This is a genomic window from Ruegeria sp. CH8 (genome assembly GCF_056536985.1).
Window position 1 is genome coordinate 1 of record NZ_JBQFQR010000011.1, and the last position, 112,050, is coordinate 112,050.

114 protein-coding genes and 1 riboswitch (1 of these 115 only partly in view) are annotated in these 112,050 nt (G+C 58.9%); of the genes, 56 read left to right on the plus strand and 58 right to left on the minus strand.

All coding sequences use genetic code 11. The features are described from left to right. Positions 1–75: 75 nt before the first annotated feature. On the minus strand, positions 76–441 hold the full coding sequence (locus ACR0ER_RS13400; RefSeq protein ID WP_480769371.1) for a hypothetical protein: 366 nt from the start codon (positions 439–441) through the stop codon (positions 76–78). Between the two features lie 1,027 nt (positions 442–1,468). Here ACR0ER_RS13400 and ACR0ER_RS13405 point away from each other — a divergent pair. Further along, entirely contained in the window at positions 1,469–1,657 is a 189-nt protein-coding gene (locus tag ACR0ER_RS13405; protein WP_480769372.1) for a hypothetical protein, read from the plus strand. Positions 1,658–1,709: 52 nt separating this feature from the next. On the opposite strand, the gene ACR0ER_RS13410 is transcribed toward ACR0ER_RS13405, so the two are convergent. The 15 genes from ACR0ER_RS13410 to ACR0ER_RS13480 form a co-directional block, all read right to left on the minus strand. Then, complete coding sequence (locus tag ACR0ER_RS13410; protein WP_480769373.1) at positions 1,710–2,405, minus strand: RraA family protein; 696 nt, start codon at positions 2,403–2,405, stop codon at positions 1,710–1,712. Beyond that, complete coding sequence (locus tag ACR0ER_RS13415; protein WP_480769374.1) at positions 2,402–3,097, minus strand: alpha/beta fold hydrolase; 696 nt, start codon at positions 3,095–3,097, stop codon at positions 2,402–2,404. Before ACR0ER_RS13415 ends, ACR0ER_RS13410 begins: the two co-directional genes overlap by 4 nt. Next, on the minus strand, positions 3,094–4,218 hold the full coding sequence (locus ACR0ER_RS13420) for a cobalamin-independent methionine synthase II family protein (RefSeq protein WP_480769375.1): 1,125 nt from the start codon (positions 4,216–4,218) through the stop codon (positions 3,094–3,096). Before ACR0ER_RS13420 ends, ACR0ER_RS13415 begins: the two co-directional genes overlap by 4 nt. A gap of 10 nt (positions 4,219–4,228) precedes the next feature. Continuing rightward, positions 4,229–4,831 (minus strand): class I SAM-dependent DNA methyltransferase, encoded by a 603-nt coding sequence (locus ACR0ER_RS13425; RefSeq protein WP_480769376.1) that lies wholly within the window; start codon positions 4,829–4,831, stop codon positions 4,229–4,231. Further along, the gene (locus ACR0ER_RS13430; protein ID WP_480769377.1) at positions 4,828–5,787 is read right to left on the minus strand and encodes a cupin domain-containing protein; all 960 of its coding nucleotides are present in this window, start codon (positions 5,785–5,787) and stop codon (positions 4,828–4,830) included. The genes ACR0ER_RS13425 and ACR0ER_RS13430 overlap by 4 nt, the downstream gene beginning before the upstream one ends. Positions 5,788–5,940: 153 nt before the next feature. Further along, positions 5,941–6,930, minus strand: coding sequence for a nuclear transport factor 2 family protein (locus ACR0ER_RS13435; RefSeq protein WP_480769378.1), 990 nt, complete (start codon positions 6,928–6,930; stop codon positions 5,941–5,943). Next, positions 6,927–7,970, minus strand: coding sequence for a LacI family DNA-binding transcriptional regulator (locus ACR0ER_RS13440; RefSeq protein WP_480769379.1), 1,044 nt, complete (start codon positions 7,968–7,970; stop codon positions 6,927–6,929). The genes ACR0ER_RS13435 and ACR0ER_RS13440 overlap by 4 nt, the downstream gene beginning before the upstream one ends. Further along, positions 7,970–8,734 carry an SDR family NAD(P)-dependent oxidoreductase gene (locus tag ACR0ER_RS13445; RefSeq protein WP_480769380.1) on the minus strand — a complete coding sequence of 255 codons (765 nt, stop codon included), beginning with the start codon at positions 8,732–8,734 and terminating at the stop codon, positions 7,970–7,972. The genes ACR0ER_RS13440 and ACR0ER_RS13445 overlap by 1 nt, the downstream gene beginning before the upstream one ends. Next, positions 8,734–9,786, minus strand: coding sequence for an ester cyclase (locus ACR0ER_RS13450; protein WP_480769381.1), 1,053 nt, complete (start codon positions 9,784–9,786; stop codon positions 8,734–8,736). Before ACR0ER_RS13450 ends, ACR0ER_RS13445 begins: the two co-directional genes overlap by 1 nt. Further along, entirely contained in the window at positions 9,783–11,114 is a 1,332-nt protein-coding gene (gene hisD, locus ACR0ER_RS13455; RefSeq protein WP_480769382.1) for a histidinol dehydrogenase, read from the minus strand. Before hisD ends, ACR0ER_RS13450 begins: the two co-directional genes overlap by 4 nt. A gap of 14 nt (positions 11,115–11,128) precedes the next feature. Continuing rightward, positions 11,129–11,656 carry an ester cyclase gene (locus ACR0ER_RS13460; RefSeq protein ID WP_480769383.1) on the minus strand — a complete coding sequence of 176 codons (528 nt, stop codon included), beginning with the start codon at positions 11,654–11,656 and terminating at the stop codon, positions 11,129–11,131. Positions 11,657–11,784: 128 nt separating this feature from the next. Beyond that, positions 11,785–12,939 (minus strand): carbohydrate ABC transporter permease, encoded by a 1,155-nt coding sequence (locus ACR0ER_RS13465; protein WP_170334413.1) that lies wholly within the window; start codon positions 12,937–12,939, stop codon positions 11,785–11,787. A 1-nt stretch (position 12,940) separates the two neighbouring features. Then, entirely contained in the window at positions 12,941–13,963 is a 1,023-nt protein-coding gene (locus ACR0ER_RS13470) for a carbohydrate ABC transporter permease (protein ID WP_480769384.1), read from the minus strand. A 72-nt stretch (positions 13,964–14,035) separates the two neighbouring features. Then, on the minus strand, positions 14,036–15,247 hold the full coding sequence (locus tag ACR0ER_RS13475; RefSeq protein WP_480769385.1) for an ABC transporter substrate-binding protein: 1,212 nt from the start codon (positions 15,245–15,247) through the stop codon (positions 14,036–14,038). Positions 15,248–15,295: 48 nt separating this feature from the next. After that, on the minus strand, positions 15,296–16,369 hold the full coding sequence (locus ACR0ER_RS13480) for an ABC transporter ATP-binding protein (RefSeq protein ID WP_480769386.1): 1,074 nt from the start codon (positions 16,367–16,369) through the stop codon (positions 15,296–15,298). 159 nt (positions 16,370–16,528) lie between these two features. Between ACR0ER_RS13480 and ACR0ER_RS13485 the strand changes: the two genes are divergently transcribed. Beyond that, positions 16,529–17,530 carry an ester cyclase gene (locus tag ACR0ER_RS13485; RefSeq protein WP_480769387.1) on the plus strand — a complete coding sequence of 334 codons (1,002 nt, stop codon included), beginning with the start codon at positions 16,529–16,531 and terminating at the stop codon, positions 17,528–17,530. Continuing rightward, a complete protein-coding gene (locus tag ACR0ER_RS13490; RefSeq protein ID WP_480769388.1) occupies positions 17,527–18,396 on the plus strand; it encodes an amidohydrolase family protein in 870 nt (289 codons plus the stop codon). Before ACR0ER_RS13485 ends, ACR0ER_RS13490 begins: the two co-directional genes overlap by 4 nt. A 20-nt stretch (positions 18,397–18,416) precedes the next feature. Here the strand turns inward: ACR0ER_RS13490 and ACR0ER_RS13495 are convergent, their stop codons facing one another. The 4 genes from ACR0ER_RS13495 to ACR0ER_RS13510 form a co-directional block, all read right to left on the minus strand. Continuing rightward, complete coding sequence (locus ACR0ER_RS13495; RefSeq protein WP_480769389.1) at positions 18,417–18,869, minus strand: SRPBCC family protein; 453 nt, start codon at positions 18,867–18,869, stop codon at positions 18,417–18,419. A 113-nt stretch (positions 18,870–18,982) separates the two neighbouring features. Beyond that, complete coding sequence (locus tag ACR0ER_RS13500) at positions 18,983–20,521, minus strand: tripartite tricarboxylate transporter permease (RefSeq protein ID WP_170326072.1); 1,539 nt, start codon at positions 20,519–20,521, stop codon at positions 18,983–18,985. Positions 20,522–20,530: 9 nt separating this feature from the next. Continuing rightward, positions 20,531–20,962, minus strand: a complete 432-nt coding sequence (locus ACR0ER_RS13505; RefSeq protein WP_170334399.1) for a tripartite tricarboxylate transporter TctB family protein — start codon at positions 20,960–20,962, stop codon at positions 20,531–20,533. A gap of 72 nt (positions 20,963–21,034) precedes the next feature. Continuing rightward, positions 21,035–22,003, minus strand: coding sequence for a Bug family tripartite tricarboxylate transporter substrate binding protein (locus ACR0ER_RS13510; protein ID WP_480769390.1), 969 nt, complete (start codon positions 22,001–22,003; stop codon positions 21,035–21,037). 148 nt (positions 22,004–22,151) lie between these two features. Here ACR0ER_RS13510 and ACR0ER_RS13515 point away from each other — a divergent pair, with 148 nt between their 5' ends. The 3 genes from ACR0ER_RS13515 to ACR0ER_RS13525 are packed head-to-tail and all read left to right on the plus strand — an operon-like array spanning position 22,152 to position 25,238. Then, positions 22,152–22,823, plus strand: a complete 672-nt coding sequence (locus ACR0ER_RS13515) for a response regulator transcription factor (protein WP_480769391.1) — start codon at positions 22,152–22,154, stop codon at positions 22,821–22,823. Next, on the plus strand, positions 22,816–24,207 hold the full coding sequence (locus tag ACR0ER_RS13520) for a sensor histidine kinase N-terminal domain-containing protein (protein ID WP_480769392.1): 1,392 nt from the start codon (positions 22,816–22,818) through the stop codon (positions 24,205–24,207). Before ACR0ER_RS13515 ends, ACR0ER_RS13520 begins: the two co-directional genes overlap by 8 nt. Next, positions 24,204–25,238, plus strand: coding sequence for an ABC transporter substrate-binding protein (locus ACR0ER_RS13525; protein WP_480769393.1), 1,035 nt, complete (start codon positions 24,204–24,206; stop codon positions 25,236–25,238). The genes ACR0ER_RS13520 and ACR0ER_RS13525 overlap by 4 nt, the downstream gene beginning before the upstream one ends. Here the strand turns inward: ACR0ER_RS13525 and ACR0ER_RS13530 are convergent. The 3 genes from ACR0ER_RS13530 to ACR0ER_RS13540 are packed head-to-tail and all read right to left on the minus strand — an operon-like array spanning position 25,235 to position 28,814. Beyond that, positions 25,235–26,773 (minus strand): heme biosynthesis HemY N-terminal domain-containing protein, encoded by a 1,539-nt coding sequence (locus ACR0ER_RS13530; protein ID WP_480769394.1) that lies wholly within the window; start codon positions 26,771–26,773, stop codon positions 25,235–25,237. The two genes, ACR0ER_RS13525 and ACR0ER_RS13530, sit on opposite strands and share 4 nt — an antisense overlap. Before the next feature lie 10 nt (positions 26,774–26,783). Beyond that, entirely contained in the window at positions 26,784–28,046 is a 1,263-nt protein-coding gene (locus tag ACR0ER_RS13535) for a COG4223 family protein (RefSeq protein WP_480769395.1), read from the minus strand. A 54-nt stretch (positions 28,047–28,100) separates the two neighbouring features. Further along, positions 28,101–28,814 (minus strand): uroporphyrinogen-III synthase, encoded by a 714-nt coding sequence (locus tag ACR0ER_RS13540; RefSeq protein ID WP_480769396.1) that lies wholly within the window; start codon positions 28,812–28,814, stop codon positions 28,101–28,103. 97 nt (positions 28,815–28,911) lie between these two features. Between ACR0ER_RS13540 and tsaD the strand changes: the two genes are divergently transcribed. From tsaD to ACR0ER_RS13560, 4 genes are read left to right on the plus strand one after another with little or no spacing between them, the layout of a single operon-like run. Next, positions 28,912–30,009, plus strand: a complete 1,098-nt coding sequence (gene tsaD / locus ACR0ER_RS13545) for a tRNA (adenosine(37)-N6)-threonylcarbamoyltransferase complex transferase subunit TsaD (protein WP_480769397.1) — start codon at positions 28,912–28,914, stop codon at positions 30,007–30,009. Further along, positions 30,006–30,968: an NAD(P)H-dependent glycerol-3-phosphate dehydrogenase gene (locus ACR0ER_RS13550; RefSeq protein WP_480769398.1), complete on the plus strand. Its 963-nt coding sequence runs from the start codon at positions 30,006–30,008 to the stop codon at positions 30,966–30,968. Before tsaD ends, ACR0ER_RS13550 begins: the two co-directional genes overlap by 4 nt. Position 30,969: 1 nt before the next feature. Next, positions 30,970–31,239 (plus strand): YciI family protein, encoded by a 270-nt coding sequence (locus ACR0ER_RS13555; RefSeq protein ID WP_170326081.1) that lies wholly within the window; start codon positions 30,970–30,972, stop codon positions 31,237–31,239. Next, positions 31,239–31,661, plus strand: coding sequence for an EVE domain-containing protein (locus ACR0ER_RS13560; protein ID WP_480769399.1), 423 nt, complete (start codon positions 31,239–31,241; stop codon positions 31,659–31,661). The genes ACR0ER_RS13555 and ACR0ER_RS13560 overlap by 1 nt, the downstream gene beginning before the upstream one ends. Before the next feature lie 217 nt (positions 31,662–31,878). Here the strand turns inward: ACR0ER_RS13560 and ACR0ER_RS13565 are convergent, their stop codons facing one another. Beyond that, positions 31,879–32,220: a DUF2853 family protein gene (locus ACR0ER_RS13565; protein WP_480769400.1), complete on the minus strand. Its 342-nt coding sequence runs from the start codon at positions 32,218–32,220 to the stop codon at positions 31,879–31,881. 198 nt (positions 32,221–32,418) lie between these two features. Between ACR0ER_RS13565 and ACR0ER_RS13570 the strand changes: the two genes are divergently transcribed. Then, entirely contained in the window at positions 32,419–33,066 is a 648-nt protein-coding gene (locus ACR0ER_RS13570) for a DUF899 family protein (RefSeq protein ID WP_480769401.1), read from the plus strand. A 57-nt stretch (positions 33,067–33,123) separates the two neighbouring features. On the opposite strand, the gene ahcY is transcribed toward ACR0ER_RS13570, so the two are convergent. Both ahcY and ACR0ER_RS13580 read right to left on the minus strand, forming a co-directional pair. Continuing rightward, positions 33,124–34,512 (minus strand): adenosylhomocysteinase, encoded by a 1,389-nt coding sequence (ahcY, locus tag ACR0ER_RS13575; RefSeq protein WP_480769402.1) that lies wholly within the window; start codon positions 34,510–34,512, stop codon positions 33,124–33,126. Between the two features lie 102 nt (positions 34,513–34,614). Then, on the minus strand, positions 34,615–34,929 hold the full coding sequence (locus tag ACR0ER_RS13580; protein ID WP_170334369.1) for a hypothetical protein: 315 nt from the start codon (positions 34,927–34,929) through the stop codon (positions 34,615–34,617). Positions 34,930–35,134: 205 nt separating this feature from the next. On the opposite strand from ACR0ER_RS13580, the gene ACR0ER_RS13585 reads away from it, so the two are divergent. Beyond that, positions 35,135–35,728, plus strand: a complete 594-nt coding sequence (locus tag ACR0ER_RS13585; protein WP_480769403.1) for an HD domain-containing protein — start codon at positions 35,135–35,137, stop codon at positions 35,726–35,728. On the opposite strand, the gene ACR0ER_RS13590 is transcribed toward ACR0ER_RS13585, so the two are convergent. The 3 genes from ACR0ER_RS13590 to ACR0ER_RS13600 all read right to left on the minus strand — a co-directional run bounded on the left by ACR0ER_RS13590 (position 35,725) and on the right by ACR0ER_RS13600 (position 37,437). Continuing rightward, positions 35,725–36,096 carry a VOC family protein gene (locus ACR0ER_RS13590; RefSeq protein WP_480769404.1) on the minus strand — a complete coding sequence of 124 codons (372 nt, stop codon included), beginning with the start codon at positions 36,094–36,096 and terminating at the stop codon, positions 35,725–35,727. The genes ACR0ER_RS13585 and ACR0ER_RS13590 overlap by 4 nt on opposite strands. A gap of 89 nt (positions 36,097–36,185) precedes the next feature. Then, a complete protein-coding gene (locus ACR0ER_RS13595; protein WP_170334363.1) occupies positions 36,186–36,740 on the minus strand; it encodes an ActR/PrrA/RegA family redox response regulator transcription factor in 555 nt (184 codons plus the stop codon). Positions 36,741–36,816: 76 nt separating this feature from the next. Further along, positions 36,817–37,437 (minus strand): SCO family protein, encoded by a 621-nt coding sequence (locus tag ACR0ER_RS13600; RefSeq protein ID WP_480769405.1) that lies wholly within the window; start codon positions 37,435–37,437, stop codon positions 36,817–36,819. 92 nt (positions 37,438–37,529) lie between these two features. On the opposite strand from ACR0ER_RS13600, the gene regB reads away from it, so the two are divergent. Genes regB through trxA form a run of 8 tightly spaced genes read left to right on the plus strand, consistent with a single transcriptional unit; the run spans position 37,530 to position 49,349 of the window. Then, positions 37,530–38,927: a sensor histidine kinase RegB gene (gene regB, locus ACR0ER_RS13605; RefSeq protein ID WP_480769406.1), complete on the plus strand. Its 1,398-nt coding sequence runs from the start codon at positions 37,530–37,532 to the stop codon at positions 38,925–38,927. Between the two features lie 60 nt (positions 38,928–38,987). Beyond that, positions 38,988–40,493 (plus strand): PAS-domain containing protein, encoded by a 1,506-nt coding sequence (locus tag ACR0ER_RS13610; RefSeq protein ID WP_480769407.1) that lies wholly within the window; start codon positions 38,988–38,990, stop codon positions 40,491–40,493. A gap of 41 nt (positions 40,494–40,534) precedes the next feature. Further along, entirely contained in the window at positions 40,535–41,008 is a 474-nt protein-coding gene (gene tsaE, locus ACR0ER_RS13615; RefSeq protein WP_480769408.1) for a tRNA (adenosine(37)-N6)-threonylcarbamoyltransferase complex ATPase subunit type 1 TsaE, read from the plus strand. After that, positions 41,005–42,009: an aminoglycoside phosphotransferase family protein gene (locus ACR0ER_RS13620; RefSeq protein WP_480769409.1), complete on the plus strand. Its 1,005-nt coding sequence runs from the start codon at positions 41,005–41,007 to the stop codon at positions 42,007–42,009. The genes tsaE and ACR0ER_RS13620 overlap by 4 nt, the downstream gene beginning before the upstream one ends. Then, positions 42,006–42,692 carry a nucleotidyltransferase family protein gene (locus ACR0ER_RS13625; protein WP_480769410.1) on the plus strand — a complete coding sequence of 229 codons (687 nt, stop codon included), beginning with the start codon at positions 42,006–42,008 and terminating at the stop codon, positions 42,690–42,692. Before ACR0ER_RS13620 ends, ACR0ER_RS13625 begins: the two co-directional genes overlap by 4 nt. After that, entirely contained in the window at positions 42,685–45,612 is a 2,928-nt protein-coding gene (addB, locus tag ACR0ER_RS13630) for a double-strand break repair protein AddB (RefSeq protein WP_480769411.1), read from the plus strand. Before ACR0ER_RS13625 ends, addB begins: the two co-directional genes overlap by 8 nt. Next, positions 45,609–48,968, plus strand: a complete 3,360-nt coding sequence (addA, locus tag ACR0ER_RS13635; RefSeq protein WP_480769412.1) for a double-strand break repair helicase AddA — start codon at positions 45,609–45,611, stop codon at positions 48,966–48,968. The genes addB and addA overlap by 4 nt, the downstream gene beginning before the upstream one ends. A 60-nt stretch (positions 48,969–49,028) precedes the next feature. Further along, entirely contained in the window at positions 49,029–49,349 is a 321-nt protein-coding gene (gene trxA / locus ACR0ER_RS13640) for a thioredoxin (RefSeq protein ID WP_170334344.1), read from the plus strand. 65 nt (positions 49,350–49,414) lie between these two features. Here trxA and ACR0ER_RS13645 read toward each other — a convergent pair whose 3' ends face one another. Then, positions 49,415–49,771 (minus strand): hypothetical protein, encoded by a 357-nt coding sequence (locus ACR0ER_RS13645; protein WP_480769413.1) that lies wholly within the window; start codon positions 49,769–49,771, stop codon positions 49,415–49,417. Between the two features lie 192 nt (positions 49,772–49,963). Here ACR0ER_RS13645 and ACR0ER_RS13650 point away from each other — a divergent pair, with 192 nt between their 5' ends. Beyond that, on the plus strand, positions 49,964–50,314 hold the full coding sequence (locus tag ACR0ER_RS13650) for a Lin0512 family protein (RefSeq protein WP_480769414.1): 351 nt from the start codon (positions 49,964–49,966) through the stop codon (positions 50,312–50,314). Further along, positions 50,311–50,673: a Lin0512 family protein gene (locus ACR0ER_RS13655; RefSeq protein ID WP_480769415.1), complete on the plus strand. Its 363-nt coding sequence runs from the start codon at positions 50,311–50,313 to the stop codon at positions 50,671–50,673. Before ACR0ER_RS13650 ends, ACR0ER_RS13655 begins: the two co-directional genes overlap by 4 nt. A 57-nt stretch (positions 50,674–50,730) precedes the next feature. Here ACR0ER_RS13655 and ACR0ER_RS13660 read toward each other — a convergent pair whose 3' ends face one another. Further along, positions 50,731–50,925, minus strand: coding sequence for a DUF1127 domain-containing protein (locus ACR0ER_RS13660; protein ID WP_480769416.1), 195 nt, complete (start codon positions 50,923–50,925; stop codon positions 50,731–50,733). A gap of 196 nt (positions 50,926–51,121) precedes the next feature. Here ACR0ER_RS13660 and hslV point away from each other — a divergent pair, with 196 nt between their 5' ends. After that, entirely contained in the window at positions 51,122–51,679 is a 558-nt protein-coding gene (gene hslV / locus ACR0ER_RS13665; RefSeq protein ID WP_170334334.1) for an ATP-dependent protease subunit HslV, read from the plus strand. On the opposite strand, the gene ACR0ER_RS13670 is transcribed toward hslV, so the two are convergent. Beyond that, positions 51,671–52,912: an MFS transporter gene (locus tag ACR0ER_RS13670; RefSeq protein ID WP_480769417.1), complete on the minus strand. Its 1,242-nt coding sequence runs from the start codon at positions 52,910–52,912 to the stop codon at positions 51,671–51,673. The two genes, hslV and ACR0ER_RS13670, sit on opposite strands and share 9 nt — an antisense overlap. Here ACR0ER_RS13670 and ACR0ER_RS13675 point away from each other — a divergent pair. The 4 genes from ACR0ER_RS13675 (at position 52,911) to ACR0ER_RS13690 (ending at position 56,824) form a co-directional block, all read left to right on the plus strand. After that, the gene (locus tag ACR0ER_RS13675) at positions 52,911–53,066 is read left to right on the plus strand and encodes a hypothetical protein (RefSeq protein WP_480769418.1); all 156 of its coding nucleotides are present in this window, start codon (positions 52,911–52,913) and stop codon (positions 53,064–53,066) included. The two genes, ACR0ER_RS13670 and ACR0ER_RS13675, sit on opposite strands and share 2 nt — an antisense overlap. A gap of 36 nt (positions 53,067–53,102) precedes the next feature. After that, on the plus strand, positions 53,103–54,410 hold the full coding sequence (gene hslU, locus ACR0ER_RS13680; protein WP_480769419.1) for an ATP-dependent protease ATPase subunit HslU: 1,308 nt from the start codon (positions 53,103–53,105) through the stop codon (positions 54,408–54,410). 99 nt (positions 54,411–54,509) lie between these two features. Continuing rightward, entirely contained in the window at positions 54,510–55,607 is a 1,098-nt protein-coding gene (locus ACR0ER_RS13685; protein WP_480769510.1) for an alpha/beta hydrolase, read from the plus strand. Beyond that, on the plus strand, positions 55,604–56,824 hold the full coding sequence (locus ACR0ER_RS13690; protein WP_480769420.1) for an MFS transporter: 1,221 nt from the start codon (positions 55,604–55,606) through the stop codon (positions 56,822–56,824). The genes ACR0ER_RS13685 and ACR0ER_RS13690 overlap by 4 nt, the downstream gene beginning before the upstream one ends. Here the strand turns inward: ACR0ER_RS13690 and ACR0ER_RS13695 are convergent. Genes ACR0ER_RS13695 through ACR0ER_RS13705 form a run of 3 tightly spaced genes read right to left on the minus strand, consistent with a single transcriptional unit; the run spans position 56,821 to position 59,104 of the window. Next, on the minus strand, positions 56,821–57,408 hold the full coding sequence (locus ACR0ER_RS13695) for a Smr/MutS family protein (protein WP_170334326.1): 588 nt from the start codon (positions 57,406–57,408) through the stop codon (positions 56,821–56,823). The genes ACR0ER_RS13690 and ACR0ER_RS13695 overlap by 4 nt on opposite strands. Continuing rightward, the gene (mltA, locus tag ACR0ER_RS13700; RefSeq protein ID WP_170334324.1) at positions 57,408–58,448 is read right to left on the minus strand and encodes a murein transglycosylase A; all 1,041 of its coding nucleotides are present in this window, start codon (positions 58,446–58,448) and stop codon (positions 57,408–57,410) included. Before mltA ends, ACR0ER_RS13695 begins: the two co-directional genes overlap by 1 nt. Continuing rightward, positions 58,445–59,104, minus strand: a complete 660-nt coding sequence (locus ACR0ER_RS13705) for a Tim44/TimA family putative adaptor protein (protein WP_480769421.1) — start codon at positions 59,102–59,104, stop codon at positions 58,445–58,447. Before ACR0ER_RS13705 ends, mltA begins: the two co-directional genes overlap by 4 nt. Before the next feature lie 107 nt (positions 59,105–59,211). Between ACR0ER_RS13705 and ACR0ER_RS13710 the strand changes: the two genes are divergently transcribed. Further along, positions 59,212–59,700, plus strand: a complete 489-nt coding sequence (locus ACR0ER_RS13710; RefSeq protein WP_480769422.1) for an FxsA family protein — start codon at positions 59,212–59,214, stop codon at positions 59,698–59,700. 64 nt (positions 59,701–59,764) lie between these two features. Further along, positions 59,765–60,262 (plus strand): protein-export chaperone SecB, encoded by a 498-nt coding sequence (gene secB, locus ACR0ER_RS13715; protein WP_170334318.1) that lies wholly within the window; start codon positions 59,765–59,767, stop codon positions 60,260–60,262. A gap of 27 nt (positions 60,263–60,289) precedes the next feature. Here the strand turns inward: secB and dnaQ are convergent, their stop codons facing one another. The 4 genes from dnaQ to ACR0ER_RS13735 are packed head-to-tail and all read right to left on the minus strand — an operon-like array spanning position 60,290 to position 63,024. Further along, positions 60,290–61,012, minus strand: coding sequence for a DNA polymerase III subunit epsilon (gene dnaQ / locus ACR0ER_RS13720; protein WP_480769423.1), 723 nt, complete (start codon positions 61,010–61,012; stop codon positions 60,290–60,292). Further along, on the minus strand, positions 61,005–61,598 hold the full coding sequence (gene coaE / locus ACR0ER_RS13725) for a dephospho-CoA kinase (RefSeq protein WP_480769424.1): 594 nt from the start codon (positions 61,596–61,598) through the stop codon (positions 61,005–61,007). The genes dnaQ and coaE overlap by 8 nt, the downstream gene beginning before the upstream one ends. Continuing rightward, positions 61,595–62,428, minus strand: coding sequence for a shikimate dehydrogenase (locus ACR0ER_RS13730; protein ID WP_480769425.1), 834 nt, complete (start codon positions 62,426–62,428; stop codon positions 61,595–61,597). The genes coaE and ACR0ER_RS13730 overlap by 4 nt, the downstream gene beginning before the upstream one ends. Further along, the gene (locus ACR0ER_RS13735) at positions 62,425–63,024 is read right to left on the minus strand and encodes a Maf family protein (RefSeq protein WP_480769426.1); all 600 of its coding nucleotides are present in this window, start codon (positions 63,022–63,024) and stop codon (positions 62,425–62,427) included. Before ACR0ER_RS13735 ends, ACR0ER_RS13730 begins: the two co-directional genes overlap by 4 nt. Before the next feature lie 404 nt (positions 63,025–63,428). Here ACR0ER_RS13735 and ACR0ER_RS13740 point away from each other — a divergent pair, with 404 nt between their 5' ends. The 7 genes from ACR0ER_RS13740 (at position 63,429) to ACR0ER_RS13770 (ending at position 70,791) form a co-directional block, all read left to right on the plus strand. Next, positions 63,429–63,878: a CopD family protein gene (locus tag ACR0ER_RS13740; RefSeq protein ID WP_480769427.1), complete on the plus strand. Its 450-nt coding sequence runs from the start codon at positions 63,429–63,431 to the stop codon at positions 63,876–63,878. A 122-nt stretch (positions 63,879–64,000) separates the two neighbouring features. Beyond that, a complete protein-coding gene (gene rho, locus ACR0ER_RS13745; RefSeq protein WP_170334306.1) occupies positions 64,001–65,272 on the plus strand; it encodes a transcription termination factor Rho in 1,272 nt (423 codons plus the stop codon). A 30-nt stretch (positions 65,273–65,302) separates the two neighbouring features. Continuing rightward, positions 65,303–66,589 (plus strand): tRNA uridine-5-carboxymethylaminomethyl(34) synthesis GTPase MnmE, encoded by a 1,287-nt coding sequence (mnmE, locus tag ACR0ER_RS13750; protein WP_480769428.1) that lies wholly within the window; start codon positions 65,303–65,305, stop codon positions 66,587–66,589. Positions 66,590–66,601: 12 nt separating this feature from the next. After that, entirely contained in the window at positions 66,602–68,470 is a 1,869-nt protein-coding gene (gene mnmG, locus ACR0ER_RS13755) for a tRNA uridine-5-carboxymethylaminomethyl(34) synthesis enzyme MnmG (protein ID WP_480769429.1), read from the plus strand. Then, positions 68,467–69,081, plus strand: a complete 615-nt coding sequence (gene rsmG / locus ACR0ER_RS13760; protein ID WP_480769430.1) for a 16S rRNA (guanine(527)-N(7))-methyltransferase RsmG — start codon at positions 68,467–68,469, stop codon at positions 69,079–69,081. Before mnmG ends, rsmG begins: the two co-directional genes overlap by 4 nt. After that, complete coding sequence (locus ACR0ER_RS13765) at positions 69,074–69,877, plus strand: ParA family protein (RefSeq protein ID WP_480769431.1); 804 nt, start codon at positions 69,074–69,076, stop codon at positions 69,875–69,877. Before rsmG ends, ACR0ER_RS13765 begins: the two co-directional genes overlap by 8 nt. Before the next feature lie 20 nt (positions 69,878–69,897). Then, entirely contained in the window at positions 69,898–70,791 is an 894-nt protein-coding gene (locus tag ACR0ER_RS13770) for a ParB/RepB/Spo0J family partition protein (protein WP_480769432.1), read from the plus strand. Here ACR0ER_RS13770 and ACR0ER_RS13775 read toward each other — a convergent pair. The 4 genes from ACR0ER_RS13775 to rph are packed head-to-tail and all read right to left on the minus strand — an operon-like array spanning position 70,781 to position 73,606. After that, positions 70,781–71,134 (minus strand): YbaN family protein, encoded by a 354-nt coding sequence (locus ACR0ER_RS13775; RefSeq protein WP_480769433.1) that lies wholly within the window; start codon positions 71,132–71,134, stop codon positions 70,781–70,783. The genes ACR0ER_RS13770 and ACR0ER_RS13775 overlap by 11 nt on opposite strands. 3 nt (positions 71,135–71,137) lie before the next feature. Then, entirely contained in the window at positions 71,138–72,292 is a 1,155-nt protein-coding gene (gene hemW, locus ACR0ER_RS13780) for a radical SAM family heme chaperone HemW (protein ID WP_480769434.1), read from the minus strand. Beyond that, positions 72,282–72,896 (minus strand): RdgB/HAM1 family non-canonical purine NTP pyrophosphatase, encoded by a 615-nt coding sequence (rdgB, locus tag ACR0ER_RS13785; RefSeq protein WP_480769435.1) that lies wholly within the window; start codon positions 72,894–72,896, stop codon positions 72,282–72,284. Before rdgB ends, hemW begins: the two co-directional genes overlap by 11 nt. Then, positions 72,893–73,606, minus strand: a complete 714-nt coding sequence (gene rph / locus ACR0ER_RS13790; protein ID WP_480769436.1) for a ribonuclease PH — start codon at positions 73,604–73,606, stop codon at positions 72,893–72,895. The genes rdgB and rph overlap by 4 nt, the downstream gene beginning before the upstream one ends. Before the next feature lie 112 nt (positions 73,607–73,718). Between rph and hrcA the strand changes: the two genes are divergently transcribed. Continuing rightward, on the plus strand, positions 73,719–74,783 hold the full coding sequence (gene hrcA, locus ACR0ER_RS13795; RefSeq protein ID WP_480769437.1) for a heat-inducible transcriptional repressor HrcA: 1,065 nt from the start codon (positions 73,719–73,721) through the stop codon (positions 74,781–74,783). Between the two features lie 10 nt (positions 74,784–74,793). Next, the gene (locus tag ACR0ER_RS13800; RefSeq protein ID WP_170334283.1) at positions 74,794–75,357 is read left to right on the plus strand and encodes a nucleotide exchange factor GrpE; all 564 of its coding nucleotides are present in this window, start codon (positions 74,794–74,796) and stop codon (positions 75,355–75,357) included. A gap of 31 nt (positions 75,358–75,388) precedes the next feature. On the opposite strand, the gene mutS is transcribed toward ACR0ER_RS13800, so the two are convergent. After that, positions 75,389–78,004, minus strand: coding sequence for a DNA mismatch repair protein MutS (gene mutS, locus ACR0ER_RS13805; RefSeq protein ID WP_480769511.1), 2,616 nt, complete (start codon positions 78,002–78,004; stop codon positions 75,389–75,391). 161 nt (positions 78,005–78,165) lie between these two features. Between mutS and ACR0ER_RS13810 the strand changes: the two genes are divergently transcribed. Next, positions 78,166–80,430, plus strand: coding sequence for an NADP-dependent malic enzyme (locus ACR0ER_RS13810; protein ID WP_480769438.1), 2,265 nt, complete (start codon positions 78,166–78,168; stop codon positions 80,428–80,430). Further along, positions 80,427–81,296 carry a ribokinase gene (locus ACR0ER_RS13815; RefSeq protein WP_480769439.1) on the plus strand — a complete coding sequence of 290 codons (870 nt, stop codon included), beginning with the start codon at positions 80,427–80,429 and terminating at the stop codon, positions 81,294–81,296. The genes ACR0ER_RS13810 and ACR0ER_RS13815 overlap by 4 nt, the downstream gene beginning before the upstream one ends. Here ACR0ER_RS13815 and msrA read toward each other — a convergent pair. From msrA to ACR0ER_RS13835, 4 genes are all read right to left on the minus strand, one after another. Continuing rightward, positions 81,293–81,964 (minus strand): peptide-methionine (S)-S-oxide reductase MsrA, encoded by a 672-nt coding sequence (msrA, locus tag ACR0ER_RS13820; RefSeq protein ID WP_480769440.1) that lies wholly within the window; start codon positions 81,962–81,964, stop codon positions 81,293–81,295. The two genes, ACR0ER_RS13815 and msrA, sit on opposite strands and share 4 nt — an antisense overlap. A gap of 96 nt (positions 81,965–82,060) precedes the next feature. Then, positions 82,061–82,342: an SCP2 sterol-binding domain-containing protein gene (locus tag ACR0ER_RS13825; RefSeq protein ID WP_480769441.1), complete on the minus strand. Its 282-nt coding sequence runs from the start codon at positions 82,340–82,342 to the stop codon at positions 82,061–82,063. A 79-nt stretch (positions 82,343–82,421) separates the two neighbouring features. Beyond that, a complete protein-coding gene (locus ACR0ER_RS13830; RefSeq protein WP_480769442.1) occupies positions 82,422–82,862 on the minus strand; it encodes a DUF1810 domain-containing protein in 441 nt (146 codons plus the stop codon). Then, a complete protein-coding gene (locus ACR0ER_RS13835; RefSeq protein WP_170334272.1) occupies positions 82,859–84,085 on the minus strand; it encodes an argininosuccinate synthase in 1,227 nt (408 codons plus the stop codon). Before ACR0ER_RS13835 ends, ACR0ER_RS13830 begins: the two co-directional genes overlap by 4 nt. 141 nt (positions 84,086–84,226) lie before the next feature. Between ACR0ER_RS13835 and ACR0ER_RS13840 the strand changes: the two genes are divergently transcribed. Next, the gene (locus ACR0ER_RS13840; RefSeq protein WP_480769443.1) at positions 84,227–84,994 is read left to right on the plus strand and encodes a hypothetical protein; all 768 of its coding nucleotides are present in this window, start codon (positions 84,227–84,229) and stop codon (positions 84,992–84,994) included. 58 nt (positions 84,995–85,052) lie between these two features. After that, positions 85,053–86,279, plus strand: coding sequence for a threonine ammonia-lyase IlvA (ilvA, locus tag ACR0ER_RS13845; RefSeq protein ID WP_480769444.1), 1,227 nt, complete (start codon positions 85,053–85,055; stop codon positions 86,277–86,279). On the opposite strand, the gene ACR0ER_RS13850 is transcribed toward ilvA, so the two are convergent. Next, entirely contained in the window at positions 86,276–86,605 is a 330-nt protein-coding gene (locus ACR0ER_RS13850; protein ID WP_480769445.1) for an Hpt domain-containing protein, read from the minus strand. The genes ilvA and ACR0ER_RS13850 overlap by 4 nt on opposite strands. Positions 86,606–86,737: 132 nt before the next feature. Here ACR0ER_RS13850 and ACR0ER_RS13855 point away from each other — a divergent pair, with 132 nt between their 5' ends. After that, the gene (locus tag ACR0ER_RS13855; protein ID WP_480769446.1) at positions 86,738–88,033 is read left to right on the plus strand and encodes a PP2C family protein-serine/threonine phosphatase; all 1,296 of its coding nucleotides are present in this window, start codon (positions 86,738–86,740) and stop codon (positions 88,031–88,033) included. Here ACR0ER_RS13855 and ACR0ER_RS13860 read toward each other — a convergent pair. Beyond that, entirely contained in the window at positions 88,030–88,473 is a 444-nt protein-coding gene (locus ACR0ER_RS13860; protein WP_480769447.1) for an NUDIX hydrolase, read from the minus strand. The two genes, ACR0ER_RS13855 and ACR0ER_RS13860, sit on opposite strands and share 4 nt — an antisense overlap. Positions 88,474–88,549: 76 nt before the next feature. Here ACR0ER_RS13860 and hslO point away from each other — a divergent pair, with 76 nt between their 5' ends. From hslO to ACR0ER_RS13900, 8 genes are all read left to right on the plus strand, one after another. Next, positions 88,550–89,527 carry an Hsp33 family molecular chaperone HslO gene (hslO, locus tag ACR0ER_RS13865; protein ID WP_480769448.1) on the plus strand — a complete coding sequence of 326 codons (978 nt, stop codon included), beginning with the start codon at positions 88,550–88,552 and terminating at the stop codon, positions 89,525–89,527. Next, complete coding sequence (locus tag ACR0ER_RS13870) at positions 89,511–90,116, plus strand: CoA pyrophosphatase (RefSeq protein WP_480769449.1); 606 nt, start codon at positions 89,511–89,513, stop codon at positions 90,114–90,116. The genes hslO and ACR0ER_RS13870 overlap by 17 nt, the downstream gene beginning before the upstream one ends. Then, the gene (locus ACR0ER_RS13875) at positions 90,113–91,267 is read left to right on the plus strand and encodes a CCA tRNA nucleotidyltransferase (RefSeq protein WP_480769450.1); all 1,155 of its coding nucleotides are present in this window, start codon (positions 90,113–90,115) and stop codon (positions 91,265–91,267) included. The genes ACR0ER_RS13870 and ACR0ER_RS13875 overlap by 4 nt, the downstream gene beginning before the upstream one ends. 198 nt (positions 91,268–91,465) lie before the next feature. Continuing rightward, positions 91,466–93,304 carry an ABC transporter ATP-binding protein gene (locus tag ACR0ER_RS13880; RefSeq protein WP_480769451.1) on the plus strand — a complete coding sequence of 613 codons (1,839 nt, stop codon included), beginning with the start codon at positions 91,466–91,468 and terminating at the stop codon, positions 93,302–93,304. Beyond that, positions 93,301–95,133: an ABC transporter ATP-binding protein gene (locus ACR0ER_RS13885; RefSeq protein WP_480769452.1), complete on the plus strand. Its 1,833-nt coding sequence runs from the start codon at positions 93,301–93,303 to the stop codon at positions 95,131–95,133. The genes ACR0ER_RS13880 and ACR0ER_RS13885 overlap by 4 nt, the downstream gene beginning before the upstream one ends. Positions 95,134–95,181: 48 nt before the next feature. Next, a complete protein-coding gene (locus ACR0ER_RS13890; RefSeq protein ID WP_480769453.1) occupies positions 95,182–96,411 on the plus strand; it encodes a class I SAM-dependent RNA methyltransferase in 1,230 nt (409 codons plus the stop codon). Between the two features lie 20 nt (positions 96,412–96,431). After that, positions 96,432–97,217, plus strand: coding sequence for an ion transporter (locus ACR0ER_RS13895; RefSeq protein WP_170334247.1), 786 nt, complete (start codon positions 96,432–96,434; stop codon positions 97,215–97,217). A gap of 56 nt (positions 97,218–97,273) precedes the next feature. After that, complete coding sequence (locus ACR0ER_RS13900; protein ID WP_480769454.1) at positions 97,274–97,792, plus strand: L,D-transpeptidase family protein; 519 nt, start codon at positions 97,274–97,276, stop codon at positions 97,790–97,792. Here the strand turns inward: ACR0ER_RS13900 and ACR0ER_RS13905 are convergent. From ACR0ER_RS13905 to cysQ, 7 genes are all read right to left on the minus strand, one after another. Beyond that, entirely contained in the window at positions 97,776–99,221 is a 1,446-nt protein-coding gene (locus ACR0ER_RS13905) for a nodulation protein NodH (RefSeq protein ID WP_480769455.1), read from the minus strand. The genes ACR0ER_RS13900 and ACR0ER_RS13905 overlap by 17 nt on opposite strands. A 6-nt stretch (positions 99,222–99,227) precedes the next feature. Then, entirely contained in the window at positions 99,228–100,928 is a 1,701-nt protein-coding gene (locus ACR0ER_RS13910; protein WP_480769456.1) for a DUF5927 domain-containing protein, read from the minus strand. Continuing rightward, positions 100,925–101,911 carry a glycosyltransferase family 2 protein gene (locus tag ACR0ER_RS13915; protein WP_480769512.1) on the minus strand — a complete coding sequence of 329 codons (987 nt, stop codon included), beginning with the start codon at positions 101,909–101,911 and terminating at the stop codon, positions 100,925–100,927. The genes ACR0ER_RS13910 and ACR0ER_RS13915 overlap by 4 nt, the downstream gene beginning before the upstream one ends. Before the next feature lie 166 nt (positions 101,912–102,077). Continuing rightward, on the minus strand, positions 102,078–103,115 hold the full coding sequence (locus tag ACR0ER_RS13920) for a glycosyltransferase family 2 protein (RefSeq protein ID WP_480769457.1): 1,038 nt from the start codon (positions 103,113–103,115) through the stop codon (positions 102,078–102,080). A 7-nt stretch (positions 103,116–103,122) separates the two neighbouring features. Further along, complete coding sequence (galE, locus tag ACR0ER_RS13925) at positions 103,123–104,106, minus strand: UDP-glucose 4-epimerase GalE (RefSeq protein WP_480769458.1); 984 nt, start codon at positions 104,104–104,106, stop codon at positions 103,123–103,125. Positions 104,107–104,176: 70 nt separating this feature from the next. Then, a complete protein-coding gene (locus ACR0ER_RS13930; protein WP_480769459.1) occupies positions 104,177–104,977 on the minus strand; it encodes a 3-deoxy-manno-octulosonate cytidylyltransferase in 801 nt (266 codons plus the stop codon). After that, positions 104,977–105,774: a 3'(2'),5'-bisphosphate nucleotidase CysQ gene (gene cysQ / locus ACR0ER_RS13935; RefSeq protein ID WP_170334235.1), complete on the minus strand. Its 798-nt coding sequence runs from the start codon at positions 105,772–105,774 to the stop codon at positions 104,977–104,979. The genes ACR0ER_RS13930 and cysQ overlap by 1 nt, the downstream gene beginning before the upstream one ends. Before the next feature lie 122 nt (positions 105,775–105,896). Here cysQ and ACR0ER_RS13940 point away from each other — a divergent pair, with 122 nt between their 5' ends. Beyond that, positions 105,897–106,718 carry an ABC transporter permease gene (locus tag ACR0ER_RS13940; protein ID WP_480769460.1) on the plus strand — a complete coding sequence of 274 codons (822 nt, stop codon included), beginning with the start codon at positions 105,897–105,899 and terminating at the stop codon, positions 106,716–106,718. On the opposite strand, the gene ACR0ER_RS13945 is transcribed toward ACR0ER_RS13940, so the two are convergent. After that, positions 106,715–107,317: an alpha-ketoglutarate-dependent dioxygenase AlkB family protein gene (locus ACR0ER_RS13945; RefSeq protein ID WP_480769461.1), complete on the minus strand. Its 603-nt coding sequence runs from the start codon at positions 107,315–107,317 to the stop codon at positions 106,715–106,717. The genes ACR0ER_RS13940 and ACR0ER_RS13945 overlap by 4 nt on opposite strands. 212 nt (positions 107,318–107,529) lie before the next feature. Here ACR0ER_RS13945 and dnaK point away from each other — a divergent pair, with 212 nt between their 5' ends. The 4 genes from dnaK to ACR0ER_RS13965 all read left to right on the plus strand — a co-directional run. Then, positions 107,530–109,437: a molecular chaperone DnaK gene (dnaK, locus tag ACR0ER_RS13950; RefSeq protein ID WP_480769462.1), complete on the plus strand. Its 1,908-nt coding sequence runs from the start codon at positions 107,530–107,532 to the stop codon at positions 109,435–109,437. 74 nt (positions 109,438–109,511) lie between these two features. Beyond that, a complete protein-coding gene (gene dnaJ / locus ACR0ER_RS13955; RefSeq protein WP_480769463.1) occupies positions 109,512–110,666 on the plus strand; it encodes a molecular chaperone DnaJ in 1,155 nt (384 codons plus the stop codon). Positions 110,667–110,797: 131 nt separating this feature from the next. After that, positions 110,798–110,904, plus strand: a riboswitch (TPP riboswitch). A gap of 44 nt (positions 110,905–110,948) precedes the next feature. Next, a complete protein-coding gene (thiD, locus tag ACR0ER_RS13960; protein ID WP_480769464.1) occupies positions 110,949–111,752 on the plus strand; it encodes a bifunctional hydroxymethylpyrimidine kinase/phosphomethylpyrimidine kinase in 804 nt (267 codons plus the stop codon). Then, positions 111,749–112,050, plus strand: the start of a protein-coding gene (locus ACR0ER_RS13965; protein ID WP_480769465.1) for an FAD-dependent oxidoreductase. Its footprint extends 676 nt past the window's final position; only the first 302 of its 978 coding nucleotides appear in the window; it begins with the start codon at positions 111,749–111,751; its stop codon lies off the right edge, out of view. Before thiD ends, ACR0ER_RS13965 begins: the two co-directional genes overlap by 4 nt.

Genomic DNA, 112,050 nt, shown 5'->3' on the forward strand with positions numbered 1-112,050 from the left:
CAGAATGTCTTCGTCCGAGTATCGCTTCCGAGCCATCCCTTGTTCCCCCTTCTCGGCCAAAGTAGTGGCACAATTTTAGGGGGCAAAGACACCCGAAATAAGCATGTTGGCCGGATCAAAACGATGTTCCGGAAGGTCCTCGGCGGAAAACACGCCATCCTCGTTTAAGTCTTGAATAATGAGCGAACCATTTGCGTCATAGAAGCGAAATGAAATGTTTGCATTCTGCATCGGAACGGTAGCATTGTTGCGAAGTTCGACTTCCAGAGTTGAACCGTCTGTGAGCCACGCACCTGGCGAAAAGTGCGCGTCGTTTCGAACCAGATCGACAGTTAAGAAAACAAACCCACCCCAGACGGCACCAAGTAGCGCACTCCCTCTTCGAGCCATTCTCCATCGACGAGGCGTCAGTAACCCACTAAGCCCAATTGAAATCTGCATATGAGTACCCTGTAGTTTTTAGGATGAGTACTCACACCCTGTCGCAAAATTCAATAGGTTGTAAAAGCAATGATTGAAGTTTCTATAAGTTGAATCCACTAACCTCACTCATGCGACCCAGTCCACTTGTTGGGACTTGAGGGCAGCAAACTTAATGTCCCGATGCCCACTCCAAAGGTGTGACTTCGCCCTGAGACACTGCTTGTAGGACCGCCTGAGGGGCCCCTGAGGCAAAGTCCAAAGGCGTCAAGCTTGGATGGCTTCAACGTGTTTAAACTGGGATATTGCAACTGTCCTTGTGTGAAATTGTCTTTGTTTGCCAACCACCGAATAAACCTACATTAGCTAGATCGTTTAGCAATATTCTACTAACTGCTCCTAGCCCGGGTGCGCACAGGCTCGGAAGCCAACGTCAATGAGCTCTTGTGGCGTGACGGAGTGTGTTTTCAAGTTTCCTACCCACGCACCCCCTGCATAGGTGACACAAAAGGTGACGCTACGGGGTAGCCTGTATTGCAATATCATCTATTTTCAAATACTTATGCGTAAATTCTGTTCCGCGTAATGCTTCTCCTGGGCACCAAATCCCGTACAGAGTAAAAGACCAATCCGCATTTGCGGAAATCACCGTTGTCTGCGGGATAAATCCTGCGTTGCATAAGCCTTGCTGCTTCGAAAGCAGGCAGTGGTTTCGGCTTTCGAATCCAGCCTAATTCTTCGGGCCGGAAAGCCCCGCTCAGGCGGTTGCGACGACAGGTCCAAAAGTGACGTAACGTCCAGAAACGTAAACTTCTCCTTCAACATCCTTACGTAAAGGTAAGCGTTGAAAACACTTTTTGACCGAAGAGTTAAAAAATGACGTAAATAGGCGGATTCTTCCCCCTTGTACCAAGAAAGCCACTGCGTAAATGCCCCGTGTCGCTGCGGATCACCACTCACGGATCATCGATCCTCGAGCCCGAAACCAGCGGGTTCGGATCAGGTCCGCAGCGGCAATTTTTGGAACGGAATTTTGGAGGAAAGTAAAATGAAGATCAGTTCATTTCTCAATCGCTTCAAAGCGACCAAAACTGTGCAAGTTGCTGCTGCAGAAGATACAGAACCCATGTCAGCAAAGAGCCGCAGAGTTCCCCCGATCAAAAAATCCGAACTGACCACGCTGTTCCACTCCGTTCTGGAAGAGAAACGCGATGACCTTCCGGCCGGGCGCAAGTGACCCGCGCCTGACCTCACTGCTCTTCGGTGTTATTCCGTGACCCGGAACTGATTTAAACCCTCGATTTTTCGAATTTTTCCCAGGCCGATTGAAAGGCCGGAAAATCAAAGCCCGGCTGGGTGGCAGCATCCAGAACGATGCGTTCGGTCGTCAGCAGTTTCTGAATCGCGGCCTCAAGCTGATCGACAATATCCTCTGGCACCACCAGCGCGCCATGGCGGTCAGCGTGGATCAGATCACCGGGATGGACCGTTAAACCAAAGACCGAAACCGGCGTATCAAGTTCGCGCACATGGACAAAGCCATGGCTTGGTCCGACGGACCCGGCAACCACCGGAAAACCTTCGGGCAGATCGCCGAGGTCGCGCATGACGCCGTTGGTCAGGGCACCCGACATACCAAAGCCTTTGTGCACGGTCGTATTGATTTCGCCCCAATAGGCGCCGATGCAGTTGGGGAAATCGACATCCTCGATCACCGCAACCGAGGGCGCGGGGCCTTCGGCCATATACTTGTAATAAGCCATGCGGCGTTCCCGGATGATCTCTGGCGCCTCAGACGGTGGCTGAACCGCGGCGATCTTGGCGGTACGGGCATAACCCACAATCGCGGGCTCGGAAGGAGCCGAACACAGCATGGTGCCGCGGGTGAACGCGTCGAATCCGCGCTTGCCCTGCGCCACCTCGATGGCATTGCAGACAGTGGGGGTATCGACCTTACGCAACAGGGTCAGAAGGGACGGTGTCATTTGGCCTCCAGCCAGCGGATCAGAGCCGCTGTCGTGTCATTGGGTTGTTCCAAGGTAGGCAGATGCCCAGCCTGTTCGATGATTTCCAGCGTGCTATTGGGCAGCAGATCGTGCATGAACTGGTGCCGCTCGACCGGACACAAGCCGTCGTCACGACCGCACAGAACCAGCGCTTTTCCGGTATAAGATTTCAGGGTTTCCGATTGGTCTGGACGGTCCATCAGCGCACGGGACTGGCGCAGGAACACGTCCGGGCCAAGATCCATCGCCATCGCCATGCACAGGTCCAGAATGGCACCCTGATTGGGTCCGTCGGCCAGATAATTGGGCTTCATCTCGTCCCGCATCACCGTCCGCAGTTTACCATCACGCACAGCCGCCATCTGGGGGCCGCGCCGCTCCTTGACCTCGGGCTTTTCGGCCAGCGGGTTGGTGTCCAGCAGGGCCAGCCGTTCGACCCGTTCGGGGGCTTGCCGCACAACCTCCATCGCGACGATGCCGCCCATCGATAGGCCCGCCAGTGCAAAGACCGGCGGCGCTTCGGCCAGAATATCGGTGGCCATCGCCTGAACGCTTTCCTTCGTCGCCAGCGGAAAGGTCACCAGGGGTCTGGACCCGGAGAACGCGGCGATTTGCGGCTGATATAGCCGCGCGTCGCACATCATGCCGGGCAAAAGAACCAGAGGCGTCATGCCGAGGCCAACCTAGCGCCTTCGGACAGCGCGGTCAGCTTGGCATAGGCGATGTCGGGATCGACCGCGCCAAAGCCTGCAAAGGTTCCGAACCCGCAGTCACTACCAGCGATCACCCGGTCCGCACCGACGATATCGGTGAAACGCGCGATGCGCTGCGCGACCAGTTCAGGGTGTTCGACAAAGTTTGTTGTGGTGTCGACAACGCCGGGCACCAGAACCTTGTCGTCCGGAATCTCAGCCTTGCGGTCGCGGAACACGGTCCACTCGTGCGCGTGGCGTGGGTTCGAGGTTTCGAACAGCACATAGCGGGATTTTGTGTTCATCAGGGTCGTGAACACTTTGTCCATGGCGATGTCACAGCAATGCGGCCCTTCGTAGTTGCCCCAACAGATATGCACCCGCACGCGATCCTGCGGCACGTTCTGTAGCGCGTGGTTCAGGGCCTCGACATGCATGTCGGCGATCTTGACGAATTCCGCGTCGGACAGATCGGTGAACAACATGTGGCGCGACAGCGCAAGGTCGGGGCAATCCAGTTGCAGGTCCAGCCCGGCGGCCACAATGGTTTCGTATTCCTCCTTCATCGCATCCGCCAGTGCGGCCAGATAGGCCTCACGCGTGGGGTAGAAAGCGTTCTGCAGGAACAGCGAAATCACACCCGGAGATGCGGCGTTCATGAACCCGTGCTTGGCCCCGTGCTGCGCCATTGCAGCCTTGAGGTTCGCAATGTCCTTCTCCAACTCACCCTGCCCTTTCGAGCGCACCACTCCGGTGCATTGCGGCCGGGCATATTGCGGCGTGCCGCCGTCATCGGCCAGCCGTTGCAGGAAGCCGGGGAACATCTTTAGATCAGCCGGAGCGTTACGCGGGCTGTCACCCGAGAACCCGGTATAGCGATCCTTGACATAGGTGGCGTAGGAAATCTTCGAGGTCTCGCCATCGCTGACGATATCCACCCCGGCTTCAACCTGTTTGCGCACGGTTTCTGACACGGCTGCGGTCATGCTCGCGTCAAAGGCGCCCTGTTCAAACGGCTCTTCGCGTTCGCGGGCAAAGATGAAATCTACCACTTCCTGCGAGCGTGGCAGTGATCCGACATGTGTTGTTTTTACGGACATGAAACCTCCGTTAGTTTTTGCGCGCCATCAGCACGGTATGGCTTTGGGTCTCCGGATCCTTGGCCAGAAATCCGGTCAGGATCAGCCCGTTTTCCTCAAGGCAGGTGGCATAGGCCGCAGGCGAAAGGGAGGCGTGGTACACCGGCTCTCCTCCGACGGTTCCCTGATCTTCGCCCGCGCTGGGACCGACAGTCAGCATCAGCATCCCGCCAGGGCGCAGATGGCGCGCCATGCGGGCGATGCAATCCTTCTGCTCATCCGCTGTCAGATGGAAAAAGCTGTTCCAGGCGATGATACCATCAAAGCTGCGGTCCAGCTCAAAATCGCGCATATCCGCCTGCACCCAATCGCCATCGGGCCAGCGGCTGCGCGCGATCTCAAGCATCGCTTCCGAAAAGTCGACGCCGGTTACGGTGAAGCCTTCGGCCTTGAACCAGCGGGCGATAGGCTCGCCGGTTCCGCAGCCCAGATCCAGCACATGATCGCCCGGTTTCAGACTGGCGGTGAAGCGCGCCAACCAGCGCGCTTCGAACAGGGCCTTCGAGCGTTGCTCGTCATAGGCCCTGGCCTGCCGTTCATAGACGGCATGGGTATCGTCGGGATCGACGGTCATCCAACCCAAGTCGCACCGGCAGGATCGTCGGTGGCCGTAATACGATAGAGACCCGCCTGACCGGTCATGGAGGGCGCGACAGTGTAAGTTTCACCCGGCATGACAACTGCAGTGTCACCGTTCGACAATGTAGTCGAATAGCCATCGACAGTGATCCACCAGTGACCGCTTGCCGGCATCAGAACCACAGGCTTCTCGGCTTTGACCGCATCATTCTGGGCCGAGCCGCGGGTCAGGAAATCAACCTCAAAGCCCGGCTTGTCTTTGATGATGCCGTTTTCGCCAATCACAGTCGCGGGTTTGTCCGCCCCCAGCGCCATCAGGTCCCAGTAACGCGCCACGTATTTGCCGATCACGGCATCGACGGGCACTTCGGGATAGGCTTTCAGTTCTTCTTCGGTCAGCAGAGGCATCGGGCGGACGTTGTGCGGCAGTTCCTGACCTTTCTTGCTGTCATACAGCACACCGTTGTCGCCCAGCATCAGGCCATGCGCCTGTGCGTCTTCGATCACCTGCGGTGCCCATGTCACGCCACCGCCCGCATCATCGCCACCGAGGATCGACATGATCATACCGTAGTCGTCGCCCACATTCTCGAACCCGCGGAAGATGCCGGTCGGGATGTTGAAGATATCGCCCTCTTCGGCAATGAACTCACCCGCAGTACCGTAACGGCCCCAGAAGAAACGCCAGCGGCCCTTGGCGACAAAGAACACCTCGGCCGTGGTGTGGCTGTGCAGCGAGTTGCGGCATTTCGGCGGCTGACCCGCAGCGCCGATATTGAAGCCGATCTTGTCGGTGATGTGGACGTGCTGATCGGGGGATTCCGACACGCCGCCGCCGACGATGGTAAAGTTCTCTTTCTGGTCGCTGCCCGGTGTGTGGGCGTCGATGAAAGCGGTTTTGCAGGGTTGCAGCTCGCCATAGCGGACGATGCGTTGTTGGATGGTGCTCATTTTAGTCTCCTAACGGGTTTGATGTTGCAACAGGGGGTCAGCCCGTTGCCCCGGGAGGGCGGTTGTTCAGCCGCTTGGCCCGCAAAGAGGCCCGGTGGCAGTGATACCGCCGGGTTCCTTCGCTGGTATCCAAAGGGGCAGGCACCAAGGGCATTACACGTCCCCGGTCGCCAGAATCAGCTGTTTCCAGACCGCCGTTTCATCAAACAGAGTCCATTCGCGGCGCAACCTGATGTCGCCGCCGATCAGCTCACCCCACTCAGCGTGGCTGATGCCCAGCACATACAGCTCGGCCCCGGTCGGCACGCCAAAGGCACCCCAGCCGTCATGCTTACCGTGCAGGCTCCAACGGATGGCCGAGCGCGGCGGCATGTTCGGATCGTCACGCCCGATCTGGTGGTGGATAGTGAAGGTCGCACTGGGCATTGCCGCGCGCAGCGACATCCAGAACCTGTCAACCGGACCACGCCCATGATCGCTTGCGCCGCCGGGATATTCGGTCTGAACCGCGCGGTCATATTCACGCTCGACCGCGCCCATATCCGCGCCCATCATCCGGGTCAGCAGATCGGCGTGGCGCTGACCCCATTCGTTGTCATTGCCGCGACCGGAATACGGACCTTCCAAGTCATTGGCAGGGGTCAGCGGTTTGACGCAGTTTTCCGGCCCGCCCTCGCGTTCGATCAGATCGCGGGTGAAATCTTTCGGATCCCAGCCCATCTGGCGCACCACCGCACCGTTGTCGCGGATCAGCCATTCGTCATCGATGGTGTTGTTGCGGGCATGGCAGTCAGCCAGAATGCGATAGCGCAGCTTGGCACCTGTCGCCTGACCAAACATGCCGTCACCAAGATGGGTCGCGGTAGACATGATGCGGTGACTCGAAAGCATCCCGTCTTCCGGGGTGCCGGACCAGATCACATCTTCGCCCAACAAGGTGCGGTCGGGAAATTCGGCCAGTGTGGCCATGGTGGCGCCAATTACGCCCTGATTGCCAGTCGACACACTGCCCGGCATCCGCACCACAATGTCGGACCCATAGTATTCGTGCAGCGTGGAAATCCCCCGGTCTTCCCAGATCTCTTTGGTGATACCGATGATATAGTCGGGAAAGTCCCGGAACTTGGCGTCGAAGCCTTTCATGTCTCTGTCCTTTGTGGAATCCACCCTTTGGGCAAACGGGCCGAGGTCCGCACGACAAGCGGCCCATCGATGGCCACTTTGCGCGGTTTCGCCGATGCCGGGGCGTCGATATGTTCAAGTAATGCAGTGACGGTTTCCGCCACCATGAGATTGGCGCGTTGCCGGATCGTGGTTAGGTTATAGGCAGGCCACCCGGCGGGCGGCACATCGTCATAGCCCACGACCGAGACATCCTCGGGCACGCGCAGCCCCAGTTCAAACCGGATCACATCCATCACCGCCAAAGCCATGTGGTCATTTGCGACAAAGACCGCATCCGGGCGGGTTTCAGGCGGGACGTCAAACATCCGCCGCGCTGCCGCACGCACCTTTTCGGTGTGAAAGTCTCCGACTTCATGTGCAAACAGGCTCTGCCCGGCTTCTGTCAGTACAGCGCGGAACCCTGCCTCGCGGTCGCGCTGGGTCGAGGCGCCCTGCCAGCCCGCAATATATCCAATACGCTGATGCCCTCCGGCCAGAAGGAACTCAGCCACTTTGCGCCCCCCGACATAGTTGTCGGACGTGACCGAGGTGATACCTTCGATATCCTGACTGCGGTTGAACAGTACCACCGGAACACCGGCCTGCTGGCAGCGCATGGCAATTTCCGACGACATCGCGACCGAGGCCAGAATGACCCCATCCACCTGATAGTCGAGGATCTCCGCCATCACATCTTCGATATTCCCCGCAGTCCGCGAGGCCATGAAGATCAGGACGTGATAGCCCTTTTCCTGCAAAGCGTTGGACAATTTCTCAAGCGCTTCGGGATAGAAGTAGTTGTCCAGATATCCTACGACCAAACCGATCATACGGCTTTTACCCGACACCATCGCGCGGGCCAGAACATTGGGGCGATAACCAAGCTCGGCCGCAGCCTTGCGCACCTTTTCTTCGGTCTTCTTGCTGACCGACGCGCCGGGTGTGAACACCCGGCTGACCGCCGATTGGCTGACACCGGCCAGCTGCGCAACCTGAAGTGAGGTGACTTTCTCAGCCATCAGTCTGCCGTCCATCCTCCGTCAATCAGCATCGAAGTGCCCGTGACCAGCGCCGAAGCGTCCGAGGCCAGATACGTCACCGCGCCCATTATGTCTTCTACCTCACCAATCCGGTCCAGCTTGATCTTTTCCATGATCCAAGCGGCCCGTTCGGGGTTGTCGAAGGTGGATTGGGTCAGCGGCGTGCGAATGAAAGTCGGGCACACCGTGTTGATACGGATGCGCTGCTTGCCCCATTCGATCGCCATGGCTTTGACCATGCCCTCCAGCCCGTGCTTGGTGGCACAATACAGCGCCCGGTCAACGCCGCCCACGTGGCCCATCTGGCTTGAGATATGGATGATCGACCCCGGCTTGCCCGCCGCCAACAGCGCCTTGGCCGCATAGGATGACAGGAAATAGGCCGAGCGCAGGTTGACGTTGGTCACTGCGTCAAAATCCTCGGCCGAGGTTTCAATCGCCGGGCCATGACGCGCTGTTCCGGCCGAGTTCACCACCACGTCAAAGACGCGGCCTTCGAACAGCCCGCGCAGCGCCTCAAGATCGCCCTGATCCACCACGGCCGCCTCAGCCGACCAACCCTGCTCTTGGAACGCGGCCACTGTCTCGTTCAAACGATCCGCACCGCGCGCCGCGCAGACCACATGCGCACCCGCTTCGGCCAGGGCCACGGCACAGCCCTGCCCGATGCCCGATGATGCACCGGTGACCAGAGCGGTCTTGCCCGCCAGAGAAAACGAAGGGGTGCGGGGCAGATCACTCATCAGCTCATTCCATCCGGTATATTAATGCGCCCCATGTTGCGGGCCTTGTTGAATTCCCGCAGTCGGGCGAAAACGTCAACGCCAAGCTGGCGATATGCGTCCAGAAGATCGACCAGAACCCAGTTTTCGCGGATCTTGCCGTTTTCAACGCGCCAGAAATCAAGGCTGCGCATGGTGATCCGTTTGCCCGAGGGCGCAATCCCCATCCACCCGTCATGGGTCACAGTCTGGATCATGTTGGGCCAGCCCGTCACGGCGGCATAGTCGCCATCCCCGAAGAAGTGATAGGTGATGTCGTCCACATATTGTCCGCGATCCGGCATCCCGTTGAGGAATGGAATCTGGTGCCAGTTGCGGAACCCCGAGAATCCGCGCCCCGTTCCGATACCCGCCGGGCCGTACCAGTTCATACGCGGATGCCAGAACCGCTCAGGCTCCATCACCTCTGGCCCACCCTGTGAGGGGTGTTTCTTGAGGTATTCGAGCATGTCGATGATGTGCTGACAGGTCGCCTTGCCTTTGGCCTCATCATACGGGCCCGGCACAAAACCGTCCTGCGTGGCGGGTCCCGGCACATGCCATTCGCGGCCAAGGCTGGGCGCCATCGGCCAGGCATTCGCCTGCATCATCACCTCGGGGATGTCCCACAGGGCCTGCATCTCGACCACTTTGCCGTCTTCGAAACGGTAAAATTCATGGAACCGCATCGTTACCTGATGGCCGGTTGGCGGGATATCCAGCCAAAGCCCGGTGAAGGTTCCGGTGTAGTAACCGCCGCAACCGACCCAATCAGCGCCATGTTCATCCGGGCCAGCCATGACGATATAGTCGCGGCGTTCCAGATCAGGCCAAGCCGACAACAGGTCTTTATAGGCGGTATCGTAATACGCGTCGCCGCCAGTGCTGTCTCCAAAAGGATGGCACAGTCTGTAAACAGCGTCAGGAGCGCTGACATCTGCCAGCGCCCTGCGCACACCGTCCTCACTGAAGTCGTACGTCGCCGCCCGAAGCGGCGCGATCAGCGATTTGTGATGTGTGTGCTTGTCACTCATTCAGCGGCATCCCGATAGGGCGCGGGCTCACCGTAAGGCACGTTGATCCCGCCATAGCGACGCACACGCACGTTGCACTGCTCGGCATGGCCAACAAAGCCTTCGAGCATGCACAGGCGCGAGCCGTACTCACCGATCAGCGTCGCCGCTTCATCGGTCAAAACCTTCTGATAGCTGTGCGTCTTCAGGTATTTACCAACCCACAGACCACCGGTATAGCGACCCGCCTTTTTGGTGGGCAGCGTGTGGTTGGTGCCAATCACCTTATCTCCGTTCGAGACGTTGGTGCGCGGACCAAGGAACAGCGCGCCATAGCAGGTCATGTTCTCAAGGAACCAGTCGTCACGGTCGGTCATGACCTGAACATGCTCGGACGCGATATCGTCGGCAACCTGCAGCATCTCGTCATAGGTATCGCAGACGATGACTTCGCCATACTCATCCCACGACACTTTCGCGGTGCCCGCGGTTGGCAGAATGCCCAGAATACGGTCAACTTCCGACAGGGTTTCTTCGGCCAGTTTGCGCGAGTTGGTCAGCAGTACGCAGGGGCTGTTATAGCCATGCTCGGCCTGACCCAGCAGGTCGGTGGCACACAACTCAGCGTCGGCTGCGGTTTCATCGGCGATGACCATGGTCTCGGTCGGACCGGCGAACAGGTCGATGCCGACGCGGCCAAACAGCTGGCGCTTGGCTTCGGCCACAAAGGCGTTGCCGGGACCAACCAGCATGTGAACCGGATCTATGGTCTGGGTCCCGATCGCCATGGCGCCGATGGCCTGAATGCCGCCCATGACATAAATCTCATGCGCGCCGCCCAGATGCATGGCCGCAATCACAGCCGCGTTCGGCTTGCCGTTGAACGGAGGCGTACAGGCGATGATGCGCGGCACACCGGCGACCGAGGCCGTGGCCACGGACATATGCGCCGAGGCCACCATCGGGAACTTACCACCGGGCACATAACAACCCACCGATTGCACCGGGATGTTCTTGTGACCAAGGATCACGCCCGGCAGGGTTTCAACCTCGATATCCAGCATCGAGTCGCGCTGCGCCTGTGCAAAGTTACGCACCTGCTCCTGTGCAAACTTGATGTCTGCCAGCTCACGCTCGGTCAGTTGGCCGATCAGGTCGTCGATCTCTTGCTGCGACAGGCGGAACGAGGCGGGCGAATAATTGTCAAACTTCTCGCTCAGCTCGCGCACGGCGGCATCGCCACGTGTTTCGATGTCTTTCAGTGTGGCTTCCACCACGGCGCGGGTCTTGGCGTCGTCTTCGGCCCGGTCGGCGTCAGACTTACCGCGTTTGAGATACTCAATTGCCATTGTCTAAACCCTTTTTATTCAGGACGAGAAGCGGTTTTTTCACCACGGTCATAGGCTTCCCAGCCTTCGCCGTTGAAGATATCGACACCCAGTTGCGCGGCGACATGAGCGAAATCAACGTTCACCCAGTTGTCGACAATCTTGCCATCGACCACTTTCCAGAAGTCCATGTAGCGGATCTCGACACGCTTGCCGGTGGGCGCGATACCCAGGAATTCGCCGGAATGGGTGGCTTCCTGACGGCCGAACGCCGCCGCCCACTCACCCATATACAGGCGCGCTTCGTCGATGCAGGTCTTGTCCGAAAACGCCGCCTGGAACGGGCGCTGCCAGTTGTCCTGAAACTCTTTCAGGCCGGTCTTGGTGCCGCAGCCCTGGTTGCCCAGCCAGCGGAAGCCTTCCGAGAAGAACTCGCCGATATCGTCAATGCGATGGTCATTCAGACCGTCAACCATGGTTTCGATGACACGGCGGGTGTCTTCGGTTTTGCTCAGGTCCGTGTCGCGGGTCAGGACCGCTTGTTCGGGACGGGAACCTTTCATTTTTCTATCCTTTCAGATCGCAAGAAGTGTGTGAGGGGGGTCAATGACCCGCCATCACAAAAAGTCCCTCGGCATTCTGTTCAGCGCCGGATGGCGCGAGACTGCACTGTTGCGCGACCGACTGCTCATCAGCCTTTCACCGCCCCTGCGGTCAGACCGCTAACGATCTGGCGCTGGAAGATCAGCACAAGGAAGATCAGCGGCGCAGTGATCGACACGGCGGCAGCCACGGCAACAACCTGATCGGTCGTGGTGGTTTCGCGGTTGAACATGCCGACGATGGCCGGAACCATGGTCTGGTTCTGCGCGTCCAGCAGCAGTGAGGTCACGAGGAAGTCGTTATAGGCCAGCAGGAAGCTGAAAAGACCAGTAGTAATGACGCCCGGCCACATCACCGGCATGATGACACGGCGGAAGGCCTGGAAGTGGCTGCAGCCATCAACGCGGGCGGCCTCATCCAGTTCGGCCGGGATATTCTGGAAGAACGAGCGCAGCATCCAGATGGTGAAGGGCTGGTTGATCGCAACCAGAACCGCGATCACCGCAAAGGGCTTGCCGTACAGGGTCGGAGCGTTTTCGCCGAGGATCGGGCTCAGCCATTCGGCCGAGTTGATGAAGACCGGCAGGTAGCCCGCCACCAGAACCGAGTGCGGCAGAGCACGGAACACAAGCGCCACGATCAGGATCCAAAACGCAAAGGTCGACCCCGAACGTGCCAAACCGTATCCTGCCAGCGTCCCGACTGTCAGCGAGACGGTCACAACCCCGGTGGTCACGATCAGTGAGTTGCGGAAGTTGTCCGAGAAACCGCGATCAATCCAGACGGTTTTGTAGTGTTCGGTGGTCAGGCCCAGAACGTCCCGGCCCAAGGGGCCAAAGAGCGGGTTCAGCACACCAAGGATCGCGGGCAGGATCACAAAGAACGCGACCAGAAAGCCCACGGCGACCGCCAGTACACCGATCACCCAGCCGATCCATTCCTGACCGGGTTTGGAGTAGGACTTCACCATCGAGGGCAAGGTCTTGGTCGAGATGATAATCGTACCCCAGAAGACCGCGATACCCAGAATGATATCCAGCAGCGACAGGCCGTTGCCCTTGGCCAGAGTCTCAGGCCCGAAAATCACGTTCAGGGCATTGCTGTCAAATGCATCCACCGGGGATTTGAAGCTCATTACCGCGATCCAGAAGATCGGGAAGGCTGCGACCAGGCACCAGAAGACCAGGAAGATGTTCGAGGTCAGCCGCAGGCCGAACGGTTGTTGAAGCGCGCGCGAGGACATATCAGTGACCCCCTTTGTGATCGCGCCATGTCCGGCGCAGCGGAAGGATAAGCAGGATGACGATGCCGATCATGGTCAGCATGGCGCTGGCCGAGGCCCGGCTGATCGACCGGTTACCGGCCTGATCTGGCACCAGGAAGTCATAGGTCAGCCACTGCAGCGAGATGACATAACCCTGGCTCGAGAAACCGACGATTTCTTCGAACACGCGATAGGCGTCCATCAGGTGGATCATCGCAACAAAGATGATCAGCGGCATCAGATGCGGGATAACGATGTATTTCATCCGCTGCCAGCGCGTGGCGCCATCGATCACGGCGCTTTCCAGACTGTCCTGATTAACGGTCTGCAGACCAGCGTAGAAGATAATGGCAGCGAAAGGTGCGACGTGCCACACGCGGTAGAGCATCATCAGGATTTCAATCGTCCACGCCTGCGCGAACAGGGCAATATCTCGATTCAGCCACCATTCCAGCATTGCCGTCAAAATTCCGTCGCCCCGGAACAGCCAGTTGATCGACAGCACCCCAATCACCGGTGTGATGATGAAGGGCAGCAGCGAGATAAAGATCACCGGCCCGCGGATCGCCCGCGCAGCGTTGTTGATTAGGACCGCAATGCCCAACCCGCAGACGATCACCAAAGGTAGAGTGATCAGCGTGAAAGTCAGCGTGAACCGCAACGCCTTCCAGAAGTCGATCGTGGATAGAACGCTTAGGCTACCTTCACTGATCGCACGCCAGGCGCGCTCGGGTTCCAGCACGTTGCGATAGCTTTGCAGCCCGACATACTCGGTCTTCGTGATGACCTCACCATGTTCGTCCAGCTTCGGTTGCGACTTCAGCTCGGTCGTACAGGTCTGGGTCAGGAAACCGGGGGTGCAGGTTTCAACCTCGACCGTCTCATAAATCGGCTGGGTAATGTAAAAGCTCTGCTTGAACACGCTGACCAGCGGGAAAGCGATGAAGAGAAGCATCATAAAGACAGAGGGGCCAACAAAGGCGGAAAATGTCCGGAAGTTCATGGCTCTGCCTTTCTCATGGTTCTCGAGGGATCAGGAGGGGACGGGAGGGCCGGAGCCCTCCCCCCGGGAGGATTAGTTGTTGACAAGACCAGCTTCTTTGGCAGCGGTCAGGTACGAAGCTTCGATATCGGCCAGAGTGGTCGACGCATCCTTAGCACCGGTCAGATAATCGGCCAGACCGTTACCCAGCGCGCTGTGCAGTACGCCCATCGGGGCGGACGCGGGATACGCCTTGGCGCCGTTCTCTGCCGAAGCTGCGGCACCGGCTGCCAGATCACCCGGCGTATAGGCGGGGCTCAGCCAGACGGCGGTGTCGTTGTTGGCGCTGACCATTTCACCATCGATACCTTCCAGTACCAGACGGAACGCGGCATCCGCTTCTTCGTCGCTCATGTTCGCCGCCAGAACAACACCGTCCCACCAGATGGTGGTCGCCGGAGCGGCCGCTCCCATCGGCGCCGACGCCATGGTTACTTTACCGACAACCTGGCTTTCGGCTTCGTCGTTCATCGCAGCGGCGCGGCTGGCCCACAGGTTCGCCATGGCGATCTTGCCCTGCTGGAACTGCTGCTGAACATAGGTCGAGTCGGATACCAGGAATTCCGGATCCATGTACTCGGTCATGGCCTTCATGGTTTCCAGCGCTTTGACGCCTTGTTCGTTGTTGATCGCAGGCATGTTGCCTTCGCCAAAGAACTCACCGCCTTCGCCCATGTACATGTTGACGAATTCCTGAGCCAGGTTCCAACCGGTCTTGAAGGTACCGCCGATCGGGTATTCCATGACACCGGCTTCTTTGATCTTGGCAGCGGCGGCCAGAACGTCGTCATAGGTCTTGGGCTCTTCGATGCCCAGATCGGCCAGAACGTCGTCGCGATACATCAGGTGCTGCGCGTTCACCATCATGGCAATCGCCATAACCTTGCCGTCGACCTTGATCAGCTGGTTCGGCAGCAGGTCCTGACCGTATTTCTCGACCAGATCATCAAGCGGACGCAGCGAGCCTGCGTTCAGCAGCGGAATCATGGTTTCGTTGGCAACACCACCAATTTGATACAGCGAGGGGTTCGCCGCAAAGGCTTCGGGCTGCTTCTCGCGGAATTCCTGATCCAGCGAGGCGCTGAAGTTGCCGCATTCGGCCATCGCATCCGTAACGGCCTTCCAAGCCTCAAAGCCAGCCGAGAGCGATTTCAGCGGCACTTCGTTTTCATACGCACATTCGGCCCACACGCCGGTTGCTGCGAGGGACATGGCGCCTGCCATGAAGAGTGATTTGAGTTTCATGTGTTTCTCCCTGTCAGGATCGGTCCGTCGTCGACGTCCGGACCGCTGTTACGCCCGTTTGGGCTGTTCGTGGGATTGCTCCCCAATCCGAGCACCGCTTTCAGCTTCAAAGAGGTGACAGATATCTGTTGGCACCGAGAACGAGACCATCTCGCCAATCTCGGCACGGAAGGCTTTGTCGGCCTTGACCGACACCAGCGCGCCATCAACCCGGACCGAGATCATGGTCGCGTCGCCCAGCAGTTCCAGCGTGTAGATCGGAGCTGTGATCTGGCCTTGCCCTTCGGCAATGCTGGCGTCTTCGGCGCGGAAGCCCAAAGTCATCGGGCCGTCCGGCGCGTCGACCGGAATTTCCGCATTCTCGGCGCGGAACACACCGCCCGACACCTGACCGTCCATCAGGTTCATCGCCGGTGAGCCGATGAAGCTGGCGACAAAAGTGTTTGCCGGGCGATCATAAATCTCGGTCGGGCTGCCAACCTGCTGAACCACGCCTTTTTTCATGACCACAACGCGGTCGGCCAAGGTCATCGCTTCGATCTGATCGTGGGTCACATAGATGGTGGTAACTGCCAGTTCGTGGCTGAGGTTCTTGATCTGGGCCCGGGTCGAAACCCGCAGCTTGGCGTCAAGGTTCGACAGCGGTTCGTCCATCAGGAAAACGTTGGGTTCGCGCACAATGGCACGGGCCAGTGCAACACGCTGCCGCTGGCCACCTGACAGTTCGGCGGGCTTGCGATGCAGGAACTCGTCCAGCTCGACCATTGCGCTGGCGCGGCGAACCTTTTCGTCATGGGTCGCGGGATCGATACCGCGCACTTTCAGCGGAAAGCGGATGTTCTCATAGACGTTCATGTTCGGGTAAAGCGCATAGCTCTGGAACACCATCGCGACGTCGCGGTCTTTGGGTTCAAGGTCGTTGACCACTTTGCCGTCGATCAAAAGCTCGCCTTCAGTGACGTCTTCCAGACCTGCGATCATTCGCATGGTGGTCGTCTTGCCGCAGCCTGACGGGCCAAGCAGCACCAGAAACTCGCGATCCGCGATGGTCAGGTCGAAATTGTGGACCCCGACAAAATTGCCCCAGCGTTTGCCGACGTTACGCAGTTGAATTTCCGCCATGGTGCCCCCTGAAAGGATTCGCTTTGCATACGTTTGCAAAACTGTATTCTTCGTGAAACATTTCTGGCAAGACTTTTTTGCATACGTATGCAAAAAATCCCTAACCAGCGATTCTCAATCGCTTAAATTCGAAGCAAGCCATCAGAAAACGGTGCAAACGTGAGCTTTCAGCAAGAAAAAACACTCGCCTCCTCATTCTTCGAGGCCCTCGACTCAGCCAGCGAAGCGAACCTGCCAGACATTTTTGGGCAGTTTTGCGCCCAGGATTTGCTGTGGCGCGGTTTTCATCCATTCAATGAAATTATCGGCGCAGATGCAGTGGCGCAGATGTTCTGGCAGCCGCTGAAATCCAGCCTGAAGCGAATGCAGCGTCGTCAGGATGTGTTTTTCGCGGGCACGAACTCTCTGGAACCGGGCGCGGATGTCTGGGTGGTGTCGATGGGTCACCTTATGGGCCTGTTCGATACGCCATGGTTGGGGATTCGCCCCACCGGCAAGATGGCGTTTCTGCGCTATTGCGAGTTTCACCGGATCGCCGACGGCAAGATTGCCGAGACGGCAATGTATTTCGACATCCCGCATCTGATGGTTCAGGCCGGACAAAACCCGTTCCCGCCACAGACCGCAGCACATCTGATCCAGCCCGGGCCGCTGACACATGATGGTCTGCTGTATGAAGACCAACCCGAAGAAGAAGGCCGCAGGACGCTGGCGGCGATCAACGCCATGATCTCGGATCTCGGCCAATGGAATAGTGGCCTGTCGTTGGAAGACGAGTTGGCCCGCACATGGTATGATGACATGATCTGGTGGGGCCCCGAAGGTATCGGCGCCACCTACACGATTGAACGCTATGCCAAACAGCATTCCGGCCCGTTCCGCGCCGGGTTTACCGAACGTTCCAAAACCAAGCATATCTGCCGTCTGGCCGAGGGGCATTATGGCGGGTTCTTCGGTTGGCCCAATTTCACCGCAGTGCCGACGGGCGGGTTCATGGGGATGCCCGCCACCGGAATACCCGGTGAGTTCCGGGTGATCGACATCTACCGTCGTGCTGGGAATAAGCTGGCCGAGAACTGGATTTTCATCGACCTCCTGCATTTCTGGAAACAACAAGGGGTCGATATTCTAGCCCGCACGACAGGGATTGAAATACCATGAGGATTGATGCGCATCACCACCTGTGGGATCTGAACGCCGTGAACTATCCGTGGCTGATGGAAAAGGGCGCAGTACGGTTCTTTGGCGATCCCACCCCGATTCAGCGCGACTATCTGCTGCCCGAGTTCCGCAAGGATGCCGGGGCTGCCGGTTTTTCCGCTTCGGTTCACATTCAGGTCGGCGCCGCCGATCCCTGGGCCGAGGCACAATGGGTTCAATCCGTCGCCGATCAATATACCGACTGGCCTCTGGTGCAGGTCGTCTTTTGTGACCTGACCACGGACGATCTGGCCGAACAGTTGGACCAGCTGCAATCCCTGCCCTCACTGCGTGGTGTACGTCAAATCATCGGTCGGGCACCGGGTGAGGACCAAATCTCGGGCACCAACGATCTGCTGGACAACCCGAAGTTTCTGGCCGGGTTGCAACAATTGGGCGAACGCGGCTTGTCCTTTGACCTGCAATTGCTGCCCGAGTTGATGGAGCGGACCGCCGCCGTTTTGGCACAAGCACCCTCAACGCAAGTGGCGCTGTGCCATGCGGGTTCACCGCATGACCGGTCCGATCAAGGGCTGGAAGCTTGGTCCAAAGCGTTGAAGTCTGTTTCAGCGCTACCACAGGTCACCTGCAAGCTCTCGGGCCTCGGTATGTTCGATCACAATTGGAGCGCCAACAGCGTCAGGCCCATCGTCGAGACCTGTCTGACCCAGTTCGGGCCCGAACGCTGCATGTTTGGGTCTAATTTTCCGGTCGACAGCCTGTCATCCAATTACGCGGACCTGATTGCCAGACACAAAGCGCTGGTGCCCGAAGCCCAACACGATCGGGTTTTCGGGCGCACCGCGCAGCAGTTCTATAAGATATAGCGGGCAGGGTGTCCTGCCGGTCAGGACGCCGATTGCTCGGACACGATCTCGCCAAACCGGGTGAAGAACTTGCCCGACAGCTTTTTGGCGGTGCCCGAGATCAGACGGCTGCCCAATTGGGCGATTTTGCCGCCAACATCGACCTTGGCGGTGTAGGACAGAATCGTCTCATCCCCGTCTTCGGTCAGCGTCACGTCGGCCCCGCCTTTGGCAAAGCCCGCCGCCCCACCCTTGCCTTCACCAGATAGGGAAAACCCGTCGGGAGCGTTGGAGGTGTCCAGCGTGACCTCACCGGCGAACTTGGCTTTGACCGGACCGATCTTCAGCACAACCTTGGCCGCAAGCTCATCGGGCGCGTTCTGGGTCAGTTCCTCGCAACCCGGAATGCACTCCTGCAGGATCTCGGGGTTATTCAGGGCTTGGTACACGACATCCCGTGGTGCCGAGATGCGGATTTCATCACTCAGGTCCATGCGCGCGTCCTTTGATCAGTGGCTTGCCTTGTTCAGCAAAGTTACAGGTTCCGCCGCATCTTACCAGAGTCTGTTTCGGCGCCGCCAATCCCAGACTGGCGGCGCCCACTTTATCAATCGCTGATCGCGCCTTCCTCATCCCGGCGCTGGTGCATTTTGGCTTTGACCCGTGCACCCACGATCAGGGGTAGGACAAAGCCGATGATGGCAATGGACCACAGGGCGATGGACAGCGGGCTGTCGATCAGTGTCCACCAATTGCCGTTGTCGATGGTCACCGCACGACGCAGGTTGTTCTCCATCGAGTTGCCCAGCAGCGTACCCAGAATGATCGGCACCAGCGGCACGTCCAGCTTGCGCAGAACCCAGCCCATCACGCCAAACCCAATCATCACCAGCAGGTCAAAGCTGGACCCCGAGATACCGTAGATGCCGACAAAGCTGACCATCGCCACGATGGGCATCAGGATGCGTGAGGGGATCATTAGAACACGGGTGAACAGCCCCACCATCGGGATGTTCATCGCCAAAAGCATGAAATTGGCTATGAATAGAGCCGCAATCAGGCCCCAGACCACATCCGGGTTCTGCGTGAACAGTAGCGGACCGGGTGTGATGTTCAGCGCCAACAGAACCGCCAGCAACACAGCCGTTGTCCCCGACCCCGGCACGCCCAGCGCCAGCATCGGTACCAGAGCACCCCCGGCGGCGGCGTTGTTCCCAGCCTCAGGCGCAGCCACGCCACGTGGATCGCCGGTGCCAAAGGTGTTTTCCTTGTCGACCAGCCGTTTCTCCATCGAATAGGAAATGAACGAACCCAAAGACGCCCCCGCCCCCGGCAGAACGCCCGCGATGAAGCCAAGGAACGAGGTCCGCAGCATGGTCGGGGTACACTTCTTGACCATCGACATCGGCGGATACAGGCGACCGATGTTCAGCTTACGCCCCTCGGCATCCGACCCGCCGTGGCGGTGTTCGAGGAAGATAAACACTTCGGACAGGGCGAACAGACCTACGATTGCCACAAGGAAATCGAGACCGTCATACAGATGCACCTCCCCAAACGTGAACCGCGGCACGCCTGTCTGGGTGTCCACGCCAATCGTCGCCAAACCAAGGCCCAGCGCAGCCGCAAAGGCAGACTTCGCCTGATTGGTCGAGGAGACGCCGCCCAAAGTCATGAAGGCCAGCGCAAACAGGGCGAAATACTCGGCTGGTCCGAACAACAGCGCGATCTTCACCAGTTGCGGCGCAAGGAAGATCAGGCCCCATGTGGCCAGAAACGCGCCAACGAACGACGCGATGCCGGACAGCGACAGCGCCTCACCTGCGAAACCTTTCTTAGCCATGGGATGCCCGTCCAGACAGGTCATCATCGCGGGCTCGTCACCGGGGATGTTCAGCAGGATCGAGGATATCCGTCCACCATACATTGCCCCGTAATAGACACTGGTTAGTAGGATCAGCGACGGCGTCGCCCCCAGCCCCAGCGTGAAGGCCAGCGGGATCAGAATGGCCACGCCATTTGACGGGCCCAGACCGGGCAGTGCGCCCATGATCGTGCCCAGAAAACAGCCCAGCAGGGCCAGCATCAGGTTCTGCCATGTCAGCGCGATGGCGAAACCGTCTCCGAGGGATGCAAGAGTTTCCATGTTTTTTCCTCAGAACCCCAACGGGCCGCGGGCCAGCGACAGGCCCAGAACCAAATGGAAGATAACGTAGATGCCAACGGATGTGCCGATGCCCACAAGGACGCTTTCGATCGGGCCAGAGCCCAGACGCCAGGCCAGATACGTAGCGGCAAAAGCGGTGGCGATGACAAAGCCGATCTCAGGCAGCAGCTCGGCATAAAGGATCATCATCACCACGGCGGCGCCGACCTCGACCAGACGGCCCAGCGCGGGCCATTCGGGTTCGGTATCGGGGCGCAGGGCGATGACGATGCTCGACAGACCCAGAATGGCGGCGATGATCAAGGGGAAGGCTTTGGGTCCGACGGCATCGGACAAAAAGCTCTCCTCGATCGCCAATGCGGAAAAGGCAAATCCGATGGCGAGTAGCAGTCCGACGACCCCGAAGATGCGGTCACTCATCGGTGTCTCCTATTGTTCGGGTAAATCTAATGATCCGGGCACGGCTTGGTGCCCGGATCGCTGTGAGTAGTGTTACTTGATGATCCCGATCTCTTTCGAAATCGTCTGGATCTGACCCACGGATTCAGCGACAAAGTTCTGGAAGTCTTCACCCTGCAGGTCCAGCGGGGCCAGGCCGTTGGCGGCCATCACTTCTTTCCATTCCTCCGAGGCATAGAGGTCACCGATCTTACCGACCCAGTCGCCATAGGCTTCATCGGTCATGCCACCCGGAGCATAAAACCCGCGCCAGTTGGCACCGATGGCGTCAACGCCCTGTTCCTTGGCGGTCGGGAAATCTGCAAACTCACCCGGTAGGCGGTCGGGGGCCAGCACCGCGATCACCTTAATGTCGCCGGAATCCACGAAACCCTTGGCCTCGGAGATATCGCCGGTGAAGGCCTGAACCGAGCCGGCCAGCAGCTGGGTTACGGCTTCACCACCGCCGTCAAAGGCGATGTATTTTACCGCCCGCACGTCGTCGATGCCATAGGCATTGGCCGCGATCAGCACCTTCAGGTGATCCCAGCCACCCACTGCGGACCCGCCAGCAACCGAGACCGAGGCCGAGTCGGCTTTGATCTGGTCCAGCAGTTCGGGCAGCGTGTTGACCGGGCTGTCAGCCGCCACGGCGATCACGCCATAGTCGGCCCCAATGGCGGCCAACCAGCGCACCTGATCCATGGTGTTGCCCGGATAGGCGCCTTGCGCCAGCCGGGTGGCGGTGGCCGCGCTGGCGGCAACGATCAGTTCGTTATCCTCACCACGCTTGTTCACCACCTCGGCAAAGGCAACGCCACCACCGCCACCGGCAAGGTTCACCACCTGCATGGTCTGGTCGATCAGGCCCAGATCCTGCAGCGACTTACCCACCTGACGGCAGGTGAAGTCCCAGCCGCCGCCAGGGTTGGCCGGGGCGATACATTCCTGCGCGCTGGCGGCAACGCCGGACAGAGCAAAGACAGCAGCCGCGATTGCGCCACTGGTTCCAAACAGTTTCATTCGTGTCTCCTCCTCAGGTCTTTTTGGGCCGCGTCTCAGCGACCGAAACTGATCCCCGCAGGCGCGTGTCCTTGCAGGTCGTACCTGTTTACCGAATAATGCTGTCACGAACCTGTCATGGTTCCTGCGTTCGGCTTTGGGAGGGGTCATGCGCGTTTTGATGATCGAAGATGCCGAAGACCTGGCCGAGGGCGTTGTGGCCCATCTGGCGCGATCTGGTGTGGTGTGCGATCTGGCGACCACCGTGGAATCTGCCAGCGATTTCCGCGCGGTACAAAGCTATGACGCCATGCTGCTGGACATCAATCTGCCTGACGGGTCCGGGTTGAACTTCCTTGGCAAAATCCGCGCCTCTGGGGATCGCACACCGGTACTGATGCTGACCGCGCTCACCTCGGTCGAGGACCGCGTGGCCGCCTTGGACAAGGGTGCCGACGACTATTTGGGCAAACCCTTCGACCAACGCGAACTGGAAGCCCGCCTGAGAGCCCTTGTCCGCCGGGACGCTGACCGCAAGAGCGAACAGATCACGCTGGGTCCGCTGATCTATGCCCCCAAGGACCGCAGCGCCACGTTGGAGGGCAAGCGCCTGACCCTGACCGCCCGTGAGGCCGCCGTGCTGGACGCGCTGATCCGGCATGAGGGGCAATTCCTGTCGAAAACACGGCTCTATGACTCGCTTTACGGGTTCGAGGATGCCGATGTGGGCGAAAACGCCATTGAGCTTTATATCGCGCGTTTAAGAAAGAAATTCACCGGCAGTGCCGTCAGCATTACCACCCAGCGCGGGGTCGGGTATCGGATCGGTCTGGATGGCTAGGCTGCACCTGCCCCACAGTCTGACGGCGCGGGTATTAAGCGCAGTAATGCTTATCCTGATCCTCGGCGGCTGTCTTGTGGCGTTGTCAATCTGGGCCAATGGTCGGCTGGCGGCGCGGCAGGCCTATGACCGGCTGCTGTTGGGCGCGGCCAGCGATATTGCCGAATCCGTACGCATTCAGGATGGCGAGCCATTCGTGGACCTGCCGGTCTCTGCCTTCCAACTGCTGGCGCAGGCGCCGGATGACCGGATTTTCTATGCGGTGCAGGTGCCGAATGGCCCTTTCATCACTGGGTTGGATCGCGACACGGTAATTGACGTCCCGCAGCAACCCGGCACCGCGCCCTTCTATTTCGCGGCAAACCTGAACGGAGAACCCGCCCGCTTTGTCCGTGTGGCCCGCCTGTTTGCCGAACGGGAGTTTTCAGGCGAAGTTGAGGTTCTGGTTGGCCAGACCTTGCGCGCACGTCAGTCTATGACCGCCGGTTTGATGCGTGATGCGCTGCTGCCCATGGCCCTTGCAGGAGTTTTACTGCTGGTCATGTCGTGGTTCGTCACCCGCTCTGCCCTGCGCCCGCTTGAGGCGCTGTCCGACGACCTCACCCGTCGCGACCCGCACGACCTTACACCAATGGCCAGTGATGGGCTGCCGCGTGAACTGCAGGTGATGCTAACCGCGATGAACCGGTTCATGGGGCGGCTCGACCGGCAGGTGGATTCGATGCGCAACCTGATCGCCGACACCGCGCATCAGTTGCGCACCCCCGTTGCTGCCATCCGGGTGCAGGCCGAGATCGCGCAGGACGATCCCGATCCCCCGGCCCGCGCGCGCGCCTTGGACCGGCTGCTCAGACGCACACGGTCACTGGGTACTCTGCTGGATCAGCTGCTGTCGCGCGCCATGGTGATCCACCGCATCGACAGCGCTCCCCGGCGCCCAGTTGACTTGCGCGAAGTGGCGCTGGACGTGTTGGAGCAAAGCGATCACGAATTGGTGGCACCCGGCGTCGAAGTGCGGTTGGAGATCGGTGAAACCCCGGTGTTCATTAACGCCGACGCCTTTTCCCTTGGTGAGGCCGCAAAGAACCTGCTGGGCAATGCGCTGCGGCACGGTGAACCACCTGTCAGCATCGGTACAACGCAAGAGGGCACCCGCGCCGTTCTGTGGGTGCGCGATCATGGCCTCGGCCCCGCCACCCCTATCGCCGATCACATCGGGGACCGGTTCAACCGCACCACCGGATCGGGCGAGGACAGCAGCGGGCTGGGCCTGTCGATCGTGAAATCCACCGCCGAGGCTTTTGACGGCAAGGTCGAGATGACCCGCGACGAAACCGGATTTCGCGCAGCACTCAGCTTTCCGGCCACAAGGGGGATGGAATGATCCGCGCCCTGATACTCTGCCTTTTGTTTGCCCTGCCCGGCACCACGCGTGCGCAGGAAGCCACCGCCAGTTTCGGCGGCGGCAATGACCCGATGCTGATCCGATCAACGACCGACATCGCCATCATTGCACCGGTGCTAGAACGCTTTGCCGAGCTGAACCCTGACCTGCAGATCACCTACGAACAATGGGGATCGAATGCGCTGTTCCAGCACAGCCGCACGGTCTGCAAGGGTGGCCAGAGCCCCGCCGATGTGGTGTTTTCCTCGGCCATTCAGCAGATGGTGTGGCTGGTCAATTCCGCCTGTGCTCACCGTTACCGTTCCCCCAGAACCGAAGCCCTGCCGGAGGCACGCCGCTGGCGGAATGAGCTGTGGGGGATCACTACCGAACCTGCCGTCATCGCCTATAACAAGGCGCTGCTGGACGATCAGCACGTGCCTCGCAACCGCTTTGCCCTGCTGGACGCAATGCGCACACAGCCCGATCTGCTGCGGGGTCGGGTGGCAACCTATGACATCGCGGCATCCGGTCTGGGGTACCTGTTCGCCTATGGTGACAGTCTTGAGGCCACGACCTTTGGTTCCCTGATCGAAGGCTTTGCCCGCATCGATGCCGTGGCCACCTGCTGTTCATCCGAGATCATCCGCGACGTGGCCGAGGGGCGGTTCCTGATCGCCTACAATGTTCTGGGGTCCTACGTCGCCAATGCCGATGCCCCCGGCGTGGGCGTGATCCTGCCCGAGGATTACACGCTGGTCCTGTCCCGCGCCTTCATGATCCCAGCGCAGGCGGGCAACAAGGATGCCGCGACCGGGTTTTTGGATTTCCTTTTGTCACCCGAGGCGCAAAACCTGCTGGCGGCTTCGGGACTCGTGGCCCAGATGGACGCGGCCGAGACTGGCCTGACCCCCAGCGCCCGCCGCTTTATCGCGCTGTCCCCGGCGCTGCTGGTCGCGCGGGACCAGAACCGCCGGGCAGAGCTGTTCAAACTGTGGAACGATGCCTTTGACGTCGAAACCGCGCGCTAGGCCTGTTTCTCGACCACTGGTTCTCCATCCGCATTTACAGCCGGTTCGGCATCGGGCCGGACGGGTTCTACCGGCATCTCGATGACCTCGGGCTCAACCGTTTCCTCGACCTCTTCGATTTCAGGTTCCGGCTCGGGCTCGGCTTCCTGTTTGTCCTCAAGCGCGCCGACGATCAGCGGCAGCATGTGAACGCCTGTGGCCGTTGCGATCTCGGGCGTTTGCGGGGTTTGCCAGCTGAGCGTATCAAAGCTGCCGCAATTCTGGCAGATCGGGGCCCATTCGGACTGAATGTCGTGGCAGTTGTCACAGACCCATTGCGGCCCACGCGGCGCGTTCAGCGCCTTGGCCAGCCAGCCCTGCACCACGGCGTCCGAGGCACCTTCCCCCCGTTCAATCGCCGCCATCAGGGTATAAGCGCGCGCGTCGGCCTGTTTTTCCACCACATCGCCCAGCGCCCGGCGGGCCTCGGGGAAATCCTCGGCCACGATGTTCAACTCAGCCAGAATCAGGCGCGTTTCCGGGTTTTCCGGGTGAATGCGGGTCAGCGCGGTAAAGCGTTTGATCCGCGCCTCGGGCGTTTCATCCGGCGCGATTTCGGCAAAGGCATGGGCCAGATCGGGGTGCGGCTGCACTTCCCAGGCTTTTTTCAGGATCTTAGTCGCGGCGCGCGGTTTGCCCTTTTCGATATAGGCCCGCGCGGCCATCGCAGCGGCGGGCACAAGATCGGGCGACAGGCGGTTGGCCTCGATCGCGTGTTCTTGCTGTTCAACCGTTGCGCCCTCGGCCAGAATATCCTTGGCCTCGGACAGAGCCAGCACCGCATCGCGGCGCTTGAACACGTCACGCGGTAGGTGACCGGCCTTCAGCTTGGCGGTCAGAGTCGAACGCGCACCGCTCCAATCCTGCGATTTGGTTTGCAGACCCAGCAAAATGTCCTGCGTCTCGGCATGGCGCGGTTTGATCGCCAGCGCCTTTTCGGCCAACTTGCGAGCGGTGTCATCGTCGCCCTCGGCCAGTTTCTGTTTCATGATGCCGCGCACGCCGACAAACCGGGTGGCGTTGTTGGTGACCAGCTTTTTATAGGTCTCGGACGCCTTAGTGGTATCGCCATTCATCTCAGCCGCCTGCGCCACCAGCAGGTTGGTCAATTCCGGCTTGTTCAGCAGCTTTTCGGCCTTGTAGGCCTTGTTCATCGCCACGCGACCCTCGCCCGAGGCCAGCGCCATCAGACCATCGGCCAGCGCCTGATAGCCCCGCTTTTCACGGCTGCGATCGAAATACCGCGACAGCGCAGTTTCGTCGCCATTAAGGAAATGAAGCGTTGCGATCAGCAGGGTCAGCAGCTTGAAGAACACCCAGATCAGGACAATCAGAACGCCCAGCGCAATCACCGATTGCAACGGCCCCAAGGTGAATTCCTGACCCCACGCCGTGATCTGCACACCGCCACTGGTTTCCATAAGGAACATGGCGCCCATGGCCAGCAGGCCGATAATCGCTACAAAAACAAGGATCTTTAACAATGACCACAGCATGGCAGGTCCTTCAGTTCGAGTTTACGCTGGATTGCAGCGCATTTGCGGCGTCTACCGCAGCCTCACGGGTTTGAGCCGCCTGCTCCCAATCGGCCATCGCTGTTTGGGCCGCTTCGGGCAGGGATTTCAGTTCGCTCAACGCGGTTCCAACATCACCGCCCGCCAGCGCAGCCTCTGCCCGCGACAAGACCGCATCGGGGCTGTCGCCCTCTTGCGGTGTAACCGAGCGCGCGCCGGTCTGGCGCTGCAGGAACGCGACCAGACCCGTGGCCTTGTCCGCATCTCGCGCATCGGCCAGTGCCGCGCGGGCTGCAGGCGCGAAAGAGCTCCGCAGTGCGGCCAGGGTGGCAACACCATCTTTTGCCGGCGTCGACAATGCCTCGGGCACGGTCACGCCGCCAGCTGTCAGTTCGGCCACCAGACCATCATAAGGCTGGCCAGCGTCCAGTTGGCTGTGCACCTGAGACAGGATCGATGCATTGGTGGCCGCTTGCGCCTTGGCAGCGGCCTGCGCCTCAAGCGCTTGCGCGTCTGAGACCATTTTCTCGACCTCGGCCCGCTGCGCGGCCAGTGAATCCTGCAGTTTCTTCAGTTCGGCTTCAAAAGCGGCTGACACTTCGGGCGAGGCGCCTTGCGTCAGCGCGCCGCTTTCCAGATCGCTCAGACGGCTGGCCAGAGGATCGATCTTGCCCGCCAGCCCGTCGAGGCTGGACTTCACCGTGTCCAGTTCCGCGCTGATCGGCGTGATCTGATCCGTCAGGGCGGCAATTTTGCTGTCCACATCCGAACTATCTGAACTGTCGGCCAAGGAGGATTTCCTCAGCGCCTCGATCTGGCTGGACTGATCATTCAGTTTCGCCTCAAGCGCCGCGAGGCCATCGGACTCGCCGGACCCGAAGAAACCTGCGCTGCCTGCTGCAAACCCGATCCCGGCCGCAAGCACACCGCCCAGCAGGGCCGGCACAAAGCCGCCGCGTTTTTCCGGCTCAGGTTCGGCGGGTTTGTCTGCGACCGCTGCGACAGGTTCTTCCACAACCGGCTCGATGGCCGCTTCGGCTTCGGCTTCGGCTTCGGCTTCGGCTTCGGCTTCGGCTTCGGCTTCGGCTTCGGCTTCGGCTTCGGCTTCGGCTTCGGCTTCGGCTTCGGAAAGGGCCTCTTCTACCGGCTGGGTCGCGTCAAGAGGCGCATCGTTCTGCGAGGAAACGGTTTCAACCACTTCATCCGACTTGGGGTCTTCCACCGGCTTTTGATCGGTTTTTTTCTTACGAGCCACCGCAATATTCCCCTTATCGAATCCAATTTCACATGAATAACAGACCACTCTAGGTTAATCGGTGGCCTCGCCGCCCTCAACCCGCATCGCGTGTTTCACAAGTTTTTTAACCGCTTTCTGCATTTTCTTCGGGGTTGGCTCTTTGGCGATCTTCAGGCGCGCATAGTCCAAGGAATAAAGGGCTTCCGCAGTCGCGTCACTGATTGCGGCCAGCCACAAGGGCGCCGAACCGACCCAGATATCGGCAAATTGTCGCGCCGTTCTGGGCGAAAAGAGCGGCGCGATGACCGGCACATTTTCCTCGGCGGCCGCCGCAGCTTCGGATGTCAGCGGTAACAGTCGCTGCTGGTAGACGGGCTGTTCGCGCACGGTCAGGCCCGACTCGGTCAGGCGGGTGGCTATGTTTCCGCGGCTGTGTTCGCCCCGAAGATGCAGCAGTGGACTTTCAGGCCGATGCTTCAGCAGAAAGGCCACCAGTTCCTCAGCAGTTGCACCAACCATCTGCGCATCCCAACCAGCGCCTTTTGCGGTGCCTGTGGTCGCAGGACCCACGCAAAAAGCAGGCATGTCCCGTGTCAGACCCAGAGACACGGCAGCATTCACAGCATTGGCCGACGTGAAAATCAGCCCTTGCACCCCGTTGATATCCACGCTGATCGGCAGGGGTTTGATCTCGAGGATCGGGGAATAGATGACGTCGACCCGTGATCTGGTGCGGGTCGGCAGCTGCGCAACGAACCGTTCAGAGGCCGCACGCGGGCGAGTCATCAGCAAATACAACAGTCGGCGCCTTCCGCCTTGGGATTGTTTGCATCCGCGCGGGGTGATACCCCGCTTGGCAATCAAGGTGTAACGGATCAGGCCAATGGTGCAAACACTTACCGTCCTCGGGCTGGAAAGCAGCTGTGACGACACGGCAGCAGCCGTGGTGCGCCAAACGGATGGCGCGCGGGCCGAAGTGCTGTCGTCCATCGTGCATGGCCAGACCGAATTGCACAGCGCTTTCGGCGGCGTGGTGCCCGAGATCGCCGCCCGTGCCCATGCGGAAAAGCTGGATACCTGCGTCATGCAGGCGCTTGAGGCCGCAGGTCTGACCTTGGCCGACATCGACGCCATTGCCGTCACCGCCGGGCCGGGTCTGATTGGCGGTGTTATGTCCGGCGTCATGTGTGCCAAAGGGCTGAGCGCCGCGACCGGCTTGCCACTGATTGGCGTGAATCATCTGGCTGGACACGCGCTGACACCGCGTCTGACCGACGGGATCTCGTTCCCCTATTTGATGCTCTTGGTATCGGGCGGCCACTGTCAATACCTGATCGCGCACGGGCCGGAACAGTTCACCCGTTTGGGCGGCACCATCGACGACGCGCCTGGCGAGGCCTTCGACAAAACCGCTCGCCTGCTGGGCCTGCCGCAACCTGGTGGCCCCGCGGTCGAGGTCGAGGCGCGGTCGGGCGATCCTAAACGCTTCCGCTTTCCCCGGCCTTTGCTGGACCGCCCCGGATGTGACCTATCCTTCTCGGGTCTCAAAACCGCGCTGATGCGAATGCGAGATCAGATCGTCGCCGAAAAAGGCGGCCTGACCCGGCAGGACCGCGCGGATTTGTGCGCCGGGTTTCAGCAGGCCATTGTGGACACTCTGGCCGAAAAGACTCGCCGTGCCATGGATCTGTATCTGGAGGAAGACCCCTCTGACCCGGTGATCGCTGTGGCTGGCGGTGTTGCTGCGAACTCGGCAATTCGTTCCGCGTTAGAGACTGTTTGCGCCGAAAAAGGCACCCGTTTCACAGCGCCTCCGCTGGCGTTGTGCACCGACAACGCGGCCATGATCGCCTATGCCGGGCTGGAGCGATTTCGCGCCGGTGCCCGCGATGGTCTGGACCTGACCGCCCGACCCCGCTGGCCGTTGGACCAAACCAGCCCCGCCATGCTGGGCAGCGGCAAGAAAGGCGCAAAGGCATGAGTGTTTCGGTACTGGGTTCTGGTGCGTTCGGCACGGCACTCGCGATCTCGCTGGCTGGAAACGGGCCGGTTACGTTGTGGTCGCGAAACGCCGAATACGCCCGACACATGCAGAACAACCGCGAGAATACCGCGCGACTACCAAACGTGGCGCTGCCGGGAGCGATCACGGTGACGGCCGATATTCAGGATGCGGTTACGGCCGACGTGCTGTTGCTGGCCGTACCCATGCAGAAACTGCGCGCGGCCCTGAAGGAACACGCCACGGTGCTGGCTGGGAAAACACTGGTCGCCTGCTGCAAGGGGATAGAGCTTTCGTCCGGCCTCGGCCCCATTTCCGTGATCCGCGAAACCATCCCGGACGCCCGCCCTGCCCTTCTGACCGGCCCCAGCTTTGCCGATGACATCGCGCGCGGTCTGCCCACCGCGTTGACCCTGGCCTGCGCCGATGACGATCTGAGCCAGACCCTGCAACATGAGCTGACCACGGCCAACCTGCGCCTTTATCGCACCACCGACGTGATCGGTGCGGAACTGGGCGGAGCGTTGAAAAACGTCATGGCCATTGGCTGCGGAGCAGCCATCGGGGCGGGCCTCGGCGACAGTGCCCGCGCCGCCCTGATGACCCGTGGATTTGCCGAAATGCAGCGCTTTGCCCTGATGCGTGGCGCGCAACCAGAGACGTTGATGGGGCTGTCAGGGCTGGGGGATCTGGTCCTCACCTGCTCGTCTGAGCTGTCCCGAAACTACCGTTTTGGCCTGAGTTTGGGTCTGAATCGCCCCTTTGACAGCCACACAACAGTCGAAGGGGTCGCTACTGCGCGCGCCATGTCCGAGATTGCCACACGTGAGGGTCTGGACATGCCCATCAGCGCCACAGTGGCAGACCTGAGCCACGGCATCTACAGTGTCACACAAGCCATCGAAACCCTGCTTAACCGACCCCTCAAGGAGGAATAACATGCTGATCGCCCTCATCGCCCGTGACAAGGACGGCGCCCTGCAAACCCGGCTGGACAACCGCGCCGCGCATCTGGCCTATATTGAGGAAACCGGCGTTGTTTCTCAGGCCGGTCCGCTGCTGAACGGTGACGCGATGATCGGCTCGCTTGTGATCCTTGAGGTCGAAGACATGGCCGCCGCGGAAATCTGGGCCGAAAACGATCCCTATGCCAAGGCAGGGCTGTTCCAGTCCGTCGACCTGATCCCGTGGAAGAAGGTCATCGGTTGATGGCATATTGGCTGTTCAAATCCGAGCCGTCGACCTGGAGCTGGGACCAGCAGGTTGCAAAAGGGGATGCGGGCGAAGAATGGGACGGCGTGCGCAACTATCAGGCGCGCAATTTCATGCGGCAGATGGCCGTCGGCGATCGCGGGTTTTTCTATCACTCGCAAAAGGACAAGGCCATTGTCGGCATCGTCGAGGTTTGCGCTGAGGCTCATCCCGACAGCACTACTGATGATGATCGCTGGGAATGCGTGGATATCAAGGCGGTGCGACCGTTCACAACGCCGGTAACACTGGACCAGATCAAAGCGGATGAACGTCTGGATCAGATGGTGCTGGTGAAGAACTCTCGGCTGTCGGTGCAACCGGTCAGCGAGGCCGAATGGCAGGTGATCTGCGCAATGGGTGAAACGCCAGCGGATTGATAAAAAGGGAAGGTCCTGACGGATGCAGAACCTTCCCTACCCCCGCGTGCTCCCTACTCACCACACGCGTATGGAAATCTCTGGCTCTGACCGTCCTGGTCACACTTGGACCATAGCCGGGTTTCGGCAACCATTTCAAATGCTAAGTCCTTAAAAAAAGGCTCAAATACAAAACGCCCGCCGATGGGGGCGGGCGCTATATCGAAAAACGGGCAGATTAGCCGTAAACGGCTTCTTTGCCGAAATGCTTTGTCAGCATGTAGTAGACCACGGCACGGTACTTGTTGCGCTCGGACATGCCATAGGTCTCCAGAACCTTGTTGATGGCCTCCATCAATTCCGGTCCTTCGGTCAGACCCAGTTTCTTGATAAGAAAGTTGTTCTTGACGGTCTCAAGCTCACCGTCCTGCGTGGCTGCCACGGTTGACGCGTCGGCGTCATAGATCGCCGGACCGCAACCGATGGTAACCTTTGTCAGCAGGTCCATATCGGCGTCCATCCCGCATTTGTCTTTCAGGTCTTCTGCATATTTGGCGATCAGATCGTCGCGTTTTCCCATGGTCATCTCCTGGTTCAAAATTGGTTTCTGGCTACACCAGCGCCGCAAACACGGTAACGGGCGCAAAAAATAGCACAAAGGGAAAAATTCACAGCATTCCCCCTAAAACCGTGAAGTCGATCCTCAACTTGGTTTTGACTCGGCTCTATTTAACATTTACGTTAAATAAAGACTACCACTCGAAGTCAGGAGGTCACAATGCCCGTGTCACTACCAAACGAGAGCCCACAATACAGAGCCGCCCGAAACACCCTGCTGAAGGCGGAGGCCGACCTAAGAGCCAATGTCGAGAAGGTTGCAAACCTGCGGCGCAACCTGCCTAAAGGAGGGGAAATTCTGCAGGACTATATTTTCAAATCAGAACGGGGTGAGCCTGCACCATTGTCATCTCTGTTCGGCTTTCACGATACGTTGGCCATTTATTCCCTCATGTACGGTCCTGACGCACAGTCGCCCTGCCCGATGTGTTCGGCCTTTCTGGACGGGTTGAATGGACAAGTCGCACATATCTCTCAGAAAATAGCTTTTGCAGTGGTGGCTCAAAACACCACAGAAAAACTGGTCGCTCTCAAGTCAAAGATGGAGTGGAATGATCTGCCGCTCTATTCCGCGCTTGGTACGGATTATCAGCGCGACTATCTGGCCGAAGCCCAAGACGGAAGCCAACTGCCGATCCTGAATGTCTTTCAGTGCGATCAAGACGGCATCACTCATTTCTGGAGCTCGGAATTGTTCTTCGAGCCCAGCGAATGGCATCCGCGGCACGTGGATGCGGCCTGGCCCCTGTGGAACATATTGGATTTTACCCCTCAAGGCCGCGGAGACTTCATACCCTCACTACGTTGACGGCAAAAGAAAACGGCGGCCAATCGGCCGCCGCTTCTTTTCCGACATTTGCGAAAATCAGTAGCGATAATGCTCAGGCTTGTACGGGCCTTCGGGCTTTACGCCTATATAAGCCGCCTGCTCGTTGTCCATCTTGGTCAGCTTCACACCGATGCGGTCCAGATGCAGACGGGCCACTTTCTCATCCAGATGCTTGGGCAGGATGTAGACCTTGTTTTCGTACTGATCGCCTTTGGTGAACAGTTCGATCTGCGCCAGAACCTGATTGGTGAAGGATGCCGACATCACGAAGGACGGGTGGCCTGTGGCGTTGCCGAGGTTCAGCAGACGGCCTTCGGACAGCAGGATGATACGGTTGCCCGAGGGCATCTCGATCATGTCCACCTGTTCCTTGATGTTGGTCCACTTGTGATTCTTCAGGCTGGCGACCTGAATTTCGTTGTCAAAGTGGCCGATGTTGCCGACGATAGCCATGTCCTTCATCTCGCGCATATGCTCGATGCGGATCACGTCCTTGTTGCCGGTGGTGGTGATGAAGATATCAGCCGATGCAACTTCGTCTTCCAGCAGGGTGACTTCGAACCCGTCCATCGCCGCTTGCAGGGCGCAGATCGGGTCGACTTCGGTCACTTTCACACGGGCACCGGCGCCACGCAGCGACGCGGCCGATCCTTTGCCCACGTCACCATAACCACAAACAACAGCAACCTTACCGGCCATCATGGTGTCGGTGGCGCGGCGGATACCATCGACCAGCGATTCCTTACAGCCGTATTTGTTGTCGAATTTCGACTTGGTGACCGAGTCATTCACGTTGATCGCCGGGAACGGCAGGTGGCCGTCTTTCACGAGCTGATACAGACGGTTCACGCCGGTGGTGGTTTCCTCGGACACGCCCTGGATCTGGTCACGCATTTTGGTGAACCAGCCCGGAGACGCCGCCATCCGCTTGGCGATCTGCTTCTTGATCACCTCTTCCTCTTCCGAACCCGGAACAGGGATGATGTCTTCGCCTGCCTCGGCACGTGCACCCAAAAGGATGTACAGCGTTGCATCGCCACCATCGTCCAGGATCATGTTCGGACCGTCTTCGAACAGGAAGGACTTGTCCAGATAATCCCAATGCTCTTCCAGCGTCTGGCCTTTGATGGCGAAGACCGGAATGCCAGCTTCGGCAATAGCGGCGGCGGCGTGATCCTGGGTCGAGAAGATGTTGCACGACGCCCAGCGCACATCCGCGCCCAGCGCCACCAGCGTTTCAATCAGAACGGCGGTCTGGATGGTCATGTGCAGCGACCCGACGATACGGGCGCCCTTCAGAGGCTTGCTCTCACCATATTCTGAACGAAGTGACATCAGCCCCGGCATCTCGGTTTCAGCGATGTCCAGCTCTTTGCGGCCAAAGCCCGCCAATGAAATGTCTTTAACGATATAGTCCCCGGCCATTAGTTACTCCACTCCGGTAAAACACAGTCCAAATTGCCCCTAACATTCCTTGAGGCAGGTGGCAACGTGAATGGCCGGAAACGGGGTATTCCGCTTCTCAAATCAGCTGGGTTGACCCTTTAGCTTGATCTTCGGGATCGCTTCAAAAAAATCGGTGCCAACGGCGACAATACAACTAATGCCATTCGCCTGGGTCACCAGAACCGTGTAGCTTCCGGTTTCCTTCGAGGTCCAGACCTCCATAATCGTCTGCGCACCGCGCGTTTTCTGCAATCCGCCAAAGACCAACTCTTCTGAATAGCTGTTCTGTAGCTTGTCGATCACATGCTCGCGCTGCGCACAACTTTGGGCAAATACGGGTGGGGCAGTGGCGGCCATTCCAAAGGCCAGAGTAATTCCAAACAGACGCTTAAACATAGCTAGCTCCCTTCGATACGAGTTACGTTCCGAGAGGGGCACACCAGGAGGAGCATGCACCCCCCTCAGCACAAATGTCGGTATCACCACGCACTGGTTCAAAGCACGACTGGTCAAGAAAAAGTTGGCAGCTGGTGATCTCGACAGGTACATCATAACACAAAAGCGCGAAATTAGCGTGTCCAACTTCACAAGGCATGGCAGAATGGCAACACAAGCACGAGCATGGCAGCGGATGCTGTCGGGGCGCAGGCTGGACCTGCTGGACCCGACTCCTGTGGACATCGAAATCGAAGATATCGCCCACGGACTGGCCTTTGTGGCCCGCTGGAACGGTCAAACAGCAGGGGATTTTGCCTATTCCGTGGCCGAGCATTCCCTGCTGGTCGAAGAGCTTTTTGGCCGGATTGCCCCGAAAGCACCGGTAAAATGGCGGCTCGCGGCTTTGTTACACGACGCGCCGGAATATGTGATCGGAGATATGATCTCTCCGGTCAAATCCGCCGTCGGCCCCGATTACGGCGCGCTGGACGATCGGTTGGCCGCCGCGATCCACATCCGCTTTGGCCTGCCTGCTGCGGTGCCGAAAACGGTGAAACGACAGATCAAAAAGGCCGACAAGATCAGCGCCTGGATGGAGGCCACCCAGATCGCGGGCTTTTCCGAGGCCGAGGCGACCAAATTCTTTGGTCGGCCGGATAAGGCGGTGATGGAGGGGTTGGAGATTACCTTACGCCCGCCGGTTGAAGTACGACGAGCGTATATGGCGCGACATGAAGCTCTGCTGGATCAGCTTTAGCCGAAGACGTAGAAACAGATTTTATTGCCATCCAGATCGCGGGCATAAGCGCCATAAAACCGATCCGGAACCCGTTGTCCGGGTTCGCCTTCGTCTGTAGCACCAAGACTGATAGCTCTGTCATAAAGTGCCTTGGCTTCGTCCTTGGACTCGGCTGCAAAGGCAACCATGCCACCATTTCCCGCTGTACAAGCTTCGCCATCAAATGGAGTACAAACAGCGAGCATCGGAGCCGAGGGATCGTTGCCGATAAAGGCAATGCGACCAGCATCTATCACAACTTTTGCACCTTTTTCGGCAAACAGGTTCGTATAAAAATCCTTAGCGCGCTCCATGTCTGAAACGCCGATGGTCACATAGCCGATCATTTAAGAGACTCCTCTATTGTCTTCATTTTTCAAAGCAGACAATCGAAAATGAAAGCTGAAGTATCAAATCACGTAGCAGTGACAGCAATTCACCGAGGACTGCGCTTCGCCAGTATCCGCTGCAAGGTCCGGCGGTGCATGTTCAGGCGGCGGGCGGTTTCACTCACGTTCCGGTCACACAACTCATAGACCCGCTGGATATGCTCCCAACGGACACGATCCGCGCTCATGGGGTTTTCCGGCGGCGGGGGCAGTTCGTCGCCCTTGGCCAATAGTGCGCTGGTGATGTCGGTGGCGTCAGCGGGTTTGGACAGATAATCGGTTGCTCCGATCTTGACGGCGGCCACTGCGGTGGCAATCGCGCCATATCCGGTTAGAACCACGACCCGGCTGTCGGGGCGTTTTTCGCGCAGAACTTCGACCACATCCAAACCGTTGCCATCCTCTAGCCGCAGATCGACTACGGCGTAAGCGGGCGGGCGGGCGGTGGAAATGGCGCGGCCTGCGGCGACGGACCCTGCGGTTTCAACCTCGAACCCGCGTTTTTCCATGGCTTTGGCCAGTCGCCTCAGAAACGGCTCGTCATCATCCACCAGAAGCAGGGATTTATCGGGGCCGATATCGAGGTCAGTGCTGTCCGCCATATTCTGTTCTTTCCGCTATTTCACGCCGTTGGCTTAAACATGAGTAATAGCAGCGCCATTCCAAAGGTCAAACGGATCAGAGCTTGTCCAGAAAACACCCGACCTTGTCGGCCATCTGTTCCGCCGTGTCATCACGGTTGAAAAATTCAAGAAAGCCCTGTTCGGGCGTCACCAGATAGGTAAAGGTGGAATGGTCGACCAGATAGTACTCATCGCTTTTGTCATGCGCCCGGTAGTATGTCTTGTAGGCTTGGCTGGCGGCTTTGACCTGCTCGGGTGATCCGGTCAGGCCAATAGTCTTACCGCCGAGATTGAAGGCAAAGTCATCCACCACTTCGGGCGTGTCACGGTCGGGATCAATCGAAATGAACAGCGGTGTCACCGACTGGCCGCGCTCGGCCAGAATGTCCACTGCCTCGGCGTTGCGCGACATGTCAAAGGGGCAGACATCAGGGCAGAAGGTATAGCCGAAATAAACCAGCGTCGGTTCGGTGATCACATCGGCGTCGGTGACAGTTTCGCCCTTGCCATTGACCAGCTCGAACGGGCCGCCGATTGCCGCTGTACCGCCCGCGATTTGGGCAGACCGGCATTGTGCGAACTGATCGTCCGACCCCGCCCCTCGCGTCAGCAGCCACATGGCGCCCAGACCAACGGTTAGAACAACGGTTGCAAGGATGGCGTAAAGGCGGATCATGGCATCAATCCTGGGATGAGAGGGGTTGTTGATCGTTTCGGCCCGGACACCTATCAAGATGATCAGCCGATGCAACAGGACATAATCGACCGATGGCAAATTCCAACATCACATTATGGCGCAGTCAGGAACGCAGCAGCTGGATCCGGCTGCGCACGCTGATCCTCCTGCGCTGGGTGGCCATCATCGGCCAGTTCACCGCCATCACGGTTGCACAACAGTATTTTCAGGTGCAGCTGGAGTTGGCGCTGTGTTATCTGGCCATCGGCGTTTCGGTCATGGGCAACATGACCGCCATCCTGCTGTTTCCGAAAAACAAGCGCCTGACTGAGTTCGAAAACTTCCTGATGGTGCTATTCGACCTGTCTCAGCTGGCGATCCTGTTGTACCTGACCGGTGGCCTGAACAACCCCTTTGCCCTGCTGTTGCTGGGGCCGGTGACGATTTCTGCGAATGTGATGAGCACGCGCTCGACCGTGATCGTGGGGGCGGTGGCGATTGTGCTGACAAGCTTACTGGCCGAGTTTCACCTGCCGTTGCGCACCGAACAAGGCTTGATACTACAGATTCCGGATTTGCTTTTGTTCGGCAATTGGGCGGCAGTTGTCATCGCCATCGTCTTTATCGGCGCCTATTCCCACCGCGTCAGTTCCGAAGTGCAGTCCATGTCCGAGGCGCTCTCGGCCACGCATATGGCGCTGGCACGGGAACAGAAACTGACCGATCTGGGCGGCGTGGTTGCCGCCGCTGCGCATGAACTGGGCACGCCACTGGCAACAATCAAACTGACCAGTTCCGAACTGATTGAGGAACTGGATGACCGCCCCGACCTGAAAGAGGACGCCGCCCTGATCCGAGAACAGGCCAATCGTTGCCGCGATATTCTGCGTGACATGGGCCGAGCCGGGAAAGACGATCTGCACCTGCGTCAGGCCCCCCTGTCCACCGTCGTGCATGAGGCCGCTGAGCCGCACCTCCATCGAGGCAAGTTCGTTCACTTTGCCGAAGGTCCGGCGGGCGACGGAGATGTTCAGCAACCGTCGATCCTGCGCAAGCCCGAGATCATCCACGGCCTACGCAACCTGATCCAGAACGCTGTGGATTTTGCCCGCGCCAATGTCTGGGTCGAGGCCGAATGGACCACGGATCAGATCACCGTAAACATCATGGATGACGGGCGCGGATACCCGTCGCAGATGATCGGCCGGATCGGTGACCCCTTCATGCGCCGCCGCCGGGTCGAGAAAGATCAAAGAACCCGCCCGGAATATGAAGGCATGGGGCTGGGCCTGTTCATCGCCAAGACCCTGCTGGAACGCAGCGGTGCCGAGCTGGATTTTGCCAACGGCTCGGACCCCTATCAGACCCTGTGCGACAATCCTGAACGCCGCGGCGCGATTGTGCGGGTGTCGTGGCCGCGCAATCTGGTGGATGCCCAGACTGGCGACACCCCTGTTCCATCCGGAGAAAACCAGCAGATCCGGGTCTGAGTTAAGACCCCGTTAACCATTCACACGCATAATTCCTCCGGTATCAGTTCCGGAGGGCACATGGTCGACTGGATCATTCTGGCCGCGATCAGCCTGACATCTGCCAGTCTGGCAGTGCAATGGCTCTTGCCCCGCCGCAGGCAGAGGGGTGCCAATTTCGGCTTGTCCACACCCGCATCACTGTATGATGCGGTGTTTTTATTCGATGGCATTCGCCTGATTAGCCATTCCGATATCGCGCTGGAAGGGTTCGAAGCCGTCCGCGACTGGCCCGACCTGCGTCGTCTGCTGCAGCGGGATTTTCCCAGCTTTCCCGAATCACCCGACCATATCCGGCATCAGGGCATGCTGGTCATTCCCGCCATCGACTGCACTGTCGAACGAGACATCCTGTGCGAATGGATTGATGGCATCGTCCGCGTCCAACTGCACGACAGCGCCGAACGTTCCACCCCGGTCCAGCGCGACGCGCAGGATCCGATCCGTCTGGCGATGGAACAGGCCCCCTATCCCGTCTGGTTGCTGGATCATCAAGGCAATGTCCGTTGGTGCAATGCCGCCTATGTCGCCTTGGTCAGAAAGGTTCGCGGCCTGGATACCGATCTGACGGCTCCGCTGTTTCCCGGGGCGGACGCGGATGCGCGGTTAGGAGCAAAAACCCGCATCTCTATTTCGTCCGAAGGCAGTGAGAACAAGCTATGGTTCGATCTGACACAGGTTGATCATCCCGAAGGTTACCTGTGTTATGCGGTTGATATCAATGCTATAGTTGCCGCCGAAACCGCCCAGCGCAAATTCGTCCAGACCATGACGAAAACTTTTGCCCAACTGTCCATCGGGCTGGCGATCTTCGACCGCAACCGACAGTTGGCCCTGTTTAACCCGGCCCTGATCGACCTGACCACCCTGCCCCCGGATTTCCTCAGCTGCCGCCCCAGCCTATCCAGCTTTTTCGATCGGTTGCGCGATCAGCACATGATGCCGGAACCCAAGAACTATCGCGGATGGTGCGCTCAAATGAACGACCTGCTCGAAGCTGCCGAGGATGGAAATTACCAAGAAACGTGGTCTTTGCCCTCAGGGTCAGTTTACTCGGTCAGCGGACGCCCACATCCAGACGGAGCTGTGGGGTTTCTGTTTGAGGATATCACCGCGGAAATTACCCTGACCCGTCGGTTCCGCTCGGAGATGGATCTGATGCAATCGGTTCTGGACAAGCTGGCCGATGCAATAGCGGTCTTCGGCGATGATGGAACATTGGCAATCACCAACCGTGCCTATCAGAAATTGTGGGGGGAATCCGATGAGGCCGGATTCGAACCAGAGTCGGTACTGGATGTGACGCGCAGCTGGCAGGAACAATGCACAGCCACGCCTATTCTGGGCGAGATCCGCGACTTCGTGCAAACCCGAGACGCCCGTGCGGAATGGTCCAGTGGCCTTCGGTTGCGAGATGGGACCAATTTGATCTGCACAGTCAGCCCTATGCAGAACGGCGCGACGATTGTCAGGTTCATGGTGGACGAGCTTGGGGCTACACAACCGATCCGCCAAATCTGCGCCTGAACCGGGTTGCAGCCGACAAGGCCTGAGGTCATTGTGGCGCCATGACGTTGCACCCTCGTTCGATCACCCTGACTTCGCCCGAAGAAACATCGCAATTCGCCGCCCGTCTGGGGGCGGAATTGCACCCCGGCGACGTGGTTCTGCTTGAAGGTGAGATCGGCAGCGGCAAGACCCATTTCGCCCGCAGCCTGATCCAGTCGCTGATGACCGTGCCCGAGGATGTGCCCTCGCCCACCTATACGCTTGTTCAGGCCTATGACACCCTGGCGGGCGAGATTTGGCATTGCGATCTCTATCGTCTGTCTGCAGTGGAAGAGATCGAGGAACTGGGCCTGACCGAAGCGTTTGACACAGCAATTTGCCTGATCGAATGGCCGGACAAACTTGGCCCACTGACCCCTGAAACCGCCCTCAAACTAAGCTTTAAAACAGACCCTAATACGATGGAAAACCGTCATCTGACCCTGTCGTGGTCCGATCCAAAATGGCCCCTCAAACTGGAGAGCGGCAAATGACAAACCGCGCTGTGCTGGCCGAGGCGCTGATTGCACAAACACCATGGGCCAACGCCACACGTGCACCGCTGGCCGGGGACGCGTCAAACCGTCGATATGAACGTCTGACCGATCCCGATACCGGTCGGACCGCCGTGCTGATGGATTCCCCTCCGGGTAAGGCCGAACCGGTCGCGGATTTTGTGCGCATGGCGAACCATTTGCGCTCTGTTGGCCTCAGCGCTCCCGAAATTTACGCCGAGGATACGGAATTCGGCTTTCTGCTGCTGGAAGATCTGGGCGACGACCTGTTTGCCCGCGTTCTGAAGCAAGACCCAAAGATGGAGCGGCAGCTATACGAGGCCGCGACCGACGTTCTGATCGCGCTACACAAGGCCCCCACCCTGTCTTTGCCCTCTTACGGCCCATCTCTGATGACCGAACTGGCGGCGTTGTCTTTTACCAAATACGCGAAAGCGGTTCAGGGTCAGCACGACACAAGTGCGCAGGAACAGTTCGAATACCGATTTTCTGACATTCTGCATCAGGAAACCTCGGGGACCAAAGTGGTGATCCAGCGCGACTACCATGCCGAGAACATGATCTGGCTGCCGGACCGGGACGGCGTGAAACGGGTGGGCCTGCTGGATTTCCAGACCGCCATGCTGGGCCATCCGGCCTATGACCTCGTGTCAATGCTGCAGGATGTCCGCCGCGATGTGGCCGCGGGCACCGAGATGCGGATGGTCAACCGCTATATCACCGCAACCGGCGTGAACGATCACGACTTCCGCACCGCCTATGCCGTGCTAGGGGCGCAGAGAAACCTGCGGATTCTGGGCGTATTTGCCCGTCTGGCGACGGAATACGGCAAACCTCAGTATATTGATCTGATCCCGGCCACATGGACGCATCTGATGCGCGATCTGGATCACCCGGCGTTGGCGACGGTGGCCGATCTGCTGCGCGCGGCCCTGCCCGCGCCAACCCCGGAAAACCTGGACAGGCTCAGACAGACATGACCCGACATCCCGAAGCCGTGATGTTGTTCGCCGCCGGGTTTGGCACCCGCATGGGCGCGCTGACCAAGGATCGCCCGAAACCTCTGATCGAGGTCGCAGGCCGCCCCCTGATCAACCATGCGCTGGATCTGGTGGAGGGCTTGGGACCTGATCGCGTGGTGGCCAATCTCCACTACCTGCCCGACCAGCTTGAGGCACATCTGGCCCCCAAAGGCGTACTGCTGTCTCGTGAAGAGCCCGAGATTCTGGAAACCGGAGGCGGATTGCGCGCGGCTCTGCCTCTGCTAGGGCCAAACCCGGTTTTCACCCTAAATACCGATGCGATCTGGGCCGGGCCCAACCCTCTGACCCTGTTGCGCGATGCCTGGGACCCCGATCGGATGGATGCTTTGCTGATGTGCGTTCCTCTTGACCAGACCATCGGCCACTCTGGAACGGGCGATTTCACCGCCGATGCCGAGGGCCGGATCACCCGTGGCCCTGGCCTGATTTATGGCGGGGTGCAAATCCTGAAAACCGAAGGGCTGATGGCCATTCCAGACAAGGCATTTTCGCTGAACCTGCTTTGGGACCAAATGCATAGCCAAGGTCGCCTGTTTGCGGCCACCTATCCCGGCCGCTGGTGCGATGTAGGCCGCCCCGAAGGGATTACCTTAGCCGAAGGGCTGATCGCGGATGTTTGAACCCAGCACCGCCCCCCGCGTCTTTGCCGTTCCGCCCGGATCGGATTTCCCCAAAGCGTTGGTGGACGGGCTTCGCCTGCGCAACGCCGAGCACCCGCCCGAGGCCCTAGCACGGGTGCAACTGGTCGTGAACACCCGCCGCATGGCCCGCCGCGTGCGTGATCTGTTCGATCAGGGGCCCGCTTGCCTCTTGCCGCGGCTTTCACTGGTCACCGACCTGGGTGAAAGCGTCGATCTGGCGCAGATTCCTCCCGCCATATCGGCCCTGCGGCGCAGGTTGGAACTGACGCAACTGATCGCCAAGCTGTTGGAACAACAGCCTGATTTGGCCGCGCGGTCCTCACTCTTTGATCTGTCCGACAGTCTGGCCGCACTGATTGACGAGATGCAGGGCGAGGGCGTTTCACCCGATGCGATCCGCAAACTGGATGTCAGCGATATGTCAGGTCATTGGGCCCGCGCGCAGGCATTTATCGGGATCGCCGATCACTTTATCGACTCTGGCCCCGATGCACTGGATGCGCAGGCGCGGCAACGTTCAGTGGTCGAAAACCTGATCGACCGCTGGCAGGTGGCGCCACCGCAACACCCTGTGATCCTTGCGGGTTCTACCGGCTCGCGCGGCACCACGCTGATGCTGATGGAGGCCGTTGCCTGCTTACCCCAAGGGGCGCTGATCCTGCCCGGCTACGATTTCGACCAACCGGATCATGTCTGGCGGGGATTAGACGACGCGCTGACCTCGGAAGATCACCCACAATACCGGTTCCGCAAACTGATGACCCGGCTTAAGGTTCAGCCCGACCGGATCGAACGCTGGACCGATGATCAGGCGCCTTCACCTGCGCGTAATAGACTGATTTCACTGGCCTTACGTCCCGCTCCGATCACTGATGCCTGGATGTCCGAAGGCCCGCAGCTGACCGATCTGGATGCAGCAACCAAAGACCTCACACTGGTCGAGGCACAATCCCCCCGGGCCGAAGCGCTGGCCATCGCTCTGCGCCTGCGCGAGGCGGCAGAAACCGGTCAGACCGCCGCGCTGATCACACCCGACCGGATGCTGACCCGTCAGGTTAGCGCCGCGCTGGATCGCTGGAACATCCTGCCCGATGACAGCGCGGGCCTGCCGCTGCAGCTGTCGCCTCCGGGCCGGTTCTTGCGCCATGTGGCGGGGCTGTTCACCCGGCGGCTGGAAGGTGAGGCGCTGCTGACCCTGTTGAAACACCCGCTCTGTCACGGTGGCGGCGATCGCGGCGCGCATTTGCTGCATAGCCGCGACCTGGAGCTGGACTTGCGGCGGCATGGCCCTCCGTTCCCCGACAGCGTCAGTCTGACCGCGTTTGCCATCCGCAAAGAGGTGCCCGAGGGCTGGATGCGCTGGCTGACGACACAGTTCTGCGACCAGCATATCACCGGTGAGCTACCCTTGTCGGATTGGGTGACGCGCCTGCGCACCTTGGCCGAGGCAATTTCAGCGGGTAGCGATGGCGAAACCGGATCGCTGTGGGAGAAGAACGCAGGCCAAAAGGCGTTGAAAGTTCTGACCGCGCTAGAGGATGAGGCCGAACATGGCGGTCCGATAACCGCCCGTGATTTCGCCGATCTGCTGGGGGCGCTGCTGGCCGGCGAAGAGGTCCGTGACCGCGACGCACCGCATCCGCATATCATGATCTGGGGCACGCTCGAGGCGCGGGTGCAGGGTGCCGACCTGTTGATCCTTGGCGGTCTGAACGAAGGTAGTTGGCCCGAGGCCGCCGCGCCGGACCCCTGGCTCAACCGCCAGATGCGAGACAAGGCCAGGCTATTGCTGCCCGAGCGCCGTATTGGCCTGTCAGCCCATGACTTCCAACAGGCTGTCGGCGCGCCCGAAGTCTGGCTGACCCGCGCGACCCGGTCCGATGACGCCGAAACCGTGCCGTCGCGATGGCTGAACCGGATGACAAACCTGTTGCAGGGCTTGCCGGGGCAGGGTGGTCCACAGGCCCTGTCGGCAATGCGCGCCCGTGGCCAGACATACTTGCGTTGGTCGGAACAGCTTGAGGCCGCGCCGAGGATTGACCCAGCGCCACGCCCGTCTCCGCGCCCGCCGATCACCGCACGCCCGCGTCGTCTGAGCGTTACCGAAATCAAACGACTGATCCGCGATCCCTATGCGATCTACGCCAAACATGTGCTGCGGCTGCGGCCTCTGGATCCTTTGGTGCAGGCCCCGGACGCCTTGCTGCGCGGAATCGTCATCCACGAAATCCTCGAACATTTCGTCAAGGACAGCGTGTTGGACGGTGCTTTGCTGACCCGAGAGAATTTCCTGAAACGCGCCGAGACCCTGCTGGACCAGCATGTCGCTTGGCCCACCGCCCGGAAATTGTGGCTGGCTAGGTTGGAACGCATTGCCGACGATTTCCTGACTGCCGAAACCGCCCGGCGCGGCGACGGGGGGCCGGTGGCGTTCGAGGCGGCGATGAAACTGGTACTGAACCCACTGGATTTCACCATCGCCGGCCGGGCCGACCGGATCGACCATAACAGCCGAGGTGCGTTGCGGCTTGTGGATTATAAGACCGGCACGCCTCCGACCGAAAGCCAGCAGGCCAAGTTCGACAAACAGCTGCTGATCGAGGCGGCAATGGCCGAGCAGGGCGCAATAGAAGGCATCGACCCTCTGCCAGTGGCCGAAGCAGTTTTTATCGGCATGGGTGGCACCTATAAAGAGGTCGCAGCACCGTTGACCAAGGAACCACCCGACAAGGTTCTGGCCGAGCTGAAAGAGCTGGTTTCTGCCTATTTAGAGCCTGATCAGGGGTTCACATCGCGCCGGATGCTGCACAAGGACACCGATATTGGCGACTATGATCATCTGGCCCGCTTTGGCGAATGGGACCGCACTGATGAGACCGATCCGGAGGTGCTGAAATGAACGCCCGCAATGATGCAACCGAACGGCAGGTGCAGGCTGCGCGGCCCGATGCCTCGACCTGGTTGGCAGCCAATGCGGGCTCGGGCAAGACACGGGTTCTGACCGACCGGGTGGCTCGTCTGTTGTTGGGTGGCGTGCAGCCGCAGCACATCCTTTGTCTGACCTATACCAAGGCCGCGGCCAGTGAGATGCAGAACCGGTTGTTCAAACGGCTGGGTGAGTGGGCGATGTTGGACGACGACGCGCTGCTGGCTCAACTGACCGACTTGGGCGTGCCGGGTGTGATCGACCCCGAAAGGTTGGCACAGGCCCGCACCCTCTTTGCCCGCGCCATTGAGACACCGGGCGGTCTGAAGATCCAAACGATCCACTCATTCTGCGCCTCGCTGCTGCGGCGCTTTCCGCTGGAGGCCGGAGTCAGCCCGCAATTCTCCGAGATGGAGGACCGCGCCGCTGCCCTGTTGCGCGAGGAGATCGTCGAAGACTTCGCCGAAGGCCCGCAGGCCTCGCTGATCGAGGATGTCGCCCGTTTCGTCACCGACACCGGCTTCGAAAACCTGACCGCTGCCATCACCCACAAACGGAACCTGTTTGCCCAACCGCTGGACTGGTCCGACCTGCTGCGCCGCTTTGATCTACCGGATGGGTTTGACGAAGACGCCCTGCAGGCCCGCGTTTTCATGGGGGGAGAGGTTGACCTAATCCGCTCGATCCTGCCAGCGCTGACAGAGAGCGGCGGCAACAACGCCAAAGCAGCGACCAAGCTAGCGGCGTTTACCGAGGCGCGGATCAACAGCCTGCCGGCATTGGAAAGCGTGTTTCTGACCGGGAAAGCGGCCAAAGAGCCGTTTACCGCCAAGATCAACAGCTTTCCCACCAAAACCCTGCGCGAAGGGGCGTTGGCTGCCCAGATGCCGCAGCTTGAGTCTTTCATGTTGCGTATTGAGGCCACTCGGGAACAGCGTTTGGCCTTGGTCGCGGCGCGCAAGACGAATGTGCTGCACCGCTTTGCCGCTGCCTTCCTACCGGAATATGAACGGCGCAAACAGTTGCGTGGTTGGCTGGATTTCGATGACCTGATTCTGCGCGCGCGGCAGGTGCTGAACGACCCGGCCGTGTCGGAATGGGTGCTGTACCGGCTGGACGGCGGTATCGACCACATTTTGGTGGACGAGGCGCAGGATACCAGTCCCGACCAATGGGACGTGGTCGAGAAACTGGCGCAGGAATTCACCAGCGGGGAAGGGGCCCGATCCGGGGTCGAGCGCACGATTTTCGTGGTCGGCGACAAGAAACAGTCGATCTATTCCTTTCAGGGTGCCGACCCGCAGGCCTTTGACCGAATGCAGCAGGAATTTGGGCGCAGACTTGCGGAATCAGGCTCTAAACTTTGGGATTCGACGCTTGAATACTCGTTCAGATCCTCCAGCGCGATCCTGTCTCTGGTCGATATCCTGTTCGAAAACCGGGCTGAGGCCGGGTTTCACAAGGACAGTCTACACCGTGCCTTCAAATCCGATCTGCCGGGACGTGTCGATCTGTGGCCGGTGGTCGAAAAGGTCGACGAAGATGATGACGGCGACTGGACCGATCCGGTCGACCGCCCCGGCACACGGCATCACACCGTCATTCTGGCCGAGAAGGTGGCCCAGTCCATCAAGGATATGATCGACCGCGGAGAGACGATTCCTGAGGACGGCAAAACGCCCGGCACATTCGTGCGGCGTAAGGTGCAGCCGGGGGATTTCCTGATCCTCGTGCAGCGCCGCTCGGACCTGTTTGCTGAGATCATCCGCGCGTGTAAGGCCCTGCGCCTACCCATCGCCGGGGCCGACCGGCTGAAGGTGGGTGCGGAACTGGCCGTGAAAGACCTGACCGCGCTGCTCAGCTTTCTGGCCACGCCCGAAGACAGCCTGTCGCTGGCGACCGTGCTGAAATCGCCTCTGTTCGGCTGGACGGAGCAGCAATTGTTCGATCTGGCACATAAGCGGCAGGAGCAATTCCTGTGGGCGGCGCTGCGTCATCGTGCCGAAGAGTTCCCGGAAACGCTGGAGATTCTCAACGATCTGCGCGGTCAGATCGACTTTCTACGCCCCTATGACCTGATCGAGCGCATCCTCACCCGCCATGATGGGCGGCGCAAACTGCTGGGGCGTCTGGGGGCCGAGGCCGAGGATGGAATCAACGCGCTGCTGTCGCAGGCGTTGGCTTATGAGCGGACGGATATCCCCAGCCTGACCGGTTTTCTGGTTTGGATGCAGACCGACGATCTGGAAATCAAACGGCAGATGAGCGGCGTCGGCAACATGATTCGGGTGATGACCGTGCATGGCTCCAAAGGCCTTGAGGCGCCGATCGTGATCCTGCCGGACACCGGCAAACGGCAGGCCCCGCGTGATGCTGAGATCATGGTGGGTGAGGGCACACCACTGTGGAAAGTGCCCGCAGACGCGTCTCCGGGCCTAATCGCCAAGGCAAGGGCCGAGGCGCGGGCACGGGAAGAGAATGAACGTCTTCGGCTGTTTTATGTGGCTCTAACACGGGCAGAAAAGTGGTTGATCGTGGGTGCGGCGGGGGATGTCGGCAAGGACGGAACCAGTTGGTATCAGATGGTTGAGGCCGCGATAGCGCGGGCAGGGGCCACGCAGCTGCCGGGGTCCGGTACGCTGCGCCTGTCCCATGCGGATTGGGACGCGCTTCCGATTGTCGAACACGCGGAACCCGAAATTGCCCACGCGCCACTGCCAGATCAGTTCCTGAACCCCGCCACTGTGCCGGACCCTGCGCCGGAAACGCTCAGCCCCTCTGATCTGGGCGGGGCCAAAGCACTGCCCGGCGAGTCCGGTCAGGATGAAGAGGCCGCCAAGCTGCGAGGCACACGCCTGCACCTGCTGCTGGAGCATTTGCCATTGGTCGCGCAGGAAAAATGGCCGCAGTTCTGCGCCCGGGTTCTGCCCGATATGCAGGATGCAGACCGACAAGAGCTGCTGACTGAGGCACAGGCCGTTCTGACTGCGGGGCATCTGCAATCCGCATTCGCGGGCGACGCACTGGCCGAAGTTCCTGTCACTGCCGAGCTGGACGGGCGGCGAATGCACGGGGTGATCGACCGGCTGATCGTGACGGAAGCGAACGTGCAGGTGATTGATTTCAAATCAAATGCCACGGTTCCGAACAGCCCCGCAGCGTGCCCCGAAGGTCTGTTGCGTCAGATGGGAGCTTACGCGCAGGCGCTTGCCCAAATCTATCCGGGTCGGGAAATCCGCACGGCAATCCTGTGGACCCGAACGGCAGATCTCATGTGGTTGCCACACGAGCTTGTGACGGATGCACTGGCCCGCACCCAGATATCTTGACCTCGGACTGCGGCGACCCTACGTTCTGTTCCCGAGCTTACCCCATTCAGGAGACATGAAATGTCGACCGTAGCCGTAACCGACGATACCTTTGACGCCGAGGTTAAGAATTCCGACATCCCCGTGGTTGTCGATTTCTGGGCCGAATGGTGTGGCCCCTGTAAGCAGATTGGCCCCGCTCTGGAAGAGCTGGCCGCTGAATATGGTGACAAGATCAAAATCGCCAAAGTCGACGTGGACAGCAACCCGAACGCAGCCGCAGCCATGGGCGTACGCGGCATCCCGGCGCTGTTCATCTTCAAGGACGGTCAGGTTATTTCGAACCGTGCGGGCGCGGCACCCAAGGCGGCGCTGCAAAGCTGGATCGACGAGTCGATCTGATTGCCTTCAGATTATCGATGCAAAGGGTGCCTTGAATTGGGCGCCCTTTCTTTTTTCAAAATCCGTCACTCGATTGTCCAGCTCACCGAAATCCCACTGCCATCCTTGTGTGTGAATGTGACTGAGTCATCCGCGAGGGAAACGACCTGACAATCATGGGGCAGGGGTACGCTGTCGATCACAAGGTCCCGGCAATAATGCGTGCCTTTCCATTCCCATGAGCCGCTGATGCTGCCGCCTTCGGGGCCTTTGCCCTCAACCACGCCGTTTTTGAGTATTTTCACCCAAGCCTGTCCCTGAACAAGCTTTTTGCCAACAACCAGTTCCATAAACTTGTGTTTGCTTTCAATCTCTTCGGCTGACGCCTGCGTCACGGCACAACCAAATACCACCACCAATGACATGAGCTGAAACGACCTCATCACAGAAATTCCTTTCACGACCGCACAGATTAATGGCTTCGACTTTAACTGAAATTTCCGAGATTTTACATCGCTCTGTCCACAAATGCGTTTTCGGTAATCAAGCCTTGCCCGACATCATACATCGTTTTCGTTCTTACAATTTACAGAAACTCGTGCAGGTTGGCGCAGGAACTAACAACAGGAGATGACATGCCCAGGACACGGGTGCTTGTGGAATTCGGAATGGGAACGTCGTTGCGCCGTGAGGACTACACCGAAGCGGCTTTGCGGGCGATCAAGGACGCGCTGTGGCACAACTCGGTCAATATGGCCGAGCTGTTCGATTTCCCGAAAGAGGCGATGATCATTGATGCCGAGATTGGCGTGCAGAAACCTGATCAGGTGGATCGGGAGGCGTTGAAAGTGATCTTTCCCTATGGCCAGCCCAATATCACCGTCACACAGGGCGGGTTGGATATCGAAAAACCCCACACCGAAGGGCGCACGGTTATTGCCAACGCGGCCGTCGTTGTTTCCTTCGACATGGAGCCAGTGACATGACCGAAAAACGTATCATCCTTGAGATGGGCACTGGGAATGACCTTTACGGTCAGGACTACACCAAGGCGGCGCGGCGGGCGGTGCAGGATGCGCTGCACCATTCCTCGATCACTCTGTTTTCAAAGCTGGATATAGACCATGCCGAGATGCGTGTAATGGTCACGGTTGGCGTGCAACAGCCGGAGCGCGTGGATTGTGAGTTGGTCGCGGCCGATCTGCCCCGGGGTCGGGCCGAGGTACGGGCTGTTAAGGGCGGGCTGGACGTTGAAGATGCCGAGGCCGGAACCCGACATGTTGTGGCAACCGCCGCGATCGAGGCGTTCCTGCCGGATCTTTCCGGCCAATACAAACTGTCCTGACAAAGAAAAAGCCGCTCGGGTGAGCGGCTCATCTTTTGCTGTCGTACTGACGGCGGATCAGACTTTGTCGATGTCCGCGCGGCACAGGCCGATATCGTCCAGCTGTGCATCGCTCAGCTCTGCCAGCAGCGCGCGCGTTTTGCGGGTTTTGTTCCATTCGGCGGCTTTTTCAAAAGCTGCGGTGAACGCGTCCACTACATGCAGGATGGTAGCTGCTCCGAGCGGCGCATGGATATTTGCGGTGGTTGCCATTTGCGCATTCCTTAAACTGAAACAGCCGACCCTTCGTCGGTTGTAAGTTTCATTTAGGCTCATGTGCCGAGTCTCACAATTGCTAGTCCGGTAACCCCGAATTGCGATTCTTGCATATCTTTTGAGCAGTTTGTGAACTGTTGCGCTGCGAGCGGGTCCGGCCCATATAGGATGCCAGCGAAGAACGGAGGCCCTGATGGCAGACAGCGATTTTCCCGGTTGGCATGGCACAACGATCATTGGCGTCAAAAAGGGCGGCCAGGTGGTGATTGCCGGCGACGGACAGGTCAGCCTGGGCCAGACCGTGATCAAGGGCACCGCCCGCAAAGTGCGCCGCCTGTCCCCCGGCGGGTTCGAGGTTGTCGCCGGGTTCGCCGGATCGACCGCTGACGCGTTTACCCTGCTAGAACGACTGGAAGCCAAGCTTGAGGCCACGCCAGGACAGTTGGCCCGCGCCTCGGTCGAATTGGCCAAGGACTGGCGCACAGATAAGTACCTGCAAAAGCTCGAGGCGATGCTGATCGTCACCGACGGCAAGGATCTGCTAGTGATCACCGGGGCAGGCGACGTGCTGGAGCCGGAACACAACGTGGCGGCCATCGGATCGGGCGGAAACTTTGCCCTGGCCGCAGCCCGCGCGATGATGGACAGCGACAAAGAGGCCGAACAGGTTGCTCGCGAGGCGATGGCGATCGCGGCCGATATCTGTGTCTACACCAATGGCAATCTGACGGTTGAGACAATCTCAGGCTAACAACGCTTTGATCTCTTTTCCTTTCCAACGGCGGTGCATCCCGATCAGGCCAAAGATCGCGGCGATGATCACGATGTAATAGGGCACGCGGATGTCGATGCTCATCAGCCCGCCGCCAATCAGGGACATGATCCCTCCGGCGAGGCAGAAGACCGCCGTGGTCACCCCCATGACCCAGCCTTGATCCGTCTCGCTGACGCTGGATGAAAACAGGCCCAGCAGGGTTGGGTAAGAAACGCCGAAGAAGAAATAGAAGAAGAAGACCGGCACATAGCTCAGCACCCCGCTGGGGCTGAAGGCAAAGGCAAAGCCGCAGATCACCATGACAACCAGCGAAGTATAAACGATCTGGTGCTTGCTGAACCTCTCCTGCGCGGGTTTCACCAGGAATGTACTGGAGAAGGCCAGCGCAAAGCCAATCACCACCATCGCCACGCTGCCGCCGATCACGCCGTAGCCAAAGCGGCTGGTCAGGAAATTGTCGACAAAGACATAGAAGGTCACGTTGGCGATCATGAAGAACGCATAGACCGGCAGGATTTTCAGAACCATCGGATGCTCGCGCACGGCGATCAGACTGTCGGTGATATCACGGGGGCGGAAAACAAAGGCAGCGCGCTCGGTCCGCGTATCCTTGAAGAAGAACAGCACAAGGAAAATGGCGATCAACACCAGAACGAAAGCACCGTAGAACGGGGTTTTCAGCGTGGCGACACTGCCCAGCAGCGCCGAATCCGACAGGACCGCCCCGATAATCGGACCTCCAACCAGGCCAAAGCTAACGCCGGTCACGATATAACCCATGTTGCGATCCCGGTCGGCTGCATCAGTGCTGCCGTCAATCATCGCCGCCTGCGCAATCGGCTGGTTGCCAGCCGTGAACCCCGTGATCGACCGGCCCAGGATCAGCAGCAGCAGGCTGTCCATATAGAGCGAGGCAATGGTAATCGCATAGCCTGCCAACGCTCCGCCCAAACAGACCAGCAAAGCGTTTTTGCGCCCGATGGAATCCGAGACCTTCGAGACATAGACCACCCCCAGAAACCACGACAGAAAAAAGCACCCGATCACCAGCCCGTAATAAAAATGTCGGCGGCCGTCAGGGGTGCTGTCGGGTAGAAAACCGGATTTCGTCTCCATGATCAGTGAGTTGATGATCGGGAAGACAAGCCCCTGTCCGATCAGGTCCACAAACACCACAAACAGCAAAGTAATCTTGGCAATTTTCGTCATGTCCGCGCTCCTGACCCTCAACGCCTTGAAAACACTGTATCAGAGCGGGCCGGTTTCACCTATGGAAAGCATTTGCAAACCAGGTGGGGCATTGCTAACCAACGCTGCCAATGAAAAAGGCTTGGTTGTTTTCGCCTCAGCGGTGATTACCTAAGCCCAAGTTTTGATATGCCGACCGAAAGGATGCGCTTTGACCGACCTGACCCCGCGCGAGATTGTCTCGGAACTGGACCGTTTCATCATCGGTCAGAAGGATGCCAAGCGTGCCGTGGCCGTAGCCCTGCGCAACCGCTGGCGGCGCAAACAGCTGGCGGACGATATCCGGGATGAGGTGTACCCAAAAAACATCCTGATGATCGGCCCCACCGGCGTTGGCAAGACCGAGATCAGCCGCCGTCTGGCCAAACTGGCCCGCGCGCCCTTCATCAAGGTTGAGGCCACCAAATTTACCGAGGTCGGATATGTCGGGCGCGACGTGGAACAGATCGTGCGCGATCTGGCCGATGCCGCCATCATCCAGACCCGTGAATACATGCGTGAAGATGTGAAGGCCAAGGCGCATCAGGCTGCCGAAGACCGCGTGATCGAAGCCATCGCCGGAACCGACGCCCGCGAAGGCACTCGCGAGATGTTCCGCAAAAAGCTAAAAGCGGGTGAGCTGGACGATACGGTGATCGAGCTGGAACTGTCCGACACCTCAAATCCGATGCCGATGTTTGACGTACCTGGCCAGCCCGGCAGTCAGATGGGCATGATGAATCTGGGCGATATCTTCGGCAAGGCCTTTGGCGGACGCACCGTCAAGAAACGCATGACCGTCGCCGAAAGCTATGATGCGTTGATCGGGGAAGAAGCCGACAAGCTGCTGGACGACGAAATCGTCAACCGCGTAGCGCTGGAATCCGTGGAACAGAACGGCATCGTGTTTCTGGACGAGATCGACAAGGTCTGCGCCCGCGCCGAAGCACGCGGTGGCGACGTCAGCCGCGAAGGGGTGCAGCGCGATTTGCTGCCCCTGATCGAAGGCACCACCGTCAGCACCAAGCATGGCCCGGTGAAAACCGACCATATTCTGTTTATCGCCTCAGGCGCGTTTCACATCGCCAAGCCCTCGGACCTGTTGCCGGAATTGCAGGGCCGACTGCCGATCCGCGTGGAACTGCGTGCACTGACCGAAGAGGATTTCGTGCGCATCCTGACCGAGACCGACAACGCCCTGACCCTGCAATACACCGCCCTGATGGGCACCGAAGAGGTCACCGTCAGCTTTACCGAAGATGGTATCGCGGCGCTGGCCCGTATTGCTGCGGATGTGAACCAGACCGTCGAGAATATCGGCGCACGGCGGCTCTATACGGTGATGGAGCGGGTCTTCGAAGAACTGTCCTTTACTGCGCCCGATCAGGCCGGAGCCGAGATTACCGTGAACGCGCAGTTCGTGGACGACAATCTGGGTGAGCTGACCAAGTCCACCGACCTCAGCCGTTACGTTCTGTAACACGGCCAGCCGGTTTTTGCCGTTCCCCTTGCTCCATGTCGCTGGACGTGGGGCCAGAAATCGATAGCTTGGCGCAAAAGCTTCCGAGGTCTGCCCGTGCTGCGCTATTTTTTTGTTCTGATTGTCTCACTGTCTTTGACCGCCTGTGTCGACAGGACGATCACGGAAACAGTGCCCTCGGCCCTGACTGTTGGTACACCTAAAACCGTGTTTGCCAGCACCTCGCGCGCGCGCGAGGCGGATGGGTCATACGGTTTCCGGCGTGGCGAAACGCTGCAATACCTGGAAACCAGAGTTTCTATCCCGCCGAACCACACGCCAGGAACGCTGAAGTTTTCCTATGCCAACCCGAACCCGCAGAAAGAATTCGTTCTGGCGGACATAACCGAACTGAACGGGCCACAGGGATTACGAGAGCATCTTCGCGGACAGGACGACGTTACGATCTTTGTACACGGCTATAACTCGACCCAAACGGAAACCATCTTCCGCGCGGCGCAGTTGTCCCATGACATTGGTCTGCCCGGGCAGATCCTTGTTTATTCCTGGCCGAGCCGCGCGACAGGGTACGGCTATGCTTACGATCTGGACAGTATGCTGTTTGCCCGCGACGGTTTAGAGCAAACAATCCGCGAACTGAAATCCATGGGCGTCAAGCGTGTCATTCTGGTGGCGCATTCCATGGGCAGCGCCTTGTCGATGGAGATGATGCGGCAGGCTGAATTGCAGGAACCCGGTTGGGCCAACCGGAACCTCGAAGGCGTCGTACTGATCTCACCCGATCTGGACGTGGACTTGTTCCGCTCGCAGATGGAGCGGATCAAGACACCGCCAGATCCCTTTATTGTTATGGTGTCGCAGAAAGACAAAATTCTGAATATCTCGGCCCGCCTGCGCGGAACGGACGAAGGGGAAAGGCTGGGTAATATCAGCTCGGTCGACTCGCTGGCCGAGTATCCGATCAATGTGATCGACACCACGGCCTTCAACAGCGATGCTGAATCCTCGCATTTCGTGGCCGCCACCTCTCCGGCGTTGCTGGCAATCCTCAGTTCGGTCCGGCGGGTCAGCAACACGTTCGGTCCCGATGAACGGCCCGGAATCGATGTTCTGGTACCGCCCAGTCAACGAAACCCTGACGGCGCAACCGAGATCGTCCTGACGGAAACCGGTGAGGCCGAGGTGACCACCCCGTGACAGGGTTCAGCCTGCGCCGGTATCTGATTGAAAATGCAAACTGGCTGAGTGCGGGCGTCCTTCTGACCTTCATGTCCAGCTTTGGACAGACCTTCTTCATCTCGATCTTCTCGGGCCATATCCGCACGGAGTTCGGCCTGACCCACGGCTCATGGGGCGCGATCTATTCGCTGGGCACCACGGTATCGGCCATTGTGATGATCTGGGCCGGGGGCCTGACCGACATCTTTCGCGTGCGGATATTGGGGCCGGTTGTTCTGGCCGGTTTGGCGATGGCAGCGATGGCGATGGCCACGAACACTGCGCTGTTTCTGTTGCCCGTGATGATCTTTCTGTTGCGCCTGTTCGGGCAGGGGATGAGCATCCATCTGGCGCAAGTCGCCATGGCGCGCTGGTTTACGGCGACCCGGGGCAAGGCCCTGTCCGTTGCCTCGCTGGGTTATGCGATTGGGGAATCCCTGCTGCCCCTTATCTTTGTCGCCGCAATGGCTTTTCTGGACTGGCGCTGGTTATGGGTGGTCGCCGCGGGGGTGACGATCGCAGGTATCCCGGTCCTGATGGGTTTATTACGGCAGGAACGCACCCCGCAGAGCCTGACGGGCGATCACACCGCCACCGGGATGCAGGACCGCCATTGGACCCGGCGCGCGGCGCTGCTTCATCCGCTGTTCTGGTTCATGGCACCGGCGATCCTTGGACCGTCGGCCTTCATCACTGCTTTTTTCTTTCATCAGGTCCATCTAGCCGCAGTCAAGGATTGGCCGCATATCCAACTGGTGGCCCTGTTCCCTGTGTTCACCGGTGTGTCGATCCTGTCGATGTTTGCAGCGGGCTGGGCGCTTGATAGGTGGGGCACGGCACGCATCATGCCCTATTACCAGCTACCCATGGCGGTTGGCTTTGCCATCCTTTCGGTCATGGACACGATTGGCGGAGCATTGATCGGCCTGATCTTTCTGGCCCTGACCGTCGGCGCGAACACGACCTTACCCAGTGCATTCTGGGCCGAGTTCTACGGCACTCGGCATATCGGCGCGATCAAGGCGCTGGCAACGGCGGTCATGGTGCTGGGATCGGCCATTGGCCCGGCTCTGACCGGCGTTTTGATTGACCGCGGCATTTCGCTGGGCACTCAGTTCCTATGGATCGCCGTCTTCTTTGTGCTGGTTTGCACGCTGTGTTGGATCGGTATCCGCCGCGCCCGATCCGAGCTCTAACGGCTGCGCCGCAGATATACGTAGTAGGCCCCATCACCACCGTGACTGATATGGGCAGGTGTCACCTGCAGCACGGCTTGCGCCAACGGCGGGATCGACAGCCAGTGCGGCACATTGTTACGCAGCACTCCGCGCGGGGTCGGGATTGGGCCGGGTTCATCCCGGTCCTTGCCTTTGCCGGTCACCACCAGAACCAGCCGCTTGCCCTGCGCCTGCGATGTTAGGACAAAGCGGATCAGCGCCGGGTGTGCTGTGTCAACGCGCATCCCGTGCAGGTCAAGTTTTCCTTCGGGCTTTAACTTTCCGCGTTTCATCCGCCCAAACGCTTTGGTGTCCATCTGCACCGGGCTGGCGCGCAGGCTATCGGTGACTGAAGGTTTCAGTGCATGACGCACCGGCTTGACGTGGGCGGTCTGGCCAACCTCAAACCCCTCCAGACGTATCTTTGGTGCTTTGGTCGGTTTGGGCTTTGGCAGGGTGGTCGGATGCACCGATTGCGGCAGTTCCGGGTGCAGGCGTTCAGCCTGTTTGGTGACCTTGCGCCATAGCTCGATCTCTTCTTCGGTCAGTTTGCGCCGGGTCATCAGAATTCGTCCGGGATCAAGGCGTAGGCGCGCTGGATCGGCAGCAGAAGGACCATTCGGCCCGGATCTTTCAAACGTCCGGCGGCTTGTCCGGCCTCATCACCAGTGCCAAAGAAGATATCCGCCCGCTGCGCCCCCTTGATGGCCGCGCCCGTGTCCTGTGCGATCATCAGCCGACGCAGCGGTTCTTTGCCGTCTTTTTCCACCCAGACCGGAGCCCCCAGTGGCGTATAGGCCGGATCGGCAGCGATACTACGCATAGTGGTGACGGATCGGTTCATCGCACCCAGCGGCCCGAATTCAGGCGCGACGCGGGTGACCTCTCGGAAGAATACGTAAGAGGGGTTGTGAAGCAGCAACTCCGCCCCGGCCTCAGGGTTCTTGCGCACCCAGGCCTTGATCATCTGGGCACTGACCTGATGTGCGCCCAACGCACCCTGCCGGATCAGTTCCGAGCCGATGGAGCGATAGGGGTGCCCGTTGGCACCGCCATAACCCACGCGCAACGCCCCTCCACCGGCAAGGCGGATACGGCCCGACCCCTGAATCTGTAGAAAGAACAGTTCGACCGGGTCATCGACCCAGGCAATCTCAAGCCCCCGGTCCGTCATGGCCTCACCGGTCAGGATTTCACGGCGGCTGAGCCACAGCCCTTCAGCTCGCGCTTCGGGCGGCATCTTATAGATTGGGTATTTGAAACGGTCTGTCCGGGTGCGGGACCCGTCCAGTTCGGGTTCAAAGTATCCAGTGAACAGTCCATCTTTGCCGTCTTCGACCAGAACCGGGCGGAAGAACAGTTCAAAGAACGATCGCGCGGCGTCGGCCTCATAGGTTTGCGCCACGTGGCACAGCGCCCGCCAATCCGGGTCGTCCAGATCGCCGCAAGTGTTCAGAAAAACAGAAAGGGCCGCCCCGTGGTCATCGGCGGCCCAGCCTTCAAGATCGTCAAACGACAGGATTGAGCGCGTCGCCTCAGCTCCGGCGGCGCTTGCGGTGGTCATCGCGCCCACCAGTAAAAGCGACCGGAGTGCGGCAATCATGCGTCCGTGGCAACAAGCAGCCAGTTCGGATCGTCCGAGCCCATCACACGGGCAAAGGTCCAGCTGTCCTTTTGGCGTTTGACGGTGTTGGGGTTGCCTTCGATGATATCGCCGCCGCGATCCCGCACGACCGAGGTCAGTTCACCCACAAACTTCATGGTGATCTCGGCCTGATTGGTATCTTTGTCGAACTTCACATCAGCCAGCGAAGTTTCGCGGACGCCAATGAATTCGGCTTCGATGGTCAGACCTTTGTCTTCCCGATCGGCGACGACGGAAACAAAGGTGTCAAACACCTCTTCGGACAGGAAAGGCTGGATTTCGTCCAGATTTCCTTTTTCGAACCCCATGACGATCATCTCATAGGCGCCGCGTGCACCCTGCACAAACTCACTGACGGAAAAGCTGGGCTCAACCCGCTTCATCGCAGCCAGAGTTTGCGCCTGTTCGCTGTCTTCGGCGACATGGTCTGTGATGTCGTGATCCGGGCCGCCTTCGATCACCTCGAACCCGCGACGGTCATTCTGTGTATCGGGCTGCTTCTGAACAGGAGGTTTCTCAAAACCTTCACGCGTGCCCAGCACGCTTTTCAGGCGCAGGATCAGGAAAACGGCAATTCCGGCCAGGACCAGCAACTGGATCATCGGTTCGTTCATTTCATCCTCTTTTCAGACTGCGGCTTTGTATACGCAGCCTCATGCCACTATGTAGGTGACAGTTCGTGGCAAGTCCACCGCCCGGCCTAAGGTAAAGGATAACGCAAATGTATCTGTTCTTGGCATTTTTGTTGGTCCCGATCATTGAGATTGCCCTGTTCATTCAGGTTGGCGGTCTGATCGGCCTGTGGCCAACCCTTGCAATTGTGGTTCTCACGGCCGTTCTGGGCACTGCATTGGTCAGGACACAAGGTCGCATGGCGCTGGCCAATCTGCAGCGATCCTTTGCCGAACTGGACGATCCGACCGAGCCTTTGGCCCATGGTGCTATGATCCTGCTGTCCGGTGTTTTGCTGCTGACGCCTGGGTTTTTCACCGATGCGGTCGGCTTTGCGTTGCTGATCCCAAGCATTCGGGTGGCGGTGTTCCGCTATCTGAAGTCAAGAGTGACTATCACACAGTTCCAGATGGGTACCGGGGCGCAGTTCCGGTCCGGACCAGCACCGTTTGACGATGACGTGATCGACGGCGAATTTACCGAGGTCCGGCCGCGTCAGGACCCGTCAAAGCCATCCAAATGGGTCGAAGGCCCGTGACCTGCATTGAGGTGCCGCGCCCAACTTGTTAAGCAGAAGCGAATTTCATTTTCGGAGTAGATCCATGGCTGACGAAAGCCCTGCAGAAAACACCGCGGCGCAGGCTGCACCGCAAATTCAGATGCGCGTTCTGGGACAATTCATTCGCGACCTGTCCTTTGAAAACGTGATGGCGCAAAAAGGCGTGTCCGGTGACGTTCAGCCCGAGATCGCAGTTCAGGTAAACCTGGATGCGAAAAAGCGTTCGACCGAGCATCAGTACGAAGTGGCGATCAAGCTGAACCTCAAGTCGAAAGCCAAAGGCATGGAGGACGTTCTGTTCCTGTGCGAGATCGACTATTGCGGCCTGTTCCACATCGAAGGCGTAGCCGACGACCAGCTGCACCCGTTCCTGATGATCGAATGCCCGCGGATGCTGTTCCCGTTCCTGCGCCGTATCGTCAGCGACATCACCCGCGACGGTGGCTATCCGCCGGTGAATCTGGACAATATCGATTTTGTCGGTCTGTACCGCAACGAATTGATGCGTCGTCAGGCCGAAGCACAGAAAGCCGAAGCTTAATCTGTACGACCCGCGCCGGGATTGGTCTCAGGCGCGGGTCCACAGGGCGTTTTCGCCCAGTTTTTCCACAAATTCCTCATGCGCCGCGCGTTCTGCGTCAGTGATCTTTGACGCCAGTGGTGTCGGGCGCGCCGTTGGTCGCCAATCATCCAGACCACCTGCGCCCGATGACGCGGATGTCGATAATCCGAAGTCCGGCTGCCGCCCGCCGATCAGTTCCAGATAAACCTCGGCCAGAATCTCCGAGTCGAGCAACGCCCCGTGCAGCACCCGGTTGGTATTGTCGATATTGAACCGACGGCACAGCGCATCCAGCGACGCGGGCGAGCCGGGGAACCGTTTGCGCGCAATCGCCAGCGTATCCAGCGCCTGATCCATCGGAATCTGCGGCAGACCCAACCATCTGAGTTCCGCGTTCAGGAATTTCATGTCGAAGGACGCGTTGTGGATGACCAGCTTCGAATCCTGGATGAAATCAAGAAAGCCTTGACCCACCTTGGCGAAGACAGGCTTGTCTTTCAGCGTCACCTCACCCTTTTCAGGCGGGCGCGGGGTTTCCAGCAGGTCGGGGCCGATGCCATGCACGCCAAACGCCTCTTCAGGCATCGAGCGTTCGGGGTTGATATAGACGTGATAGGTCTCACCGGTGGCCACGTGGTTCCACAGCTCGACCGCACCGATTTCAACGATCCGGTCGCCGCTTTCGGGGTCAAACCCCGTGGTTTCGGTATCGAGTACAATCTCACGCATCTGCCATCCCCCCCCGTATCTGCCTGACAACATCCTGCACCTGCGCGCGGGCGTGGTCCAGCGTATCCGTCACGATCACATAATCCGACCGTGCGCATTTTTCGTCATTCGGCATCTGCTTGGCGCGGATCTGTTCGAACTGCGCCTCAGTCATGGTGCCGCGCTCCATCACGCGGCGCTTTTGTTCATCGGCAGGTATCGAAACACAGGCAACGGCATCCATCGCCGCGTCGCCGCCGGTCTCAAAAAGCAAAGGGATGTCGAACACCAGAATATCCGCCTTGGTCTGCTCGCGGAATGCGGCCCGGTCGGTGGCCACCAGCGGGTGCACGATGGCTTCGATCTGTTTCAACGCAGTTGGGTCCTGCGCGATGATCTGCTTCAGGGCATCGCGGCTGACGGTACCCTCAACAATCGCATCCGGAAAGGCTGCCTGCATGGGCTCAACGGCGGCTCCTTCCCTTGAATAGAGTCTATGTACGGCCGCATCCGCATCCCACAGCGCGCAGCCTTCATCGACGAAGATCTGCGCCGTGGTGCTTTTGCCCATCCCGATTGAGCCCGTCAGGCCAAGCGCGAAACTCATCGCAAAACCGCCGCGCGAAGATCATCGGTCACCTCGGGGCGGACACCAAACCAGCTTTCGAATCCAGGCACTGCCTGATGCAGCAACATGCCCAAGCCGTCGACGGTGGTGCAGCCAGCCTCTTCCGCCGCTTGCAACAAGTGCGTCTTCAACGGGGCATAGACCAGATCGGTGACCACTGCACCGGGCTGCAACCCATCCAGCGGAACCCGCAATTCCGGCTGCCCCAACATCCCCAGGGATGTCGTATTGACCACCAGTTCGGCGTTTTCGATGACATTGCCGGCCTGCAGCCAATCTACCACACTTATGCGATCTCCGAATTCCTCCTGCAACTGGTCTGCACGGGTGCGGGTACGGTTGGTCAGCATGATCTGGGGCACACCCGCCTCCAGCAAGCTCTGCAGCACCGCCCGCGCCGCGCCGCCTGCGCCAAACACCACCGCCGGGCCGTCCGAGGGCGTCCAATCCGGTGCACCGCTGCGCAGGTTCTCAAGGAACCCATAGCCGTCGGTGTTGTCCGCGTGGATCGAACCGTCCTCCTGAAACACAAGCGTATTCGCGGCACCGATGACCGAGGCCCGATCAGACACGTGATCGGCAATGCGCAGCGCGGCCTCTTTGTGGGGAACGGTCACATTGGTGCCGACGAACCCGGCTTTGGGCAGGGTGCGCAGGACGGTCTCAAAATCAACGGGTGCCACATCCATCGGGACGTAATGCCCGGCCAAACCATATTTCTTCAGCCAATGGCCATGCAGTTGCGGCGATCTGGAATGCGCAATCGGGTGCCCGATCACCCCGGCCAATGGAATACGGTTATGCGTCATTGATCGATCACCCCTTTGACGGCCAGAAAATTGAGCAGTTCCAACAGGGGCATACCCAAGACATTAAAATAGTCGCCGTCAATGGTGGCGAACAGGCGGACACCTTCCTCTTCCAGCTTATAGGCGCCCACCGCGTGGCGGATACTGTCCCAGTTGCGGTCGATATAGTCGCGTAGGTAAGCGCCCGAGCTCATCCGCATCCGCAGTCGCACTTGTCCAACGTGGCGCCAGATCGGCTCACCATCCTGATAGATCACCGCAGCCGACAACAGCATGTGCCGCTTCCCCCGCATCGCCTTGAGCTGCGCCAGAGCGTCCTCGGGCGTTTCGGGTTTGGACAACAGCTGCCCGTCAAAGTCCAGCACCTGATCGCAACCCAGAACCATCGCCCCGGGGTTTTTGTCACTGACCTTGCGGGCCTTAATCTCGGCCAGTGCGTCGGCGACGTCGCGGGGCGGGGCGCCTTCGGCCAGCAGCGCGCGTTTCATGGTATCCTCGTCCACACGGGCAACCTGAACGGAAAACGGCACGCCTGCGTTTTCCAGCAGCCGCGCGCGAATGGATGAGCCTGAGGCCAAAATGATGGGGACAGACATGTGGACAACCCCGTGTGCAAGTAGTTGAGCGTTCTGGGACGGTTTGTATGGTTTTCCGATTGACACGCAACCCCGGGAATTTCGCGCAAAACTTCCCTGAGTCGCTCGAACGCTGTCCATCCGGGACAAGGATAAGTCGGATAGGGGGGATAAGCGGGAGCTCCACAGATACTCCACGATTTATCCCCAGACAGTTTGCAGGACGTTTTCTCTAAATATATGAAATTATATTATTATTTTTGAAACTCACAGAATCATTCCCCTGAACCGAAAAACTTTCCACCTGGGGAAAACACATGTGTAAAAAAGTAATCCACGGATTTTGTTCACCCTACAAAACCATCTTCCTTTTTCTTTTCATATTTTTTTATTAGGGAGAGTTCCGAGCAACGCCCGGAGCCAGAATGACCGATCTTCTTTTCACGATTTACCCGTGGGTGAAGTCTTTACACATCATGGCCGTGATCTCATGGATGGCCGGGTTGTTCTATCTGCCCAGACTATTCGTCTATCACGTAGAAAAGGCGCAGGCGGTCGACGGAGCAGAAACCATTTTCTTTGAAATGGAAGACAAGCTGCTGCGTGTGATCATGCGCCCTGCGATGATCGTGGCGTGGGTTTGCGGGCTGATCATGGTGTTCACACCGGGCATCGTTGGCTGGGATTGGTCCTGGCCTTGGGTTAAGGGCGCAGCGGTGCTTGGGATGACCTGGTTCCATCATTGGCTGATGGCACGGCGCAAAGATTTCGCAGAGGGCCGAAACAAGCTCACTGGGCGGCAGTATCGTATGATGAACGAGGTTCCGACCATTCTGATGGTTGCCATCGTTCTAGCGGTCATTCTAAAGTTCTGACGGCCTGTTTGACTCCGACGACTGCCGCGCTTATGTAGGGATCAACACGCCCGTCCGGGCGGCGTATTTTCCGTACTGAAATTCCACTTCGTGCCGCGCAGTAAGCGGTGAAGGTATGTATCATGTCCACTGAATCCCTGAATCTGGCCGACCTGAAAGCCAAAAGCCCCAAAGACCTTCTGGCGATGGCCGAAGAGCTGGAGATCGAAAACGCCTCGACCATGCGCAAAGGCGAGATGATGTTCCAGATCCTGCGCGAACGCGCGGATGAAGGCTGGACTGTCGGCGGCGATGGTGTGCTTGAAGTGCTGCAGGATGGTTTCGGCTTCTTGCGCTCGCCCGAGGCAAACTATCTGCCGGGTCCGGATGACATCTATGTCTCGCCCGATATGATCCGTCAGCACTCGCTGCGGACCGGTGACACGGTTGAAGGTGAGATCAAAGCCCCTGATGACAATGAACGCTATTTTGCGCTGACCAATGTCACCAAGATCAACTTTGAAAATCCCGAAAAAGCCAAGCACAAGATCCTGTTCGACAACCTGACGCCTCTGTACCCGGACGAGCGTCTGAAGATGGAGATCGAAGATCCTACCATCAAGGACAAGTCGGCCCGTGTGATCGACCTGGTGGCCCCAATCGGGAAAGGCCAGCGTTCGCTGATCGTGGCGCCGCCGCGGACCGGTAAGACGGTGATCCTGCAGAACATCGCGCATTCGATCGAACAGAACCACCCCGAATGCTATCTGATCGTGCTGCTGATCGACGAACGCCCGGAAGAGGTGACCGACATGCAGCGCTCGGTGAAGGGTGAGGTTGTGTCCTCGACCTTCGACGAACCGGCAACGCGCCACGTGGCCGTCTCGGAAATGGTCATAGAAAAAGCAAAGCGTCTGGTCGAACATAAACGAGATGTTGTTATTCTTCTCGATTCGATCACAAGACTTGGTAGGGCGTTTAACACCGTGGTGCCATCCTCGGGTAAAGTTCTGACAGGTGGTGTGGACGCGAACGCCCTGCAGCGGCCCAAGCGGTTCTTTGGTGCGGCGCGGAATATCGAAGAGGGTGGTTCGCTGACCATCATCGCCACCGCGCTGATTGATACCGGCAGCCGGATGGACGAAGTGATCTTTGAAGAATTCAAAGGTACCGGTAACTCGGAAATCGTTCTGGATCGCAAGATCGCCGACAAGCGCGTGTTCCCGGCCATCGACATCCTCAAGTCCGGTACGCGGAAAGAGGATCTGCTGGTCGACAAGGGCGATCTGGCCAAGACCTTTGTCCTGCGCCGCATCCTCAACCCGATGGGCACCACCGATGCGATCGAATTCCTGTTGTCGAAGTTGAAGCAGACCAAGACAAACGGCGAGTTCTTCGATTCGATGAACACCTGACACAGGTCTTAACTGACGCGAGGCCTTCGAATGGATACGATATTCGCCTTGGCCAGCGCACAGGGCAAAGCAGGGGTGGCGGTGATCCGCCTCTCTGGCCCTTTAGCGCATTCTGCTGCGACTGGCCTGACCGGCGACCCGCTGCCGCCCCGCGGTATGCGGGTTCGATCCTTGTATGCGGATGACGGTTCGCGACTGGATGACGGGTTGATCTTGACCTTCCAGGGGCCGGCCAGCTTCACCGGAGAAGACGTGGCCGAGCTGCAAATTCACGGCAGCACCGCTTCAGTCAACGCAGTGATGCGTTGCCTGTCGGATACAGACGGGCTGCGCCTGGCAGAACCCGGTGAGTTCACGCGCCGCGCGTTGGAAAACGGAAAGATGGACCTGACCCAGGTCGAAGGTCTGGCCGACCTGATCGACGCGGAAACCGAAGCGCAGCGGAAACAGGCGCAGACCATTCTGGCCGGGGAACTGGGTGGATTGGCCGAACGCTGGCGCCGTGATCTGATCCGAGCGGCGTCACTGTTGGAAGCCGTCATCGATTTTGCCGACGAAGAAGTGCCAACGGACGTCACACTAGAAGTGCAGACACTGGTGACCGGTGTCATGCAGGACCTGCAACGTGAGGCGGATGGCGTCAAGATTGCCGAACGCATTCGGACCGGATTTGAAGTGGCAATTGTCGGCCTGCCAAATGCGGGCAAGTCGACCTTGCTGAACGCATTGGCGGGGCGCGAGGCCGCGATCACCTCGGAATATGCAGGCACGACCCGCGATGTGATCGAGGTTCGGATGGATCTGGCCGGGTTGCCGGTGACGCTGCTGGATACGGCCGGTCTGCGCGAGACCGAGGATCACGTCGAAAATCTTGGGATCGAACTGGCCCGCAAACGCGCGGAATCCGCTGATTTACGGGTGTTCTTGACCGAAGATTCGTCAGAGCTTGGCGTTCAGATGCTGGACGGTGATATTCAGATGCTGCCGAAATCTGATCTCCGTAAGGATGGTAGCGGTGGGATTTCCGGGAAGACGGGGCAGGGGATTGATCAGCTGATCTCCCATATATCGTATGTTTTAGGTAATCGATCTACCAGTCATGGTATTGCAACTCGCGAACGGCATCGTGTCGCGTTGATTGATGCCCGGACGGCATTGGGTGCAGCGATGGCGGTTCTGGAATCAGGGCCAGACCTGTATGATATCGCTGCTGAAGAACTACGCACGGCGATCCGTGCCTTGGAAACACTGGTTGGCAGGATCGGGGTCGAAGACCTGTTGGATGAGATATTCTCCAGCTTCTGCTTGGGTAAGTAAGGAGTGTTTCACGTGAAACATTCAAAGTTCGATGTGATTGTTGTTGGCGCGGGTCATGCCGGAACCGAAGCCGCGCATGCTGCCGCACGGATGGGGGTAGAGACGGCTCTGGTCACTCTGTCCGCCTCTGATATCGGTGTGATGTCCTGTAACCCGGCCATCGGAGGTTTGGGAAAAGGGCATTTGGTGCGCGAGATTGATGCGCTGGACGGCGTCATGGGGCGGGTTGCGGATCAGGCTGGCATTCAGTTCCGTTTGCTGAATCGCCGAAAAGGACCGGCGGTGCAGGGTCCCAGAACCCAAGCTGACCGCGCGTTGTACCGGGCCGCGATGCAAAAGGAGACGCAGGCGCAGGATCATTTGACTGTCGTGGTTGGAGAGGTCGTCGACTTTTTGATGGACGGTCCTAAGGTGGTCGGAATCAAGTTAGCAGACGATACAGAAATCCACGCTAGTGCCGTTATCCTGACTTCGGGAACTTTCCTACGAGGCATTATCCACATCGGTGATGTGTCCAGCCCGGGGGGGCGGATGGGGGATCGGCCCTCGGTCAAACTGGCGGAACGCTTGGATAGTCTTAATCTGCCAATGGGGCGCCTGAAAACAGGGACACCACCAAGGCTGGACGGTCGGACAATCGACTGGTCCGATCTTGAACGTCAGGACGGAGACGACGATCCTACGTTGTTTTCCTTCCTCTCAACGTCCGTTGTCGCCCCCCAGATTTCCTGCGGAATCACGCATACAAACGCACGCACCCATGAGATCATCAAAAAGAACCTGTCTCGATCCGCCATGTATGGGGGGCATATCGATGGGGTGGGGCCGAGATACTGTCCTTCGATCGAAGACAAGATCATTCGATTTGCGGAAAAGGATTCTCACCAGATTTTCCTGGAGCCGGAAGGGGTTAATGATCACACGATCTATCCGAACGGGATTTCGACCTCTTTGCCTCAGGACGTACAACAGGATTATGTGCGTTCAATCAAGGGCCTGGAGAAAGCCGAAATCCTACAACCTGGCTACGCGATTGAATATGACTTCGTAGATCCCCGCGTTCTGACATCGTCTCTGTCTTTGCCAGATGCACCGGGTCTATATCTAGCGGGCCAGATCAACGGCACCACAGGATATGAGGAAGCGGCCGCCCAAGGCTTGGTGGCCGGACTGAATGCCGCCTTGGCCGTTTTGGGACGCGATCCCATTCATTTCACCCGGGCCGATAGCTACATCGGCGTGATGATCGACGATCTGACCACACGAGGTGTGGCGGAACCGTACCGTATGTTCACCTCTCGTGCGGAATTCCGGCTGTCCTTGCGGGCTGACAATGCCGATCAACGACTGACATCGATAGGCATCGACCTTGGGTGTGTCGGAGAGGAGCGCCAGAGTCGTTTCGGCGAAAAGATGGACAAACTTACCGACGCCAAGTCCAAGTTGACCGATCGAACATATACGCCGAAAGAGGTGCGAGCTGTCGGAATCAACGTCAATCAGGACGGAAATCGCCGGGATGGCATGGCGTTGTTGGCGTTTCCCGACGTTTCTTTTGATGATCTGGTTCCTCTTGTCCCGGAGTTGGAAGAGGTCGAAGTAAACATCCGCCTTCAGGTCGAGAGGGATGCGCTGTACGCAAACTACATTGCGCGCCAGAAAAAGGATGTCGAAGCGATGAAACGCGATGAATCCTATGAAATACCACGGGATTTTGACTACTCCGCGTTGGAAGGCCTGTCATCCGAGATGAAACAGAAGCTGTCACAGGCCCGACCGGTAAACATTGCTCAGGCCGGGCGCGTCGAAGGGGTGACACCAGCCGCACTTACATTGCTGTTGGCCAAACTTAGGCGTGAACAAAAGGTACGCAAGGCATGAGCCCCGAGATCTTTGATGGTTTGAGTGTTTCACGTGAAACATTCGAGCGGCTCGAGACCTATGTAGATCTGGTGAAACGCTGGAATCCAAAGATCAATCTGGTATCCCGCAACAGTTTAAACGACATCTGGACGCGGCATATTCTGGATTCCGTACAAGTTTACCGTTGTGCAGATGGTTTCAAAACCTGGGCGGACTTGGGCAGCGGTGGCGGATTCCCTGGTATGGTCTGCGCGATCATGGCCATAGAGGAAGCACCAGATGCCAAATTCACTTTCGTGGAAAGCGATCAGCGCAAATCGGCCTTCCTGCGCAGTGCGGCACGGGAATGCGGCGCCAATTGTGCTGTCATTTCAAAGCGAATCGAAACTGTGGTGCCGCTGCAGGCAGAGGTGTTGTCTGCGCGGGCGCTTGCCGATCTGAAGGCATTATTGTCATTTTCTGACAGACATTTAGGAAAAACCGGTATTGCTTTGTTGCCGAAAGGTGCAAGCTGGAAAAAAGAGCTGGAAGCTGCACGCGAGGAATGGAATTTCGAGTGCGAGCCGATTACAAGTTTAACTGAACCCCAAGCTGTTATCCTAAGGATCAAAGGAGTATCGCGTGGTTGATCTGTCTCGTCCCTCAGGGCCCCGGATAATTGCGGTTGCCAATCAAAAGGGTGGGGTGGGAAAAACGACGACGGCGATCAATCTGGCCGCAGGTCTGGCTGAAGCAGGATGCAGAGTTCTGGTTGTTGACCTCGATCCACAGGGTAATGCGTCAACCGGCCTTGGCGTTGAAGACCGGGACTGGACGACCTACGATTTGATCCTTGATGACGCTCCGCTTGATGCGGTTGTGCAAGAGACCGAAATCGAAGGTCTGTTTGTGATCCCCGCGACCGTTGATCTGAGTTCGGCTGATATTGAACTGATTTCCAACGAAAAGCGAAGCTATCTATTGCATGACGCATTGCGTCAGACGCCAATTGACAAGTTTGAGCTGGATTTTGTGCTCATTGACTGCCCGCCATCTTTGAATCTACTGACCGTAAACGCCATGGTTGCGGCCCATTCCGTTCTGGTTCCGTTGCAAAGCGAGTTCTTTGCGTTGGAGGGCTTATCGCAATTGATGCTGACGATACGAGAGGTCCGTCAAACCGCGAATCCGGACCTCAGAATCGAAGGTGTTGTGTTAACAATGTATGACAACCGCAACAACTTGTCCCGTCAGGTTGAAAAAGACGCGCGTGACAATCTGGGTGAGATGGTATTTAAAACCAAGATACCCAGAAATGTGCGGGTCAGCGAGGCGCCGTCTTACGCTTTGCCGGTTCTGCAATATGACTCGGGGTCGTTGGGGGCGATGGCATATCGGCATCTGGCGCGCGAAGTCATTCATAAGAATAAGAAAGCCGCCGCCTGAGCGGCAGTGAGGAGGGCTCAGTGGCCGTCAAGAAATCAAAACCCAGAGGTTTGGGCCGCGGATTGTCGGCTCTGATGGCAGATGTAACGCAAGAAACTGAAGGATTGGTCCCGTCTGAACCCCGCCGACCAGACATGAAAGTCCCGATCGAAAAGCTTCGCGCCAATCCGAACCAGCCGCGGCGAACGTTTTCGCCGGATCAGCTGGATGAGCTTGCGGCTTCGGTCAAAGAAAAAGGTATCATTCAGCCGTTGATCGTGCGGGAAATCAACGGCAGCGAATATGAAATCGTGGCAGGTGAGCGCCGCTGGCGCGCCGCCCAAATGGCGCAGCTGCACGATATTCCGGTCATTGTCCGTGATTTTGACGATACCGAAGTGCTGGAAGTCGCGATTATCGAGAACATTCAGCGCGCTGACCTGAATGCCGTCGAAGAAGCTGCGGGTTACAAGCAACTGATGGACCGGTTTGGGCATACGCAGGAAAAATTGGCAGAAGCGCTGGGTAAAAGCCGCAGTCACATCGCGAACCTGCTGCGATTGCTGTCGCTGCCACTGGATGTGCAGACGCTTGTGATCCAAGGCAAGCTGTCTGCAGGCCATGCGCGGGCATTGATTACGGCGGAAAACCCGTCCGAGTTGGCGAAAATTGTTGTGAGGGACGGGCTGTCGGTGCGTGCGACCGAGGCGCTGGTGAAGAAACAAAACGGTGATCCGGCCAAAGCTGCTCCGCGCTCCAGAAACCTGGACGCGGGCAAGGATGCTGATACGCGTGCGCTTGAGAAGGATCTTTCCGCGATTCTGGCGATGAAGGTTTCGATCAATCACAAGGCCGGAACCGAAACCGGACAGGTTGTTCTGACTTATGAAAACTTGGATCAGCTGGACGATCTTTGCGCCAAGCTCAGCCGTTAGGACGGGTCCAGATAAAGATCATCACCGCGCTCAGCACCACGGCCTGAATGATCAGGACGTGTGAGGGCAGAGCCAGCAGAAGTGACAGCCCAAAGACGGCGGCGATCGAAACGGTGGCCGCCTTTTTTGCCCCTGGACGAATGGCGCCAGAGCTTTGCCAGTCCACGATCAGCGGTCCGAATGAGCGGTGCGTGATCAGCCAATTATGCAGGCGCGAGGAGGAGCGGGCAAAAAAGAACGCCGCCAAAAGCAGAAACGGCACCGTTGGCAACAGGGGCAGAACAACGCCCACCATCGCAAGCCCGACGCAGATCAAACCCAGAATGGCCCAGATATATTGCATCATCTATCCCAACAATTCCCGGATCACCGCATTCAGTACCGCGCGCCCGTCTTTGGTGGCGATCAGCCGCCCGCTTGTCTGCTCTACCATGCCAAGTTCGACCAGATCAGCCAGCTTGTTCTGCGGCAAAGGTTGCTCGGACAAGGCGTTAAACCTATCCATATTTAGCCCTTCGGCAATCCTTAAACCCATCATAAGGTATTCGTTTGCCTGATCTTGCGATGAAAGCGCGGCACGCTCTTTTTCTCCGGATCCGTTTTCAACAGCCTTCAGCCAGGCATTCGGAGACAGGTAGGTTTCCGTCGCCAGTTTCCGACCGTTCAGCGTGATACGACCATGCGCCCCGGGTCCGATACCGACATAATCGCCATAGCGCCAATAGATCAGGTTGTGCTGCGACTCCGCGCCGGGACGGGCGTGGTTTGAAACTTCATAGGCGGGCAGGCCGTGCGCTTCAGAAATCTCTTGCGTGGCCAGATACATGTCGGCGGCGCTGTCATCCTCGGGCAGGCCCCGCAGTTTTCCGATGGCGTAGCGATCACCGAATGCGGTGCCTTCCTCGATGGTCAGTTGGTACAGCGACAGGTGATCGACGGCCATCGACAGCGCCTCGGTCAGTTCCGCGCGCCAGCTATCCAATGTCTGATGTTGGCGGGCGTAGATCAGGTCGAAACTGACCCGGTCAAAACAATTGCGGGCGATGTCAAAGGCGGTGCGAGCCTCGGCCACGGAGTGAATGCGGCCGAGACGGCGCAGGTCTTCATCATTCAGGGCTTGCACGCCCATCGAGATACGGTTCACGCCAGCGTCGCGATAAGCGGCAAAACGGCCAGCCTCAACCGAGCCCGGATTGGCTTCGAGCGTGATTTCCATGTCATTGGCCGGGCGCCAGAGGGCGCGGGCCTCGTCGATCACGGCGGCGACGGTGTCGGGCTCCATCAGGGACGGGGTGCCGCCGCCAAAGAAGATCGTATTTAACACCCGGTCGGGTGTTTCGGCGGCCGAACGGCGAAGTTCACTTAGATAAGAGTTAAGCCATTGTTTTTGATCAATATTATGTGAAACATGGCTGTTGAAATCGCAATAGGGGCATTTGGCCTCGCAAAAAGGCCAATGCACATACAGGCCAAAGCCCCCGTTGCGCCAATCATCCGCCAAAACAGCCTTTCACGAACATCTCCACCGCGCGGCCGCGATGGCTGATCTTGTTCTTTTCCCAGCGATCCATTTCGGCAAAGGTAATGTCGTATCCGTTGGGGACAAACATCGGGTCATACCCAAACCCGCCTTCGCCCCGGATCGGCCAGACAAGATGGCCGGGTGCGATGCCTTCGAACACCTCGTCATGCCCGTCGGGCCAGGCCAAAACCAGCGTGCTGCGGAACTGTGCAGTGCGGGGATGGGCGGCGTTTTTCGCCTCAAGTTCATTATGCGCGCGGGTCATCGCCATCAGGAAATCGCGGCCATTGTCGGTTTCGGCCCAATCTGCGGTGTAGACGCCGGGCGCGCCGTCCAGCGCGTCGATGGTGATGCCGGAATCGTCCGACAGGGCAGGTAGGCCGGTCGCCTTGGCCGCCGCATGAGCCTTGATCCGGGCGTTGCCGACGAAAGTGTCCTCGGTCTCTTCCGGTTCGGGAAGGTTCATCTCTGCGGCACCAACAACTGTCACGCCAAAGGGTTCGAGGAGATGCGCCATCTCCTCAAGCTTGCCCTTGTTATGCGTGGCCACCAGCAGCCTGTCGCTGTCGAACTTACGGGTCATACGGTGGCGGCCTTTTGCGCGGCGGCCAGTTCACCAACACCTTTTTCGGCCAGATCCATCAGCTGATCCATCTGGGCGCGGCTGAAGACGGAACCTTCTGCGCTCATTTGCACTTCGATCAACTTGCCGGAGCCGGTCATGATAAAGTTACCATCGACGCCCGCTTCACTGTCTTCGGGATAGTCGAGGTCCAGCACCGGCTGACCGGCGTAGATACCGCATGACACGGCAGCGACCGGGTCGACCAAGGGGTCTGAGATCACGTCACCCGCTTTCATCAGCTTGTTGACCGCCAGACGCAGCGCAACCCAGCCGCCGGTGATCGAGGCGCAGCGCGTGCCGCCATCGGCCTGGATCACGTCACAATCGACGGTGATTTGACGTTCACCCAGCGCAACCCGATCCACACCAGCGCGAAGGGCGCGGCCGATCAGGCGTTGGATTTCCACGGTTCGGCCGCCTTGCTTGCCGCTGGCGGCCTCGCGCCGCATCCGGGTGTTGGTGGCGCGTGGCAGCATGCCGTATTCGGCGGTGACCCAGCCCAGGCCTGAGCCTTTGATGAACGGCGGCACGCGATCCTCGATCGTGGCAGTGCACAGCACGTGGGTGTCGCCCATTTTGATCAGGCAGGAACCTTCGGCATGTTTGGTAAAGCCCGTTTCGATTGAAACAGCGCGCATTTCGTTTAGATCACGTCCTGAGGGTCGCATGGAAATTCCTTTGTTTGCTGGCTTGGGGATAACGCCCCGCGGCGTTACGATGCAACCCCGATTGATCTTTCATTTGCCTGCGTTTTAATGACGACCCAGTAGGGGACCGCCGATGAGCGAAGCAAGTAAAATTCTGAACGAGATGAATGACCGGTCACGCGAGGTGTTCCGGTTGATCGTTGAGAGTTATCTGGACAGCGGTGAGCCCGTTGGCAGCCGCACCCTGACGCGCACCCTGTCAGAGAAAGTTAGCGCCGCGACCGTGCGCAATGTGATGCAGGACTTGGAGTTTCTGGGCCTGCTCGACAGCCCTCATGTCAGTGCCGGGCGGATTCCGACGCAGCAGGGGTTGCGGATGTTTGTCGACGGGCTGCTTGAGGTCGGTGACCTGGGCGCGGATGACAGACAGAAACTGGATGAGACATTAGGCTCTAATGCGGGCGACGTGGGCGGAATGCTGGACCGGGTGGGGTCGGCATTGTCACACGTGACACATGGGGCGTCTCTGGTTTTGACGCCCAAGCATGAATCCGAGATCAAACATATCGAGTTTGTCTCGTTAGCGCATGACCGCGCTTTGGTGGTTCTGGTGTTCGCCGATGGTCATGTCGAAAACCGACTGTTCACACCGCCCCCTGGGCAGACGCCCAGTTCGATGCGTGAGGCGGCAAATTTCCTGAATGCGCTGATCGAAGGGCGCACGCTGGGCGAAGTGCGCCGTCAGATGCAGACCCAGATCGACGCGCGCAAGCAAGAGATCGACGTGCTGGCGCGTGCTATGGTTGAAAGCGGTATGGCTGCCTGGGACGGGGACGGCGGCGACTCGGCCCGTCTGATCGTGCGTGGGCGGGCGAATCTGCTGAATGAACCCGGTCAGGAAGAGGAACTGGACCGTATCCGAAGCCTGTTTGACGATCTTGAACGCAAGCGCGACATCGCCGAATTCCTTGAATTGACCGAAGAAGGAGAGGGTGTGCGCATTTTTATCGGTTCTGAGAACAAACTTTTCTCACTTTCGGGTTCCTCTTTGGTGGTGTCTCCATATATGAACTCTGATCGAAAGATAATTGGTGCGGTCGGGGTCATCGGACCCACGCGTCTGAATTATGGACGGATCGTGCCGATCGTGGATTATACGGCGCAACTGGTCGGAAAGCTGATATCCGACCGGAGCTAGAGGGTAAGAGATGGCAGAGCCCAAGAACGAAGAATTTCTGGACGATATCATGGCCGCTGAAGCGGAAGAACTGGCCGAGGAATTTGCTGAAATCAGCGACGAAGCGCTGGAACTGGATGAGTTGCGCGCCGAGCGCGATGACTACAAAGACAAGTTCATGCGCGCGCTGGCAGATGCCGAGAACGCACGCAAACGCGGTGACAAGGCGCGTCGCGATGCGGAAAACTATGGTGGGTCGAAACTGGCCCGCGACATGCTGCCCGTTTACGACAATATGAAGCGCGCGCTCGAGGCAGCGACCGATGAGCAAAAAGAGGTTGCTGCCGGCCTGCTGGAAGGGGTCGAACTGACCATGCGCGCGCTTAAGGACGTGTTCCAAAAGCACGGGATTCAGGTCATCACACCCGAAGTCGGCGATCGGTTTGATCCGAACATTCACGAGGCGATGTTCGAAGCGCCTGTCCCGGGCACCCGTGCCGGTGACATCATTCAGGTCTCGGCCGAAGGCTTCATGCTGCACGACCGCCTGCTGCGCCCGGCGCAGGTTGGCGTATCTTCGACGCCTGCAAGCTAAGTAGCTTTACAACTGAGAAGTGTTGAGGCGGTCAGGTTCTGGCCGCCTCTTTCAGTTTGTAGATCAGATCCAATGCCTCGCGCGGGGTCAACTCGTCCGGCAGGATGTCATCCAGCATATCCGTGACAGGTGAGGCTTTGGGCGCCGGAGGTGGTGGTGGAGGGGCAGCCGAGAACAGCGGCAGGTCGTCGGTCAGGGCCTTCTGCTTGCCGCCTTCGCGTTCGGTTTTCTCCAGTTGATCCAAAACCACGCGGGCACGTTCAACGACCGAAGCGGGCAGTCCAGCCAGCTGCGCGACCTGTACACCATAGGACCGGTCCGCGGCGCCTTTGTGGACCTCGTGCAGGAAGATCACCTCGCCTTCCCACTCCTTGACGGCAACTGTGGCGTTGTCGACGCCCTCCAGATTTCCGGCCAGCGCGGTCAATTCGTGGTAGTGGGTGGCGAACAACGCGCGGCATTTGTTGGCGGCGTGAAGGTGTTCAAGCGTGGCCCAGGCGATTGAGAGGCCATCATAGGTGGCCGTACCCCGCCCGATTTCGTCCAGAATGACCAGCGCGCGGTCGTCGGCCTGATTTAGGATGGCGGCGGTTTCAACCATTTCGACCATGAAGGTCGAGCGGCCCCGGGCCAGATCGTCAGAGGCGCCGACGCGGCTGAACAACTGACTGACCACGCCGACATGGGCCTGTTCTGCGGGAACGTAGCTGCCCATCTGCGCCAGCAGCGCGATCAGCGCGTTCTGGCGCAGAAAGGTCGATTTACCAGCCATGTTGGGACCGGTGAGCAGCCAGATCGCGGCGCCTTGATCCGCGCTCAGATCGCAGTCATTGGCGATGAAGGCATCGCCATTTTGTTGACGCAGCGCATGCTCCACGACCGGATGACGGCCTCCCTGAACATCGAAAGCGCGAGACGTATCGACTTGCGGTCGGCACCAGTTTTCTCCGCGTGCCAGATCAGCCAGCGCCGTGGTCAAATCCAGCTCGGCCAGCCCTCGGGCGGCTTGGTTCAGGCGAGCGGCGAGGGTTAAAATATCGTCAGAAAGCCTTTGGTAGAGCCGCTTTTCGATCTCAAGTGCCAGATTCCCCGCGTTCAAGATACGGGTCTCGATCTCGGAGAGTTCCACAGTCGTAAACCTAACCTGATTGGCGGTGGTCTGGCGGTGGATATAGGTCTCAGAGAGGGGCGGGTTCAGCATCTTCTCGGCATGAGTGGCCGTCGTTTCGATGAAATAGCCCAGCACGTTGTTGTGCTTGATCTTCAACGAGGTGATGCCGGTGTGCTCTGCGTATTTCTGCTGAAACCCGGCGATGACCGAGCGGCCTTCGTCGCGCAGTGTGCGCGCTTCGTCCAGTTCTGTATCGAAGCCGGGGGCGATAAAACCGCCATCGCGCGCCAGAAGGGGCGGTTCGGCGACAAGCGCTTCGTCCAGCAGGTTCAGCAGATCATCAAAGCCGACAAGGTTCTGCAGGGCGGTCGCCAGCAGAACCGGCAGATCCTGACCTTCGCAAATCCCGGCAATGGCAGCGGCTTGGGTGAGCACGTTGCGGATGGCGGCCAGATCACGAGGGCCGCCGCGGTCCAGCGACAGGCGAGACAAGGCGCGGTCCAGATCGGGTGTTTTGCGCAGCGCTTCACGTAGGTCCGAGGCGGTCAGGCTGTCCTCGGCGGCAAAACTCACCGCGTCCAGCCGCGCATGGATCACGTCAAGATTGCGGGACGGGCTGGATAGCCGTTGTTCCAACAACCGCGCACCGCCCGGTGTCACGGTCCGGTCGACCACCGACAGCAACGAACCGGCGCGGCCGCCGGACAGGGACCTGGTCAGTTCCAGATTGCGTCTCGTGGCGGCGTCGATCTGCACCACGCGATCCTCGGATTCCTTCAAAGGCGTTTGCAGCAGGGGCAGTTTGCCCTTCTGCGTGATCTCAAGATAGTCGATCAACGCGCCCATTGCCGAAACCTCGGCGCGACCAAACGACCCAAACGCGTCCAGCGCGCCCACGTGAAACAAACCGCAGATGCGTTTTTCCGCTGCTGTGCTGTCGAAACTGGCGCGTCCAATAGGTGTCAGCGAAATCCCCAGATCGCGCACTGGTTCACCCAGCTTGTCCTGCACCCCATCGGCCACGATCAACTCGGACGGGGCCAGCCGTGCCAGTTCAGGGCTGAGGCGGACCGAGGTCAAAGGCATCACGTGAAACGCACCGGTTGAGATATCGGCCCAGGCCAGCGCGGCCTCATCCCGAACTTCGGCATAGGCGGCCAGAAAGTTGTGTCGGCGGGCTTCCAATAGCGCGTCTTCGGTCAGCGTGCCGGGCGTCACCAGACGCACCACATCGCGCCGAACCACCGATTTAGAGCCTCTTTTTTTCGCCTCTGCCGGGCTTTCCATCTGCTCGCATACGGCGACGCGAAACCCTTTCCGGATCAGCGTCAGCAAATAGCCCTCGGCCGAATGCACCGGTACGCCGCACATCGGGATATCCTCGCCATTGTGCTTGCCGCGCTTGGTCAGGGCGATGTCCAGCGCCTCGGCCGCGTTGACCGCGTCCTTGAAGAACATCTCGTAGAAATCGCCCATGCGGTAAAACAGCAGGGCGTCCGCGTGGGCCTCTTTGATCTCGAGATATTGCGCCATCATCGGCGTGACTGTGGACAAGAGCGGCCCCCTTCTGGCGTATTCCGGGCGCGACCTTACAAACCCGGCCTCTGCTGTGAAAGGTGAAAACGTATTGTCGTTGAGGCGCGCCCCGGCCTGCGCTATGACGCATCAGCCCCGAAGTCATGGAAACGACCGTTAAGATGCCCAAAACGAAGATCACCAAAGAAGAAGCGCTGGCCTTTCATCTGGACCCCACCCCCGGCAAGTGGGAGGTGCAGGCCACCGTTCCCATGACCACGCAGCGCGATCTGTCGCTGGCCTACAGCCCTGGGGTCGCAGTTCCATGTGAAGCCATCGCCGAAGCGCCCGAGACCGCCTATGACTATACCAACAAGGGCAATCTGGTTGCTGTGATCTCGAACGGGACGGCAGTTCTCGGTCTTGGAAACCTTGGTGCGCTGGGGTCGAAACCAGTGATGGAGGGGAAATCTGTCCTGTTCAAACGGTTCGCCGATGTGAATTCGATCGATATCGAGCTGGACACCGAAGACCCGGACGAATTCTGCCGCGCAGTGCGGCTGATGGGTCCGACCTTTGGCGGCATCAACCTTGAAGACATCAAGGCGCCTGAGTGTTTCATCATCGAACAGCGCCTGAAGGAAGAGATGGATATCCCTGTCTTCCACGACGACCAGCACGGTACGGCGGTGATCTGTGCAGCGGGTCTGCTGAACGCGCTGCATATTTCGGGCAAAAAGATCGAGGACGTGAAGATTGTTCTGAACGGGGCTGGTGCTGCCGGGATCGCCTGCATCGAACTGCTCAAGTCGATGGGCGCGCGGCATGAAAACTGTATCGTCTGTGACACCAAGGGCGTGATCTATCAGGGCCGGACCGAGGGGATGAACCAGTGGAAATCGGCCCACGCGATCACTACGGACCTGCGGACGCTGGAAGATGCCATGAAAGGCGCGGATGTTTTCCTTGGCGTGTCGGTCAAAGGCGCGGTGACGCAGGAGATGGTCGCCAGCATGGCCGACAACCCGGTGATTTTCGCGATGGCAAACCCCGATCCCGAGATCACTCCGGAAGAAGCCCATGAGGTCCGCGTCGATGCCATTGTCGCTACCGGACGCAGCGACTATCCGAACCAGGTGAACAACGTTCTGGGCTTCCCCTACCTGTTCCGTGGCGCGCTGGATATTCATGCCCGCGCTATCAATGACGAGATGAAGATCGCATGTGCCCATGCGCTGGCCCGACTGGCGCGCGAGGATGTGCCGGATGAGGTCGCCATGGCCTATGGCAAGTCGCTAACCTTTGGCCGCGATTACATCATCCCGACACCGTTTGACCCGCGCCTGATCCACCGTATCCCTCCGGCGGTTGCTAAGGCCGGGATGGATACCGGGGCCGCGCGCCGTCCGATCATCGACATGGAGGCTTATGAACTGAGCCTCAAATCCCGCATGGACCCGACAGCCAGCATTCTGCGCGGTCTGAACGCCCGTGCGCGTCAGGCGCAAAGCCGGATGATCTTTGCCGAGGGCGACGATCCCCGCGTTCTGCGCGCAGCGGTGACCTATCAGCGGTCCGGCTTTGGCAAGGCGCTGGTTGTGGGCCGTCAGGACGATGTGAAACAAAAGCTGGAAGAGGCCGGTTTGGGCGATGCTGTGCGCGAGCTGGAGGTGGTGAATGCCGCCAATACCACACACCTCGATACCTATAACGATTTCCTCTACAAACGCCTGCAGCGTAAGGGGTTTGACCGCAAGGACATTCACCGGCTGGCGGCGCGCGACCGGCATGTGTTCTCGTCTCTGATGCTGGCGCATGGGCATGGCGACGGTCTGGTGACCGGGGCCACACGCAAATCGGCGCATGTGCTGGACCGGATCAACCACGTGTTTGACGCCGACGCGGCGCATGGTGCGGCAGGTGTAACGGCTCTTCTGCACAAGGGACGGATCGTTCTGATCGGCGATACTCTGGTTCACGAATGGCCGGATGAGAATGACCTGGCCAATATCGCCGAGCGTTCTGCTGCCGTGGCTCGCCACATGGGGCTTGAGCCGCGCGTGGCTTTCGTCAGTTTCTCGACCTTCGGCTATCCGGTCTCGGAACGAGCTGAAAAGATGCACCGTGCGCCTGCGGTTCTGGACCAGCGTGGCGTTGATTTCGAATACGAAGGTGAGATGACCGTGGACGTGGCGTTGAATGTGGATCAGCAAGCAGCCTATCCGTTCCAGCGTCTCACCGGTCCGGCCAATATTCTGATCGTTCCAGCGCGGCATTCAGCGTCGATTTCGACCAAGCTGATGCAGGAGATGGGTGGTGCCACCGTGATCGGCCCGATCCTGTCGGGTGTCGACAAGCCGATCCAGATCTGCTCGACCGTTTCGACGGCGAATGACATTCTGAACATGGCCATTCTGGCCTCCTGCGATATCTCAGGCAAACCATGACGATCTGGAATCTCGGCTCGATAAATGCGGACATGATCTATGACGTGCCGCATCTGCCCGGGCCGGGAGAAACCCTTTCGGCCAATCGACTGGATCGGTTTCTGGGCGGCAAAGGCGCGAACATGTCGGTGGCGTCTGCACGGGCCGGGGCGCAGGTGGCACATATCGGGGCCGTCGGACCTGACGGGCGCTGGGCGCGGGATCGCCTGACGGAATACGGCGTGGACACGCGCCATATCGCTGAGGTCGATGTGCCCACCGGCCACGCCATCATCGCCGTGGATGCGCAGGGTGAAAACAATATCATCCTGTTTCCGGGCTCGAACCATGCGATCACGCCGGATCAGTTGGGTCAGGCGCTGTCTTCTGCCTCGCAGGGCGATCTGCTGGTGATGCAGAACGAAACCACCCTGCAGGTCGAGGCCGCAAAGATGGCCCGCGCGCTGGGCCTGACAGTCTGCTACGCCGCAGCCCCCTATCAGGCCCAGGCGGTTCAGGCCGTGTTGCCTTATCTGGATTTCCTGATCCTGAATGAGGTCGAAGCCGAGCAATTGCGCGATACAACCGGCCAACCGGTGACCGATCTGAAGATCGAACATGTGATCGTCACGCTGGGGTCAAAAGGCGCGCGGTATTACCATCTCGGTGAGGCTTCGGATTTTCCGGCCCACAAGGTACATGCTGTGGATACGACGGGTGCTGGCGATACGTTCACCGGCTATGTTCTGGCAGGGATGGATCGCGGGATGCCGATGGCGCAGGCGGTTGCTCAGGCAAATCGTGCCGCGGCCCTGATGGTCACGCGGCACGGAACGGCGGATGTTATCCCCGACCTCAAAGAAGTGCATGAGGCGCGGTTCGATTAAGACCCGGCGAACGGAGCAGCGCTGCCCCAAAGCTGTTTAACGCGGGCGTCGCGGCCGCAAGCATTGCGATAGGCTTTGTAGGCATTCTTCTGGCGCTTGGGGCCAAAGCGGGTCAGGATCAGCTTTTCACCCTTGTAGTAATCCTGATGATAGGCCTCGGCGGGATAGAATGCGCCCTGCTGCAGGATCGGGGTCACAACTGTTTGCCCCAAAGCGCGTTGGGCGTCCGCTTTGGCTTGCTGTGCAAGCGCTTTTTCCCCAGCGTTAGAGACAAAAATTGCCGTTCGATAGCTGTCTCCCCGATCACAGAATTGACCACCTGCATCGGTGGGATCGACCGAGCGGAAGAACATGTTCAGCAGTGTTTCACGGGAAACGCGGGCCGGATCAAAGGTGATTTGGACCGCCTCGTAATGGCCGGTGCCGCCTTTGGTCACTTGATCATAGGTCGGATTAGCCGCTGAACCACCAGTAAAGCCGGACACGGCACCGATCACTCCCGGAACGGATTCGAAATCAGATTCGACGCACCAGAAACATCCCCCAGCAACTGTCAATGTCTCGGTTCCGGCGGCGGGTGCAGGAGCGGCGCGCAGCAAAGCGGCCAGAGCGATCAGTGTGAACAAAAGCGTGGGTTTGACAAAGTCGAGATAAGCGATGCGGGTCATGGCAGGTCTCCTTTCGGGATCAGGCTGCCCTGACTTATGAACCTGCGCAATCCGCTGACATGGTTTGTCACGCGGTGGTGAGACGAGTTTATCGTCTCAGCCCAGAAGCTGCCCCAGCTTCATCGCAACGCCCATATTGCCCGAGATTTTGAGTTTACCCAGAGCCACTCCGGTCATCGGGTTCAACTTGCCGGTCAGCAGTTTGGTCAGGTTGTCCTGCGAGATGCGGATGGTGCAGTCGGTGTCACGATCCTGCGTGGTGGCCTGATTGTCGGCCAGTACAATTACACCTGCTTCGCCGCAATCGAATTTCAATGAGCCCTCAAAGCTCTTGCCATTCAAACCTTGTTGAATCCCATTGGCTATGTCCTGAAGCATCCCCGTCCCCTACACAGTTTACGTATGCGTAAAGGCTGGGAGTGTTCCTGCGCAAGGGTGACCCAACTGGACCCTGCGGTTAAAGCATCCGCAGGATCTGCAATGTCCGCTCACAGGGTTGCCCTGCATAAAAAGCATCAAGCACAGCCTGAAACTCTGGCGGGGCCCCGGGCACGGACGAAAACAGCGTCATCGAGGATCGCAGTTTCTTCGCGTCGATCCCGCCCAGAATGTCACTGGCATCGCGCCCTTTGTGCCGCAACATCAGACCTGCAACTTTGGTCAGGCGCTGACGCAGGTCCGGGTGATCCAGATAGGCCTTGGCCTCATCCAGATCCTCGATCCCATATAGCTGTGCCATGTGAGAGCGGCCAAGTTCGGCCAACTGCGGAAAAACGAACCACATCCAGTGGCTGGTTTTCTGCCCCTGTTCCAGTTCGCGCAGGACATCGGACCACACCGTGTCCTGCGCTTCGATGAACAGATCGAGCTCGTTGTCGATGTTGTCGTCGTCGGTCACTTGGACAAACGCTTGTCCCGCGCGGCCAGAAGTTTCAGGCGCAGGGCATTCAGTTGGATGAAACCAGCCGCATCTGTCTGATCATAGGCACCGGCATCTTCCTCAAACGTCACATGCGCTTCGGAATACAGCGAGTGATCCGACCAGCGGCCCACGGTCGAGGCCAGACCCTTGTAAAGTTTCACGCGGACGGTACCGGTGACGTGTTCTTGAGATTTGTCGATTGCGGCTTGCAGCATTTCGCGCTCGGGCGAGTACCAGAAACCGTTATAGATCAGCTCGGCATATTGCGGCATCAACTGGTCTTTCAGATGCATCGCGCCACGGTCCATGGTGATCGACTCGATCCCGCGATGCGCTTCCAGCAGGATAGTGCCACCGGGCGTTTCATAGATGCCGCGCGATTTCATACCGACAAAGCGGCCTTCGACCAGGTCCAGACGGCCAATGCCGTGCTTGCCACCGTATTCGTTCAGCTTGGTCAGGATGGTGGCCGGGCTCATCGCCTCGCCATTGATGCTGACTGCGTCGCCTTTTTCGAAACCAATCTCTATGTATTCGGGCTCGTTCGGCGCGTCCTCGGGGTGGACGGTGCGCTGATAGACATAGTCCGGTGCCATGTCGGCGGGGTCTTCCAGGACCTTACCCTCGGACGAGGTGTGCAGCAGGTTGGCATCAACTGAGAAGGGCGCCTCGCCACGCTTGTCCTTGGCAATAGGAATCTGATGCGCTTCGGCCCACTCGATCAGACGGGTGCGGCTGGTCAGATCCCATTCGCGCCACGGGGCGATAACCTTGATGTCGGGGTTCAGCGCATAGGCTGCCAGCTCAAAGCGAACCTGATCGTTGCCTTTGCCGGTTGCGCCATGCGCAACGGCGTCGGCACCGGTTTCCTGCGCGATCTCAACCAGACGTTTCGAAATCAGCGGACGCGCGATCGAGGTGCCCAGCAAGTACAAGCCTTCGTACTGCGCGTTGGCGCGGAACATGGGGAAGACGAAATCGCGGACAAACTCTTCGCGGATGTCCTCGATATAGATGTTCTCGGGTTTGATCCCCAGCATCTCGGCCTTTTGGCGGGCGGGTTCCAGTTCCTCACCCTGACCAAGATCGGCGGTGAAGGTGACGACCTCACAGCCATACTCGGTCTGCAACCATTTCAGGATGATCGAGGTATCAAGGCCACCGGAATAGGCCAGGACAACTTTCTTGGGCGCGGACATCTGACTTCCCCTTATGCGTAGAACGCTTGGCCCCTAACGGGTTTTGAAAGCGGGGGCAAGTTATCTGCGTTGACGCGGAACGGGATTTGCGGTGAAACGGGCGGAAAGAAAACAAGGATTGGTTGAAGGGGCAGTTTTAGGATGTTGGGTTGGCAGATTTTTGTGCACTCGGTGCGGATGGTGTTTGGGAACCTCAAACAAGTTCTACAGATCACTTTTGGTCCCGCTTTGATTGGAACGGTTCTGGTCGTTTTGTTGTTCATGGCATCAGGTATTCCGCTGGAAGCCCTTGAGTCAGACGCAAACGGTCTACCACCGGGCACCTCTACAGGCGGGGTCTTACTATTCGTTTTCGGTCTGTTTGCAGTGATATTTATCACCATGTTCTGGATCGCGGTGTCCTGGCACCGGTTCATCCTGCTCGAAGAATATCCAACAGGCATATTCCCAACGTTCCGCTTCGATCGCATTCTTGCGTATTTTGGACGCGCTTTGCTTCTTGGCCTGATGATCGGGCTTGCTTGGATTCCGGGTGGGATGTTGTTCGGTGGATTACTTCAAAGCTCACCGGTCGGAGCGGTTGTCCTGGTTGCCGCCTACATGATCTTTTTGTCCGTGTGCTTCTATCGTCTTTCTATCATTTTGCCGGCTTCAGCGATTGGCAAACCGATCAAACTTGGCGAGGCTTGGACCGGCACTGCCGGTGCGGGCTGGTCCATTCTGGTCCTTCTTATTGTCGCGCTCCTCTTTCAGGTACTTGTGCAGCTTATTTTCACCGTGCTGGCTGTCATTCCGGTTTTGGGGATACTGCTGACGGTGTTCTTTGGAATTCTGGTCCTGCCGATGATCAATGTCAGTCTGTTCACTACAATGTACGGCGTCTTCATCGAAAAACGCGAACTTGCCTGATCCGCGTACACATATGTATTCCTTGCCCTTTTAGTCAGGATAGGCCACTGAACGGGTTATGACTGATTTCATGACCCGCGCCCGCGCCGCTGAACAGGCGATGCGTACTGTGTTTTCGCCCACACCTCTGCAGCGGAATGCCCATCTGTCCGACCGCTATGGCGCGGATATCTGGCTCAAGCGTGAGGACCTCAGCCCGGTGCGGTCCTACAAGATTCGCGGTGCGTTCAACGCGATGCGCAAGCAGCAGGGGCAGAAACTGTTCGTTTGCGCCAGTGCGGGCAACCATGCTCAGGGTGTGGCCTATATGTGCAAGCATCTGGGCGTGAAGGGTGTGATCTTCATGCCGGTAACGACGCCGCAGCAAAAAATTCAAAAGACCCGCATCTTTGGTGGCGACAATATCGAGATTCATCTGATCGGCGACTATTTCGACGACACTCTGGCTGCGGCACAAGCGTGGTGCGCGCAGCAGGGCGGACATTTCCTGTCACCCTTCGACGATGAGGATGTGATCGAAGGTCAGGCCTCATTGGCGGTTGAGATTGAGGCGCAGCTGGGCGGTCTGCCCGATCACGTGATCCTGCCAGTTGGCGGGGGTGGCATGTCGTCGGGCGTGGCGACGTGGTTCGGGGATCGGACCCATTGCCTGTTTGTCGAGCCAAAGGGCGGGGCTTGCCTGCACGCAGCGATGGCGGCGGGGCATCCGGTGGCCCTGGATCATATCGACAATTTCGTCGATGGTGCGGCGGTGGGCAAGATCGGCGCGAAACCGTTTGAGCTGCTTAAAGATCGCCACCTGTCCGACGTGCATGTCCTGTCCGAAGACCGCATCTGCACCACGATGATAGAGATGCTGAATGTCGAAGGCATCGTGCTGGAACCGGCGGGGGCGCTGGCAATCGAGGCGCTGGGCGATATTCAAAGCTTCATCCGAAACAAGACCGTGGTTTGTGTCACCTCGGGCGGTAATTTCGATTTCGAACGTCTGCCTGAGGTCAAAGAGCGGGCGCAGCGTTATTCCGGCGTCAAGAAATACTTCATCCTCCGCCTGCCGCAGCGCCCCGGCGCGTTGAAGGAGTTTCTGGGCATTCTCGGCCCCGAAGACGACATCGCCCGGTTCGAATACATGAAGAAATCGGCGCGCAATTTCGGCTCGGTCCTGATTGGCATCGAAACCCGGAAGCCCGAGAACTTTGCCCGCCTGTTCGCGCATCTGGACGAGGCCGGATTCACCTATACCGACATCACCGAAGACGAGACTCTGGCGCAGTTCGTGATCTAGGTCAGGTTCGCGGCCTTTTCAGTTAGGAACACGGCGCGGGACTCGTCATAGATCGTAAGGATCGCAGGCAGATCGACTTCGGCCGCCTTGCCAGCGGCGGCGTTGCGTTCGGCATCCTGACACAGGCTTGAGAAGCGGTTGAACCCAAGGCTCAGCGCGCTGCCCTTGAGGAAATGCATGTTCTGTTCGAACTCGACCCGGTTTGCGTCCCGGTGCACCCGTTCGATGGTTTCCTGCACCTCGTGCAGAAAGACTTGCACCACCTCGTCAAACTCATCGGCGCCGACCTCATCCCGCAGCTGTCTGACCCTGGACCAGTCGATCATGTTCGGCGCCTCCACTCATATCGCGACATGACCTGCGTATCCCAAGACCGGTAAAGAGGGGGTTAAACTACGCAATCAGAACGCCTTCACGAGATGTTAAACCGCCGCGCGCTAGGGTCGGTACGTTCAGGTATGGTCGCAGTGCAGAGGGTACACGTGACAGAAGGCAGTCAGGCAGAGGCCAGGACAGAGCTGGATTTTGGTGCGATCCAAAAGGTGCTTGTCGTTGATGACAGCCGCCTGCAACGGCGAATTCTGGTGGCTTCGCTGAAAAAATGGGGCTTTGAGGTGCTTGAGGCCGACAGCGGTGACGCCGCGATCGAGATGTGCCAGACCACCCCGCCGGATCTGGTCGTCAGCGACTGGGTCATGCCGGGGATGAGCGGGCTGGAATTCTGCCGCACGTTCCGGGCGCTGGACAGCGAGCAATACAGTTATTTCATCCTGCTGACCTCAAAAAGCGAAAAGCAGGAGGTGGCAACGGGGCTGGATGCCGGGGCCGATGACTTTCTGATCAAACCGCTTGAGGCAGATGAACTGCGCGCGCGCATTTCGGCCGGGGCGCGTATCCTGGACATGCAACGCGAGCTGTCCGAGAAAAACCGCATGATCGAAACTGCGCTGAAAGAGCTGCGCGTGGCCCATGACGCCATCGACAAGGATCTGATGCAGGCCCGGAAAATTCAGGACTCGTTGGTTCCGGAACTGACGCGTGACTTCGGCAAGTCGCGGGTCAGCATGTTGCTGAAACCCTGCGGCCATATTGGTGGTGATCTAGTGGGGATGTTCTCGCCCGGGGTCAACCGGCTGGGGTTCTACAGCATCGATGTGTCGGGCCATGGCATCACCTCGGCAATGATGACGGCGCGGCTGGGGGGCTATCTGTCCAGCAAGCATTTCGAGCAGAACGTGGCGATGGAGAAGCGGTTCGATAAGTTTTACGCGCTACTGCCGCCCGAGCAAGTGGCCGAGATGCTCAATTCCCGCCTGATGGCGGATGCGGGGGTCGAGGAGTATTTCACCATGGTTTACGCGATCATCGATCTCCGCAACGGGCATCTGAAAATGGTGCAGGCCGGGCATCCTCACCCGCTTGTTCTGCGCCATGACGGCAGGACCGAGTTCCTGGGCGAAGGCGGCTTGCCCATCGGGTTGCTGTCGGATGTTTCGTTCCAGCAGACCGAAACCTATCTGCACCCCGGCGACAAGCTGCTGCTGTATTCGGATGGTTTTACCGAGTGCGGCCTTGAAGAGGGTGGATTGTTGGAAGAAGAGGGCCTGCGCCATATGGCCCTGGACTGCGCCCCTGGCCGCAGCGGAACCGAGTTTCTGGACGACATGTTCTGGCGCCTGACACAGGCCATGGCCCCCGGCAGTGGCATGGATGACGATGTCTCGGCCGTGTTCTTCGAATATAACGGACCTTAAAGTGTGTTCAAATGCTGGCTGGCAAAGTGGCGGTCACCGGCATTGCCCAGCATCTGGCACGCATCTGCGGTATCCATCCACAGCGCCTCGTGAAACGGCTCGGTCGGCGGGCCGATGCGGCGCACGGGGCGGGCGCGATAGATCAGGCAAACTTTCTCGGCCCACAGGTCGTACTCCGGCATGTAGGTGAACCGCCGGAACGCGCCGACGCGGCGCGGCGCAGCCACAAGCCAGCCGGTTTCCTCAAACACTTCGCGGTGCAGGGCGGTGACGGGTGATTCGCCCGGGTCGATCCCGCCGCCGGGCAATTGCAGATCGGGGCCGGGCTCCATCTGACAGGTCAGCAAAAGGTGCCGGCCACGTGGCAATAATGCATAAACACCCACACGTCTGATGTATTTCTGCCCCGCTTGCGGGGTTTCACCGAACCGTCTGATCATGTATGGCCCCTTACAACCCGAATTGTTCGACCTATATGCTGGCGGTATGCCAACCTGTGGCGTGTAAGGAAACCCCATGTCTCTTGGAACGAAAATCGCGTGGGACGATACCGTCCTGCCCTTTCAACTTGATGTATCGGATATGCGCGGCCGCGTGGCCCGTCTGGATGGCGTGCTCGACGGTATCCTGAAACAGCACGATTATCCCGAAAAGGTCGAGGCCCTGGTGGCCGAGATGGCCCTGCTGACCGCACTGATCGGCCAGACCATTTCGCTACGCTGGAAGCTGTCGCTGCAGGTTCAGTCCAAAGGTCCGGTGCGCATGATCGCGACCGACTATTATGCCCCCAAGCAAGAGGGCGAGCCGGCCCGCATCCGTGCCTATGCCAGCTTTGACCGCGACCGCCTGACTGACGGCGCGCCGTTCGATCAGGTGGGTGAGGGCTATTTCGCTATCATGATCGATCAGGGTAAGGGCTCGCAGCCGTATCAGGGAATTACGCCGCTGGCCGGTGGGTCGATCAGCGCGTGTGCTGAGGCATATTTTGCGCAATCCGAACAGCTGCCGACCCGGTTCTCGCTGAGTTTTGGCAAATCGACCGAACCGGGCGTTGGCGAACATTGGCGCGCCGGTGGGGTCATGTTGCAGCACATGCCCAAAGCCTCGCCCTTTGTGGCGAGCAGCGAGGGTGAGGGCCAGATCCTGACCGCAGAAGATCTTGTGGATGGTGAAGAGGGTGAAAACTGGGGCCGCGTCAACATCCTGCTGGATACGGTCGAGGATCTGGAACTGATCGGGCCGTCGGTGGCGCCCACCGATCTGCTGGTCCGGCTGTTTCACGAGGAACAACCGCGGGTCTATGACGCACAGACGGTGCAGTTCGGCTGCACCTGTTCCGAGGAGCGTGTGCGTCAAAGCCTGTCAATCTACTCGGCCAAGGACATCGAAAAGATGACCACGCCCGAGGGCACGGTAACTGCCGATTGCCAGTTCTGCGGCGCCCACTACGTGCTGGAACCGGGCTCGGTCGGCTTTGATGCGGACGACTCCTGATCCAACCGAGCAACTGCGGGCGGCGCTCAGCCGCCCCGGTCATGGGTCCAGCGATTTCGACCTGAACCCCGAAACCGTTCTGCCCGAGGGCCGCAAGCTACGCCCCGCTGGCGTTCTGGTGCCGATCTCGGTTGCAACCGGCACGCCGCGGCTGATCCTGACCAAACGGTCGTCGGCGCTGAAACACCATCCAGGCCAGATCGCATTTCCTGGCGGCAAGCAGGACGAGGGTGACGCGGACGTCACCGCCGCCGCCCTGCGCGAGGCGCAGGAAGAGATTGGCCTGCCGCCCAACTTGCCCGAGATTCTGGGGCATCTGCCGACGCATGAGACTGTCACCTCGTTCACCGTGACGCCGGTTGTGGCGATCCTGCGCACTCCGTTTCAACCGATCCCCGAGCCGGGTGAAGTCGACGAGGTGTTCTCGGTTCCGCTTGAACATGTGCTCAACCCCGTGAATTATATCGTTGAATCGCGCCGCTGGCGGGGTCACAAAAGATATTATTACGCAGTGCCGTTCGGTCCTTATTACATCTGGGGCGCGACGGCCCGGATGTTGCGGGGGTTGGCAGCGCGGGTGAGTGAATGACGCAAATTTCGGAAGGCTGGGTTTATGATCCGGCTACACAAAAGGTTTGCGCGACCCTGACCGGAGCCGGGGCGCAGGCGCTGTTTGTGGGCGGCTGCGTGCGAAACGCTCTGTTGGGCGCGCCGGTCTCCGATATCGACATTGCCACTGACGCGCATCCCGAGCGGGTTATGGAACTGGCGCAGGCGGCGGGCCTCAAGGCTATTCCCACCGGGATCGACCATGGCACCATTACCGTGGTTAGCGGCGGCGCCCCGCATGAGATCACCACTTTTCGCCGTGATGTGAAAACCGATGGCCGCCGGGCCGTGGTGGCCTTTTCCGACAAGGTGGAAGAGGATGCCGCGCGTCGCGATTTCACCATGAACGCGATTTATGCCCGACCTGATGGGACCGTATTGGACCCGCTGAGCGGTCTGCCCGACCTGCAGGCGCGGCGGGTGCGGTTCATCGGCACCGCCGAAAACCGTATTCGCGAGGATTACTTGCGCTCGCTGCGCTATTTCCGCTTTCACGCCTGGTATGGCGATGCCGAGGCCGGGTTTGACCCGGACGCGCTGGCGGCGATTGCCGCCAATCTGGACGGGTTGGCCAGTTTGTCTCGCGAACGGGTTGGGGCCGAGCTGTTCAAGCTGCTGGGCGCACCCGATCCCGCGCCCTCGGTCGCTGCCATGCGTCAAGCTGGTGTTCTTGCGCAGTTACTTCCGGGGGCCGAGGATCGGTCGCTGGCGCCTCTGGTCTCTTTGGAGCAACAGGCCGGGGTCGCGCCCGAACCGATCCGCCGTCTGGCCGCCATTGCCACGCCCGAGATCGCCAAAACCCTACGCCTGAGTAAAGCACAGCTGCAACGGTTGACCCGGATGCGGGATGAGGCATCCGGCGCCGCCAGTATTGCCGAACTGGGTTTCCGCTATGGCGAAGAAGGCGGGATGCACGAAACCCTGCTGCGCTGTGCCTTTTTGGAACAACCTTGGTCCGAGGACATGCGGCAGGATTTGCGCAGGGGTGCCGCCGCAGATTTTCCGGTTCAGGCCACCGATTTGATCCCCGGTTTCACCGGCCCCGCGCTGGGCAAAAAACTGGCCGAGCTTGAAGCCCGCTGGATCGCTTCTGGCTTTTCCCTGACCCGCGAAGATCTGCTGGGCGGCTGAGACGAAGTCTCAAAAGGGGATGACAAACAAAAAATATTGTGGTTACTTTCGCGTGTTACCTGATTTGGAGGGAGGCATGCGAATGTACTACGGGATCTGGTTCGGCTAAAGCCGGAACACTTTGACCCGTAAGGGTGGTGTTCTGGCGCCATCTGTTTTCGCACGTCCTGAATTTCCTGCTCAATCGGAGCACCCTCCATGTTTCGCTATTTCGAAAACCTCGTTGACCCTTTTGTTGCCTATGAAGAAACCGACACGCCGCCCACCCGGCTGTGGCCTTTCATGCTGGACTATTCCCAACCGTTTAAGCAGGTGTTCTTCTGGGCCGCGCTGATCTCGGTTATTGTTGCCGCTGTTGAGATCGGGTTAATCTATTACATGGGTCGCGTTGTTGACCTGTTGTCCGGGCCGCCTGCAGAGGTTTGGCAAGCCCACGGCACCGAACTGATCCTGATGGCGGTGTTTGTGCTGCTGCTGCGCCCGATGTTGCATGTGGTCGATGTGCTGCTGCTGAACAACACGATCCTGCCGAACTTTGGCACTTTGATCCGCTGGCGCGCGCATAAACACGTGTTGCGGCAATCGGTGGGGTGGTTTGAAAACGATTTTGCCGGCCGCATCGCAAACCGGATCATGCAAACACCGCCCGCTGCGGGTGAGGCCGTGTTTCAGGTGTTTGACGCCATTTCCTTTTCGATCGCTTACCTGATCGGGGCGGCGATCCTGTTGATGGCCGCTGATCCGCGCCTGCTGTTGCCACTGCTGATATGGTTGGTGCTTTACGGTTTGTTGGTGCGCTGGACGGTGGCCCGGGTGGGCCCGGCGTCACAGGCGGCTTCGGACGCGCGTTCAGCCGTCACGGGTCGAGTCGTGGACAGCTACACCAACATCCATTCGGTCAAGATGTTCGCCCATGACGAGCAAGAACTGGATTATGCCCGCGAAGCCATCGAGGAAACCCGGCGGACTTTTCAGATCGAAATGCGGATCTTCACCATCATGGACGCGGTTCTGGTCACGCTGAACGGCTTGCTGATCGTCGGCGTTGTCGGCTGGGCCATTGCCCTGTGGATGCAGGGTAGTGCCTCGGTCGGTGTGGTCGCGGCGGCAACCGCCCTGACCCTGCGGTTGAACGCGATGACCGGGTGGATCATGTGGGCGTTGACCAGCTTCTTCCGCCAGCTTGGTGTCGTGGCCGAGGGGATGGAGACCATTGCCCAACCCATCGACCTGTTGGACAAGCCTGCGGCCAAGCCCTTGCACCTGACCAATGGCCAGATCGACATTCGCGGTCTGTCGCACCACTATGGGCGCAAGACCGGCGGTTTGGATCACATCAACCTGACCATCCACCCGGGTGAGAAAATCGGCCTGATTGGGCGGTCCGGTGCCGGGAAATCGACTCTAGTTAAGCTGCTATTGCGGTTTTATGACGTAGAACAGGGGGCGATCCTGATCGACGACCAGAACATCGCAGGCGTCACGCAGGACAGTCTGCGCAGCAAAATCGGCATGGTGCAGCAGGACAGCGCTTTGCTGCACCGCTCGGTCCGCGACAACATCCTCTATGGCCGCCCTGAGGCCACCGAGGAACAGATGATCGCCGCCGCCAAACAGGCCGAGGCGCATGAGTTCATCCTTGACCTGCAGGACCCGCAGGGGCGCACCGGCTATGACGCGCATGTGGGTGAGCGGGGCGTGAAGCTGTCCGGCGGTCAGCGGCAGCGGGTGACGCTTGCGCGGGTGATCCTAAAGGACGCACCGATCCTGCTGTTGGATGAGGCAACATCCGCCCTAGATTCCGAGGTCGAAGCCTCGATTCAGGAAACCCTCTACGGCATGATGCAAGGTAAAACCGTGATTGCCATTGCCCATCGGCTGAGCACCATTGCCCAGATGGACCGCATTCTGGTGATGGATGGCGGTCGGATTGTGGAACAGGGCGGGCATTCCGAACTGTTGGCGCATGGCGGCCTTTACGCCCAGTTCTGGGCGCGGCAATCTGGAGGCTTCCTGAACCCGGAGGCTGCGGAATGAAGGTTGCCGACCTGATCGATCCGTTCAAGAACACCGAAACGCCCCCGCCGCAAACGCTGGGGGCGTTTATTCGCTGGTGCCTGTCAGGGGCCTGGCCGATGATCTTTGTAGCGGCCTTTTTCTCGGCCACGGCGGGCGCGATGGAGGCTGGAACCGCCTGGATGCTGGGTCTGGTGATCGATCTGGCGACCGAGAGCGGGCCCGAGAACATCCTGACTGGCAGCAATCTGTGGACGATCCTTGGCGTCGCGGCGTTCTTCATGCTGCTGCGCCCCGTATTCTTTGGGTTTTCGGCGTTTTCGAACAACTACGTCGTTATGCCCAACATTCCTCCCTTGGTTCTGGCCAAGCTGAACCGCTGGACGCTGGGACAGTCGGTCACCTATTTCGATGATGATTTCGCGGGGCGGATCGCGCAGAAGCAGATGCAGACCTCGAACGCAATGGCTTCGGTGGTGTCCGAAACGATCAGCGCGATTGTCTTTGCATTGGCTTCGCTTGCAGGCTCTTTCCTTTTGTTAGGGTCTATTCACCCGCTGGTGATCCTGCCTTTCGCCGGTTGGCTGGCGGTCTATTTCCTGCTGATCCGCTGGTATCTGCCGCGTATTCGCGTGCGGTCGTCGGCACGGGCCGGGGCGCGGGCGATGGTATCGGGGCAGGTGGTTGATACCATCACCAACATCAAAACCGTCAAACTGTTCGCCCATTCCGCGTTCGAGGATCAGGCCGCGCGTACCTCTATGGTCGATCTGCGGGAAAAGATGCTGGCCTTCGGAAAACTCTCTGCCACCTTCCGCTTTATCCTGATGGTGCTGGCCGGGGTTCTGCCGGTTCTGCTGATCGGCGCGACATTGCTGCTGTGGCGCAACGGCATCGCGACGGCGGGGGATATCGTGGCGGCAGGTGCGATCTCGATCCGGGTATCGCAGATGACCGGCTGGGTCAGTTTCACGCTCATGGGATTGTATGCCAATGTGGGTGAGATCGAAAACGGTATGAAAACGTTGGTCAAGCGCGACCGCGTTGAGGATGCGAGGGACGCCACCGCGCTGAAAGTGACGACAGGCCAGATTGATTTCGACCATGTCAGCTTTGCTTATGGCCGCGATGTGGGCGGTGTATCTGATGTGACCATGACGGTGCATCCGGGGGAAAAGCTGGGTATTGTCGGCGCCTCGGGGGCCGGGAAATCGACCTTGGTTTCGCTGCTGCTCCGGCTTTATGACGGGGAAAAAGGCGCCATTCGTATCGACGGGCAGGATGTCAGTGGGGTAACGCAAGACAGTTTGCGCGGGCAGATCGGCATGGTCACGCAGGAAACTGCGATGTTCAATCGCTCGGCGCGTGAGAATATCCTTTACGGTCGTCCCGATGCGTCCGAGGACGAAATGGTCGCCGCCGCCAAAAAGGCCGAGGCACACGAATTCATTCTCAGTCTGCAAGATGCCCACGGTCGCAGGGGCTATTACGCGCATCTGGGTGAGCGCGGTGTGAAACTCAGCGGCGGACAGCGGCAGCGGATTGCTCTGGCCCGCGCCATTCTGAAAGACGCGCCGATTTTGGTGCTGGATGAGGCGACCTCTGCATTGGACTCCGAGGTCGAGGCGTCAATTCAAACGGCGCTGCATCGGGTTATGCAGGGCAAGACTGTGTTGGCGATTGCGCACCGGCTGTCCACGCTCAGCGAGATGGATCGGATCATCGTGTTGGATGAGGGGCGCATCGTTGAAACCGGCACCCATAGCGCGCTGTTGGAGCAGGGCGGGCTCTATGCCCGGTTCTGGCACCGTCAGTCGGGCGGGTTCATTCAGGCAGAAGCGGCGGAATAACGCTCTCGGGGGTTTTGTTGTGCGCAAAGCCCCGGTATCAGGCCCTCCATGACGCAGCAGTTCACCATAAACCGCCTGGGCCATCAGGGCGACGGCATCGCTGATGGTCCCGTTTACGCACCTCGCACCTTGCCGGGTGAGGTGGTCAGCGGCACCTTGGTTGGCCAGTTACTGACCGATATCCGGGTCGAGGTGCCCTCGGACCAGCGGGTCAAGGCACCGTGTCGGCACTACAAGGCCTGCGGTGGGTGTCAGCTGCAACATGCCGCAGACGATTTCGTGGCCGATTGGAAGGTCGCGGTGGTGCGCAACGCGCTGGCCGCGCAGGGGCTCGATGCCCCGATGCGGCCCATTCACACCTCACCCGAACGCTCGCGCCGCCGGGCGACTATTGCGGTGCGGCGGACAAAAAAGGGCACGCTGGCCGGGTTTCATGGGCGAGCGTCCGACACGATCACTGAAATTCCCGACTGCCATTTGCTGGACCCGGCCCTGATCGCCGCCATTCCGGTGGCCGAAGCGCTGGCTGTTCTGGGTGGCAGCCGCAAGGGCGTGCTGGCGGTGACGCTGACCCTGTCCGAAGGTGGGCTGGATGTGGCAGTCAAAGGCGGCAAGCCGCTTGACGGACCATTGGAGCTGGCGTTGGCGCAAGCGACCGAGAAACATTGTCTGGCCCGGCTCAGTTGGGATGGTGAGGTGATCGCCATGCGCCAGCCTCCGGTGCAGCGGTTTGGCTTGGCCGGGGTTGTGCCGCCGCCGGGCGCGTTTCTACAGTCGACGAAAGATGGAGAACAGGCTCTATTACAGGCGATTCTGCAAGCCACACAGGGTGCAAAGCGTGTTGTTGATCTGTTTGCGGGCAGCGGTACGTTCTCATTGCCCCTTGCCGAAACCGCCGAGGTTCACGCGGTCGAAGGTGAGGTCGCGATGACCGACGCTCTGGATCAGGGCTGGCGTCGCGCGCAGGGTTTGAAACGCGTCACAACCGAGGCGCGCGATCTCTTCCGCCGCCCGCTGATGCCTGATGAACTGAAACCGTTTGACGCTGTCGTCATCGACCCGCCCCGCGCAGGGGCCGAGGCGCAGGTGGTCGAACTGGCGCAGGCGCAGCGCCCGGTGATCGCCTATGTCTCATGCAACCCGGTCACCTTTGCGCGGGATGCAAAAACGCTGGTTAACACAGGCTACACCCTTGAATGGGTACAGGTGGTGGATCAATTTCGGTGGTCATCACACACCGAAATTGCCGCGCGGTTTGTCTTGGGGTCTGCAGTATGAGCACACAGGAGAAAGTCACAATGGGATTCAATCAACGCCTGCTGGGCATCATTGAAAATCCCACCTTTGGCCGGTTCATCACAGGGGTCATCATTTTCAACGCCATCCTTCTGGGGATGGAGACTTCGCCCACCCTGATGGAGGCCGCAGGCCCTCTGATCGTGACGCTGGACAGTATCTGTCTGACAATCTTCGTGGCTGAGATCACGATGAAATTGATAGCGACCGGGCGGCGATTCTTCACAAACGGTTGGAACGTCTTCGACTTCATCGTCGTCGGAATCGCCTTGGTCCCCAGTGCAGGTGGCCTGTCGGTTCTGCGTGCGCTGCGAATCCTGCGGGTCCTGCGCGTCATCTCGGTCGCGCCGCGTCTGCGCCGGGTGGTGGAGGGGTTCATTTCGGCCTTGCCGGGCATGGCCAGCGTGTTCCTGCTGATGGCGATCTTGTTCTATATTGGCGCGGTGATCTCGACCAAGCTGTTTTCGACCTCTTTCCCCGATTGGTTCGGCGATCTGGGCCTGTCGGCCTATACGCTGTTCCAGATCATGACGCTGGAAAGCTGGTCCATGGGAATCGTGCGTCCGGTGATGGAGGTGTACCCCTACGCCTGGTTGTTCTTCGTGCCCTTCATCATGGTCACCACATTCGCAGTGGTGAACCTGTTGGTCGGTTTGATTGTGAACTCGATGCAGGATGCGCACCATGCAGAGGACGAAGTAAAAACCGACGCTTATCGCGATGAGGTGCTGGAGCGACTGGAAAGCATCGAACGTCGCCTGACCGAGCAATCAAACAGCAAAAAGTGATTTCAGTTTTTCCAATTTCTGGCATAATGCTGAAAAAAACGAGCAGGCAGTGAAACATGGATCGTCGAGCATTTGGATTGGGCGCTATGGCAACGCTGGGCCTTTCGGCCTGTGCATCAGCCGGCCCGCGATTTTTGACTTATGATGGCCCTCAGGTGACCTCTTTGGTCATCAACAAGGGCGCGCGGAAGATGTACCTTCTGCACAATGAAAGCATCCTAAAGGAATACAATGTTGATCTTGGCTTTGCGCCAAATGGCACCAAGACCAAGCGCGGCGATGGTCGTACCCCCGAGGGAAGCTATCTGATTGACCGCCGTAACCCCAACAGTCGGTATCACCTGTCGCTGGGGATTTCCTATCCGAACTCGGAGGACATCGCGCAAGCCAAGGCAGCAGGCGTTGATCCGGGCGGCGACATTTTCATTCACGGCCAACCCAAAAAGCGGTCGGAACGGAAACGTGCCAAGAAGACGGCGGATTGGACCGCGGGCTGTATCGCAGTCAAGAATGACGAGATCGAAGAGATCTATGCGATGGTGAACAAGGGCACGCTGATCACTCTGCGCCCGTAAGCGGCTTCCACCCCTCAAACCCAAACTGTATATAGTCACGCTGGTAGGCTTCCGTCGCCAGCGCCTCAAGCTTATCATCGTATATCTCTGTCAGAGTGAATGGTGAATCCGGTGCGCTGAGGCCGGGAATTGGCGGGTTGTCATGCCCCAAGCGGCGCGCAAGATTGGGTAGAGCCACTGCAATCTCGTCTTCACGCAGGATCAGGTCGGGCAGTGCGAAAGAAGCCATTCCTTCCAGCACCTGAGATTGACTGCACCACACACCGTCCACGCGTATCGGTGTCTGCCCGGCAAGGTTCTGGCGCAGAAAGGAAAGGAAGGCCGAAAATGCCTCATAATGCTGGTCTGCAGGGTAATTGTCCTTGCGCAGCTGGCCAGGGATCGGAACCTTGAAACGATTGCGCAACATACTTCGGATTTTCAGATAGGCGCCGGGTTCAGTGCTGAGGATATACGAACAAAAGGCAGAATGCGCCCGCGCCAGAGGGTGACGCAGCACAGTGAATTTACGATGCCCTGGATGGGCTTGCCGCCACTGCCGCGTTTGTTTTCTGTTCTGACTGGTGATCAATTCACGTTGGTCAATGTCATCCAAGTCAGCCAACCATTGCGTTATCGCTCCTTCAATACCGCTGCGCACCGGTAGATACATTAAAGACGTGTCCGGGGCCGCGATGTAGGTGGCAACGGCAGGCCCGCGCCGGGGCTCGAAGTTTGGTGTGCGATGCAGGTTGAAACTGTCAACACTGGCCAGCGCCTGATCTGCCTCTTCGGGATTTGTTATTTTAGACAGGACAGGTTCGGGATTCTGCGGCTTGATCGTATTGTCGATCGAAGAAAGCCGGGATTTTACCCCCAGCCATGTTGCAAGGCCGTTTAATACATCCAGGTTTGTCAGATCGTCATAAGCAATATAATATGCCGTCTGCCCCGTGGTCTGAAGCGCGTTGAGAAGCAGCTGTTGAAAGTCTTGCTGCTGATCGAGGTAATTCTGGAATTCCTGCGCATCAAACTCGATCCGCGCTTCGCGTCGGCGTTTGACGTTCTTCAACTGCCATTGCTTGGTTTCTCGTGCAATTTTCAATGAGACGTAGCTGTCTAACGGGTTGCGCGTCAGAATAATCTTGGCGCAGCGTGGATCGCTCAAAACAGGCTCTAACACACGGAGATCGTGGCCCTGAAAGAACCGAAATCCGTTGAGTGTCCCCGGGGCGGATTTGATCGCCTTAACCAGCTTCATGGGGTCGTTGTCACGTTCTTCTAGCGTTACGTCCAGCAAGCTTTCGGATTTGAGGCGGCCGATGAAATGGGGGTTAAACGCCTCACCATGGCAGGTGACGCCATCCAGCGCGTTCAGGTTGAATTCCAACAGGTTGGACCCGGTGCGCATGGCGCCGAGAATGATGAAATAGTCAAAATCAGAAGTCATCACAGGCTATTGCACCAGATACGGTTTCTTGTACGGCCTGACGCTTGCGCCAAACACATCGTCGGCGGGAAAATCACCCATCAAGTAAGGATGCATGCCCTGGTTTTTCAGGTTTTGCAGGAATTTTCCAAATCCCGAAAGATCAACCATCACCGGCGCTTCGGTCAGATGGCTGGATCTGTTGGATCCGATTTCGTCGACCACGGTCTGCAGAGGCTCCATCGGAGATTCTACGAACTCGGCCAGAGACCAGGTGCGCACCCGAGCCTTGGTCCAGACCGAATTTAAGACCTCAAGCTGTTTGGTTTCGATCTGTTGCAGGCGGGCAGCCTCGTTACGGATGTCGGTGAAGTTTTTGTTGGACCGAAACAGTGATATCGCCCAAGCGCCGGTAATAACTGAGATTTGCGCGTTCTTGTCGCGCGCCAGGAACCAGTTGATCTGTTGGGAGTCTTCGGGGCCGAATTGAAAGCACTGCCGCTCGCCTCGTGTGTTCCAGATCAGATTCGAGACAAAAGCAGTCGGATTATAATCCCGCAAAACGGCGCAATCGCTGAGGGCTCCGTTGGTGATTGTTTCTCCCCCAGCAAATTCGGCGTGTGTGGGACCAAACAGATGCCCATGCACCCGTGCTCCGGTGGTCTTTGCCAGCCAGGGCGCGAACTCTTCAAACAATTCGGTAAAGCCCTGAAAAACCGAATAGGGATAGGATGTCAGCCCGTTCTCGCTGCCATGTCGGGGAAAGCGGCTTTGCATATATAGACCGTCGCGCCCGCGGGTGCGACGTTCAACCGCTTTGGAAAACAATCGGTCGATCTTGCCGGGGTTGGGTTCGGCCGGACGCATGGCGTTGTTCTGATCCGTCAGGAAGGATTGATAGAGCCGATCCGCATGCGGCCAGATTTTCCGGGCTACGAAGCAATCGGATCGGCGCAGCAGTTGCAAATGGTCGTCATAGAAAACGTGCGGTCGCCCCTGATAGTCGAATTTGGACAGAGTTAGCGACCGACTTTCGATGTGGGTGGAATACAACCGAGCAAGCGTCTGGAAGTAGCTTTCATCCGGAATCCAGACCCGCCGGAAATAACGATCATACGTCCGGCGTTTGGGGTCCTGCAGAATGGCTGACAGGGTCTGGCGCGTCAGACACCACCACTGGCTGCCCATATGGGGCACCAAACCATCAGGGATCTTGCGGCGCATGCCCGTGGCGCGCTGCAGTTTCACATAGGCGTCGAACAGTTTGCGGTTCTTTCGCCAGGAGAATGGAAACCGCAGGGTGAATCGTTCCTTATCCAGCCCCCCGATGGTCCAGCTTACATCGGCCGTCGTGGCGCTTTCGATGAAATCGACGCGGGGTCGATCCGCGAGGTATTCGACTAGTTCCCCCACCGGTCGCAACGGCAGGCACGCGCCCGAAGACAGGTAGACATGATGCACATCAGGATAGGTGTTCAGCATCATTTCGGCTGCGGATTGCGAGGCCGCGACAATGCCCCACCCGCCCCAGTCGCAGGTGTGACGCTCTGAGAACCGGATTAGCGGGTTGTCCGCGCAAGCAGTGACGAATTCGGAAAACTCATGGGCGGGTACCTTGCGATCCACGTGGATCACCACCGGGCAGCCCGACTTCGTCCAGTGGCGTGCCACCTGCTCGGCTCGGTCCAGAGCCGTGTGAACCAGCATGGCTACGCCCAAGCGACTCATGCCCAGTTTCCCTTTGACATCAGGCCCAGAATCTCAAGCTGCCGCCAGTTGATGAATTTCTCGGATCGGTCACACCAGAACACCGGCTTTTCACCCAGCCCTTCGGTATAGGCGCGGTACTCGCCCGAACGGCGATAGTGTTCGCGGCGCTGCATCTCTTCGGCGGCTTTTTCACCCAATGTGCTGATCAGCTTGGCATGCAGCAACGCACCGCTGGTTTTTTCGCCGCCCCATTCGTCATAGACCTGATTCAGCCCGCGCGGCAGCAGCGAATGGGTTGAGCTGACATAGACATAACGCCGGTCCCATTTAACCAGAGGGATCTTGTTCAGAGCCGGTGCCTTCGAGGGGGCGTCGCGGAAAAACACCCGTGCGCGCGGGCCGCCCTGAATCCAGAGGTTCCCGTAATCGGGGTTCTTCGTGATCATGTAATTGCCGGAATCGAACCAGCGAGCGATCTGAAACGGGTCCTGGCCTTCGCGATAGGGTTCCGCGTCCAAAGGTCCCTGCGGGTACATGTCGATCAGCATGGTCCCAAAGCTGCGCACCGCGCAGCCATCCAACCAATCGGTCAGGGCACGGATCGGGCGGGTGTCGCAGAACGGGTAGATGAAGAACTCATCGGGATCGACGGTCAGAACCCAGTGTCCATGCGCGTATTTGCGCAAAAGGTAATTCGACCAGTCTAGCCCGAAAGAGGCCCGTTTGTAGCTGGCCCGCGCGTGCCAGACCGAGGCGTCGGGCTGGCTGGCCAGATACTCGCGCGATCCGTCATCGCTGTCATTGTCGATGAAAAGGAAATGGTCAACGCCAAGCTTGCGGTAGTATTCCAGAAAATAAGGCAGACGGATTTTTTCGTTCCGCAGCACACTCATCAACAACACGTCGTTGCGTCGGATGTTGGCGGTCCTGTCGGACATCGGTTTCAGCTGCCGCCGCTTTCGCAGACAACGCGCAAGGCGGCGCTTGCGCCGCAATCTCATCCGGTATGAAGCCAACAGGCTCACGCGTGCGCTCTGCCCTTTTTTGTTACGCGAGCTTGCCCAGGGCTGGATGGTCCAGAGTGGTGCCGGGCAATTGACGTTTTATGCCACCGTTACAACTTTCAAGGCAACGTCTTTAAAAGTCGTTAGTCACATATGCAGCTTTTCAGCAAACTTTCCCCATAAGGCCCAATTTTTGCAGCTGGGCCCAACCCTGATAGCGAACCGACCGGGGCGTCCACATGTCGGGGCGGTCCGCGATTGCATCATAATATGACGCAAACTGGTCCGGATCGTGGAAATGCTGGCGCCGTGCTTTCTCGGACTTTGACTTGCCCACCACTTCGGGCAGGAATTTCGTGTGCAGCAACACCCCTGCAGGGGCGTTGCCATCTGGTCCGTCATAGGCGGCATTGAGGTGCCGGGGTAGGGCAGAATGGCACGAGTTCACAAAGGCATATCGTCGCGACCACCGGACCAGAGGAATCTTGTTCAGCGTCGGCGAATGGCGGGGTCTGTCGGCAAAGAACATGCGCTCGCGCGCACCGCCTTGAACCCACAGGTTGCCCAGCGGGTTTTGCCGCTGTGCCCGGTAGGAGCCTGGATCGAACCAGTCCAGAACCTCGGTCGGGTCGGTTTCCGGGTCATAGTTTTGCGTGCCCAGCGGCCCTTTGGGATAGAGGTCCAGCATTAGCGCGCCAAAACCTGCGCGGCCTTGTTGGTCCAGCTCAGCGGTCAGGTCCTGCAGGGGTTTGCTGTCGTGATCAGGATAGATAAGCAGCTCATCAGCGTCGACCATCAGGGTCCAGTGACCGTGCCCATAGCGCATTTGCAGCCACGTCAACCAATCCAGCCCATAGCGCGCGCCCCGATAGCTGGCAGGGGTCTGCCACAGCGACACATCCGGCTGATCACGCAGGAAATCGACCGAGCCGTCATCGCTGCCGTTATCCACGATCAGAAAGTGATCGACACCCAGCGCGCGGTAATGGCGGAAGAACCAGAGCAGGCGGGTGATTTCATTGCGCAGCGTGGTGAAGGCCAGAATGGCACCGGGCCTGATCTGCGCAGTCCTGTCGTTTAGACAAGTCAGTTGGTGGCGGCTGCGAAAGGATCGCCAGAGCAACCGCCGACGTTTCAGCCGCAACCGGTAGTGCTGCACCCATCCGATGGGGGGAAGAGGATCGGTTGCGGGATGCGTCACCTGGCGATCACTTCTCGTAATTGCCGTTCTGGTGCCAGCGCCAGGCATCGCCAATCATAGTCTCTAACGTTGATCTTTTTGGGGTCCAGCCCAACTCGTCCCCGGCGCGGACTGAACCCGAGACCAGCTTGGTGCAATCCCCGGCGCGGCGCGGGCCGATGGAATAGGGTACTTCGCGGTTGGTGACCGTTTTGGAATGGCCAATCACCTCCATCACCGAAAAGCCCGAGCCGGTGCCCAGGTTGAACACGCGGCTGCCCTTGCCCTGCTCCAACCAGTTCAGACCCAGCACATGGGCATCAACCAGATCGCACACATGCACATAGTCTCGGATGCACGTACCATCCGGCGTGTCGTAATCGGTACCGAACACGGTCAGACCGTCGCGCTTGCCGTCGATCGCGTCCAGCATCAGCGGCACCAGATGGGTCTCGGGGCGGTGGAATTCGCCGACCTCGCCCTCTGGGTCGGCTCCGGCGACGTTGAAATAGCGGAAGATGACGTGGTTCAACTCGTGTGCCGCCTGAAAATCGCGCAGGATATCCTCGATCGCGCGTTTCGAAGCGCCATAAGCGTTCAGCGGTTCCTGCGGCGTGTCTTCGTCAAGCACCACATTGTCATGCTCGCCATAGGTGGCGCAGGTAGATGAGAACACGAAGTTCAGGCACCCGGCGGCGACGGCGGCTTCGATCAGGGACAGCGAACCGGTGACGTTGTTGGTCCAGTATTTACCGGGTTCCGACATCGCCTCACCCACTTGGCTGAGGGCGGCGAAATGCATTACCGCGGCGGGTTTGTATTTGGCAAAGACCTCATCCAGTCGGGCGCGGTCCAGAAGGTCGCCCTGTTCAAAAGGGCCGAATTTCACCGCATCCTGCCAGCCAGTGATCAGGTTGTCATAGGTCACCGGCGTATAACCCGCCTGCGCCAGAGCCTTACAGGCATGAGAACCGATATACCCGGCCCCGCCAGTTACAAGAATGTTGGTCATCTATTCTTCCAGCTTAAAATGGAGGGCATCACCGTGTCGGGGGGCAGGCAAGTCGCGCGGGGCTGGGATATCAATCCAACCCCATCGCCATCATCATCTCTTCCAGCTTTGGGACGTCCTGCGGGTTGTTCAACTCCCAGAACTGGCGGCCTTTGGCTTCGACCTCGACGCACAGAACCTTGCGACCGTTCTCCATAAAGCGCAGCTGCTCCAGCCCTTCCAGCTGCTCCAGCGGACCAGTGGGCCAAGTGGGATAGGCGGCCAGCGCATCGGGGCGGTAAGCGTAGACACCCACATGGTGGAAGACCGGGGTCGCGTCGTCTCCGCCATAGGTTTCGGCGGTGTAGGGGACGACCTCTTTCGAGAAATACATGGCGCTGTGATCCGCGGCGAAGACTGCTGTGGTGCCACCTACGCGCCCGTTCTTGCGGTCGTTCAACAGGCTGTTCAAAGCATCGCCATCGCAGCGCAGAACTGGCGTGGCGACGCCTGCCTCAGGCGCGGCGCGCAGACCGGCAATCAGATTTTCGACAAACCAGTGCGGGGTCAGCGGCGCGTCACCTTGCAGATTCACCACAATGTCATATCCCGCGCCCAGCACCTCATGCGCCTCGGCACAGCGTTCTGTGCCGTTGCCGCAGGTTTCCGAGGTCATCACCACTTCGGCCCCGAAGCCTTCGGCCACTTCTCGGATGCGGTCATCATCGGTGGCGACAACCACCTTGTCCACGCCCGAAACCGAACAGGCGGCGCGCCAGGACCGCTCGATCAAGGTCATCGCGTTGCCGCTGGCACCGGTCAGCGGCACCAGCGGTTTGCCCGGATAGCGGGTCGAGGCGTACCGGGCGGGAATGGCGATCAGAACGGACATCAGGCCTCCTTCAGCTCAACACCCGGAGCATAGGCAATGAAGAACGGGTTTGCATATTCATCTTTGCCATATGTCAGCGGCGTATGGTCATCAAAACGAACAACCTGCCCGCCAGCGCCCGCCAGAACGGCGTGACCTGCGGCGGTGTCCCATTCCATCGTGCGACCGACGCGAGGATACAGGTCCGCTTCACCGGTGGCGACCAGACAGAATTTCAGCGACGAGCCCGCGCTTTTGCTGTCCTGCACCTGATATTTGTTGATGTAGTCCTCAGTCGCTTGGTCCCGGTGCGATTTCGACGCCACGATCAAAAGTGCCGAATTGTCGGGTTTAGACACTGCAATCTGTGTCGTGTCGCCAGCCATTTCCTTATCCAGCGCGCCGGTTTCTTCGACGGATTGACCGTCCGCTTGCGTGTAAAACATCCGCCCCTTCGCAGGAGCGTACACTACGCCACGGGTCGGAACGCCGTTTTCCACCAGCGCGATATTCACAGTGAAATCGCCGCGGCGGTTGATGAACTCTTTTGTGCCGTCCAGCGGATCGACGATCAGGAACGTGTCGCCCTTTTCAGAGTGCGAGGCGGCCTGTTCCTCGGTTACCAGTAGAATGTCGGGAAATGCCTCGCGCAGACCGGCCGAGATCAGGGCATCGGCGGCTTCATCTGCTTCGGTCACAGGGCTGGAGTCGGATTTTACTTTAACGTCGAAATCGTCCGCCTCGTAAGTTTCCATGATCTTGTCGCCCGCTTCCAGGGCCAAACGTCGGATAACGGGAATGAGGGCGTCATAGGTCACAAAAATGCTCCGTTCTTGTGAATTGTTGATCGAATATCCTGACGACCTTATGATGTGCCGGTTACGGAACGGCAAGAAATTCGTGCCAGATTGCAGGCGAAACCACGGGAAAGACGCTTCGGGTGTATTATTTCAAGCGAAACCAATCGTTATTGGGCGGCGCGTTTACAACGGCCGAACTCATTTTCCATGCCGTTGTGCGCAACGTGCGCTCTCAGCACAGCAATGCGGTGCTGGCCATTCTGGTTAGCATTTTACAGATTCTGGTTCTGGTCGCGGTGTTTTACACGATCATGTCCTTCATGGGTCCACGCATTGCCAAAATCCGAGGGGATTTTGTGTTGTACCTGCTGTCCGGCGTATTTCTGTTTCTGACGCATGTCAAATCTGTCAGTTCGGTGGCGGGTGTCAGCACTGGAAACAACCCGATGATGCTGCATTCGCCGATGAACATGATGGTTGAATTGCTGGCGACCGCATTCGGCACGCTCTACACGCAGTTGGTGGCGATCCTCATCATTCTGTTCGTTTACAGCGTTGCGGTTTCTCCGATTGAGATTCAGCATCCCGGCGGTGCTTTTGCGATGTTGATGCTGGCTTGGTTTACAGGATGTTCCATTGGTGTTGTCCTAATGGCCCTAACGCCTTGGTTGCCAACTGTTTCCTCGATACTAAAAACCATCTACCGCCGACTGAACATGATCTTCTCGGGAAAAATGTTTGTGGCAAACGCGTTGGGCGGTGCAATGCTGGCCATGTTTGCGTGGAATCCACTGTTTCATATTATCGACCAGTGCCGGGGGTTTGTTTTTCGCAATTACTATCCCCGTAACACCAATTGGGAATACCCGCTTTGGGTGGGGTTGGCACTGCTGCTGATCGGTTTGTTGGGGATATTCTTCACGCGGCAACACGTCTCAAAAAGCTGGAGTGCGCGCCGTTAACCTGCCACCCGCAGGGTCAGGTTGATCCGGCCACCCTTGGGCAGAAGTTTCGAAGACCCGAAGCGGATGCGATCAATCCCGTGATAGGTCAATCGGGCAGGTCCGCCCATGATTACCACATCGCCGGAGTTCAGCCAGATCGACTCGGTTTTGCCGCCACGAGTCTGGTTGCCGATGCGAAACAGGGCATCATCGCCCAATGAGATTGACAGAACCGGCCAGGAAAAATCGGCCTCGTCCTTGTCTTGATGCAACCCCATCCGGGCCCCTTCGCCGTAGTAGTTGATCAGGCAGCAATCGGGGTCGCGGTCGGGGCTGGCCAATGCCCGCCAGATATCGAGGATCGGATCGGGGATCTCGGGCCAATCCGCGCCTTTGGGGTGTTGTGGCTGGTACCTGTAACCCGCCTTGTCCGTCACCCAGCCCAACGATCCGGCCGAAGTCATGCGTACGGACATTTCCTTGCCCGAAGGTGTGACCGGCCGGAATAAAGGGGCAGATTTCAGAATCGGGCGCAGCAGTTCGATCAACTGCGTCTGTGTCTGAGTATTCAGACAGGCTTTTCTGATATCAAAACCGCGCAAGAGCAGCCGCGTCATCCAAGATTCCCCAATCCTTGCCAAAACCTTGCCAAAAAAGGTCACAGATTCCCAAAAACCTGCGATTTACACCGCTTGCAGGCCATTCATCCCGCCCTTATATACGCCGGGACGCGCGATGGTGTAGGGCTGTTGCGCATATCAGATCGGGGCCGGGTGCCATAACGGGTTCGGACCTCGGACATCGCCTTGAAGAGAAAGGGATTGAACATATGGGAAAAGTAATCGGGATTGACCTCGGAACCACCAACTCGTGTGTGGCTATCATGGACGGCTCGCAGCCGAAGGTCATCGAAAACGCCGAAGGGGCGCGGACCACGCCCTCGATCGTCGCCTTCACCGAAGATGAGCGACTGGTCGGTCAGCCTGCAAAACGTCAGGCGGTCACCAACCCCGACAACACGATCTTTGGCGTCAAGCGTCTGATCGGGCGTCGCGTGGATGATGCAGAAGTCGAAAAAGACAAGAAAATGGTGCCGTACGCCATCGTTGATGGCGGCAATGGCGACGCGTGGGTTGAAGCTCGCGGTGAAAAATACTCTCCAAGCCAGATCTCGGCCTTCACTCTGGGCAAGATGAAGGAAACCGCGGAAAGCTATCTGGGTGAGGAAGTCACGCAGGCGGTTATCACCGTTCCGGCATACTTTAACGACGCACAGCGTCAGGCTACCAAAGACGCCGGCAAAATCGCCGGTCTGGAAGTGCTGCGGATCATCAACGAACCGACAGCGGCTGCTCTGGCCTATGGTCTGGATAAAGAAGAGACCCAAACCATCGCGGTTTATGACCTTGGTGGTGGTACCTTCGACGTGACCATCCTGGAAATCGACGACGGCCTGTTCGAGGTCAAATCGACCAATGGTGACACCTTCCTGGGTGGTGAAGACTTTGACATGCGCATCGTCAACTACCTGGCAGATGAGTTCAAAAAGGAACACGGTGTCGATCTGTCTGCCGACAAGATGGCCCTGCAGCGTTTGAAAGAAGCCGCTGAAAAAGCCAAGATCGAGCTGTCCTCGACCTCGCAGACCGAAATCAACCAGCCGTTCATCTCGATGGGTTCGAACGGTCAGCCGCTGCACATGGTCATGAAACTGACCCGTGCCAAGCTGGAATCGCTGGTTGGTGATCTGATCAAAAAGTCAATGAAGCCCTGTGCCGCTGCTCTGAAAGACGCCGGCCTGTCGGCTGGCGACGTGGATGAGGTTGTTCTGGTTGGTGGTATGACCCGGATGCCGAAAGTGATCGAAGAGGTCACCAAGTTCTTCGGAAAAGAGCCCCACAAAGGTGTGAACCCGGACGAAGTTGTTGCCATGGGCGCTGCCATTCAGGCCGGTGTTCTGCAGGGCGACGTCAAAGATGTGGTTCTGCTGGATGTGACCCCGCTGTCGCTGGGCATCGAAACGCTGGGTGGCGTGTTTACCCGCCTGATCGACCGCAACACCACGATCCCGACCAAAAAGTCTCAGGTTTTCTCGACCGCCGAAGACAACCAGAACGCCGTAACCATCCGCGTGTTCCAGGGTGAGCGGGAAATGGCCGCGGACAACAAGATCCTGGGCCAGTTCAACCTCGAAAATATCCCGCCTGCACCGCGCGGTATGCCTCAGATCGAGGTGACTTTTGACATCGACGCCAACGGCATTGTCTCGGTTTCGGCCAAGGACAAAGGCACCGGCAAAGAGCAGAAGATCACCATTCAAGCTTCGGGCGGTCTGTCCGACGAGGACATCGACAAGATGGTCAAAGACGCCGAAGAGAACGCGGAAGCCGACAAGGAACGCCGCGAGCTGGTCGACGCCAAGAACCAGGCGGAAAGCCTCATCCATTCGACCGAGAAGTCGATGGAAGAGCATGCCGACAAGGTCGACCCGACCACCATCGAAGCCATCGAGCTGGCGATTGCCGCGCTGAAGGACGAGCTGGAAACCGAAAATGCCGACAAGATCAAATCCGGCATCCAGAACGTCACCGAAGCAGCCATGAAGCTGGGTGAGGCCATCTACAAGGCGCAAGCCGAAGAGGGCGAGGATGAGCCTGCTGCAGCCGATGCCGCGCCGGGTGATGACGATATTGTCGACGCCGAGTTTGAAGATCTGGACGACGACAAACGTAAGTAACGGGTAACCGGGCCAATTTGGGCCGGTCCGGTTGCCGGGCCGGCCCGATTACGTTGAGGCAGAAGGAAATACTGATGTCAAAACGCGACTACTATGATGTGCTCGGTGTTACAAAGGGCGCATCGGCGGACGAGATCAAGAAGGGCTTTCGCAAGAAGGCCAAGGAATTGCATCCCGACCGCAACAAAGACAACCCGGATGCCGAGGCGCAGTTCAAGGAAGCGAACGAAGCCTACGACGTGCTGCGCGATGCCGATAAAAAGGCTGCTTATGACCGCTTCGGTCATGCTGCCTTTGAAAACGGCATGGGTGGCGGCGGCGGCCGTCCCGGTGGCGGCTTTGGGCAGGGCGATTTCTCCAGCGCATTCTCGGACGTGTTCGACGATTTGTTCGGCGATTTCATGGGCGGCCAGCGCGGTGGTGCTGGTGGCGGACGTCGCGCTGCGCGCGGGTCCGATCTGCGCTATAACCTGCGCGTGTCTTTGGAAGAAGCCTTCTCGGGCCTGCAAAAAACCATCAGTGTTCCTGCGGCCGTAGCCTGTTCCGCCTGTGACGGTACAGGCGCCGAAGGTGGCGTGGAGCCGACCACGTGCCCGACCTGTTCGGGTATGGGCAAGGTCCGCGCGCAACAGGGTTTCTTCACCGTTGAGCGCACCTGTCCGACTTGTTCGGGACTGGGTCAGATCATCAAGAACCCCTGCAAGTCCTGCAACGGTGCTGGCCGTGTTGAAAAAGAGCGTGCCCTGTCTGTGAACATCCCCGCCGGTGTTGAAACCGGCACTCGCATTCGTTTGGCGGGCGAGGGTGAAGCCGGGATGCGCGGTGGCCCTCCGGGCGATCTCTATATCTTTGTTGAAGTTTCCGACCACAAGCTGTTCGAACGTGACAGCGTGAACCTGTATTGCCGTGTGCCTGTCAGCATGGCCAAGGCAGCGCTGGGCGGATCGATTGAAGTTCCGACCATCGACGGTGGTCGTGGCCGCGTGCAGATACCGGCAGGCAGCCAGTCTGGTCGCCAGATGCGCCTGCGCGGCAAGGGTATGCCTGCTCTGCGCGGTGGTGGCGTCGGTGACATGTTCATTGAGTTGGCTGTGGAAACCCCGGTCAATCTGACCAACCGACAAAAGGAACTGCTGCGGGAATTCGACGATTTGGGTGAGGATAACCATCCGGAATCCAAAAGCTTTTTCTCGTCCGTCAAGTCGTTTTGGGACGGTATGAAGGGCTAGATTCCTACGCCCATGATTATCAAAGAAGAGCCGGTCAAATGTGGCCGGCTTTTTCAATTCATAAGTCCAGATTGACTACAGCCTGCGCCAAAATTGGCCCTTGATTCCCCGGACAACCCCTGAGATTGTCCGCCCAACCGTTGGGGTGCCTCGATCAAGGGGCTGAGAGGCGTGAATGCGCTAACCCATCGAACCTGATCCGGGCAATACCGGCGTAGGGAACGGTCTAACATACACAGACGTTTTCCATGCTGCGTTGCCCATTGATGATGGAGCAACGATATGGCGCATATTGCCCTGACTATTGCGGGCTCGGACAGCGGCGGCGGGGCCGGGATACAGGCCGACCTCAAGGCAATGTCCGCTTTGGGCGTGTACGGCGCCAGCGTGATCACGGCGGTGACGGCTCAGAATACCCGGGCCGTGACTGCGGTGCATGGGATCCCGCTGGATGTGGTTTCTGCCCAGATCGAAGCGGTTCTGACCGATCTAGATGTCGGCGCGATCAAGATCGGAATGCTGGCAACGCCGGAAATCATACAGACGGTTGCGGAGGCTATTACCGGGTTTGAAGGCCCCGTGGTGCTGGACCCGGTGATGGTTGCCAAATCCGGTGATGCTTTGTTGGCGCAAGACGCGGTGCAGACTTTGCGCGACGTCCTTCTACCGCGCGCCACCTTGTTGACCCCGAACCTGCCTGAAGCCGCCTGTCTGTTGGGTGATGCCGAAGCTGCGACACCTGACCAGATGATCGCGCAGGGGCGGGCCTTGTGTTGGTCGGGCGCAGGTTCGGTTTTGATGAAAGGGGGGCATGGACGCGGGGACGTCTGTCACGACCTGCTGGTTGATGCCTCGGGCCTGGTGGCCGAGTACACCGCCCCCCGACGCGAGACACGGAACACGCATGGCACAGGGTGCACCTTGTCGTCGTCGATTGCGGCGGGGCTGGCGCAGGGGCTCGGCCTGACCAACGCCGTTGCGCAAGCGCATGAATACCTGCAGGGGGCGATCGCCTTGGCGGACGGTCTGATGATCGGGCGGGGTCACGGACCTGTGCATCACTTCCACCGGGTCTGGTCCGCATGACGGTCTGGTCGGTCATAGGGTCAGGCGTGGCCGGTTTGGCCGTTGCGAGCGAGCTTGTCTCGCGCGGGGCCAAGGTTCAGGTATTTGATCCCGCTGGCCCTCCGGGGCCGCATGGGTGTTCGTGGTGGGCGGGCGGTATGCTGGCCCCGTGGTGTGAGTATGAAAACGCCGAGGAGCCGGTTTTGCGGTTGGGTCAGATTGCGCAGGACTGGTGGGCAGCGCGCACTCGGGTAGAACAGCGAGGAACGCTGGTTGTAGCCAATCCGCGCGACTTGCCTGATCTGCGCCGATTTGCTCG

Coding starts and splice junctions, on each gene's coding strand:
- ACR0ER_RS13400 (WP_480769371.1), bottom strand. CDS start 441: ATGCAGATTTCAATTGGGCTTAGTGGGTTACTGACGCCTCGTCGATGG.
- ACR0ER_RS13405 (WP_480769372.1), top strand. CDS start 1,469: ATGAAGATCAGTTCATTTCTCAATCGCTTCAAAGCGACCAAAACTGTG.
- ACR0ER_RS13410 (WP_480769373.1), bottom strand. CDS start 2,405: ATGACACCGTCCCTTCTGACCCTGTTGCGTAAGGTCGATACCCCCACT.
- ACR0ER_RS13415 (WP_480769374.1), bottom strand. CDS start 3,097: ATGACGCCTCTGGTTCTTTTGCCCGGCATGATGTGCGACGCGCGGCTA.
- ACR0ER_RS13420 (WP_480769375.1), bottom strand. CDS start 4,218: ATGTCCGTAAAAACAACACATGTCGGATCACTGCCACGCTCGCAGGAA.
- ACR0ER_RS13425 (WP_480769376.1), bottom strand. CDS start 4,831: ATGACCGTCGATCCCGACGATACCCATGCCGTCTATGAACGGCAGGCC.
- ACR0ER_RS13430 (WP_480769377.1), bottom strand. CDS start 5,787: ATGAGCACCATCCAACAACGCATCGTCCGCTATGGCGAGCTGCAACCC.
- ACR0ER_RS13435 (WP_480769378.1), bottom strand. CDS start 6,930: ATGAAAGGCTTCGACGCCAAGTTCCGGGACTTTCCCGACTATATCATC.
- ACR0ER_RS13440 (WP_480769379.1), bottom strand. CDS start 7,970: ATGGCTGAGAAAGTCACCTCACTTCAGGTTGCGCAGCTGGCCGGTGTC.
- ACR0ER_RS13445 (WP_480769380.1), bottom strand. CDS start 8,734: ATGAGTGATCTGCCCCGCACCCCTTCGTTTTCTCTGGCGGGCAAGACC.
- ACR0ER_RS13450 (WP_480769381.1), bottom strand. CDS start 9,786: ATGAGTGACAAGCACACACATCACAAATCGCTGATCGCGCCGCTTCGG.
- hisD (WP_480769382.1), bottom strand. CDS start 11,114: ATGGCAATTGAGTATCTCAAACGCGGTAAGTCTGACGCCGACCGGGCC.
- ACR0ER_RS13460 (WP_480769383.1), bottom strand. CDS start 11,656: ATGAAAGGTTCCCGTCCCGAACAAGCGGTCCTGACCCGCGACACGGAC.
- ACR0ER_RS13465 (WP_170334413.1), bottom strand. CDS start 12,939: ATGTCCTCGCGCGCGCTTCAACAACCGTTCGGCCTGCGGCTGACCTCG.
- ACR0ER_RS13470 (WP_480769384.1), bottom strand. CDS start 13,963: ATGAACTTCCGGACATTTTCCGCCTTTGTTGGCCCCTCTGTCTTTATG.
- ACR0ER_RS13475 (WP_480769385.1), bottom strand. CDS start 15,247: ATGAAACTCAAATCACTCTTCATGGCAGGCGCCATGTCCCTCGCAGCA.
- ACR0ER_RS13480 (WP_480769386.1), bottom strand. CDS start 16,369: ATGGCGGAAATTCAACTGCGTAACGTCGGCAAACGCTGGGGCAATTTT.
- ACR0ER_RS13490 (WP_480769388.1), top strand. CDS start 17,527: ATGAGGATTGATGCGCATCACCACCTGTGGGATCTGAACGCCGTGAAC.
- ACR0ER_RS13495 (WP_480769389.1), bottom strand. CDS start 18,869: ATGGACCTGAGTGATGAAATCCGCATCTCGGCACCACGGGATGTCGTG.
- ACR0ER_RS13500 (WP_170326072.1), bottom strand. CDS start 20,521: ATGGAAACTCTTGCATCCCTCGGAGACGGTTTCGCCATCGCGCTGACA.
- ACR0ER_RS13505 (WP_170334399.1), bottom strand. CDS start 20,962: ATGAGTGACCGCATCTTCGGGGTCGTCGGACTGCTACTCGCCATCGGA.
- ACR0ER_RS13510 (WP_480769390.1), bottom strand. CDS start 22,003: ATGAAACTGTTTGGAACCAGTGGCGCAATCGCGGCTGCTGTCTTTGCT.
- ACR0ER_RS13515 (WP_480769391.1), top strand. CDS start 22,152: ATGCGCGTTTTGATGATCGAAGATGCCGAAGACCTGGCCGAGGGCGTT.
- ACR0ER_RS13520 (WP_480769392.1), top strand. CDS start 22,816: ATGGCTAGGCTGCACCTGCCCCACAGTCTGACGGCGCGGGTATTAAGC.
- ACR0ER_RS13525 (WP_480769393.1), top strand. CDS start 24,204: ATGATCCGCGCCCTGATACTCTGCCTTTTGTTTGCCCTGCCCGGCACC.
- ACR0ER_RS13530 (WP_480769394.1), bottom strand. CDS start 26,773: ATGCTGTGGTCATTGTTAAAGATCCTTGTTTTTGTAGCGATTATCGGC.
- ACR0ER_RS13540 (WP_480769396.1), bottom strand. CDS start 28,814: ATGACTCGCCCGCGTGCGGCCTCTGAACGGTTCGTTGCGCAGCTGCCG.
- tsaD (WP_480769397.1), top strand. CDS start 28,912: ATGGTGCAAACACTTACCGTCCTCGGGCTGGAAAGCAGCTGTGACGAC.
- ACR0ER_RS13550 (WP_480769398.1), top strand. CDS start 30,006: ATGAGTGTTTCGGTACTGGGTTCTGGTGCGTTCGGCACGGCACTCGCG.
- ACR0ER_RS13555 (WP_170326081.1), top strand. CDS start 30,970: ATGCTGATCGCCCTCATCGCCCGTGACAAGGACGGCGCCCTGCAAACC.
- ACR0ER_RS13560 (WP_480769399.1), top strand. CDS start 31,239: ATGGCATATTGGCTGTTCAAATCCGAGCCGTCGACCTGGAGCTGGGAC.
- ACR0ER_RS13565 (WP_480769400.1), bottom strand. CDS start 32,220: ATGGGAAAACGCGACGATCTGATCGCCAAATATGCAGAAGACCTGAAA.
- ACR0ER_RS13570 (WP_480769401.1), top strand. CDS start 32,419: ATGCCCGTGTCACTACCAAACGAGAGCCCACAATACAGAGCCGCCCGA.
- ahcY (WP_480769402.1), bottom strand. CDS start 34,512: ATGGCCGGGGACTATATCGTTAAAGACATTTCATTGGCGGGCTTTGGC.
- ACR0ER_RS13580 (WP_170334369.1), bottom strand. CDS start 34,929: ATGTTTAAGCGTCTGTTTGGAATTACTCTGGCCTTTGGAATGGCCGCC.
- ACR0ER_RS13585 (WP_480769403.1), top strand. CDS start 35,135: ATGGCAACACAAGCACGAGCATGGCAGCGGATGCTGTCGGGGCGCAGG.
- ACR0ER_RS13590 (WP_480769404.1), bottom strand. CDS start 36,096: ATGATCGGCTATGTGACCATCGGCGTTTCAGACATGGAGCGCGCTAAG.
- ACR0ER_RS13595 (WP_170334363.1), bottom strand. CDS start 36,740: ATGGCGGACAGCACTGACCTCGATATCGGCCCCGATAAATCCCTGCTT.
- ACR0ER_RS13600 (WP_480769405.1), bottom strand. CDS start 37,437: ATGATCCGCCTTTACGCCATCCTTGCAACCGTTGTTCTAACCGTTGGT.
- regB (WP_480769406.1), top strand. CDS start 37,530: ATGGCAAATTCCAACATCACATTATGGCGCAGTCAGGAACGCAGCAGC.
- ACR0ER_RS13610 (WP_480769407.1), top strand. CDS start 38,988: ATGGTCGACTGGATCATTCTGGCCGCGATCAGCCTGACATCTGCCAGT.
- tsaE (WP_480769408.1), top strand. CDS start 40,535: ATGACGTTGCACCCTCGTTCGATCACCCTGACTTCGCCCGAAGAAACA.
- ACR0ER_RS13620 (WP_480769409.1), top strand. CDS start 41,005: ATGACAAACCGCGCTGTGCTGGCCGAGGCGCTGATTGCACAAACACCA.
- ACR0ER_RS13625 (WP_480769410.1), top strand. CDS start 42,006: ATGACCCGACATCCCGAAGCCGTGATGTTGTTCGCCGCCGGGTTTGGC.
- addB (WP_480769411.1), top strand. CDS start 42,685: ATGTTTGAACCCAGCACCGCCCCCCGCGTCTTTGCCGTTCCGCCCGGA.
- addA (WP_480769412.1), top strand. CDS start 45,609: ATGAACGCCCGCAATGATGCAACCGAACGGCAGGTGCAGGCTGCGCGG.
- trxA (WP_170334344.1), top strand. CDS start 49,029: ATGTCGACCGTAGCCGTAACCGACGATACCTTTGACGCCGAGGTTAAG.
- ACR0ER_RS13645 (WP_480769413.1), bottom strand. CDS start 49,771: ATGAGGTCGTTTCAGCTCATGTCATTGGTGGTGGTATTTGGTTGTGCC.
- ACR0ER_RS13650 (WP_480769414.1), top strand. CDS start 49,964: ATGCCCAGGACACGGGTGCTTGTGGAATTCGGAATGGGAACGTCGTTG.
- ACR0ER_RS13655 (WP_480769415.1), top strand. CDS start 50,311: ATGACCGAAAAACGTATCATCCTTGAGATGGGCACTGGGAATGACCTT.
- ACR0ER_RS13660 (WP_480769416.1), bottom strand. CDS start 50,925: ATGGCAACCACCGCAAATATCCATGCGCCGCTCGGAGCAGCTACCATC.
- hslV (WP_170334334.1), top strand. CDS start 51,122: ATGGCAGACAGCGATTTTCCCGGTTGGCATGGCACAACGATCATTGGC.
- ACR0ER_RS13675 (WP_480769418.1), top strand. CDS start 52,911: ATGTCCGCGCTCCTGACCCTCAACGCCTTGAAAACACTGTATCAGAGC.
- ACR0ER_RS13670 (WP_480769417.1), bottom strand. CDS start 52,912: ATGACGAAAATTGCCAAGATTACTTTGCTGTTTGTGGTGTTTGTGGAC.
- ACR0ER_RS13695 (WP_170334326.1), bottom strand. CDS start 57,408: ATGACCCGGCGCAAACTGACCGAAGAAGAGATCGAGCTATGGCGCAAG.
- mltA (WP_170334324.1), bottom strand. CDS start 58,448: ATGATTGCCGCACTCCGGTCGCTTTTACTGGTGGGCGCGATGACCACC.
- ACR0ER_RS13705 (WP_480769421.1), bottom strand. CDS start 59,104: ATGAACGAACCGATGATCCAGTTGCTGGTCCTGGCCGGAATTGCCGTT.
- ACR0ER_RS13710 (WP_480769422.1), top strand. CDS start 59,212: ATGTATCTGTTCTTGGCATTTTTGTTGGTCCCGATCATTGAGATTGCC.
- secB (WP_170334318.1), top strand. CDS start 59,765: ATGGCTGACGAAAGCCCTGCAGAAAACACCGCGGCGCAGGCTGCACCG.
- dnaQ (WP_480769423.1), bottom strand. CDS start 61,012: ATGCGTGAGATTGTACTCGATACCGAAACCACGGGGTTTGACCCCGAA.
- coaE (WP_480769424.1), bottom strand. CDS start 61,598: ATGAGTTTCGCGCTTGGCCTGACGGGCTCAATCGGGATGGGCAAAAGC.
- ACR0ER_RS13730 (WP_480769425.1), bottom strand. CDS start 62,428: ATGACGCATAACCGTATTCCATTGGCCGGGGTGATCGGGCACCCGATT.
- ACR0ER_RS13735 (WP_480769426.1), bottom strand. CDS start 63,024: ATGTCTGTCCCCATCATTTTGGCCTCAGGCTCATCCATTCGCGCGCGG.
- ACR0ER_RS13740 (WP_480769427.1), top strand. CDS start 63,429: ATGACCGATCTTCTTTTCACGATTTACCCGTGGGTGAAGTCTTTACAC.
- rho (WP_170334306.1), top strand. CDS start 64,001: ATGTCCACTGAATCCCTGAATCTGGCCGACCTGAAAGCCAAAAGCCCC.
- mnmE (WP_480769428.1), top strand. CDS start 65,303: ATGGATACGATATTCGCCTTGGCCAGCGCACAGGGCAAAGCAGGGGTG.
- rsmG (WP_480769430.1), top strand. CDS start 68,467: ATGAGCCCCGAGATCTTTGATGGTTTGAGTGTTTCACGTGAAACATTC.
- ACR0ER_RS13775 (WP_480769433.1), bottom strand. CDS start 71,134: ATGCAATATATCTGGGCCATTCTGGGTTTGATCTGCGTCGGGCTTGCG.
- rdgB (WP_480769435.1), bottom strand. CDS start 72,896: ATGACCCGTAAGTTCGACAGCGACAGGCTGCTGGTGGCCACGCATAAC.
- rph (WP_480769436.1), bottom strand. CDS start 73,606: ATGCGACCCTCAGGACGTGATCTAAACGAAATGCGCGCTGTTTCAATC.
- hrcA (WP_480769437.1), top strand. CDS start 73,719: ATGAGCGAAGCAAGTAAAATTCTGAACGAGATGAATGACCGGTCACGC.
- ACR0ER_RS13800 (WP_170334283.1), top strand. CDS start 74,794: ATGGCAGAGCCCAAGAACGAAGAATTTCTGGACGATATCATGGCCGCT.
- mutS (WP_480769511.1), bottom strand. CDS start 78,004: ATGATGGCGCAATATCTCGAGATCAAAGAGGCCCACGCGGACGCCCTG.
- ACR0ER_RS13810 (WP_480769438.1), top strand. CDS start 78,166: ATGCCCAAAACGAAGATCACCAAAGAAGAAGCGCTGGCCTTTCATCTG.
- ACR0ER_RS13815 (WP_480769439.1), top strand. CDS start 80,427: ATGACGATCTGGAATCTCGGCTCGATAAATGCGGACATGATCTATGAC.
- msrA (WP_480769440.1), bottom strand. CDS start 81,964: ATGACCCGCATCGCTTATCTCGACTTTGTCAAACCCACGCTTTTGTTC.
- ACR0ER_RS13825 (WP_480769441.1), bottom strand. CDS start 82,342: ATGCTTCAGGACATAGCCAATGGGATTCAACAAGGTTTGAATGGCAAG.
- ACR0ER_RS13835 (WP_170334272.1), bottom strand. CDS start 84,085: ATGTCCGCGCCCAAGAAAGTTGTCCTGGCCTATTCCGGTGGCCTTGAT.
- ACR0ER_RS13840 (WP_480769443.1), top strand. CDS start 84,227: ATGTTGGGTTGGCAGATTTTTGTGCACTCGGTGCGGATGGTGTTTGGG.
- ilvA (WP_480769444.1), top strand. CDS start 85,053: ATGACTGATTTCATGACCCGCGCCCGCGCCGCTGAACAGGCGATGCGT.
- ACR0ER_RS13850 (WP_480769445.1), bottom strand. CDS start 86,605: ATGATCGACTGGTCCAGGGTCAGACAGCTGCGGGATGAGGTCGGCGCC.
- ACR0ER_RS13855 (WP_480769446.1), top strand. CDS start 86,738: ATGGTCGCAGTGCAGAGGGTACACGTGACAGAAGGCAGTCAGGCAGAG.
- ACR0ER_RS13860 (WP_480769447.1), bottom strand. CDS start 88,473: ATGATCAGACGGTTCGGTGAAACCCCGCAAGCGGGGCAGAAATACATC.
- hslO (WP_480769448.1), top strand. CDS start 88,550: ATGTCTCTTGGAACGAAAATCGCGTGGGACGATACCGTCCTGCCCTTT.
- ACR0ER_RS13870 (WP_480769449.1), top strand. CDS start 89,511: ATGCGGACGACTCCTGATCCAACCGAGCAACTGCGGGCGGCGCTCAGC.
- ACR0ER_RS13875 (WP_480769450.1), top strand. CDS start 90,113: ATGACGCAAATTTCGGAAGGCTGGGTTTATGATCCGGCTACACAAAAG.
- ACR0ER_RS13880 (WP_480769451.1), top strand. CDS start 91,466: ATGTTTCGCTATTTCGAAAACCTCGTTGACCCTTTTGTTGCCTATGAA.
- ACR0ER_RS13885 (WP_480769452.1), top strand. CDS start 93,301: ATGAAGGTTGCCGACCTGATCGATCCGTTCAAGAACACCGAAACGCCC.
- ACR0ER_RS13890 (WP_480769453.1), top strand. CDS start 95,182: ATGACGCAGCAGTTCACCATAAACCGCCTGGGCCATCAGGGCGACGGC.
- ACR0ER_RS13895 (WP_170334247.1), top strand. CDS start 96,432: ATGGGATTCAATCAACGCCTGCTGGGCATCATTGAAAATCCCACCTTT.
- ACR0ER_RS13900 (WP_480769454.1), top strand. CDS start 97,274: ATGGATCGTCGAGCATTTGGATTGGGCGCTATGGCAACGCTGGGCCTT.
- ACR0ER_RS13905 (WP_480769455.1), bottom strand. CDS start 99,221: ATGACTTCTGATTTTGACTATTTCATCATTCTCGGCGCCATGCGCACC.
- ACR0ER_RS13910 (WP_480769456.1), bottom strand. CDS start 100,928: ATGAGTCGCTTGGGCGTAGCCATGCTGGTTCACACGGCTCTGGACCGA.
- ACR0ER_RS13915 (WP_480769512.1), bottom strand. CDS start 101,911: ATGAGATTGCGGCGCAAGCGCCGCCTTGCGCGTTGTCTGCGAAAGCGG.
- galE (WP_480769458.1), bottom strand. CDS start 104,106: ATGACCAACATTCTTGTAACTGGCGGGGCCGGGTATATCGGTTCTCAT.
- ACR0ER_RS13930 (WP_480769459.1), bottom strand. CDS start 104,977: ATGTCCGTTCTGATCGCCATTCCCGCCCGGTACGCCTCGACCCGCTAT.
- ACR0ER_RS13945 (WP_480769461.1), bottom strand. CDS start 107,317: ATGACGCGGCTGCTCTTGCGCGGTTTTGATATCAGAAAAGCCTGTCTG.
- dnaK (WP_480769462.1), top strand. CDS start 107,530: ATGGGAAAAGTAATCGGGATTGACCTCGGAACCACCAACTCGTGTGTG.
- dnaJ (WP_480769463.1), top strand. CDS start 109,512: ATGTCAAAACGCGACTACTATGATGTGCTCGGTGTTACAAAGGGCGCA.
- thiD (WP_480769464.1), top strand. CDS start 110,949: ATGGCGCATATTGCCCTGACTATTGCGGGCTCGGACAGCGGCGGCGGG.